At 37.7% G+C, this 114,396-nt stretch carries 135 protein-coding genes, 2 riboswitches and 1 other annotated feature; of the genes, 29 read left to right on the top strand and 106 right to left on the bottom strand.

What is annotated here, in order from left to right:
- The 4 genes from KW850_RS19330 to KW850_RS19345 form a co-directional block, all read right to left on the bottom strand.
- Positions 1-433: IS110 family transposase (locus KW850_RS19330; RefSeq protein ID WP_218349552.1), on the bottom strand; the 433-nt coding region annotated here is incomplete at its 3' end.
- A gap of 385 nt (positions 434-818) precedes the next feature.
- Positions 819-1,073, bottom strand: a complete 255-nt coding sequence (locus KW850_RS19335; RefSeq protein WP_218349408.1) for a hypothetical protein — start codon at positions 1,071-1,073, stop codon at positions 819-821.
- On the bottom strand, positions 1,073-1,345 hold the full coding sequence (locus KW850_RS19340) for a hypothetical protein (RefSeq protein WP_218349409.1): 273 nt from the start codon (positions 1,343-1,345) through the stop codon (positions 1,073-1,075). The genes KW850_RS19335 and KW850_RS19340 overlap by 1 nt, the downstream gene beginning before the upstream one ends.
- Before the next feature lie 84 nt (positions 1,346-1,429).
- Positions 1,430-1,663, bottom strand: a complete 234-nt coding sequence (locus KW850_RS19345) for a hypothetical protein (protein WP_218349410.1) — start codon at positions 1,661-1,663, stop codon at positions 1,430-1,432.
- Positions 1,664-1,805: 142 nt separating this feature from the next.
- On the opposite strand from KW850_RS19345, the gene KW850_RS19350 reads away from it, so the two are divergent.
- Positions 1,806-2,012, top strand: coding sequence for a helix-turn-helix domain-containing protein (locus KW850_RS19350; protein WP_256358338.1), 207 nt, complete (start codon positions 1,806-1,808; stop codon positions 2,010-2,012).
- Positions 2,013-2,166: 154 nt separating this feature from the next.
- Here the strand turns inward: KW850_RS19350 and KW850_RS33440 are convergent, their stop codons facing one another.
- Entirely contained in the window at positions 2,167-2,298 is a 132-nt protein-coding gene (locus tag KW850_RS33440; RefSeq protein WP_256358339.1) for a hypothetical protein, read from the bottom strand.
- Positions 2,295-2,585 (bottom strand): hypothetical protein, encoded by a 291-nt coding sequence (locus KW850_RS19355; protein WP_256358340.1) that lies wholly within the window; start codon positions 2,583-2,585, stop codon positions 2,295-2,297. The genes KW850_RS33440 and KW850_RS19355 overlap by 4 nt, the downstream gene beginning before the upstream one ends.
- 157 nt (positions 2,586-2,742) lie before the next feature.
- Here KW850_RS19355 and KW850_RS19360 point away from each other — a divergent pair, with 157 nt between their 5' ends.
- From KW850_RS19360 to KW850_RS19370, 3 genes are all read left to right on the top strand, one after another.
- Positions 2,743-3,339 (top strand): restriction endonuclease, encoded by a 597-nt coding sequence (locus KW850_RS19360; RefSeq protein ID WP_218349412.1) that lies wholly within the window; start codon positions 2,743-2,745, stop codon positions 3,337-3,339.
- A 17-nt stretch (positions 3,340-3,356) separates the two neighbouring features.
- Positions 3,357-3,536 carry a hypothetical protein gene (locus KW850_RS19365; RefSeq protein WP_218349413.1) on the top strand — a complete coding sequence of 60 codons (180 nt, stop codon included), beginning with the start codon at positions 3,357-3,359 and terminating at the stop codon, positions 3,534-3,536.
- Positions 3,537-4,648: 1,112 nt separating this feature from the next.
- A complete protein-coding gene (locus KW850_RS19370) occupies positions 4,649-4,816 on the top strand; it encodes a hypothetical protein (protein WP_218349414.1) in 168 nt (55 codons plus the stop codon).
- Positions 4,817-5,061: 245 nt separating this feature from the next.
- Here KW850_RS19370 and KW850_RS19375 read toward each other — a convergent pair whose 3' ends face one another.
- The 23 genes from KW850_RS19375 to spoIIIAA all read right to left on the bottom strand — a co-directional run bounded on the left by KW850_RS19375 (position 5,062) and on the right by spoIIIAA (position 25,392).
- The gene (locus KW850_RS19375) at positions 5,062-5,400 is read right to left on the bottom strand and encodes a YolD-like family protein (RefSeq protein ID WP_218349415.1); all 339 of its coding nucleotides are present in this window, start codon (positions 5,398-5,400) and stop codon (positions 5,062-5,064) included.
- A 226-nt stretch (positions 5,401-5,626) separates the two neighbouring features.
- Positions 5,627-6,421 carry a sporulation transcription factor Spo0A gene (spo0A, locus tag KW850_RS19380; RefSeq protein ID WP_218349416.1) on the bottom strand — a complete coding sequence of 265 codons (795 nt, stop codon included), beginning with the start codon at positions 6,419-6,421 and terminating at the stop codon, positions 5,627-5,629.
- Between the two features lie 285 nt (positions 6,422-6,706).
- Positions 6,707-7,996, bottom strand: a complete 1,290-nt coding sequence (spoIVB, locus tag KW850_RS19385; RefSeq protein WP_218349417.1) for a SpoIVB peptidase — start codon at positions 7,994-7,996, stop codon at positions 6,707-6,709.
- Positions 7,997-8,175: 179 nt separating this feature from the next.
- On the bottom strand, positions 8,176-9,888 hold the full coding sequence (recN, locus tag KW850_RS19390; RefSeq protein ID WP_218349418.1) for a DNA repair protein RecN: 1,713 nt from the start codon (positions 9,886-9,888) through the stop codon (positions 8,176-8,178).
- Positions 9,889-9,903: 15 nt separating this feature from the next.
- Positions 9,904-10,353 (bottom strand): transcriptional regulator AhrC/ArgR, encoded by a 450-nt coding sequence (ahrC, locus tag KW850_RS19395; protein WP_218349419.1) that lies wholly within the window; start codon positions 10,351-10,353, stop codon positions 9,904-9,906.
- A 168-nt stretch (positions 10,354-10,521) separates the two neighbouring features.
- Positions 10,522-11,361 (bottom strand): TlyA family RNA methyltransferase, encoded by an 840-nt coding sequence (locus KW850_RS19400; protein ID WP_218349420.1) that lies wholly within the window; start codon positions 11,359-11,361, stop codon positions 10,522-10,524.
- A gap of 3 nt (positions 11,362-11,364) precedes the next feature.
- On the bottom strand, positions 11,365-13,260 hold the full coding sequence (gene dxs / locus KW850_RS19405; RefSeq protein WP_218349421.1) for a 1-deoxy-D-xylulose-5-phosphate synthase: 1,896 nt from the start codon (positions 13,258-13,260) through the stop codon (positions 11,365-11,367).
- A gap of 186 nt (positions 13,261-13,446) precedes the next feature.
- Positions 13,447-14,340 carry a polyprenyl synthetase family protein gene (locus tag KW850_RS19410; RefSeq protein WP_218349422.1) on the bottom strand — a complete coding sequence of 298 codons (894 nt, stop codon included), beginning with the start codon at positions 14,338-14,340 and terminating at the stop codon, positions 13,447-13,449.
- A gap of 3 nt (positions 14,341-14,343) precedes the next feature.
- Positions 14,344-14,574 carry an exodeoxyribonuclease VII small subunit gene (locus KW850_RS19415; RefSeq protein ID WP_218349554.1) on the bottom strand — a complete coding sequence of 77 codons (231 nt, stop codon included), beginning with the start codon at positions 14,572-14,574 and terminating at the stop codon, positions 14,344-14,346.
- Complete coding sequence (gene xseA, locus KW850_RS19420) at positions 14,567-15,925, bottom strand: exodeoxyribonuclease VII large subunit (RefSeq protein ID WP_218349423.1); 1,359 nt, start codon at positions 15,923-15,925, stop codon at positions 14,567-14,569. The genes KW850_RS19415 and xseA overlap by 8 nt, the downstream gene beginning before the upstream one ends.
- Positions 15,926-16,110: 185 nt before the next feature.
- Positions 16,111-16,968, bottom strand: coding sequence for a bifunctional methylenetetrahydrofolate dehydrogenase/methenyltetrahydrofolate cyclohydrolase FolD (gene folD, locus KW850_RS19425; protein ID WP_218349424.1), 858 nt, complete (start codon positions 16,966-16,968; stop codon positions 16,111-16,113).
- A gap of 101 nt (positions 16,969-17,069) precedes the next feature.
- The gene (nusB, locus tag KW850_RS19430) at positions 17,070-17,468 is read right to left on the bottom strand and encodes a transcription antitermination factor NusB (RefSeq protein ID WP_218349425.1); all 399 of its coding nucleotides are present in this window, start codon (positions 17,466-17,468) and stop codon (positions 17,070-17,072) included.
- A gap of 211 nt (positions 17,469-17,679) precedes the next feature.
- Complete coding sequence (locus KW850_RS19435; protein ID WP_218349426.1) at positions 17,680-18,090, bottom strand: Asp23/Gls24 family envelope stress response protein; 411 nt, start codon at positions 18,088-18,090, stop codon at positions 17,680-17,682.
- Positions 18,091-18,112: 22 nt separating this feature from the next.
- On the bottom strand, positions 18,113-19,465 hold the full coding sequence (gene accC, locus KW850_RS19440; RefSeq protein WP_218349427.1) for an acetyl-CoA carboxylase biotin carboxylase subunit: 1,353 nt from the start codon (positions 19,463-19,465) through the stop codon (positions 18,113-18,115).
- 14 nt (positions 19,466-19,479) lie between these two features.
- Positions 19,480-19,995, bottom strand: a complete 516-nt coding sequence (accB, locus tag KW850_RS19445) for an acetyl-CoA carboxylase biotin carboxyl carrier protein (RefSeq protein ID WP_218349428.1) — start codon at positions 19,993-19,995, stop codon at positions 19,480-19,482.
- A gap of 251 nt (positions 19,996-20,246) precedes the next feature.
- On the bottom strand, positions 20,247-20,798 hold the full coding sequence (locus KW850_RS19450; protein WP_218349429.1) for a SpoIIIAH-like family protein: 552 nt from the start codon (positions 20,796-20,798) through the stop codon (positions 20,247-20,249).
- Positions 20,799-20,813: 15 nt separating this feature from the next.
- Positions 20,814-21,467 carry a stage III sporulation protein AG gene (gene spoIIIAG, locus KW850_RS19455; RefSeq protein ID WP_218349430.1) on the bottom strand — a complete coding sequence of 218 codons (654 nt, stop codon included), beginning with the start codon at positions 21,465-21,467 and terminating at the stop codon, positions 20,814-20,816.
- Positions 21,460-22,089, bottom strand: a complete 630-nt coding sequence (spoIIIAF, locus tag KW850_RS19460) for a stage III sporulation protein AF (RefSeq protein ID WP_218349431.1) — start codon at positions 22,087-22,089, stop codon at positions 21,460-21,462. The genes spoIIIAG and spoIIIAF overlap by 8 nt, the downstream gene beginning before the upstream one ends.
- Before the next feature lie 12 nt (positions 22,090-22,101).
- Positions 22,102-23,301 carry a stage III sporulation protein AE gene (gene spoIIIAE / locus KW850_RS19465; protein ID WP_218349432.1) on the bottom strand — a complete coding sequence of 400 codons (1,200 nt, stop codon included), beginning with the start codon at positions 23,299-23,301 and terminating at the stop codon, positions 22,102-22,104.
- A gap of 31 nt (positions 23,302-23,332) precedes the next feature.
- Entirely contained in the window at positions 23,333-23,713 is a 381-nt protein-coding gene (gene spoIIIAD, locus KW850_RS19470; RefSeq protein ID WP_218349555.1) for a stage III sporulation protein AD, read from the bottom strand.
- Positions 23,714-23,737: 24 nt separating this feature from the next.
- Positions 23,738-23,941 (bottom strand): stage III sporulation protein AC, encoded by a 204-nt coding sequence (gene spoIIIAC, locus KW850_RS19475; RefSeq protein WP_007084610.1) that lies wholly within the window; start codon positions 23,939-23,941, stop codon positions 23,738-23,740.
- 11 nt (positions 23,942-23,952) lie between these two features.
- Positions 23,953-24,468 (bottom strand): stage III sporulation protein SpoIIIAB, encoded by a 516-nt coding sequence (gene spoIIIAB, locus KW850_RS19480; RefSeq protein ID WP_218349433.1) that lies wholly within the window; start codon positions 24,466-24,468, stop codon positions 23,953-23,955.
- Positions 24,469-25,392 carry a stage III sporulation protein AA gene (spoIIIAA, locus tag KW850_RS19485; protein WP_218349434.1) on the bottom strand — a complete coding sequence of 308 codons (924 nt, stop codon included), beginning with the start codon at positions 25,390-25,392 and terminating at the stop codon, positions 24,469-24,471.
- 215 nt (positions 25,393-25,607) lie between these two features.
- Between spoIIIAA and KW850_RS19490 the strand changes: the two genes are divergently transcribed.
- A complete protein-coding gene (locus KW850_RS19490; RefSeq protein WP_218349435.1) occupies positions 25,608-26,285 on the top strand; it encodes an SIMPL domain-containing protein in 678 nt (225 codons plus the stop codon).
- 44 nt (positions 26,286-26,329) lie between these two features.
- Here the strand turns inward: KW850_RS19490 and KW850_RS19495 are convergent, their stop codons facing one another.
- The 17 genes from KW850_RS19495 to KW850_RS19575 form a co-directional block, all read right to left on the bottom strand.
- The gene (locus tag KW850_RS19495) at positions 26,330-26,839 is read right to left on the bottom strand and encodes a TlpA family protein disulfide reductase (RefSeq protein WP_218349436.1); all 510 of its coding nucleotides are present in this window, start codon (positions 26,837-26,839) and stop codon (positions 26,330-26,332) included.
- Between the two features lie 77 nt (positions 26,840-26,916).
- A complete protein-coding gene (locus tag KW850_RS19500; RefSeq protein WP_218349437.1) occupies positions 26,917-27,048 on the bottom strand; it encodes a CcmD family protein in 132 nt (43 codons plus the stop codon).
- 12 nt (positions 27,049-27,060) lie between these two features.
- Positions 27,061-27,822 (bottom strand): cytochrome c biogenesis protein, encoded by a 762-nt coding sequence (locus KW850_RS19505; protein ID WP_218349438.1) that lies wholly within the window; start codon positions 27,820-27,822, stop codon positions 27,061-27,063.
- A gap of 3 nt (positions 27,823-27,825) precedes the next feature.
- The gene (locus KW850_RS19510; protein WP_218349439.1) at positions 27,826-28,506 is read right to left on the bottom strand and encodes a heme exporter protein CcmB; all 681 of its coding nucleotides are present in this window, start codon (positions 28,504-28,506) and stop codon (positions 27,826-27,828) included.
- The gene (gene ccmA, locus KW850_RS19515; RefSeq protein ID WP_218349440.1) at positions 28,503-29,207 is read right to left on the bottom strand and encodes a heme ABC exporter ATP-binding protein CcmA; all 705 of its coding nucleotides are present in this window, start codon (positions 29,205-29,207) and stop codon (positions 28,503-28,505) included. Before ccmA ends, KW850_RS19510 begins: the two co-directional genes overlap by 4 nt.
- Positions 29,208-29,230: 23 nt before the next feature.
- Complete coding sequence (locus KW850_RS19520) at positions 29,231-30,220, bottom strand: hypothetical protein (protein ID WP_218349441.1); 990 nt, start codon at positions 30,218-30,220, stop codon at positions 29,231-29,233.
- Positions 30,217-30,588, bottom strand: a complete 372-nt coding sequence (locus KW850_RS19525; protein WP_218349442.1) for a hypothetical protein — start codon at positions 30,586-30,588, stop codon at positions 30,217-30,219. The genes KW850_RS19520 and KW850_RS19525 overlap by 4 nt, the downstream gene beginning before the upstream one ends.
- A gap of 12 nt (positions 30,589-30,600) precedes the next feature.
- Positions 30,601-31,107, bottom strand: a complete 507-nt coding sequence (locus tag KW850_RS19530; RefSeq protein WP_218349443.1) for a cytochrome c-type biogenesis protein CcmH — start codon at positions 31,105-31,107, stop codon at positions 30,601-30,603.
- A gap of 2 nt (positions 31,108-31,109) precedes the next feature.
- Entirely contained in the window at positions 31,110-33,092 is a 1,983-nt protein-coding gene (locus KW850_RS19535; protein ID WP_218349444.1) for a heme lyase CcmF/NrfE family subunit, read from the bottom strand.
- A gap of 26 nt (positions 33,093-33,118) precedes the next feature.
- Positions 33,119-33,571 carry a cytochrome c maturation protein CcmE gene (locus KW850_RS19540; RefSeq protein WP_218349445.1) on the bottom strand — a complete coding sequence of 151 codons (453 nt, stop codon included), beginning with the start codon at positions 33,569-33,571 and terminating at the stop codon, positions 33,119-33,121.
- Between the two features lie 12 nt (positions 33,572-33,583).
- The gene (locus KW850_RS19545; protein WP_218349446.1) at positions 33,584-34,636 is read right to left on the bottom strand and encodes a hypothetical protein; all 1,053 of its coding nucleotides are present in this window, start codon (positions 34,634-34,636) and stop codon (positions 33,584-33,586) included.
- Between the two features lie 260 nt (positions 34,637-34,896).
- Positions 34,897-35,550, bottom strand: coding sequence for a c-type cytochrome (locus KW850_RS19550; RefSeq protein WP_218349447.1), 654 nt, complete (start codon positions 35,548-35,550; stop codon positions 34,897-34,899).
- Between the two features lie 10 nt (positions 35,551-35,560).
- Positions 35,561-36,010 carry a PCYCGC domain-containing protein gene (locus tag KW850_RS19555; protein WP_218349448.1) on the bottom strand — a complete coding sequence of 150 codons (450 nt, stop codon included), beginning with the start codon at positions 36,008-36,010 and terminating at the stop codon, positions 35,561-35,563.
- Positions 36,011-36,166: 156 nt separating this feature from the next.
- A complete protein-coding gene (locus KW850_RS19560; RefSeq protein ID WP_218349449.1) occupies positions 36,167-36,664 on the bottom strand; it encodes a DUF6803 family protein in 498 nt (165 codons plus the stop codon).
- A 140-nt stretch (positions 36,665-36,804) separates the two neighbouring features.
- Complete coding sequence (efp, locus tag KW850_RS19565) at positions 36,805-37,362, bottom strand: elongation factor P (RefSeq protein ID WP_218349450.1); 558 nt, start codon at positions 37,360-37,362, stop codon at positions 36,805-36,807.
- Between the two features lie 21 nt (positions 37,363-37,383).
- A complete protein-coding gene (locus KW850_RS19570) occupies positions 37,384-38,445 on the bottom strand; it encodes a M24 family metallopeptidase (protein WP_218349451.1) in 1,062 nt (353 codons plus the stop codon).
- Between the two features lie 76 nt (positions 38,446-38,521).
- Positions 38,522-39,019, bottom strand: a complete 498-nt coding sequence (locus tag KW850_RS19575; protein WP_218349452.1) for a YqhR family membrane protein — start codon at positions 39,017-39,019, stop codon at positions 38,522-38,524.
- A 289-nt stretch (positions 39,020-39,308) separates the two neighbouring features.
- Here KW850_RS19575 and KW850_RS19580 point away from each other — a divergent pair, with 289 nt between their 5' ends.
- The gene (locus KW850_RS19580; RefSeq protein WP_218349453.1) at positions 39,309-40,253 is read left to right on the top strand and encodes a DUF1385 domain-containing protein; all 945 of its coding nucleotides are present in this window, start codon (positions 39,309-39,311) and stop codon (positions 40,251-40,253) included.
- Between the two features lie 57 nt (positions 40,254-40,310).
- Positions 40,311-40,706, top strand: coding sequence for an SA1362 family protein (locus tag KW850_RS19585; RefSeq protein ID WP_308128827.1), 396 nt, complete (start codon positions 40,311-40,313; stop codon positions 40,704-40,706).
- Positions 40,707-40,750: 44 nt separating this feature from the next.
- On the opposite strand, the gene KW850_RS19590 is transcribed toward KW850_RS19585, so the two are convergent.
- The 4 genes from KW850_RS19590 to KW850_RS19605 all read right to left on the bottom strand — a co-directional run bounded on the left by KW850_RS19590 (position 40,751) and on the right by KW850_RS19605 (position 46,186).
- Positions 40,751-41,635, bottom strand: coding sequence for a patatin-like phospholipase family protein (locus tag KW850_RS19590; RefSeq protein WP_218349455.1), 885 nt, complete (start codon positions 41,633-41,635; stop codon positions 40,751-40,753).
- A 159-nt stretch (positions 41,636-41,794) separates the two neighbouring features.
- The gene (locus KW850_RS19595) at positions 41,795-42,244 is read right to left on the bottom strand and encodes a C40 family peptidase (RefSeq protein WP_218349456.1); all 450 of its coding nucleotides are present in this window, start codon (positions 42,242-42,244) and stop codon (positions 41,795-41,797) included.
- A gap of 218 nt (positions 42,245-42,462) precedes the next feature.
- Positions 42,463-45,021 carry a vitamin B12-dependent ribonucleotide reductase gene (locus tag KW850_RS19600; RefSeq protein WP_218349457.1) on the bottom strand — a complete coding sequence of 853 codons (2,559 nt, stop codon included), beginning with the start codon at positions 45,019-45,021 and terminating at the stop codon, positions 42,463-42,465.
- A 328-nt stretch (positions 45,022-45,349) separates the two neighbouring features.
- Complete coding sequence (locus KW850_RS19605) at positions 45,350-46,186, bottom strand: lipoate--protein ligase family protein (protein ID WP_218349458.1); 837 nt, start codon at positions 46,184-46,186, stop codon at positions 45,350-45,352.
- 191 nt (positions 46,187-46,377) lie between these two features.
- Here KW850_RS19605 and KW850_RS19610 point away from each other — a divergent pair, with 191 nt between their 5' ends.
- Entirely contained in the window at positions 46,378-46,761 is a 384-nt protein-coding gene (locus KW850_RS19610; RefSeq protein ID WP_218349459.1) for a rhodanese-like domain-containing protein, read from the top strand.
- On the opposite strand, the gene KW850_RS19615 is transcribed toward KW850_RS19610, so the two are convergent.
- The 4 genes from KW850_RS19615 to gcvT form a co-directional block, all read right to left on the bottom strand.
- The gene (locus KW850_RS19615) at positions 46,724-46,987 is read right to left on the bottom strand and encodes a hypothetical protein (RefSeq protein ID WP_218349460.1); all 264 of its coding nucleotides are present in this window, start codon (positions 46,985-46,987) and stop codon (positions 46,724-46,726) included. The genes KW850_RS19610 and KW850_RS19615 overlap by 38 nt on opposite strands.
- A gap of 113 nt (positions 46,988-47,100) precedes the next feature.
- Positions 47,101-48,561: an aminomethyl-transferring glycine dehydrogenase subunit GcvPB gene (gcvPB, locus tag KW850_RS19620; protein WP_218349461.1), complete on the bottom strand. Its 1,461-nt coding sequence runs from the start codon at positions 48,559-48,561 to the stop codon at positions 47,101-47,103.
- Positions 48,554-49,900, bottom strand: a complete 1,347-nt coding sequence (gene gcvPA, locus KW850_RS19625; protein ID WP_218349462.1) for an aminomethyl-transferring glycine dehydrogenase subunit GcvPA — start codon at positions 49,898-49,900, stop codon at positions 48,554-48,556. Before gcvPA ends, gcvPB begins: the two co-directional genes overlap by 8 nt.
- Positions 49,901-49,918: 18 nt before the next feature.
- Complete coding sequence (gene gcvT, locus KW850_RS19630; protein WP_218349463.1) at positions 49,919-51,025, bottom strand: glycine cleavage system aminomethyltransferase GcvT; 1,107 nt, start codon at positions 51,023-51,025, stop codon at positions 49,919-49,921.
- Between the two features lie 86 nt (positions 51,026-51,111).
- Positions 51,112-51,191, bottom strand: a riboswitch (glycine riboswitch).
- A 3-nt stretch (positions 51,192-51,194) separates the two neighbouring features.
- Positions 51,195-51,282: riboswitch (glycine riboswitch) on the bottom strand.
- 174 nt (positions 51,283-51,456) lie between these two features.
- On the opposite strand from gcvT, the gene KW850_RS19635 reads away from it, so the two are divergent.
- The 12 genes from KW850_RS19635 to KW850_RS19690 all read left to right on the top strand — a co-directional run bounded on the left by KW850_RS19635 (position 51,457) and on the right by KW850_RS19690 (position 59,682).
- Positions 51,457-53,145 (top strand): DEAD/DEAH box helicase, encoded by a 1,689-nt coding sequence (locus KW850_RS19635; RefSeq protein ID WP_218349464.1) that lies wholly within the window; start codon positions 51,457-51,459, stop codon positions 53,143-53,145.
- Positions 53,123-53,917 (top strand): YqhG family protein, encoded by a 795-nt coding sequence (locus KW850_RS19640; protein WP_218349465.1) that lies wholly within the window; start codon positions 53,123-53,125, stop codon positions 53,915-53,917. Before KW850_RS19635 ends, KW850_RS19640 begins: the two co-directional genes overlap by 23 nt.
- Before the next feature lie 121 nt (positions 53,918-54,038).
- The gene (gene comGA, locus KW850_RS19645; RefSeq protein ID WP_308128828.1) at positions 54,039-55,121 is read left to right on the top strand and encodes a competence type IV pilus ATPase ComGA; all 1,083 of its coding nucleotides are present in this window, start codon (positions 54,039-54,041) and stop codon (positions 55,119-55,121) included.
- On the top strand, positions 55,108-56,139 hold the full coding sequence (gene comGB, locus KW850_RS19650; protein WP_218349466.1) for a competence type IV pilus assembly protein ComGB: 1,032 nt from the start codon (positions 55,108-55,110) through the stop codon (positions 56,137-56,139). Before comGA ends, comGB begins: the two co-directional genes overlap by 14 nt.
- 186 nt (positions 56,140-56,325) lie before the next feature.
- Positions 56,326-56,643 (top strand): competence type IV pilus major pilin ComGC, encoded by a 318-nt coding sequence (gene comGC / locus KW850_RS19655; RefSeq protein ID WP_218349557.1) that lies wholly within the window; start codon positions 56,326-56,328, stop codon positions 56,641-56,643.
- Entirely contained in the window at positions 56,643-57,083 is a 441-nt protein-coding gene (comGD, locus tag KW850_RS19660) for a competence type IV pilus minor pilin ComGD (RefSeq protein WP_218349467.1), read from the top strand. Before comGC ends, comGD begins: the two co-directional genes overlap by 1 nt.
- The gene (locus KW850_RS19665) at positions 57,067-57,405 is read left to right on the top strand and encodes a hypothetical protein (protein WP_218349468.1); all 339 of its coding nucleotides are present in this window, start codon (positions 57,067-57,069) and stop codon (positions 57,403-57,405) included. The genes comGD and KW850_RS19665 overlap by 17 nt, the downstream gene beginning before the upstream one ends.
- Complete coding sequence (gene comGF / locus KW850_RS19670; RefSeq protein WP_218349469.1) at positions 57,398-57,829, top strand: competence type IV pilus minor pilin ComGF; 432 nt, start codon at positions 57,398-57,400, stop codon at positions 57,827-57,829. Before KW850_RS19665 ends, comGF begins: the two co-directional genes overlap by 8 nt.
- Complete coding sequence (comGG, locus tag KW850_RS19675; RefSeq protein WP_218349470.1) at positions 57,826-58,212, top strand: competence type IV pilus minor pilin ComGG; 387 nt, start codon at positions 57,826-57,828, stop codon at positions 58,210-58,212. The genes comGF and comGG overlap by 4 nt, the downstream gene beginning before the upstream one ends.
- A gap of 47 nt (positions 58,213-58,259) precedes the next feature.
- Positions 58,260-58,445: a YqzE family protein gene (locus KW850_RS19680; RefSeq protein ID WP_218349471.1), complete on the top strand. Its 186-nt coding sequence runs from the start codon at positions 58,260-58,262 to the stop codon at positions 58,443-58,445.
- Positions 58,446-58,657: 212 nt separating this feature from the next.
- Positions 58,658-59,356, top strand: a complete 699-nt coding sequence (locus KW850_RS19685; RefSeq protein WP_218349472.1) for a helix-turn-helix transcriptional regulator — start codon at positions 58,658-58,660, stop codon at positions 59,354-59,356.
- An 83-nt stretch (positions 59,357-59,439) separates the two neighbouring features.
- Positions 59,440-59,682, top strand: coding sequence for a DUF2626 domain-containing protein (locus tag KW850_RS19690; protein WP_218349473.1), 243 nt, complete (start codon positions 59,440-59,442; stop codon positions 59,680-59,682).
- 209 nt (positions 59,683-59,891) lie between these two features.
- Here KW850_RS19690 and KW850_RS19695 read toward each other — a convergent pair whose 3' ends face one another.
- On the bottom strand, positions 59,892-60,983 hold the full coding sequence (locus tag KW850_RS19695) for a class I SAM-dependent methyltransferase (RefSeq protein ID WP_218349474.1): 1,092 nt from the start codon (positions 60,981-60,983) through the stop codon (positions 59,892-59,894).
- Between the two features lie 162 nt (positions 60,984-61,145).
- On the bottom strand, positions 61,146-61,781 hold the full coding sequence (locus KW850_RS19700) for an MBL fold metallo-hydrolase (RefSeq protein ID WP_218349475.1): 636 nt from the start codon (positions 61,779-61,781) through the stop codon (positions 61,146-61,148).
- A 209-nt stretch (positions 61,782-61,990) separates the two neighbouring features.
- Here KW850_RS19700 and KW850_RS19705 point away from each other — a divergent pair, with 209 nt between their 5' ends.
- The gene (locus KW850_RS19705; RefSeq protein ID WP_218349476.1) at positions 61,991-62,167 is read left to right on the top strand and encodes a DUF2759 domain-containing protein; all 177 of its coding nucleotides are present in this window, start codon (positions 61,991-61,993) and stop codon (positions 62,165-62,167) included.
- Between the two features lie 122 nt (positions 62,168-62,289).
- On the opposite strand, the gene KW850_RS19710 is transcribed toward KW850_RS19705, so the two are convergent.
- The 22 genes from KW850_RS19710 to KW850_RS19815 all read right to left on the bottom strand — a co-directional run bounded on the left by KW850_RS19710 (position 62,290) and on the right by KW850_RS19815 (position 82,214).
- On the bottom strand, positions 62,290-62,607 hold the full coding sequence (locus KW850_RS19710; RefSeq protein ID WP_218349477.1) for an MTH1187 family thiamine-binding protein: 318 nt from the start codon (positions 62,605-62,607) through the stop codon (positions 62,290-62,292).
- A 90-nt stretch (positions 62,608-62,697) separates the two neighbouring features.
- Complete coding sequence (locus tag KW850_RS19715) at positions 62,698-63,843, bottom strand: YqgU-like beta propeller domain-containing protein (protein ID WP_218349478.1); 1,146 nt, start codon at positions 63,841-63,843, stop codon at positions 62,698-62,700.
- A 160-nt stretch (positions 63,844-64,003) separates the two neighbouring features.
- Positions 64,004-64,975: an ROK family glucokinase gene (locus KW850_RS19720; RefSeq protein ID WP_218349479.1), complete on the bottom strand. Its 972-nt coding sequence runs from the start codon at positions 64,973-64,975 to the stop codon at positions 64,004-64,006.
- 5 nt (positions 64,976-64,980) lie between these two features.
- Positions 64,981-65,196, bottom strand: a complete 216-nt coding sequence (locus tag KW850_RS19725) for a YqgQ family protein (RefSeq protein ID WP_218349480.1) — start codon at positions 65,194-65,196, stop codon at positions 64,981-64,983.
- Positions 65,197-65,310: 114 nt separating this feature from the next.
- Entirely contained in the window at positions 65,311-66,873 is a 1,563-nt protein-coding gene (locus tag KW850_RS19730; protein WP_218349481.1) for a rhomboid family protein, read from the bottom strand.
- 160 nt (positions 66,874-67,033) lie between these two features.
- Positions 67,034-67,228, bottom strand: coding sequence for a hypothetical protein (locus KW850_RS19735; RefSeq protein WP_218349482.1), 195 nt, complete (start codon positions 67,226-67,228; stop codon positions 67,034-67,036).
- A 93-nt stretch (positions 67,229-67,321) separates the two neighbouring features.
- Positions 67,322-68,278 (bottom strand): L-lactate dehydrogenase, encoded by a 957-nt coding sequence (locus KW850_RS19740; protein ID WP_218349483.1) that lies wholly within the window; start codon positions 68,276-68,278, stop codon positions 67,322-67,324.
- Between the two features lie 76 nt (positions 68,279-68,354).
- Positions 68,355-69,137 carry a DUF92 domain-containing protein gene (locus tag KW850_RS19745; protein ID WP_218349484.1) on the bottom strand — a complete coding sequence of 261 codons (783 nt, stop codon included), beginning with the start codon at positions 69,135-69,137 and terminating at the stop codon, positions 68,355-68,357.
- Positions 69,134-69,700: a 5-formyltetrahydrofolate cyclo-ligase gene (locus tag KW850_RS19750; RefSeq protein WP_218349485.1), complete on the bottom strand. Its 567-nt coding sequence runs from the start codon at positions 69,698-69,700 to the stop codon at positions 69,134-69,136. The genes KW850_RS19745 and KW850_RS19750 overlap by 4 nt, the downstream gene beginning before the upstream one ends.
- A 56-nt stretch (positions 69,701-69,756) precedes the next feature.
- Positions 69,757-69,906, bottom strand: a complete 150-nt coding sequence (gene rpmG / locus KW850_RS19755; protein WP_015594975.1) for a 50S ribosomal protein L33 — start codon at positions 69,904-69,906, stop codon at positions 69,757-69,759.
- A 100-nt stretch (positions 69,907-70,006) separates the two neighbouring features.
- On the bottom strand, positions 70,007-70,627 hold the full coding sequence (locus KW850_RS19760) for a hypothetical protein (protein ID WP_218349486.1): 621 nt from the start codon (positions 70,625-70,627) through the stop codon (positions 70,007-70,009).
- A 17-nt stretch (positions 70,628-70,644) separates the two neighbouring features.
- Entirely contained in the window at positions 70,645-71,907 is a 1,263-nt protein-coding gene (locus KW850_RS19765) for a glycosyltransferase family 4 protein (protein WP_218349487.1), read from the bottom strand.
- Entirely contained in the window at positions 71,900-72,451 is a 552-nt protein-coding gene (locus KW850_RS19770; RefSeq protein ID WP_218349488.1) for a DUF4912 domain-containing protein, read from the bottom strand. The genes KW850_RS19765 and KW850_RS19770 overlap by 8 nt, the downstream gene beginning before the upstream one ends.
- Positions 72,452-72,665: 214 nt before the next feature.
- Complete coding sequence (phoU, locus tag KW850_RS19775; protein WP_218349489.1) at positions 72,666-73,325, bottom strand: phosphate signaling complex protein PhoU; 660 nt, start codon at positions 73,323-73,325, stop codon at positions 72,666-72,668.
- A 13-nt stretch (positions 73,326-73,338) separates the two neighbouring features.
- Complete coding sequence (gene pstB, locus KW850_RS19780) at positions 73,339-74,115, bottom strand: phosphate ABC transporter ATP-binding protein PstB (protein ID WP_374226371.1); 777 nt, start codon at positions 74,113-74,115, stop codon at positions 73,339-73,341.
- Positions 74,116-74,124: 9 nt separating this feature from the next.
- On the bottom strand, positions 74,125-74,931 hold the full coding sequence (pstB, locus tag KW850_RS19785; RefSeq protein WP_218349558.1) for a phosphate ABC transporter ATP-binding protein PstB: 807 nt from the start codon (positions 74,929-74,931) through the stop codon (positions 74,125-74,127).
- Positions 74,932-74,961: 30 nt separating this feature from the next.
- Positions 74,962-75,849, bottom strand: a complete 888-nt coding sequence (gene pstA / locus KW850_RS19790) for a phosphate ABC transporter permease PstA (RefSeq protein ID WP_218349491.1) — start codon at positions 75,847-75,849, stop codon at positions 74,962-74,964.
- Positions 75,849-76,769 carry a phosphate ABC transporter permease subunit PstC gene (gene pstC, locus KW850_RS19795; protein WP_218349492.1) on the bottom strand — a complete coding sequence of 307 codons (921 nt, stop codon included), beginning with the start codon at positions 76,767-76,769 and terminating at the stop codon, positions 75,849-75,851. Before pstC ends, pstA begins: the two co-directional genes overlap by 1 nt.
- An 84-nt stretch (positions 76,770-76,853) precedes the next feature.
- Positions 76,854-77,768 (bottom strand): phosphate ABC transporter substrate-binding protein, encoded by a 915-nt coding sequence (locus KW850_RS19800; protein ID WP_218349493.1) that lies wholly within the window; start codon positions 77,766-77,768, stop codon positions 76,854-76,856.
- A gap of 250 nt (positions 77,769-78,018) precedes the next feature.
- Positions 78,019-80,079, bottom strand: coding sequence for a peptidoglycan D,D-transpeptidase FtsI family protein (locus KW850_RS19805; RefSeq protein ID WP_218349559.1), 2,061 nt, complete (start codon positions 80,077-80,079; stop codon positions 78,019-78,021).
- Between the two features lie 185 nt (positions 80,080-80,264).
- Positions 80,265-81,494, bottom strand: coding sequence for an MFS transporter (locus KW850_RS19810; protein ID WP_218349494.1), 1,230 nt, complete (start codon positions 81,492-81,494; stop codon positions 80,265-80,267).
- 111 nt (positions 81,495-81,605) lie between these two features.
- Positions 81,606-82,214: a superoxide dismutase gene (locus KW850_RS19815; RefSeq protein WP_218349495.1), complete on the bottom strand. Its 609-nt coding sequence runs from the start codon at positions 82,212-82,214 to the stop codon at positions 81,606-81,608.
- A 352-nt stretch (positions 82,215-82,566) separates the two neighbouring features.
- On the opposite strand from KW850_RS19815, the gene KW850_RS19820 reads away from it, so the two are divergent.
- A complete protein-coding gene (locus KW850_RS19820; protein ID WP_218349496.1) occupies positions 82,567-83,262 on the top strand; it encodes a Crp/Fnr family transcriptional regulator in 696 nt (231 codons plus the stop codon).
- 28 nt (positions 83,263-83,290) lie between these two features.
- Here KW850_RS19820 and KW850_RS19825 read toward each other — a convergent pair whose 3' ends face one another.
- Entirely contained in the window at positions 83,291-83,773 is a 483-nt protein-coding gene (locus KW850_RS19825) for a DUF456 domain-containing protein (RefSeq protein ID WP_218349497.1), read from the bottom strand.
- 163 nt (positions 83,774-83,936) lie between these two features.
- On the opposite strand from KW850_RS19825, the gene KW850_RS19830 reads away from it, so the two are divergent.
- From KW850_RS19830 to ispG, 3 genes are all read left to right on the top strand, one after another.
- Positions 83,937-84,710 carry a DUF1189 domain-containing protein gene (locus tag KW850_RS19830; protein ID WP_218349498.1) on the top strand — a complete coding sequence of 258 codons (774 nt, stop codon included), beginning with the start codon at positions 83,937-83,939 and terminating at the stop codon, positions 84,708-84,710.
- 98 nt (positions 84,711-84,808) lie between these two features.
- Positions 84,809-85,141 carry a hypothetical protein gene (locus KW850_RS19835; RefSeq protein ID WP_218349499.1) on the top strand — a complete coding sequence of 111 codons (333 nt, stop codon included), beginning with the start codon at positions 84,809-84,811 and terminating at the stop codon, positions 85,139-85,141.
- 117 nt (positions 85,142-85,258) lie between these two features.
- Complete coding sequence (gene ispG / locus KW850_RS19840) at positions 85,259-86,359, top strand: flavodoxin-dependent (E)-4-hydroxy-3-methylbut-2-enyl-diphosphate synthase (RefSeq protein ID WP_218349560.1); 1,101 nt, start codon at positions 85,259-85,261, stop codon at positions 86,357-86,359.
- Positions 86,360-86,415: 56 nt separating this feature from the next.
- Here ispG and KW850_RS34065 read toward each other — a convergent pair whose 3' ends face one another.
- Positions 86,416-86,898 (bottom strand): DUF4190 domain-containing protein, encoded by a 483-nt coding sequence (locus KW850_RS34065; RefSeq protein ID WP_218349500.1) that lies wholly within the window; start codon positions 86,896-86,898, stop codon positions 86,416-86,418.
- A 197-nt stretch (positions 86,899-87,095) separates the two neighbouring features.
- Here KW850_RS34065 and KW850_RS19850 point away from each other — a divergent pair, with 197 nt between their 5' ends.
- Positions 87,096-87,695: a 5' nucleotidase, NT5C type gene (locus KW850_RS19850; RefSeq protein WP_218349501.1), complete on the top strand. Its 600-nt coding sequence runs from the start codon at positions 87,096-87,098 to the stop codon at positions 87,693-87,695.
- Positions 87,696-87,744: 49 nt separating this feature from the next.
- Here the strand turns inward: KW850_RS19850 and zur are convergent, their stop codons facing one another.
- The 3 genes from zur to KW850_RS19865 are packed head-to-tail and all read right to left on the bottom strand — an operon-like array spanning position 87,745 to position 89,772.
- Complete coding sequence (gene zur / locus KW850_RS19855) at positions 87,745-88,155, bottom strand: zinc uptake transcriptional repressor Zur (protein WP_218349502.1); 411 nt, start codon at positions 88,153-88,155, stop codon at positions 87,745-87,747.
- On the bottom strand, positions 88,142-89,002 hold the full coding sequence (locus tag KW850_RS19860; RefSeq protein WP_218349503.1) for a metal ABC transporter permease: 861 nt from the start codon (positions 89,000-89,002) through the stop codon (positions 88,142-88,144). The genes zur and KW850_RS19860 overlap by 14 nt, the downstream gene beginning before the upstream one ends.
- A complete protein-coding gene (locus tag KW850_RS19865; protein ID WP_218349504.1) occupies positions 88,999-89,772 on the bottom strand; it encodes a metal ABC transporter ATP-binding protein in 774 nt (257 codons plus the stop codon). The genes KW850_RS19860 and KW850_RS19865 overlap by 4 nt, the downstream gene beginning before the upstream one ends.
- Positions 89,773-89,946: 174 nt before the next feature.
- Between KW850_RS19865 and KW850_RS19870 the strand changes: the two genes are divergently transcribed.
- Positions 89,947-90,204 carry a DUF2624 domain-containing protein gene (locus tag KW850_RS19870; protein WP_218349505.1) on the top strand — a complete coding sequence of 86 codons (258 nt, stop codon included), beginning with the start codon at positions 89,947-89,949 and terminating at the stop codon, positions 90,202-90,204.
- A 78-nt stretch (positions 90,205-90,282) separates the two neighbouring features.
- On the opposite strand, the gene KW850_RS19875 is transcribed toward KW850_RS19870, so the two are convergent.
- Positions 90,283-91,176: a deoxyribonuclease IV gene (locus tag KW850_RS19875; protein ID WP_218349506.1), complete on the bottom strand. Its 894-nt coding sequence runs from the start codon at positions 91,174-91,176 to the stop codon at positions 90,283-90,285.
- 22 nt (positions 91,177-91,198) lie between these two features.
- Entirely contained in the window at positions 91,199-92,515 is a 1,317-nt protein-coding gene (locus KW850_RS19880) for a DEAD/DEAH box helicase (protein ID WP_218349507.1), read from the bottom strand.
- A gap of 252 nt (positions 92,516-92,767) precedes the next feature.
- On the opposite strand from KW850_RS19880, the gene vrrA reads away from it, so the two are divergent.
- On the top strand, positions 92,768-93,427 hold the full coding sequence (gene vrrA, locus KW850_RS19885) for a VrrA/YqfQ family protein (RefSeq protein WP_256358341.1): 660 nt from the start codon (positions 92,768-92,770) through the stop codon (positions 93,425-93,427).
- A gap of 139 nt (positions 93,428-93,566) precedes the next feature.
- Positions 93,567-94,505: a 4-hydroxy-3-methylbut-2-enyl diphosphate reductase gene (locus tag KW850_RS19890; protein WP_218349508.1), complete on the top strand. Its 939-nt coding sequence runs from the start codon at positions 93,567-93,569 to the stop codon at positions 94,503-94,505.
- Between the two features lie 52 nt (positions 94,506-94,557).
- On the opposite strand, the gene KW850_RS19895 is transcribed toward KW850_RS19890, so the two are convergent.
- The 21 genes from KW850_RS19895 to yqfC form a co-directional block, all read right to left on the bottom strand.
- Entirely contained in the window at positions 94,558-95,673 is a 1,116-nt protein-coding gene (locus tag KW850_RS19895; RefSeq protein ID WP_218349509.1) for a Nif3-like dinuclear metal center hexameric protein, read from the bottom strand.
- Complete coding sequence (locus tag KW850_RS19900; protein WP_218349510.1) at positions 95,660-96,379, bottom strand: tRNA (adenine(22)-N(1))-methyltransferase; 720 nt, start codon at positions 96,377-96,379, stop codon at positions 95,660-95,662. The genes KW850_RS19895 and KW850_RS19900 overlap by 14 nt, the downstream gene beginning before the upstream one ends.
- 74 nt (positions 96,380-96,453) lie before the next feature.
- Entirely contained in the window at positions 96,454-96,819 is a 366-nt protein-coding gene (cccA, locus tag KW850_RS19905; RefSeq protein WP_218349511.1) for a cytochrome c550, read from the bottom strand.
- 197 nt (positions 96,820-97,016) lie between these two features.
- Complete coding sequence (locus KW850_RS19910) at positions 97,017-98,156, bottom strand: acyl-CoA dehydrogenase family protein (protein ID WP_218349512.1); 1,140 nt, start codon at positions 98,154-98,156, stop codon at positions 97,017-97,019.
- A gap of 390 nt (positions 98,157-98,546) precedes the next feature.
- On the bottom strand, positions 98,547-99,677 hold the full coding sequence (rpoD, locus tag KW850_RS19915; RefSeq protein WP_218349513.1) for an RNA polymerase sigma factor RpoD: 1,131 nt from the start codon (positions 99,675-99,677) through the stop codon (positions 98,547-98,549).
- A 42-nt stretch (positions 99,678-99,719) separates the two neighbouring features.
- Positions 99,720-101,528: a DNA primase gene (gene dnaG / locus KW850_RS19920; protein ID WP_218349514.1), complete on the bottom strand. Its 1,809-nt coding sequence runs from the start codon at positions 101,526-101,528 to the stop codon at positions 99,720-99,722.
- A 103-nt stretch (positions 101,529-101,631) separates the two neighbouring features.
- Positions 101,632-101,880 carry a DUF188 domain-containing protein gene (locus KW850_RS34295; RefSeq protein ID WP_374226370.1) on the bottom strand — a complete coding sequence of 83 codons (249 nt, stop codon included), beginning with the start codon at positions 101,878-101,880 and terminating at the stop codon, positions 101,632-101,634.
- A 405-nt stretch (positions 101,881-102,285) separates the two neighbouring features.
- A complete protein-coding gene (locus tag KW850_RS19930) occupies positions 102,286-103,095 on the bottom strand; it encodes a pyruvate, water dikinase regulatory protein (RefSeq protein WP_218349515.1) in 810 nt (269 codons plus the stop codon).
- A 33-nt stretch (positions 103,096-103,128) separates the two neighbouring features.
- Positions 103,129-103,749: a transcriptional regulator CcpN gene (gene ccpN, locus KW850_RS19935; protein WP_308128829.1), complete on the bottom strand. Its 621-nt coding sequence runs from the start codon at positions 103,747-103,749 to the stop codon at positions 103,129-103,131.
- Between the two features lie 16 nt (positions 103,750-103,765).
- Positions 103,766-103,921: a hypothetical protein gene (locus tag KW850_RS19940; protein WP_218349517.1), complete on the bottom strand. Its 156-nt coding sequence runs from the start codon at positions 103,919-103,921 to the stop codon at positions 103,766-103,768.
- A 138-nt stretch (positions 103,922-104,059) separates the two neighbouring features.
- A complete protein-coding gene (locus tag KW850_RS19945; RefSeq protein WP_218349518.1) occupies positions 104,060-105,442 on the bottom strand; it encodes a glycine--tRNA ligase in 1,383 nt (460 codons plus the stop codon).
- Between the two features lie 149 nt (positions 105,443-105,591).
- Positions 105,592-105,777, bottom strand: a binding site (T-box leader).
- 198 nt (positions 105,778-105,975) lie between these two features.
- Positions 105,976-106,728: a DNA repair protein RecO gene (gene recO, locus KW850_RS19950; RefSeq protein ID WP_218349519.1), complete on the bottom strand. Its 753-nt coding sequence runs from the start codon at positions 106,726-106,728 to the stop codon at positions 105,976-105,978.
- A gap of 34 nt (positions 106,729-106,762) precedes the next feature.
- Positions 106,763-106,906: a YqzL family protein gene (locus tag KW850_RS19955; protein WP_066257674.1), complete on the bottom strand. Its 144-nt coding sequence runs from the start codon at positions 106,904-106,906 to the stop codon at positions 106,763-106,765.
- Between the two features lie 284 nt (positions 106,907-107,190).
- On the bottom strand, positions 107,191-108,114 hold the full coding sequence (gene era, locus KW850_RS19960; protein ID WP_218349520.1) for a GTPase Era: 924 nt from the start codon (positions 108,112-108,114) through the stop codon (positions 107,191-107,193).
- Positions 108,104-108,505, bottom strand: a complete 402-nt coding sequence (locus KW850_RS19965; RefSeq protein ID WP_218349521.1) for a cytidine deaminase — start codon at positions 108,503-108,505, stop codon at positions 108,104-108,106. The genes era and KW850_RS19965 overlap by 11 nt, the downstream gene beginning before the upstream one ends.
- Before the next feature lie 202 nt (positions 108,506-108,707).
- On the bottom strand, positions 108,708-109,094 hold the full coding sequence (locus tag KW850_RS19970; protein ID WP_218349522.1) for a diacylglycerol kinase family protein: 387 nt from the start codon (positions 109,092-109,094) through the stop codon (positions 108,708-108,710).
- A complete protein-coding gene (gene ybeY, locus KW850_RS19975; RefSeq protein ID WP_218349523.1) occupies positions 109,072-109,542 on the bottom strand; it encodes an rRNA maturation RNase YbeY in 471 nt (156 codons plus the stop codon). The genes KW850_RS19970 and ybeY overlap by 23 nt, the downstream gene beginning before the upstream one ends.
- A complete protein-coding gene (locus KW850_RS19980; RefSeq protein WP_218349524.1) occupies positions 109,539-111,710 on the bottom strand; it encodes an HD family phosphohydrolase in 2,172 nt (723 codons plus the stop codon). The genes ybeY and KW850_RS19980 overlap by 4 nt, the downstream gene beginning before the upstream one ends.
- A 214-nt stretch (positions 111,711-111,924) precedes the next feature.
- A complete protein-coding gene (locus tag KW850_RS19985; RefSeq protein WP_218349525.1) occupies positions 111,925-112,893 on the bottom strand; it encodes a PhoH family protein in 969 nt (322 codons plus the stop codon).
- The gene (gene yqfD, locus KW850_RS19990) at positions 112,890-114,083 is read right to left on the bottom strand and encodes a sporulation protein YqfD (RefSeq protein WP_218349526.1); all 1,194 of its coding nucleotides are present in this window, start codon (positions 114,081-114,083) and stop codon (positions 112,890-112,892) included. Before yqfD ends, KW850_RS19985 begins: the two co-directional genes overlap by 4 nt.
- Positions 114,080-114,382, bottom strand: coding sequence for a sporulation protein YqfC (gene yqfC / locus KW850_RS19995; RefSeq protein WP_218349527.1), 303 nt, complete (start codon positions 114,380-114,382; stop codon positions 114,080-114,082). Before yqfC ends, yqfD begins: the two co-directional genes overlap by 4 nt.
- Positions 114,383-114,396 lie beyond the last annotated feature (14 nt).

Consider the following 114,396-nt stretch of genomic DNA (forward strand, 5'->3'; position numbering starts at 1 on the left):
CTGTTAGGTTTTCGTGTTGTCTTGTCAAATTACGTAGGTTTAAAAGTTGAATCCCTCGTTTTTTATAGGGCTCTAAGTCCTCCTTATAGTACAGCTCGCAGAGATGATTAGCATCGATAATATCTGTTTTTACTTTGCGTAAACTTGAGCTCTTTGCACGATAAGAGATTAATGGATTAACAATGATTAATAAATAATTTCTGTCCTCAAAAAACTGAACTACGGGTGTATGATAATGCCCTGTAGCTTCGAGTACAATTGGAGGTTTAACCCCAGTTAAACTCTCAATTTCTCTAAGAAATTGGTATAATTCATCTAGTCCTTCAAGGGTATGTGCTACTTTAAAACTACTTTTGTATGGCTTTTTCTTTTCCAAGTAAGCTTGAACCTGACTTTCACCTTTAGCTATATCCAGACCAACGACTGGATTCATTTTTAAATCTCCTCCTCCAATAATTAAATTCACCGGTACCCCTAATCCTTCTTGCAGTATCATAGCTTCGCTTGTTATACGAGATCTATGTCCCTACCAGCCTCAAACATGTTTCTACAAGTAGGGGGCGAACTGTTTAGTTGACGGGATCCAAGCCCCACGGGTGCTTACGTTCTACCCCGGCTACCGATATCATAAAACGATATAAAAAATGTTCAACCAGAAATATCTGGCTGAACTTATAATACGAACGGGTGCTTTACTTCAATAAGGAGTAAGGCTTTTTTATTGCACTAACGAAGCACTGGACTTCAATCATGAACTTAAGTACTAAATTATTAAAGCAACCGAAGAAACCGCGGAATAACCCGCGGCTTTTTTTGTTTCACGCACTTATATCGACGTGCCGCTTGCATTTCGTACACTGAAAGACATTCAGCCGTACCTCGCGATGCTTTTTTAATTTACGGCAGGTCTGACAGCTTAGCGTCACGTATCGGCCAGTAAAGTCGTTAACGACCAGGTCCGATCCCGTCACTTCCTCCGCTACTAACTCTTCATTATCTTCGCTACCTACCGAATAGAAGGCATACGCTAATATCACGGTCATACCACCCGAAATAAAGCTGATCCAACTCATTAAACGTCCTCCCTTCCGCTCAGTACGAAGTTCAGCTCACCGTTATTGTTAACGACAACTACGCGGTAGGCCGACTGAGTACAATATTCCCGATGCAACTCCGAGACAAGCACGGCATCGTTAAGCCCTTTTTCGATAAGCAGTCCGGCTAGTGTCGTCGGCTTCATGTTGCAGGCCGTCGCTAGTCGGTTCAGTTTGAGCGCTTGCTTATTCGTGATCGAAACGTTTACCCGATGAATCTTCTTTCCGCCTAATCCCTTTCCTTCTATCAAAACGCAAAACTCCTTTCCAATCGTCGTGACAATTGACAACGTCAACCGTGTTACAGTGTTACGAATTGACCGCTAGGGGAGAGACTACTCCGTTTTCAGTATTAACGGCGTCCCTTTGGTCATTATTGCGGTATGACCGGCCGGTGCTTGAATGAGTGCTCTATCGGACTTTATCACCTTCCGCTGCCGAATGTCCTTCTCGATCAACCGCTTAACATATCCGCTAAAATTGACGTTCTCAATGCGTTCTAAAAACCGTCTATCCTCTTCGTTGGTGACGTTGAACGACACCGACTTGATAACCTTATTTTTGCTCACTTCATCGCCCCTCCTTCCGTTTGTTTACTCTATAGTATGACCGGTAATACTAAAAGATGAACAAAAATTTACTATTATCGCCACTTAAATTTCCTATATGAATAACGCCTGAAAAATATAATAATGAATATAGGTGATGCTAATGTTGATAAGCCGCATAGAGGAATTAATTCAAAAGAGCGGATTCAAAAAAGCGTTTATTGCGGATAAATTGAATATAACGGTAAAGCAGCTTCGCAATTATGAAACTGGACGGAGCTTAATACCGATGGATAAAGCATACATACTCGCGGATTTGCTCGGAGTTGGACTTGCGGAGCTATACGAGAGAAAAAAAGTTGACGAATAAACCGGTATGACCGCCCTGGACGTGCATTATTTCGAAATCCTTTGCATAAGCTGACTTAAGAGCGAGTCAGTGTCCATGGGCGGACTATTGCCGTCAAAATAGAGGCGGTATGACCGGTTCGAAATGTTAAGACCTCCGAAACCATTCCAGGGATCTAGTTATTCTTATATTTTTCTAAAAGTAACTCCGCTTCTTTTCGAAGATAATCCTCAAGTTTAATTTTACCTAAGAAGACTTGTTTTCTAATTTTAATTTTTTGTGCGGTGTCTTTCTTTTTCTCCTTCATTCTGCCTCACCTCGTCTGATTCGTTTTGAATAGCAATCACCGATGGCTCTCTGAATATCGAGGAGAACCGGATTGCCCTTTTCGATTTCCTCTTCGAACCATTGTCGTTTTTCGTCCGATGAAAGCCGGCATAACTCCGAATGTATGATAACGGTTGAGTTGCCTATCTTCATAATCTGTTTAAACTTTTCTTGCCGTAGCTTCATTATTCTAGACCTTTTAAACGACTTATACTTAGTTAGCATTAGCAAGCTCTTCCGAACAAACTTCGTCTTCTTTATTTCCATAATCATCCTCCTAAATTATTATTAATTTGCATTATATAGAAATACGATCTTGCGTGGTTAATCGTCTTTTTGGCGTCAGTTTGCGTAATCATTCGAAATTGGTATATCAGGAAAAATTTTGTTCAGAATATAGATAACAAACTAAGGAGCATTCATAATGTACAAATTGGTTCGGAAGTTTAAAAAAAATTTGTTTAATAAATTATTAGTAGGATACTTTATTATCGTCTGGTATGTTCTCACAATTAAATCGATATTTGAAACGCCTAGCGATGTATCTACCGGAGTAATTAAGCTCTTAATGCCTTTCTTTTTTGCGTTAACGTATAAACCATTCCGAACTCTGGTATTTGATTTAATTTCTATCACTATTAAGGCAATTCGGTACAAAAGTGGTCTTCCTATCGACATACGAGAGATTGATAATATGGACGGTTTCGCATTCGAACATTTCCTTAAACCTGTATTCGAGCGGCAAGGTTACCTTGCACAGGTTACGCAAGGATCAGGCGATTATGGCGCTGATTTAATATTGCGGAAAGGTCGTAAAAAATTCGTTGTTCAAGCCAAGAGATATAGCAGTAATATCGGAGTTAGCGCTGTTCAGCAAGTAGTGGCCGCGGTGAACTATTACGATGCGCATGGGGCAATTGTCGTAACGAATCAATACTTCACACCAGCTGCCGTTGAGCTTGCGAAGGTGAACGGAGTTAAATTGATTGACCGTGACTCATTGGGGAAAATGTTACTGTAAATCGAGGAGGCCGTAAAATGAACGATTTACTTGAGGCAAAGCTAACGATTACTCGGATTAAAACGCAGTTCCTCGATCTTGCTGGCGAACTCGTTGCGGATATTGCTAGCGATAAGGAGTATGCGATTAAGCGGATACTGGGCGTTGTGGAATATATTGATGAAAATGACGTGAATGTTCGCGATATACTTACGTAAAGCCCCGGCTGGTTGCCGAGGCCTTTTTTGTTTCTACCGAGTATCGTCCGTTCGTGTTTCCTCTTAAAATATCCGCAGTTTATACAGCGCCATTTCCTTCGCTGACTCTTTCGTGGTGCCGTAACAATTCCAAACTGCTCGTTCGCCATCGGTCGCATTTGCTACGTACGTGTCATTACCGATATAAATAACCTTCACTTTAACTCGATTTTTTCTTCAGAATAGTAGCACAGATCATCTCCTCACTTTCTACCGTAAATATTTCGGTAGATTTCGACCAGTTCCTTCGGGCAATTGCGTCAGTTATGTGTCATTTGAGCAATGAAGCTCCGACTGACCCCCTGAGTTCAAATTTGCTACGTAAAATTTTTTGCGACTAGCAACGGGTTGAGTCAGAAAAATTATAGCCAGGTTGAAAACAAGAAGTGACGGGTTTTGAGCGAGGCGGCCTGGGAGTCTGTGGTTTTTGTCGGATTTAAATATAAATCGGAATCATTGCGATTGTATAACAATGAATAACGTATTCAATATTATTACGTAAAAGATATATACGTAGTAATAATGTCGATATACAAACCGCGTCATATCAACGTTAAATCATTACGTAAATATTATCCGTTATGTAGCATCCTATACATCCGCATACCTACGCCATTCATAGCGCCAGCAGCTCCGTTATTTCCCACCGTTTATGTATAATGAATAGCGGTTCAGTATGCGGATAGCTGCGCGATCGGCCTACGTTTAGACGCCCCCCCTTAGTTCGGAAGGCAGCCTCGCCCAGGCGCGGAGTTGCTACTGATATTGCGAATATGTAAACTTTTGTACTGCCGGATGCCTTGCGATATCCCTCCTTGGTATTACGCCACATTACCCGGCATATTACGAAATATCCCGATTCCTTCTATTATATACCCCCGGTAGGTATATTCGTAAGGTCGTGCTGTGTAAACTAAAGCACCCTTTTATTTAGCGCTTTCTATTTGCTGGCAGAAAGGATGCGTTTCTGTTGATTAAAAAGGATTATTTAGCGCTTTAACAGGTTAAGCTAATATTGTCTGTTACAAAAACAGACTCATTTTTGCAGACACGATAAAGAAAGGGGATATATCATGAAGGAACGAAAAAACAATGATTCCCTTCTTGAACATGGACATAAAAATAAAATTAATTCGGAGCAACGTGAAAGCTGTGAAACTTATGAATTCAACGGCGAAGTGTATGTTTGTTGCTGTGATGGCAGCGGCAGTTGCTCCTGTACCGGAGTAGCTTTAAAGTAAATAGAAGCTTTCTCTTTAGGATCAGAGTTATGTGATTTTTGAATAAAAAGGACCGATTGACGGTCCTTTTTTTGTTGGTAATATGTTTATCTTTCAATATCAGGAAGCCCTTCCGCTTGCATGTGATCTTTATATTCCATTGCTTACTCTTTATCTAGAAAGCCATACTTAGAATGAAACTTATAGCCTTCAGGGGTTTCGTCAATCTTTAATGAAGATTATTAGCTTTTTAAAAAATAAAAACGCTAATCTACGACCTTCACTCTGACCACACTATCGAATGCCACCGGCTCGAATACGCCAGGCTCTACTTCAATGCGCAACTCATGCGTAATTGGATCTACGGGGTTAATGGTGCCAGTCATCTCCGAAGTAAAGCCGTCATCCCATACGCTGAGCCTCACCGTTAGCTTATACGCCATTGCGTAGGCTATCCGCTGGTCAAACTCATCGAGCTCATAAACGTCTAGTAACGGCTTTTCAACACGTTCTGAATCACGCCATAAATCACGTTGCGCCTTAATCAGCTCCGGCATCCCAAATGCGAATTGCCATTTAACTTTTCCTCGGTCTCTTATCGTCATAACGATCATCTCCTCGTTCTTATTATACGCGAACAAACGTTCTGTGTGTATACAAAAATAAAAACGCCACCGGTTAAGGTGACGCTTTACATATCCGCATATAACGGTATAATGATTTTTGCGAGAATATATCGGAACGGCTACGTAAAATTTATTGGAACGGCAACGCTTAATTCACCGGAATCTCACCGTAAATTCAACGGTTAAAACAGCGTCATTCCAACGTTCAAGATGCCTTATGCTCTAGACGAAGCTTATCAGCCACCATGGCAATAAATTCCGAATTAGTTGGCTTCGCCTTCGACATGCTTACGGTATATCCGAACAAGGAAGATATGGAATCAATGTTACCTCTACTCCAAGCTACTTCAATTGCATGACGGATGGCCCTTTCAACACGGCTTGCCGTTGTATTATATTTTTTTGCGATATCTGGGTATAGAACTTTCGTGATGGAACCTAAAAGTTCGATATCATTGTAAACCATTGAAATGGCTTCACGTAAATATAAATACCCTTTAATATGAGCTGGAACACCAATTTCATGAATGATACTTGTAATACTAGCATCCAAATTCTTAGGTTTTTGTTCAGTTTGAGAACGATATGTGGTTGATGTTGTAGATTTTCGAGTAAACGAATTCGTATTTCCACTAACTTGTCGAATATGGCTGCCTAGATTTTCCATATCAAATGGTTTCAAAATAAAATACGATGCACCTAGTTCAACCGCTTTTTTCGTAACATCTTCTTGACCAAACGCCGTTAACATTATGACATTTGGCAGGACGCCTTTTTTTATGTCACGGAGGCGCTCCAGAACAGCTAGTCCATCTAGATGGGGCATGATAATATCCAGAACTAGAACATCAGGGTCAGTATGAGATAACATTTCTAAACACTCTTGACCATTGTGAGCAATCCCTGCCACTTCCATATCATCTTGGGACGAAATAAAGTCCTCTAATAATCCTACTAGTTCTCGATTGTCATCAACGACACATACTTTAATTTTCTTCACTTCCAGTTCCTCCTCAGGGTTTATATCATCAGCTCTATTTCAACATACGTTCCTTATCAGCTGTATTCTCTTAACTCTATTCTAAATTAGAAATTCGACAATGCAACAAAAATTCCTCTCATTTTTTTAATATTTCTTAAAATAGTGATAAAATCTTATCTTTTCTTTGTTTTTCTCACCTTTTCGACGTAAAACGCGTTTCTTCTAATATTTGGGTTAATTTTGTCGAAAAGCGTTTATGTAAAAAAGCAAAATAGGGATGTTTCCTATTTTGCTCCCAACGTGTTAACTCGCTTTATTCTTTGGCATTTCATATATGTTAATTCCAGCTTCATTTAACATCCATTCAATGTGTACCCCGTACCCTGAAGTTGGATCGTTAACAAAGACATGTGTAACTGCTCCAATTAGCTTTCCATCTTGAATGATTGGACTGCCACTCATCCCTTGAACAATTCCTCCTGTTTTTTTAAGGAGTTTAGGGTCGGTTACTTTTATTACCATGCCTTTGGTTGCTGGAAACTTTTGCGGAATTGTGCTGACAATTTCAATATCAAATTCTTCAACTTGGTCATTATTCACAACTGTTAAAATTTTGGCTGGTCCTTCTTTTACCTGATGTGATAATGCAATTGGCAGTGGTTTATCCATAACGCCATTTTTTAAATCTTTTACCATTTCACCAAAAATTCCAAATGGGCTATTCTTTTGGATATTACCGACAATTTCTCGGTCGGAAGAAAAGCGTGCAAGCTTTTCACCTGGATCTCCGTTACTCCCCTTTTCAATGGAAGTTACGGTTGAGCGAACAATTTGTCCATCTTCTACAACAATTGGTTGTTTGGTATCCATGTCAGATATTACATGCCCTAGGGCACCATATTTCTTAGATTGCGGGTGAATAAATGTCATTGTCCCGATTCCTGCTGCAGAATCTCTAATATATAAACCGAGCTTATAGATGTTTTCCCCTTTGTCTTTTAGAGGGGTTAGTTTTGTAGTAAACTTTCCACTTTCTCGACTAATAACCATATCGAGCGCTTTTCCTTCTTGTCCTGCACTTTGCACATATGGTGCTACATCCGTCATTTTTTCTATTTTATTGCCATTTATTTCTGTAATGATATCCCCAATTTTTATTCCTGCAATTTCACCAGGTGACTTCTTACCGGATATAGTATTGATTAGATGGTGGCCTACAACCAATACACCCACAGTATTTAATTTTACGCCAATTGACTGTCCGCCTGGAATAACCCTAAAATCTTTTAATACTCGTACATCGACCTTTTTTATTGGAATCCCCGCATACTCTAACAGCATTTCATTTTTTCCATTCTTAGATGCTGTCATTGAAACCGAATGTTTTTCCTGATCAAGTGTAATATTCGAATTTTGAGAAACCAAAGAGGCTGATACCGGTACAGCCTTTTGAAAAGTATAGTCTTGTCCTTCAAAAACCGTAATAGTCTTGGGTATCGCGAGATATTGCTGCAAAGGCTGAAAAAAAATAAGGCTAATTAATGAAACAAGGAGAATTCCACCAATAATCTTTCTAATTAGTTCTAACTTCAAAATTTTTCACTCTCCTCGCTTCTTTTCATTACATTTAAATGGCTACATCTTTAATTTTGCCTCCTTGACAATCATTTATAACTTGGTTCAACATAAAAAAGCTACCCGAAATGGATAGCATTACAATTTTTAATAAAAATATAGTAATTTTAGCTCTTTTGAATGGCAAAATGCTAAAATCATCGACCTGTTAAAGCGCCGTTTCCACTTTTCTTATTCTCAGCAGCTAAAAATAATAATTCTTCAGCATGCTTTTTTGTGAGGTCGGTAATTTCCGTTCCCGATATCATCCGGCCAATTTCATTAATCTTATCTTCAAGCTGTAAAGGCGTGACAGACGTTTTTGTTCTTCCGCCTTTTATTATTTTGGAAATAAACAAGTGGGTATCGGCCATTGCAGCTACCTGAGGTAAGTGTGAGATACATAATACCTGAGATTGGCTGGCCACCTTATAAATTTTCTCTGCAATAGATTGAGCAACCCTTCCGCTTACACCAGTATCTACTTCATCGAAAATAATTGAAGTCACACCTTGATGCTTAGAGAAAATACTTTTTAATGCAAGCATAATTCGTGATAATTCTCCTCCAGAGGCTACTTTAGATAAAGGTTTCAATGGCTCTCCAGGGTTAGTCGAGATATAAAATTCGACTTGATCAACACCGTTTTTAGTAAACTGCATTGTATTTGATTCAAAACGAATTTCAAAAACTGTCTTTGCCATATACAATTCTTTTAGTTCTTTATGTATTAACTTTGTTAGTTTATCTCCCCATTTAAGACGAGTTTCCGTTAACTGCTTTGCTTCAAGTGTTAAGTCCTTTTTAATCGATACTAATTCTTTTTCTAATTCGCTTATATGGGTTTCTTTATTTTGTAATGTTTCAATTTCTTCTTCAATTTTTACGGCATATTCTAATATTTCATTGATTGTTTTACCGTATTTGCGTTTAAGCCGATTAATTTCATTTAAGCGTTCTTCAATTTCATTTATTCGCTGTGGGTCGAACTCTAATGCATCTAAATCATTTCTTAAGGATCTAGCTGCATCCTCCAATTGGTAGTAGCTATTTGAAACAGTTTCATAAATGTCTTTATAGGTATTATCAATAGCAGCGGCATCTTCAAGATGCCCCATAACCATGCTAATCCAATCAAGGCCTTTTTGTTCCCCTTGCAAGGCAGTATGACTTGATTGAAGGGCTTCATATACTCGTTCAAAATTATTTAATTTTCTTTTTTCCTCAAAAAGTTCCTCATCTTCATTCATTTTTAAATCCGCATTTTGAATTTCATCTAATTGAAACTGTATCAGATCGAGTCGATGAGCGGTTTGCTGGTCATTTTCACTTAATGCTTTTAACCTTTGTAATGTTTGCTCATAACGACGAAAGACTTGCTGATACTCACCTTGTGAAGGGAAGATATCGTCAGCGCCAAATTGGTCTAGCAATACTAGGTGTCTCGTCTCATCCATTAACTCTTGATGCTCATGCTGCCCATGAATATCAACCAGAGTTGACCCAATTTCCCTGAGCGTGGAGATCGTGACAAGCTTTCCATTTACACGGCAAATGCTTTTTCCAGATTGGGAAATATCTCGTCGTAATATGACCATCCCTTCCTCGATATCGATACCAAATTCTAAAGCTTTAGCAATGATAGGATGTTTACTATCATCAAGCTGGAATAGGCCTTCTATTTCGGCTCGGTCCTCGCCATGCCGCACAAATTCTGCAGACCCTCTGCCGCCAACCAATAAGTGTATAGCATCTATAATGATGGATTTTCCCGCACCTGTTTCTCCCGTTAAAACCGTTAATCCCTTTGTAAAAGAGATGGACAAGGACTCGATAATCGCGAAATTCTTAATAGATAATTCTGCTAACAAGGAACATTCCCCCAATTAAAGCATATCTAGGAACCGATTTGTAATAACCTCAGTATCTTCTGGAGTACGACAAATAATTAACATCGTATCATCACCGCAGATGGTTCCTAATATTTCATCCCAATCGAGATTATCAATTAATGCGCCAATTGCCATTGCATTACCTGGTAAGCACTTCATGACTAGCAAATGACCAGCTGAATCAATCCGAACAAACGCGTCAATTAATGATCTTTTTAATTTTTGTAATGGATTAAACCTTTGGTCTGCAGGCAGGCTGTATTTATAACGTCCATCACTTAAGGGAACTTTAACAAGATGTAATTCTTTAATATCCCTCGAAACCGTAGCTTGCGTTATATTATAGCCAGCATTCTTAAGTTCATCCACTAAATCATCTTGCGTCTCAATGTCATTATTGGCTATGATTTCTCTTATTTTAATATGACGTTGGCCTTTATTCATTGTCTCACCCCATAATCATTGAAAACATGTATCTAAATATTATGTTCTAATAAGTTCTTCTACACATTATGTTAGCCGATTTTTATAAACTTGTACATTTTTTCTTATATAAGGAAAGGAATTTCTTTAGAAATAGCCTAGAATACGAAGAAAAGGATAAGCGTTTGCCTATCCTTCTGGATTTTGCTTTGTTTTAAATTCTAAATGGGATTCTTTCACAATTTCTAGCGGGGTGATTGGTAATTGATTAACTCCCGTCTCCCGTTCACCTTCCCATTTCAAATGGAGCAGGTATTCAATATTCCCGTCGCCGCCAGTGATTGGTGAAAAGGATAAGTCTTTTATCGTGTAGCCTTGTTGCAACGCAAAATGAATGATTTTATCAATTACTTGTAAATGTACTTTTTCATCCCGAACGATCCCCTTTTTACCAACCTGTTCACGGCCCGCTTCAAATTGCGGTTTGACGAGGGCAATAACGTCACTTCCTGAAACTAAAAGTGTTTTTAAGACTGGCAAGATTAAAGTTAATGAAATAAAAGATACATCGATTGTCGCGAAATTTGGCATCTCTCCAATTAAATCAGCAGGGGTGACATAGCGGAAATTTGTCCGTTCCATCACGACAACTCGTTCATCCTGTCTTAGTTTCCATGCAAGTTGATTATAGCCAACATCTAAAGCATAGGACATCTTTGCTCCATTTTGCAGCGCACAATCGGTAAAGCCGCCAGTTGAAGATCCTATGTCTAGCAGCACTTTGTCTGATACACTTACATCAAATACTTTTAAGGCCTTTTCAAGCTTTAGTCCCCCGCGGCTAACGTATGGAAGAACCTTCCCCTTTATACTAAGTGGAATATCCATCTTAACTTTCTCTCCAGGTTTATCTAACCGCTCTTCATTAGAGTAAACAAGCCCTGCCATGATGGCACGTTTGGCCTTTTCTCTTGTTTCAATTAATCCTCTTTCAACTAATAAAACATCTAACCGTTCTTTATTTTTCATTTCTTAAGCCCTTTGTTGTTTTTTTCGAGCTAGAATGGAAACCCTTTTGATTACTTCTTCAGTTGTTAAACCAATCTCTTCAAGAAGGGAATCGACATCCCCATGTTCGATAAATTTGTCCGGGATTCCAATTCTGTCGATGTGCGAATGATAAAAGCCATGATTCTGTGCAAACTCAAGCACAGCACTTCCGAAACCACCTTGTAAAACAGCCTCCTCAATCGTGAGGATTGGCATATTTTTTGATAGGAGATTGGTAAGCATTTTATCATCCAGTGGTTTGATAAAGCGAGCATTCACAACTTTAACGGAAATCCCCTTCTTTTCAAGCACCTCTGCTGCTTTTAAGGCCATTGGAATCGTCGTTCCGAAGGTTAAGATTGCTGCATCATCGCCCTCTTTGAGAACTTCCCATGTACCAATTGGAATGGATTGAAGGTCCTTGTCCATTGGTACCCCAATGCCATTTCCACGCGGGAATCTCATCGCAATCGGACCGTCATCATACTTCAATGCGGTGTAAACCATATGCTGCCCTTCATTTTCATCCTTTGGCATCATTAAGACCATATTAGGAATATGTCTTAGAAATGCAATATCAAATACACCTTGATGGGTTTCACCATCAGCACCTACCAATCCAGCACGGTCGATCCCGATAAAGACATTTAAATTTTGTCTGCAAATATCATGAACAACTTGGTCGTATGCACGTTGTAAAAAGGTTGAATATATGGCGAGAAATGGTTTCATATTTTGTGTAGCTAAACCAGCAGCTACAGTTGCTGCGTGCTGCTCTGCAATTCCTACATCATACATTCTTTCAGGGAATTCACTAGCAAACCCCTCAAGTTTGGAACCAACAGGCATTGCTGGTGTAATGGCAACAATACGTTCATCGTTTCGGGCAAGCTTTCGAACGGTTTCACTAACAAGACTGCTCCATGCAGGCGGTGGAGTTTTTGCCGGCTTTACGAAGGCACCTGTATCAATTTTATATGGTCCTGTTCCATGCCATGTACCCGTTTTGTCACTTTCAGCTGGGTGATACCCTTTACCCTTTTTAGTAATAACATGAAGAAGGATTGGGCCTTCTGTCTTTTTCGCATAGCTGAAATTCTCAAATAATGCATCATAGTTGTGACCATCTATTGGACCAAGATAGGTAAACCCCAATTCCTCAAAAAACATCCCCGAAACAAATAAATACTTAAGGCTGTCTTTTACTCTTTCAGCGGTTGCAGCTAATTTCCCACCTACTGCAGGTACTTTTTTCAACAGTACTTCAAGTTCATCTTTCACCCACTGATATTTTCCAGCTGTCCGCAATTGGCCGAGAATATTATGAACAGCACCAACATTAGGGGCGATTGACATCTCGTTGTCATTTAAGATAACAATCATGTTTTTCTTTTCATGCCCAATATGATTTAAGGCTTCTAATGCCATACCACCGGTTAAGGCCCCATCACCGATCACTGGAATCACAAAAGATTTTTCCTTTTTTAAATCTCTAGCTATTGCCATTCCCATAGCTGCAGAAAGAGATGTGGAACTATGACCTGTTTCCCATACATCGTGCTCACTTTCAACTCGTTTTGGGAAACCGCATAAACCTTTATATTGCCTCAATGTATCAAACTCACAAGCTCTACCAGTTAGTATTTTATGAACATAAGACTGATGTCCTACATCCCAGATTATCTTATCTGTGGGACTGTTAAAGCATTTATGTAAGGCAATCGTTAATTCGACTACACCTAAATTCGGTCCAATATGGCCTCCGGTAACAGACAGCTTTTCAATCAAAAATTTACGGATATCTTGACTTAAAGCCTCCAATTCGTTATTCGACATGCCTTTTAAAAAGGCTGGGTCTTTTATTGATAATAGATCCATGTTTGGACCACTCACTTTCATACTTTTATGCAATCTCTTTTTAGTTGACTGTGTTCTATTACACATCAATAAATTTAACTTTGATTAAAAAATAGCCGCTAACACTTGAGTGATAACGGCATTGACAACGTTTTCTACATTGAAAATAATTATAACACACTTATTTCAATGCCTCAAATTCCGATTCTAATGGTCCCTTGAAGCGACTAAATCCGTTATTTCCATCAGCAGGTTTGTATTCAATCCTGTCATGCCTAGATATTCTTTCGACAGGTTTATTTGTTTATGCAATGCAGCAGTAGCGCCTTCTAGTGATAACAACTGTGGATACGTACTTTTATGATTGGAAGTATCACTGCCAACGGGCTTACCGATCAATTGTTGATTCCCAACCAAATCAAGAATATCATCTTGAATTTGAAAAGCGAGACCCAAGTGAAGTGCGAATGCTGAGAGGTTTTCTAATTGTTTTTGGCTTGCATTCGCTATTATTGCTCCTGCTAGCACACTGAACTTAAGTAACTTTCCTGTTTTATGGATATGTATATACTCAAGTTCATCTAAGGTTAAGGATTTTCCTTCTCCTTCCATATCAGCAACTTGGCCGCCAACCATTCCTTCTGTTCCTGCAGCCCTTGCTAATTCAATAACTAATTTTAGTTTGGTTGCATCTGATGCAAATTCGGGCGGAATGTTCCCCATTACTTCAAAGCTATAAGTTAATAAGGCATCACCTGCTAATATTGCTATTGCATCACCAAATACTTTATGATTTGTCGGTTTTCCTCTCCGTAGATCATCATTATCCATACTTGGTAAATCGTCATGGATGAGGGAATATGTGTGAATCATTTCAATAGCTGCAGCAGCAAGAAGTCCCTTTCGCGGCTCAACCCCAAATGCATCTAAAGTAGCAAATAGTAAAAGCGGGCGTATCCGTTTGCCGCCTGCTTCAAGCGAATAGATCATCGATTCCTTAATACTAGGAGGGGCATCTAGCTTATTAACCAAAGTCCGAAGCTCCGAATCAAGCAGAAGTTTATGTTCTTGTGCAAATGCATCTAATAACCCGGTTTCCAAGTCTTATTCCTCCTCTTCAACTGTAAAACTCTCCGTTCGACCGTCCTCCGTAATAATCTGTGTTAATTGGTCTTCTACACTTTTCAATTTATCATGGCAAAGTTTGGACAACTCCATACCCTCTTTATAGAAAAGGATTGCTTCTTCTAAAGGCACGTCTCCTTCTTCAAGCTTATCCACAATTTGCTCTAATTTTGTCATTGCTTCTTCAAAGGATAGTTTTTTTTCAGTCATCACGTTTTTCGATCTCCTTAATATTCTCGACTTTACAGAATAAGCTTCCATCTGTTAGTTGAATTTGAACTTGCTCGTTCATGTTAACTTGAATTATGCTTTTAATCAGCCTGTTCTCTTCTGAATAGGCTAAACTATATCCACGTTCCATAATTTTTAATGGGCTTAATGCCCCTAAGGTTGAAAGGATCCTGTCAAAATCATTTTGTTTTTTGGAAAGTACTTGCAGCATGGCCCGCTTCATCTCTTTATTGGTAAGATCTAATCGCTTATTGGCCTCATGTAAAGACTGGCTTGGATGGTTCCTCTGCAAGCGTTTATAAAGAATCTCATGTTGTCCTTTTTTAATTATGGACAATCGAGACGCACCGCGGACAAGCATTTCCGTGAATTTATCAACCTGCTCTAGTTTTTGTTCATATAGTCGATGAGGATAACGGAAGGCATAAGATTTCTGAACACGATTCAGCCGTTCTTTTTCTAACTGAAATTTCCCTTTCATCGTCCGAAGAAGACGAGTTTGCCGCTGCAATACTCTCTCCATTAGCTCTTCAATATGTGGTACGGCAAGTTCAGCAGCCCCCGTAGGCGTTGGAGCACGTAAATCTGCAACAAAGTCAGCAATCGTAAAATCGGTTTCATGTCCCACAGCGGAAATGATGGGAATATCAGACGAAAAAATCGCACGAGCAACAAGTTCTTCATTAAAAGCCCACAATTCCTCGATGGAGCCTCCGCCGCGCCCAACGATTAGCACATCAATTCCATCCATAGTATTTGCTTTAGATATAGCCTTAGCAATCGATGGTGCTGCATTATCGCCTTGAACGAGGGCTGGAAATACGAGAATATTCGCGATAGGGTAACGTCTTTTAATGGTCGTAATAACATCTCTAATGGCTGCCCCTGTTGGTGAGGTAATGACACCTACTGTTCTGGGGTACAAGGGAATCAACTTTTTGGTTTCAAGCGCAAATAATCCTTCTAATTCAAGTCTTTCCTTCAGTTGTTCATAAGCTAAAAACAATTCCCCAATACCATCTGGAAGCATTTCTTTTATATAAATCTGATATTGACCGCTAGGCTCATATACCGAAATTTCACCCTTCACAATGACTTTCATGCCATTTTCTGGCTTGTATTTCATCGTCCGAGAATGGCTTGAAAACATTACGGCAAGAATTCGGGCTTTTTCATCTTTTAAGGTAAAATACATATGTCCGCTCGAATGCTGCTTGAAATTTGAAATTTCACCTCTTACATGAACATCTCGTAAATGCGGGTCTGCATCAAATTTTCTTTTTATGTATTTGGTTAGAGCATTCACAGTTAAATATCGTTGTTCCTGCATATGTAACTCCTTTTTTCACCCAAAATAATAATAAGGCTCAGCTAAACTTGCCCGTTGATTTCCGCTCCAATCAACATAGCATCAAAATTAACAATGAGATTTAACATAGCCAATAATAAACAAAATACTTCGATTAGCGAAAAACAGTCCTTATCTAAAATAAAAGATAAGGACATTTTCCTCCTTTAATTACGGTCAATACTTTCTGCAGCCGATTTAAGGGTATTATACATAAGCATCGTAATCGTCATCGGACCGACACCCTTGGGAACTGGAGTAATGTATCCAGCTTTTTCGGACACCTCAGCAAAGTCCACATCACCACAAAGCTTTCCTGCTTCATTACGGTTAATTCCTACATCAATGACAACAGCACCGTCTTTTACATGATCAGCCTTAATAAAGTTCGGAATCCCAACAGCTGCAATAAGGATATCTGCTTGATTCGTATGTAACTTTATATCTTTTGTTTTCGAATGACAGTAGGTTACTGTAGCATCCTTATTTAGAAATAATTGTCCGACCGGTTTGCCGACAATATTACTTCTGCCAACCACAACAACATGCTTTCCAGCTACTGAAATACCTGTTTCTTCAAGTAACACCATAATTCCATATGGAGTACATGGAAGGAAGGCATTCTGCCCTGTCATCATCCTGCCGATATTAATTGGGTGAAATCCATCAACATCTTTAAGGGGAGAGATTGATTCAATCACTTTTTTCTCGTCAATGTGTTTAGGAATTGGTAATTGAACTAAGATCCCATGTATATCAGGGTCCATATTTAATTCTTCAATTTTTGACAATAGTTCCTCTTCTGAAATCTCCTCTGGCAATTCAATTAAAACAGAATTCATCCCAAGTTCTTTGCAGGCCTTTTCTTTATTTGAAACATATGTCCGAGATGCGTGGTTATCCCCGACTAAAATAACGGCAAGTCCTGGAGTTACCCCTAGATTTTTAATTCTGGTAACCTCTTCACCTATTTCCATTCTTTTCTTTTCGGCAATTTCTTTTCCATTTATAATTGTAGCAGTCATATTTTCTTCACCCTTCCCCTCTCGAAATTACTTATTATTTAGCTGTGTTAAACTTAGCTGTTAATTTCCGCTCAACAATGATCTTTAACAAAGCCTACAATTTAATCGTTAATAAGCGTTTGTTTTAACTTTGAAAGTACACCATTGATAAATTTACTTGATTGGTCATCTCCATATATTTTGGCTATCTCAATTGCTTCATCTAAAACTACATTCTCCGGGACTTCATTTCGGAAGAACTTCATTTCATATGCCGCAATTCTTAATAAATTTCTATCAACCGTTGCTAATCGATCTAATGACCATTTTTCAAGATTTCCACTAATTAAACGGTCTATTTCAGCTTTTTGTTCGACTACCCCTAGAACTAGACTAGTTAGATAGTCGTCTCCTGCCTCTCCTTCTAAAACATGTTCAATTGCTGCAGCGGGCTCTGTATTGCTAATATCGATTTGGAAAAGCGCCTGTAATGCCTTTTCCCTTGCAGTTCTTCTTTTCATTATACCTTTAACTCCTTTAGAGAAATTAATTAAATTTTGTCTATTTTTTATAAATGAAGTGATGAATAGGTTTCACATTAACGATAATAGCATAACTAAAAATGATTCGCACTCTAACCTTGTTATTTTTCCATTATGTAAGCACTTTTATTTAAAACTATATTTTAAAAACAGAAAAACCAAAGGAACAAGTTCCTTTGGTTTCCAAATTTTAGACTTCCGAGTCAACCATATCAGGGTCATTCTTTTGGTTTTCAAATTGTATGCCAACAACATGAATGTTAACTTCTTCTGCATCTAATGCAGTCATATTCAGCAATGCTTGTCGAATATTATCCTGCACTTTACTAGCAACGGACGGTATGGATATGCCAAACTTCATCATACAATAAACATCTACTTTAATTCCTGTTTCGGTTAATTCTACTTTTACGCCTTTACCATGGTTTTTTTTTCCTAAACGTTCAACCACACCTGTTGCGAAATTCCCACGCATCGCTGCTACACCTTCAACCTCAGAAGCAGCAATTCCTGCAATTACTTCAATCACTTCGGGAGCAATTTCCACTTTACCATGACCGTTACTGCCTTGTTCCATTTCCAGGACACTAAATTCACTCATTCATAACACCTCCACAGATTAATTAAGACTTCATTACATCATGCAATTCCAGGAATTTTGTATTAAACCCGCCTTCTACAAACTTTTCATGATCTAGCAGTTTTAAATGGAATGGAATGGTTGTATGGATACCTTCTACAACAAATTCACTTAATGCTCGTTTCATTCTTGAAATTGCTTCTTCCCTGGTTGCGCCATATGCAATGACTTTCGCAATCATGGAATCGTAATATGGCGGAATCGTATACCCTGGATATGCTGCTGAATCAACTCGTACACCAAAACCACCAGGTGGAAGATACATGTTGATTTTCCCTGCGGATGGTAGAAAATTCTTTTCAGGGTTTTCGGCATTAATCCGACATTCGATTGCCCATCCTGTGAACGTTACATCCTTCTGTTTTAACTTTAATTTTTCACCAGAAGCCACCCGAATTTGTTCTTTAATAAGATCGATTCCAGTGACCATTTCCGTTACTGGATGTTCCACCTGAATCCGTGTGTTCATTTCCATAAAATAAAATTTCCGATTGCGGTAGTCATAGATAAATTCTACCGTGCCAGCACCTGAATAATCAACCGCTTTTGCAGCTTTTACAGCCGCAGTTCCCATTTCTTCTCGTATTTCTCCATCTAATGCTGGTGAGGGTGTTTCTTCAAGAAGCTTTTGGAGCCTGCGTTGAATGGAACAGTCTCTTTCTCCTAAATGAATGGTGTTACCAAAGGAGTCTGCAAGGACTTGAATTTCAACATGACGAAAATCCTCAATATATTTTTCAATGTATACACCAGGATTTCCAAAGGCTGTCATCGCTTCTTGCTGTGTGATACTTATGCCTTTAATTAATTCCTGTTCGTTCTTGGCAACACGAATCCCTTTGCCGCCGCCGCCAGCTGTTGCTTTGATAATAACTGGATATTGGATTTTTTTGACAAGTTCAAGTGCTTCATCTATGTCATTGATAATCCCCGTTGACCCTGGAACAATTGGAACTCCGGCCTCACGCATAGTTTCCCTAGCAATATCCTTAGTACCCATTTTCGTAATAGCTTCCGGGCTTGGACCCACAAAAGTAATATTGCATTCTCGGCAAAGTTCAGCGAAATCAGCGTTTTCAGCTAAGAACCCATAACCTGGGTGAATGGCGTCACATGCTGTTAACTTCGCCACACTTATAAGATTTGTAACGTTTAAATAACTGTCTTTTGATGAAGTAGGTCCTATGCAATAGGCTTCGTCTGCCAGCTGAACGTGCAATGCTTCTCGGTCTGCTTCAGAGAAGACGGCAACAGATTCAATTCCCATTTCCCTGCAGGCACGAATAATTCTAACTGCAATTTCCCCTCTGTTTGCAATTAACAGTTTTTTTATCATTCTGTTATCGCTCCTTATTCAGGCTTTACTAAAAATAAAGGCTGTCCATATTCTACTAATTGACCATTTTTAACGAGGATTTCGACAATTTCTCCGTCAATTTCTGCTTCAATCTCATTGAATAATTTCATTGCTTCGACAATGCATACGATTGAATCTTTTGTAACATTTGATCCCGGTTTAACATAGACGTCAGCGTCTGGAGTCGGCGAAGCATAGAAAGTCCCTACCATAGGAGAAACAATTTTGTGAAGATTTGATGTATCTGTTTGCTTTACAGGTTCTTGTTTTTGAACTTCTTGGCTTACTTCCTGAACTGCAACAGCAGGTGTTGCTGTCGTTACGACTGGTGCAACTGGAGTTGGAATAACTTCCAATTCACACGGTGCTGCACTTACTTGTGAAACATATGTAGCTGAAGCATTTTTTTTCATTTTGATCTTTGAACCTTCGTTTTCATATACGAATTCATCAATACTAGATTGATCCACCAATTTTATTAATTCGCGAATTTCTTGTACTTTTAACATTGAGTACACCCCTCATACAACAAAATTATGACTAACTACTATAACTATACGATAATAGCTAGTAAAAGTTCAATGATGTATATTATTACCATTGAATTTCCCACCCACTGTCATACTCCTCTATTTTAATATTTTTATGAACAAAAGGGAATTTTGGACAGTGAATGTCTCTCAACATATTATTTTACCCTATTTGATGGTCCTCAATCAAAAAAAAAGGAAAGTCGGTGACTTCCCTTTTATTGATCCACTTATTTCGTTGGCTGGAATTCTACAGCTACATAATTGGTTTCACCAATTTCTTTTTTCACCTGTAAAATGATTTTATTGGCCTCAGTTGCAGACGGCTTATTTTTAGATTTAACAGTTACTCTAACTTCCTCCCCATCTGCTCGTACTAATGCATCTTCATAGCCCATTGTTTTGATAAGGGTTTCAAGGATTTCTTCTTTTTGGGCTGTTTGATTTAATTTATCCATTTGATCCTTAACCTTGCTTCGTTCGACAGCAGGTAGATCGGTCGAGGCAAGTTCAGTAGTTAATTCCTCTTGCTGTTGGCTCCTTAGGTCATCTAACTTCATACGAAGTTCCTCAAACTCTTGATCACCTGCTACAGTGGATACAATAGTTTTATCATCTTTAGCTTCCGTTTTAGTCTTTCCTTTATTTTGCTCCTTCGCATCTTGCTGAATGGCCGCAAGATCATTACTCTTCTGCTCTGGTGATGTAATGTAATAAACAGATAATACAACAACTAAACTTAACATCGTTAATAACCAAACTGTTTGTTTTTTCAATAGCATATAAAAACACCCCTTTTATTTTTTAGGCATTACTGCAACTCGATGGCTTGGTACATCTAAGGCGCGTGTAACTGCTTCTACAATCCACTTTTTCACTTGAATATTATCTGCACCTTTGGCAACGACAAGGACTCCACGAATTTCAGGCTTTTTTGTTTCTACCACAATTGGTATCTCTTTTTCACCATCACGGACTATGACTAGCTGCTCATCAGTAGAGGCCTCTTGAACTTTCCGTTCCCCGCCTTCACGATCTGTTTCTTCCGTAGTTTGTGATTTGGAAACCCTATTTTTTTCTAGGACCTTCTTATCAGTTGAATCTATGTTGACGACAACGGTAACATCGTTCACACCTAACATTTGCTGGAGAGCTTTCTTAAGTTGGCTTTCATATTTTTCTTCATATTCAGTCACTGCCTTATTGCCTGATCCTTTGCTTATCCCAAAAGCAGGGACATCCTCGGCTGCGACTTTATCACTAGCTGTAACCGGGATATCTTCTGAACTCGGGGTTTTCTTAAAGACCATATTGCCTACAAGCATAAATGCTGCACCAATACATAACACAACGAGCATATATTGGTATTTACCTGTCTTCTTTTCAGAATTGCCCTCGATTTTCAGCACCTTTTTAAGCCATGAAAATGGCCCCTGATTTTTGTTATCCATTTTCGTTATTAATCCCCCCTTCAATCGAAACTTCAACTGTTTTTTCGGTCACATTCCATTTTCGCGAAAGAAAAGCGGCTATTTTTTCTGTTTCTTCTGTTGAGCTTTTAGATGGAAGAGGTGTTTCTGAGTTAATTTCAATTTGTTTAATTGCTTCGACTGTCTTCACTTCATTTTCTGGTTGTTTCAGAAGAACCTTAACCTTTTGGAGGTTTTCAGGGAATGTTTGGTCGCTTTCTTCATTTGTAGCTATGTCAATTTTAGCTATCTCCAATCCGTATTGTTCCATCAACTCCTCTTTCACGTCCTTTTCCAGTTGGACAGCCATTTCTTCTAAAATATATGCATGTTGTGAAGCTTGTATTTCTTTTTTCTTTAAATCTATTGAATTTTTCATATTTTTTTCTCCAGGAACTTGATATGAAGGGATGGATCCAAGTGCCGTTTCAAAATCCTTGGAGATTAATTTAAAGATTGGGGTTAGAATAATGGCGATTAAGAGGAGTCCCGTAACCATTTTCGAATACTTTTGCATACTTGAATTCGGAAGGAGCATATCAATTACCGTTGCTAATAAGATAAAGAGAATTATATTCGTTACCCACTCTATTAAAAAATCCATTTTTAATCCCCCCTATCGTATCATCATTGTCAGATTACCAGCTGCAACAATTACGGTTATACATAAAAAGAACATAAGTGAAACAATACCCAGGGCTGCGAAAACATAAATCACACTTTTACTAATAATATCTAGACAGGTAATGATTGGTCCGCCACCTAGAGGCTGCAAAATTGCAGCAGCAAATTTATAAATAAAGGCTATCATTAATATTTTAATAGCTGGAAAGGCTACGATAATAAGTAAGATCCCTACCCCAGCAAGGCCCACTGTATTTTTTAATAGGACTGATGCACTAACGACCGTATCGGTAGCATCGGTAAACATCCTTCCAATGACAGGAATAAAGTTTCCTGTCACAAACTTCGCTGTCCTGATTGTTACTCCGTCTGACACAGCTGCTGAGGCACCTTGTACTGATATAACACCAAGGAACACCGTTAAGAAGAGCCCCATTAACCCAATGCTCCAATTCCTTAGCAAAGCGGCTAATTGTGACACTTTATATTGTTCTGACATCGTACTGACAATACTCAACAAGGTCGCAAGAAAAAGAAGTGGCAGGATGATATATTGCATAAATAAGCCGCTCATATTCATTAGAAATAAGATTACCGGGTGAAAGAAGGCTGCCGATATCAAACCTCCAGATGCTGCAATTAAAGCGAGTAACAGCGGTACAAGAGCAAGTACGAACGAGATCATCGATCCAATTGCCTCATTTGTATAACTGATGGCGATATGGAAACTATTTAGAGCAATAATGACTAGTACCATATAAACGATTGAATAAGCAACTTTGCTAATAGCGCTTTTCTCGAAGGCATTTTGCATGGATTGAAGGAACATACTAAAAATGGTTAACATAATCAATGACCCTAGTAATTTTCCGTTAGAAACAAACTCTTGAAAAGCAAATTTTACTACTCCCAAACCCCATTGTTTTAATGAAAATTTTTTCTCACCACTGATAAAGTCATACAAACTGCCCTTTTGACTTTCTGGTAGGAATCCTCCGTATTTATAAGAGATATCCTCCCAAAATTGTTTAAGTTCTGAGATATCGAGAGATTTAAGCTGTTCATCAACCAACTCCTGGGGGGAAAGAGGATTGGTTTGATCTTTACCCTCTTCAGCAGCTTGTACTCTTGGAATCAATAAAAAAAAGAATACGAGAATGATAATAGGAATAAACTGCCATAGCTGCTTCAATTTTTACTACACCTCTTTTTCAGGTATGTCATTAACTCGGAATAAGCTTGATAATGGTTTCGATCAAAACCGTTAAAATTGGAATTGCCATTGCAAGAATAATAATTTTTCCTGCTATTTCAATTTTAGAGGATAGCGCTCCCTGACCCGCATCTTTGGTAATCTGGGCAGCAAATTCGGCTATATACGCAATTCCAATGATTTTTAAAATCGTTTCAATATAAACCATATTCACATTTGCATTCACTGCCAGTTTTTCAAGCATATGAATGATTTCATAAATTTTATCTACTAAAAAAAGAAAAATGACACAGCCTACAAAGACAATTAAAAGAAAAGCAAAATTAGGCTTTTGTTCTTTAACAATTAAAGCGAGAAAAGTTGCAACGAGTGCTATGCCGACTATTTTTATGATTTCAATCTTAGGACCCCTCCTTTATTGAAATAAAAATACAGATTTAATTTTTTGAAAGAGATCATCTACGATAGAAGCTACCTGAAATAATATATAAATAAACCCAAATAACGTGACCCACTGGGCGTATTCTTTTTTCCCCACTTGGTCTAATACGGTATGCAAAAAGGCAACCACAATTCCCACACCAGCAATTTTAAATATGATATCTACTTCTAACCCCATTGCTTTTCCCCCTAAAATAATAAAATTATCAGTAATAATCCTGCCAAGAATCCCAGGCTCTTTACCATTTTTTCGTATGTTGCTTGTGCTTGAACTGCGTCTGCCTCTTCTCTTTCAAGATGTGTCAGTGTCAGCATAATATGTTTTTGTTGGGACATACGGTCATGGCGCCCCAGGGTTTCCCCAAACTGCTTCATTATTTCAAATTCTCCCTGCTTCAATGCCGTTGAACTCCATATCTCTTTCAAACTCGTTTCCCAAGCTTCTTTAACCGTTGTCTCTGTGTCCGTTAATTTCTTGGAAAAGGCTTCAAAAAACGTGGATAGAGGTTTTGATAACTGTTCTGCCAACCTTCGTGCTGCTTCATGTAACGGCGTATGGCCGTACATAATTTCTGCTTCAAGTGATTGAAGTGCAGATCTTAATGCTCTAAGCTGCTTTGGCCGTTCACTAAATCGCCTGGAAATTTCAAATCCAATCCATGTTGTTGCGACAATGATGAATACAGCACCTACTAGCTTAATCATTTATGTCACTCTCACTTTTTGATTCATTTCACTACCATTAGCATCTAATATATGTGTAATTGTTCCTGGACCGGATGTCCTGCTAAGGACAATAAAACGCTGAAAGATTTTTTGATCCAAAATATTTCGGAGAGATGGCCTATTCTTAACTTCTTCAATGCTCGTCCCATGTGTTGTCATCATCAACGTGATTCCGGCATGAACAGCCTCTTGGATGGCTTCACTGTCTTCTTTCCGGCCAATTTCATCCACTACCAAAATCTCTGGACTCATCGAACGAATCATCATCATCATTCCTTCAGCTTTCGGACAGGCATCTAATACATCTAAGCGGTCTCCAAAGGTCAATTGCGGTATCCCATTTACACAACCGGCAATTTCACTTCGTTCATCAACAATACCCACCTTACATGCCTGTATTCCCCTTGTTCCGAACCCTGAGGAAGCAATTCTTGCTATATCGCGGAGTAATGTGGTTTTTCCGGTTTGAGGAGGTCCAATCACCATCGTATGCTTCCATCCTCCTTGAAAGATATAAGGGATAAGCGGTTCAGCTATGCCAACCTTTTCCCTAGCGATACGGATATTAAAAGAGGAAATATCTCGAATCGCCTTAACCTTACCGCCCTCAAGGATTACCTTACCCGCGAGGCCGATCCGATGGCCTCCTGAAACCGTAATAAACCCTTGTTTGAGTTCCTCTTCAAGTGTATAAATGGAGAAATGACTGATTTTATTCATAAGATGAAAAGCATCGTCGGGCTGGATAATATATGATAAAAACCTGGGTGTACCTTTCATGGTCATTTCAATGGGCCGATTGATGCGAATACGAATTTCTTCTAATTCTTCTTTTTGATTCAGAGGGATTTTGCTGATTAGGTCGGCTATTTTTTTAGGTAAAAAGTTTAGGATCGTTTCCACGTATACAGCCTCCTCATATTTGGCTTCTCATTATTTAAAATGTATGCCTGCTTGGCCACATTATGACTTTCAAATCTGTCATTTCTTCTCAATTTCATATCCTATTGCTAGAACAAAGTTTAATAAGGTAAAGCAATAGATTTATTTCGGAACGTTTTTATAATGTGGATCGTATTTTATAGGAAGGAATAACCATCAAGGAGGAATTATACTGAGTGTACAATTACAATTACCCTCTGCTTGCCCGTAACGGACAACATCACAAGGGTCATTTAATTAAAGTTTCTGGTGATGGGGAAATGGCAGTCCAGCCTGACACGGCTTCAGTAAACATAGGAATTATTACAGAAGGTAAGCAATTAATTACAGCCCAGCAACAAAACTCCCTTGAAGTGGCAAAGGTAATCGAATCACTTATTTCACTGGGAATTGCCAAAAATCATATTCAAACCTTTGATTATCGAATCGAATCAGATTATGACTATGATCAGGGGAAACAAATTTTTCGCGGTTATAAAATAACTCATATTTTGCAGGTGAAAATTGAGGATTTATCCAGTATTGGAAAAGTGGTAGATACAGCTGTTCAGAACGGGGTAAACAATGTTTCCCATGTTCAATTTACAGTAAAAAACAAAGAAGCTTTTTATAAGCAAACCTTGAGTCTAGCTGTAAATGATGCCATTGAAAAAGCTAAAACGATTGCCGGTACCTTAAATGTAATCTTACTCCCTACACCGATTTCAGTGGTCGAAGGCGGAAGTACAATCCAGCCTGTATTTAATGCGTCTGGCACTTTTATGAAAAGCATGGCGTCCACACAATTGGAACCAGGACAAATAATGATTAAAGCAAATGTGATTGCAGAATTTAATTATAATCCTTCCTATTAAAAGAGGATTGAACCCATTTTTATGGTTCAATCCTCTTTTTGAGATTAATTATTATATTTTTTTGCCCAGTTATATAATTGCATTTCTGTAACAGGACCATTAAAGTGCACTCTAATTATTCCTTGTTTATCTATTACAAAGGTTTCTGGCTGTCCTGTTACATTATACATTTTTGAAACCTTGGCATTATAATCGAATAAATAATTCATTCCAGCTTTATTTTTCTCTGTTACTTTATTAATTTTATCCATTGTCTCACCGCGATTAATCATAAGAAAATTATATTTATCGCCATAGTCTTTTTGGAAAGATTCTAGTTCTGGTAACTCTTCCTTACACGGAGCACACCATGAGGCAAAGTAATTCAAGATAACAACTTCTCCCTTAAAATCAGAGAGTTTGGTTGTACTTCCATCTAAATTTGGGAGCGAAAAATTATATGCTTTATCACCAACATCTGTATGTTTACCTTTTGTTACTAAACTATAACCAAAGAATGCAAACATACCTACAATAAGAATCAATACGAGTAATTTGATGACCCGCTTGTTCATCGTATTTCCTCCTGACACCAGTAAGGTTCTATGCAAAAGGCCTGCTAATTCTACACAGGCCCAAATATCAATCCTAGTTATTTTTCTAGTTGTTTTAAGAATTCAATTTCTTTCTTTAATTTTGAATGTCTCTTCCCAAGTATTAACATATACGAAAAAATAACAACCCAAGCTACCGAATAGGCACCATACATATATTCGAATCCCATAATCAATTCCTCCTATTTTTCCAAGTCTTCTCGTAATTTTTCTTTATAGCGCTCTACTTTAATTTTCATATTTTCAAATGATACACCTTTATGAAGAAGGTAGGAATATAGAATTGTAAATGCCGCAAGTGAAACAAACAGGGCGACTAACATTGTACCTTCGATACCTCCACCTTTTTGGGAAGGTCCTTCACCAAACACAATTGGGTGAAACTTTGTTTGCCACCAACGAATGGCAAAAAATACAATGGGAACATCTGCAAACCCGATGATTCCAAATACGGAAGCAAGTCGAGCCTTTTTGTCCCATACTCCATCCATTTGTCGAATCATAATGTAGGCAATATAGATAAAAAATAGAATCAACGTAGTAATTAAGCGTGGTTCCCATACCCACCATGTATTCCATGAAGATTTTGCCCAAATCGGACCGGTTGTTAAAACAATAATCGTAAACACAACACCAATTTCAGCAGAGACATAGGCATAGGTGTCAAAAATTCTTTTCCGCTTGATTAAAAACAAAATACTAAACACAAATGTTACAAAAAACGCCATGAATGCCAGCCAAGCAGAGCTAACATGAAAATAAAAGATTTTCTGTGCAGCTCCCATCGTTACTTCTTCAGCAGCAAAGATAAAGATAAAATAAAGGGCAACTAACATGGATACAACTGTAGCTCCAAACAAAATCTTGGATAGATTTATGTTTTTCTTAACAATTACTTGAGTCCCAGGAAGCACTGCTTTCTCTCGTTCGAGATTCATACTCATCACTTAAACCTCCAGCACATAATCTATTAATAAGAAACAAACAACAAAGAAGATAACATCATACGCCGTGACCAGTTGGATCCAAGCTATTGCACTTGAAAATTTCTCCATATTGGTTAGGATGATTCTTGTTGCTTGAACAACACCGATTAAGATTGGCGTTGTAATCGGAAACAGCAATAGTGGAAGCAGCATTTCACTGCTCTTAGATTTGGCTGCCAAGGCAGCTAGGAATGTACCAATGGCGATAAATCCAAAACTGCCCAAGAACACTACTAGGATAAAATATGGAAGACTCCCATAGAATTTGAAGTCAAACAATAGGAACAAAAATGGAATTGAGACAAGTTCTACAATCAACATCATGGAGAAGTTGGCTAAGAACTTTCCTAAATAAATGCTGGCTGCCTCCATCGGTGCTACCAATAAACCCTGCATCGTATCATTCCGCTGTTCTGAAATAAATGACCTGTTAAGTCCTAAAATTCCTGCAAAAACAATAATGACCCAAATGACCCCCGGAATGACTGCTTTAGTTGTATTATTGGCAGGGTCAAAAGCAAAGCTGAAAACGACAATGACAAGACCAGCAAATATAATCTGAGTTACCATAATTTGCTTCGTTTTGAACTCAGAATATAAATCCTTTTTAGCTAGTAAGAGGGCTGTTCGAAAAAGATTCATGATACTCCCTCCACTAATTGTTCATACTTTTCGGAAACATAGCCTAAATTAGAATTTTCGATCCTAAAATCATCGACAATCTTTCCATTTTTAACAATGATGATTCTGTCGCAGATTTCAGCTGCTTGTTTAAAATCATGTGTTACCATCAAGGTCGTGGTCCCTTTTGCTTTCATCGCTAGAATAACGTTATTGAGAATCCCAATTGCCCCTTGATCCAATCCGGTGTGCGGTTCGTCTAAGAGTAGTATTTCTGGTTCATGAACAATCGCCCGTGCGATGGCAATCCTTTGAATCATGCCTCGAGAGAAGTTTTTTACAGGTTCATTCAGAAAGAATGACAAACCTACCTCTTTGACAAGCTCAATTGCTCGTTGTTCAACATTATTAACGCCGTATATATTTCCAAAGAAGACAAGATTTTCTAATGGTGTGTAATGATCGTAAAGCAAGCTTGAATGGGGTAAATAACCCATTATTTGTTTTATTTTGAGATGATTTTTTTTCAAATCCATACCATTAACCTTAATCAGGCCTGATGTAGGTTTTATTAAGGTTGCCAGCACTTTAAGAAGAGTGCTTTTCCCTGCACCATTTGGCCCTAGGATGGCAACCGTTTCTCCTTTTTTGATTGAGAGGTCTACACCACGTAAGATGAGCTTATTATCAGCTTGCTTCGTTAGTTTTTTTATTTCTATCATTGCAGTCTCTCCCATCCCAGCTACTACTCAACAAAATTACGAAGATTTAATTTTACTTGGACAAGATGCTGTTTATAAGCTTCAAGCTTTGCATGATACTCATCTTCTGAAAGTTTTCCATCACCGAAAGATTCTTCCAATTCAATAATCTTATCCATTATGGCTTTTTGTTTTGCCATTAACAGTTTAAATGCTTTCTCTTCTTTATCCGCTCCTAGTCTTTCATCATCTATCCTTGCTTTCCTTCTAAAATAGATATAATAGGAGATTCCTGCAATGACAATTGCCAATAAAATAATCATAAATACATGTGGATTAAAGCGATGTAATGGTGATTGTGCCCATATTCTTAGATGTCCAGGATTATGGAAGGCTGGTGCTGTATGTGTAACGGCACTATTACTTTCACTCGTTGTTTCCGATTTCTTAGTGTCATCTGCAGGTGGCTGAATATCTTTGTTGTAAATAATTGTAAACGCCTGGTTAGCTTTTAGTCCTTCGATACTGTATCCAAAGTAATTTTGGTCATCAAATTTGAAACTTCCTTGACTTGTCGCTTCAGCGCCTTTCACTTCTATGCTGCCTCTTCCATCTGGAACGAGAATTTGCATCATTTGAACCGAGTAGTCAGATTTTAGATTAATTGCCTTTCCGTTTGCCATCCTATAGCTGTACGGCAGTACCATCGTTTGATTTCCAGGTATTGGAGTTGTTGTAATAAACCCTTTGTCAACCTCTTTAAAGGCTATTTTATTGTCTAAAAAGTTAAGATCCTCTGCTCCTACAGGAAGGGTTACATTTAAGACTGCTTCACTTTTTCCATCACCTTTAAATTCTTCAGAAGCGGTATTTGTATAGTTAACCATATTCATCATATTCGCCCCGCCATCTTCAGCAGGACTGATAACGATATAATGCATATCAATCGAAACCTTTGAATCCGATGCCGCTGATCCATGAAATGGGATTAACAGCATCAGCCCGAGGAGGAAAACGGTGATTTTATTGATCACTTTCCTTCCCCCTTTTTGTTCTTATAGGTCTTCATTTGAGCTTCTATTTCTTTTTCTACTTCATCCATTAACTCTTTATCGACATTCGTGTGCATGATTTCTTCTTCCTTCATAATACTGGCAACTTCTGTTTCATATTGTTTCTTTAATTGCTTATAATCAGCGTGTGAGATTTTATCCATCTTGTACTCAAATTCTATCTCATTAAGGGTAGTCAAAAGTGCTTCTTTGGTAGCATTGATATCCTTGCTTTTAGAAGAAACCTGTAAATAAGTATCCCACTTAAATAAAGGTGATAAGATTAGAAATAGACAGGCAAGAGCTAAAATGGTTGTAAAAATCATCGAAATGATGGTGATATCTTGCATTTTTTTCACATCCTAAAGATACTTTTTGCGTTCTTCATCAATCATGGAGGAAAGGATTTCACCTTCTACTTCATCCTCAGTCGTCTCGTAATCTGCAACATCTTCTATATTGTCTTTTTTCTTAACCCATTTGCGGATAATGAAAAACACGGCAATACCAGCAGCACCAAGTACAACAAAAGGAATGACCCAAGCCGTTAGACTAAAACCACTTTTCTCTGGTGAAGTTAATATCTCTTCACCATAAATGTTGACATAATATTCACGAATTTTATCCTTATCCCAGCCCTTATTCATCATCTCAACTAAGTCTGCTTTAAATTCAGTCGTTAGATTACATGTATTAGGATCACATTCATAGTGATCCTGGCCACATCCGCATGTACAGGCGAACTGCTGAGCAACTGATTTGAATTCAGCAGATTTATAGTCAATCTGTTTTGCGGCTTCTACACGAAGGAATGATCCTTGAAAGATGAACGAGATTATAAGAAGCCCAATATAAATCTTATTTTTCATATTTAAGACACCTCTTTGCGAACCCCTGTGTATCGAGGAGTGACATTTCCATATTTTCCATTCCAGACAGCAAACAGGGCACCAATCACAATCATTAATGATCCAATCCATAACCAATTCATCATTGGATTGACCTTTACAACAAATGTAGCTTTTCCATCGTCTTCCCATGCACTTAATACGATGTACAAGTCTTCTTTAAGTGAGGAAATAATCGCCACTTCGGAAGATGGCTGTTCCCAATTCCCATAAAACACCTTTTCAGGTTGGAATGTGCCAAGCTTTTTACCATTTCTAAAAACTGTTACATCAGCATAAACGATGTCATTAATTCCTTCTTTTTTTTGGTCAAGTCGATCATAGTTGATACGATAATCTTTTAGTTCAATAGACTGTCCTAAATCGACCGTTTTCATAGTTTGTAGATCATAATTCTGTGAACCAATGATCCCCATTGTGATAAAGGCAATCCCAAGATGGACAATATATCCACCGTATCGACGTCGATTTCGAATCATTAATCGATACAAAGCAACAAGTGGAGATTCCTTCGTCATCTTTCTTCTAGCTTTAACCCCTCTATAAAACTCTAAGAAATGGGTAATTAATAATAGAGTGATAATTCCATAACCAATTACTGCCCAAGCCTTTTGAATTCCTAATACCACCATTAAAATCATAGCGAGAATTGCAAGAATAGCTGGAATCAGGAAATTTTTCCGAAGATTTTTTACCGTTGATTTTTGCCAAGCAAGCATTGGACAAACCGCCATGATAAACATCATTGATAATAGAATGGGTGCTTCAACTTTATTAAAGAATGGAAGACCGACCGTAACTTTTGTACCACGAACTGCTTCAGAGACTAACGGGAAAATAGTTCCCCAAAATACTGCAAAGGCTGCGCCAACAAGTAATAAATTGTTTACTAGGAAGCTGCTTTCTTTAGAAACAAAAGAATTAAATTCACCTGCACTTCGTTTAAGCAAGTTATAACGGCTCATTAATACATAAAGTGCTCCAATAACAGCCACACCCATAAAGATTAAGAAGTATAATCCTAGGTTTGAATTAGCGAAAGCATGCACAGATGTAAGAACCCCGCTTCTTACCAGGAATGTACCGAATAAAGTAAGTGCGTAAGAAACAATGATTAAGCTGATATTCCATATTTTCAACATGTTTTTTCGTTCTTGAATCATCACGGAGTGCAAGAATGCAGTAGCCGTTAACCATGGCATAAAGGATGCATTTTCAACTGGATCCCATGCCCAGTAGCCGCCCCATCCTAGCTCAACATAAGCCCATTGTCCGCCGAAAATATTACCAAGACTTAAAAATAACCATGCAATAATCGTCCAGCGTCTTGTCATTTTAATCCAGAAGTCATCAACGTTTTTCAAGATTAGTGCTGCCATTGCAAACGCAAATGGAATGGCAAGCCCGACATAACCTAGGTATAGGGTGACTGGATGAATAATCATGCCAGGGTTTTGGAGCATTGGATTTAAGCCATTTCCTTCGATAGGAATCTCATCTAATAGAATAAAAGGTTTTGCAACAAAGCCTAAAATAAAGAAGAAGAAAACCGCATTTGCTAGCAAGATGGCAGAAATGTATGGAACCATAGGATTTCCTTTTAACTTTCGAGAAAAGGCAATCATATAGGTATAAAGAGTTAGGAAAAATGTCCACAATAACAACGATCCTGCATTACCTGCCCATAATGCCGTTAATTTATAGATGATGGGCAGTTCACTGCTTGTGTAATCATGAACATATTCATATTGAAATTGAGACGTTGCTAAAAGGTAGAACAGTGATAGCATAGCAAGTGATGAACAAACTAATAATGCAATTAATCCACCCTTACCACTGTTAACAAACTTTTGATTTTTCGTGCTAATTCCCAACGTAATAATAAGAAGAGAATAAATCGCAATGGCTAAGCCTATATAAATTGTTGCGTTGGCAAATAAATACATTTGGTCACCTTCTTAAGTTAGCCCTTTTATTTTTCTTTCGGTGTTTGATTTAACTTATCTTTATGTGTCTCTGGATCATATTCTTTCATATCTTTTCCTTCATATTTAGATGGACATCTTGTCTTAACTGTCTCTGCAACAAAGGTGTTCTTTATAGTTGGTGCACCTTGGAGGATGGTGATAACACCTTCTGAGAAATTATCCGGTTTTGTTCCATGGTGAATGACATGCATAAGATTGCCGTCGTTATCTTTCACATCAAACTTCAATTCAATTTTTTTCGCATCCCATTTAATAGAATCCTCGATTAATAGTCCTTCAACCGTTACAAAATCATCCTTATGAAGTTCTTGTGTAGCCAAAAGCTCTTTCAATGTTAACTCAACACCACTTGATCCGGGTGTTGCTGCCATCAAAAGGAAAACAATGGAGGCCGCAATAATAAACCCTCCAATCATAATAATCGTATTTTTTTTCATTCTTCTCACCTCTTAGATTAATTTCTTCATTTCTTCTTCGTACATTTCCTGATCAATCTTTTCCATTAATAACTTTTTACGTAATTCTTTCTTTTCCTCTGAAATCGCTATTTTGTTATCTTCTTTTGCCGTTTGCAATGGTTTCTTTGGCTGTTTTTTTGTTTGTTTGGCACCCTTTACTCCTAATCGTGAATTTCCTCTTAAGCCTAGGAAGACAAAGAGCCCTGCAATAATAATCGCAGCTCCAATGATCGAAGCACCACCCACTCCGATTATGGGGCGTTTAGAAGGATCGGATGTTCCACCAGATTTGACCACTTGATCTGTTGCAGTTAACCCACTATGGTTTTCATCATTTGGCGGCTGCTGTTTATTAATAGCTTCCATCGTAGATTCAGTACCATCCTTTTTATATGTAAAAGAATATTTTAAACCAGCGTTTGCCTTAACATTTTTGTATTGGTAGTAATAGAGCTCTTCCCCATATTCATTTTTCGAATTGTTGTCTGCCTTGGGTTCCATTTTTATTTCATTTGCATCCATAGGAGCATAAAAGATAACATCTAAAAGTTCGATATCGGCTTTATTCTTAAATTCATATAAAAAACTCTTGTTGCCTTTTACATCTATGGACTTGGTATAGTACTCAATGACAAATTCGTAGGTTTCATTATTCTTAATCGCCTTAGCAGGTTTCCAAGTAATAATCCCGTTTTCTTTATCAACATCATATGGGCGCTGCACTTCTGGCTTATCTTTTTCTGGAAATTCTGCTACCAAAAAGGCTTCAAAGCCTTTATCCATTGTTGGAACAGGAATTTCAATCTTCCCATTATAATCTTGACCGCTTTTATTGGTAATTGTTCCGTACTGACCAACTAATAAGGATGGAATCTCGCGCGACCAGCCTTCTGGATAATCAAACTCTGGCATTACTTGAACCTGCATTTCCTTAAAGGGAAATTTTTCTGCTTGAAAGGTTGTCTCAGCACTTGCCTTCGGAATGATGAAATTCATGAAAAATGATACGATTACGAATAATGCCAACCATTTATTTTTCAGCATCTTTAATCCTCCTTGAAACTTATCTCTAGAAAGTACTATTTTTTACTATAGTCCAATTTGAAATAAATATAATCTTTATCAACTCTTATTTGTTGAAGCACTCTTGAACATTTTGTTAAAGGATTAAAATCGTTGTGTTTTCGTCAAAAATCCACCACATAATGTTCACATTTATCAAAAAATTCTCTGTTAATTAACACAGCCAACAAAAAAGACCTGAATCAATTTGCTAGATTCAGGTCTTTTTTACTGTATACTTTTTACTTTTGCTCCAAGGATCGGATATAGGTTACAATATCTGTTATATCCTTTTCTTTGAGTTGACGTGCGCCTTCTAGGCCCTTTAATGAAGGTCCCATCCGTGTTTCTTCACGGCCATATGCTGCATCAATCCAAATTTGCTTATCAGTGGTATATTTTAAATATTGTGGATTAGAAAGAGCTGTTCCCATTTTCTCTTTACCAATAGCTGCCTCACCATGGCAATTGAGGCAATATAAATTATATTGTGCTTTTCCACGTTCTGGATCACCAGAAATAGTTTTGGGGACATCAAATTCTAAATCCTTTGTTTGCCAGTCTCTTATATAAGCAACAAGATTATTTAGATCGTTTTCTGTCATGCGTGGACCATAGGCTGGCATTACCGTACCTTCTCTTCCATACTTCACATAATGATACAGATCACGATCCGATACAGTGCTTAAAAAATTCTGGCTATTTAAAGCCGTCCCAGGTTTTGAGCCTTCTCCCTTTCCTGTCTCACCGTGACAAAAAATACAATTTTTTTTGTATAGTTTCTCACCTGCCGCAATAGCCTCCGATTTCTTGCTTTCAAAAATGTGGCTATTACTTATACAGACAATAATTCCAATAATAATCAAAATATAAAATCCGATTAGTATTTTCTTCATGGGTTACCCCTTACTTAGGTTCAGGTGTTGAGGTCGGCTCCCCAATATCTTCATATTTTCCTGTGATTAATTGATAAATTTTATTCGTACTTTTACCACTAAGATGCATTTCAACCGCATCCCTGGCAATATCGATACATGTATCGCAAGAGATTCCGTGAGAATCCCACTCTGTTACTGCATTATCGTCCCCAACTTGTTTAACAAAGCAATCTAGATTGCTTTTATGACCTTCAACAACACATCCACAATAACAAGGGACTGAAGCTACGACTTCTGGATAAGTTGCAGCCATAACATAGGTTTCATTAATTTCCTCAGATGTATTGAGAACGAAATCTGGTAATGGGGAATGTTTTTTATCGAGTTTCCAAGTTTGATCACTGAGTTTGGAACTGCAGCCAGCTGCCACAATGGCAAACAAAATCCCAAGGAACAAGAGAGATGTCATTCGTTTCATTATCTGTTCCACTCCTTCCCTATAGTATTTAATACTATTTCAGTTTAGCAAAAAGAATTTAGCCAAAATGAAACTAATTCTTACTATTTAGTGAAGTTTTTCATCTAAATATAAAGACCGCTGGTAATATCACAAACGGATTTCCAGCGGTTGAACTTACATATTCATCATATCATGGCCTGATGGAGAACCAGTGCCAAGAGCAGGATCAATCATCCCAAATATCATCGCAATATGTGCAACTACCAGAAAAATACTTACAAAAATTGCATGAAATTTTAGCTTTTCTTCTTCTGTTTTATTTCTATAAATAAGACCTAAATCCAGTAGTGCCATTCCAAGAAACGGAATAATTCCAAGTAAGTAGAAAGTAACGGCGATAACGTCAATCCACCCTTTCCACTCTCCATTAACAGTTAGTGGAATGTAAGCTGTTTTCATTAGGTAAATGAATATTCCAGTAAAATAAAAGCCTGCGAAAATACCTGTTATTTTATTTAATTTTTTCAAGGCACCATCTACTTTTCTTGTAAATAAAATAGCAATTTCGGAAATCGCTAGTATTTCTGCACAGATTACTGGAACTGCCATAAAAATTAACAAATTCCAAGGCTGATTGTCTGCTAATAATCCCATATAATGTGTTATGTTCATAGTTATCTTCTCCTTTATTTTTTCTACACCCTTAATGTAGTGAAGAAGTATGCAGAAACTTAGGAGAAATTGTGGAGAAATTGTTAAAAAAAAGCCTTAATCCGACAATTTTCGGATTAAGGCTTTATAATAATTATTAATTATGCACGAGAAACATATGATCCATCAGTGGTATTGATAATCAACTTATCCCCTTGATTGATAAAGAAAGGTACTTGAACATTAAGTCCAGTTTCAAGCGTAGCAGACTTAGTTCCACCAGAAGATGTATCACCTTTAATACCTGGTTCAGTTTCAGTTACTTCTAAAATAACGTTGTTTGGTAATTCAACCCCAAGGGTTTCATAGTTAAACATCATAATGTGTACTTCCATGTTTTCTTTCAAGAACTTCAATTCATACTCAATATTTGAAGCTGGCAGTTCTACCTGTTCATAAGATTCCATATCCATAAACACGTGATTATCGCCGCTTGCGTATAGATATTGCATTTTACGATTATCAATTTGTGCTTTCTCTACTTTTTCACCTGCACGGAACGTTTTTTCTTGAATCGCACCATTTCGAAGATTACGAAGTTTAGAACGAACAAACGCTGCACCCTTACCTGGCTTTACGTGTTGGAAATCCAGAACACGCCATAGGCCTCCATCAACTTCAATTGTTAAACCTGTTTTAAAATCATTTACAGATATCATGTTTAAATCCTCCTAAAATCATTACAGTATAATTAGTTCTTTTGTAGAATGTGTGAGTGCCTCGTTATGGTCCTTGGTAATCACTAAATCGTCTTCAATCCGTACACCGCCAAGACTTGGGATATAGATACCCGGTTCACATGTTACCACCATTCCAGGTTCTAACACGACATCAGATTTCATCGATAATCCTGGTGCCTCATGAATCTCAAGTCCGATCCCATGTCCAGTTGAATGACCAAAGTATTCGCCATAACCTTTTTCTGATATGTAATCTCGTGTGATTGCGTCTGCTTCCTTACCCGTTAATCCTGGTTTGATTCCTGCCATACCACGTAGTTGTGCTTCAAGAACAATTTCATAAATTTCCTTTAGCTTAGCATCTGGTTCCCCAACTGCAACAGTCCTCGTAATATCAGAAACATAACCATTGTAATAACAGCCATAATCCATGGTTACAATATCGCCAGCCTCAATGACTTTGTCACTTGCAACACCATGGGGCAGTGCCGAGCGATGACCTGAAGCAACAATCGTATCAAACGAAGAAGATGTCGCACCTGCTTTTCTCATAAAAAACTCTAACTCATTCGATACTTCTAATTCCGTCTTTCCTGGACTAATAAAGTCTAAAATGTGTTTGAAAGCCGCATCAGCAATATCAGCTGCCACCTTTAATATCTTAAGCTCTGAATCAGTCTTTATCAAGCGTAACTTTTCAATTACACCGGAAATCGGAACAAGTTCAGCTTCGATTTCTTTATCATATAATTTAAAGGAGGAATAGGTAAGAAAATCTTCTTCAAAACCAAGCTTTTGAATACCCAATTTCTTTGCTTGTACCGCTACCTCTTCCGGGATAGACCCCGTAGTTTTAATAATTTCGAAACCTTGACATTGTTTTGTAGCCTGTTCAATATAGCGGAAATCTGTTAGAAACTGAGCCTTATCTGCACTAATTAAAACAACACCAGCTGTGCCAGTAAAGTTAGAAATATAGCGTCGATTAAATGGACTAGTGATCAGGATCCCGTCAATTCCATGTGTTGAAAAATTAGATCTTAATTTTTCTATTTTTTCCATGACTCTCCACTCTCCTTTTTAAATCAATGAGGACAAAAATATTTTATCACAACCTAACAAATCCGACTAATTAAAGTTAGGCTGACTCCTCTTTCTCTTGTTGTACATTATTTTGATACTCATAATTTATGGAATAACCAATGAAGATTCCATATACGATATATATACAAATGGATGTAATGATCGTATCACGATTTAAATCAAAGAAGGGTTTAATTCCAGGGAAAAGTGGGTTAAGAATAAAGAACACAATAGCAAACAATACAATTCCATACACTAGACCAAACCAAAAACCCTTGAATTTTCTCAATGCTGCATAGTAAACAAATGCTGCAACTATTGAACAAATTCCAATTAATATGATGGATATAAGTGTACCTAGCCATTCATGCTTCCAATTCCCCAGTGCCCATGGTTCAAGGATGACATTAGGACGAATTTCGGTAAAACTTAAGTAGGAAGCAATCCATCCAAGGGTTCCCCAAAACAAACCTCCAAATAACCCTGTCCAAAAGACCATCACCGGAAAGGACATGGGTTTCGGATAATTACCTTGTTTCTGTTCGTTCGCCATTATAACAACCTCCGTTTACTATCCGCTTCATTGGGCATGCTTTTTGGATGTTCATAATTCTTGTAGTTTTTGTCCCTAAAAACAGGGACCACAAAAGGCCATAATAAATTCCATTTTTTATTATGTCCTTTGGGATTCAATCCCTTACATCAAAAAAAACTTTTTTAATTGGAAATATTATGTCATTCCTAGAGGTTTTTTTATTTTTCTAGTAGAATAGAATTAAGTACATACAGATTTTTTCTACTTCTGCTGTTGTGCAACTTTTGATTAGGTTGGTGTTATGTATATGTCTAGTTCTCAAAAACCCGTTTATGGCGGCCAAGCGGTTGTCGAAGGTGTTATGTTTGGCGGTAAACATCATTATGTTACTGCAGTTCGCAGAAAGGATCAATCTGTTGAATATTTTCATTTGCCACGTAAAGCAAATCCCTCTTTTACAATTTTGAAAAAAATCCCTTTCCTGCGTGGGATCATTGCTATTATTGAGGCTAGTGCGAATGGATCAAAACATTTAAACTTCTCAACAGAAAGATTTGATGTTGATCCAAAAGATGATGAAACGATAAAAGAAAAAGAAGTTTCTAAATTAACAATGTATCTGGGCGTAGCAGCAATTGGTGTCATCTCATTTTTATTTGGTAAATTTGCCTTTACGTTAATTCCTGTGTTCCTTGCAGTTTTGACAAAACCCATTTTTCCTTCCGATTTCGCCCAAGTGTTAGTGGAGGGCTTTTTTAAACTAATCTTGTTAATCACCTATATTTATTTTGTATCTCTTACTCCATTAATAAAAAGAGTGTTTCAATACCACGGGGCTGAACATAAAGTAATTAATACCTTTGAAGCAGGTGTTGAATTAACTGTCGAGAATGTGCAGGCTCATTCCCGATTGCATTACCGCTGTGGCAGTAGTTTTATCCTGTTTACCGTCATTGTTGGAGTTTTTGTTTATATGCTAGTACCTACATCTCCACTTTGGCTGCGGATTGTAGACCGTCTTCTCCTAATTCCTGTAGTCTTAGGTATTGCTTTTGAAGTCCTGCAGTTAACAAACAAACTTCGAGATATTCCAGTGTTGAAGTTTTTAGGATTACCTGGTCTGTGGCTTCAACTGCTTACAACGAAGGAACCACAAAACGACCAAGTGGAAGTAGCAATTCTTTCTTTTAACAAATTATTAAAAATGGAGAAGGAATCTGAGTTTTTATCGAAAAATGAAGAAATTGTCTAAATCCTTGTTTTATAGTGTTTAAAAGATATTAAAAATGCTTAAGATGCTCTTAGGGAGGTGGCTTTCTTGAAGAATCGGACATTTGTTCATGTGGTTGTTGGGGGACTTATCATTCTTGCATTAATTGGCCTTGTTGGTACATTTACAGCTAATCCAGCCGCTTTCATTCAGAGGATAGCTGTCATCGCATTGATTGTTTTAGCCGTTTATTTCCTAGTTAGGAAGTTTTCCAGTTCAAGCCCTCAGAAAAAAGAGCAGCGGGCATTTCTTAAAGCAGCCAAAAAGTCAAAAAAACGATTACAACAAAAGAGTGGGGAAGCAACTGTTAAAACATCCTCTCTCGGGACATTAGCATCATTAAAGAAGAGCAACAAGACAAAAAAGAAATCACCTGCTCATTTGACCGTTATCGACGGCAAAAAAAGTAAAAAGAAAAACCGAGCGTCCCTATAGGCGCTCGGTTTTTTATATTAATGGAAGACAAAGGCAATTTCCAATTAATAGCTCCAAGTCTTCAAAAATTGTTTGGCTTTCTCTCTTCCTAAATCAAACAATTCACGTTTCTTTTCCTCTGTCAGCGAAAATTCAGTCCATAACACACCCTCTGTCGGGATAAAGATAATATTCTTTACATGTTTCTTTGAAATGTACCTGGAATCGTGGGCATCCTTCATTGTTTCAAATAATGCTGCGAAAAGTTGAACAGCATTTTTTATTTTATGTTTTTCATGTTCATAATCACTTGAACTTAATTTAATCCCGAGGACAGGTCTTATTTTTTGTGCATTTTCCTTATCGAAAAGCCACATCGGAAAATTACTCAGAACTCCGCCGTCAACTAGCACATTCACCCCGTCCATTGAACGCATTTTTACTGGCTCAAAGAAATAAGGGATACTGCAGCTGATTCTTATCGCTTTTGCGATCGGGAATGACCCAGGTGAAATACCGTATTTCTGTAAATCATCAGGCAATACAATCATTTGCCCATTTGAAAGGTCAGATGCGATGACTCGAAGTGCTTGTGGCGGCAGGTCTGCAAATGTTTTTAACCCTTTAGCCTCAAGTTTCTCACAAATCCATTTTTCAAGCTCATTCCCTTTATAAAGTCCTAGCTTCCAATAAACAAACAGCCATTTTGCAAACGGGAAAGGAATAATGGTTTTGCGGGCATCCAGAAGTTTAGAAAGATCTAACTCATCGAGCAATTGGAAAATTTCTTTACTTGTGTAACCAGCGGCAATTAATGCGGCAACGATCGAACCTGCACTTGTTCCTGCCACCCTAACAAATTGTAAACCTTTATTTTCAATTTCAGCACAGGCCCCAATTAGTGCAAACCCTTTAATACCTCCTCCAGAAAAAACGCCGTCAATATACATGGCAGCCACTCCCAAAGATGAACTTATTTTTACATCTTTAAGCAGTTGTATTAATAAATAGTACGGAGGACAAGCAGAAAATTAAAAAATAAAAAAAGAACATCGATTTTGCACGATGTTCTTTGTTCATTCATGATATAGAAATCGCTTAACTTTTCACTAAAAACGTTTCGCTCCAATAAATCTTGGCTTCCAGTAACTATTGCTTGTATAAGCGATTGAAACGCCTTTTGAAGATGAAGACTGAATCATTTTTCCGCCGCCAATATAAATGGCAACGTGACTTGGTCTACTTGCTTTATTAGGTGCAAAAAACATTAAGTCTCCAGTACGCAAAGAGGTAACACGGTATCCTTTTTGGTAGTACATTTCAGCTGCCGTCCGTGGCAATACTTTTCCAGCCTTACCGTATGAATACTTAACTAAGCCAGAGCAATCGAAACCTCTAGGTGTTATTCCACCCCATCGATATGGGACGCCTAGATTTGCTTTTGCTACTGAAATTGCTTTTGTATGGTAATAGGCCGCTTCCGCTTTATCACCCATAGTGGTAAACAATGAACTTAGAATAATTGTCATAGCCATTGCTGCAATGATTTTTTTCAACATCTTGTTTTATCCCCCTGTGTGCTTCGATACTATTAATATACAAAAAAAGAATAACATCGAAGTAACAGGTAGATTACAGTAATATTACAAATTTCGACTTTATTTTAAAGATTCTAATAGTTTTCTCATTTTTTTGTAGTATTGTTAAACTTTTTTCACGGATATCGACAATTATCTCAAAAAAAAAGGGGAAACTTTCTCCCCCCTTCATTTTTTAATTATAATCCACATTTTAATTGGGCCCCGCAGTTAGTGCAGGTATTGCAGCCACCCATTTCTTTAACTTTACCTGTACGACAAACCGGGCATGTGTTCCCTACTTCCGATCCGATTGTAACACTTGTTGAACGTAGTTCGCTAATAGTGTCTACAAGGACTACATGCTGCTTAGGTTTTTCATTAAAAATGGATAATTGTTCAGCGGTGTTTTCTTCAGCTTTAAGTGTTAGTACCTGAGTATCGCGTGAGCCATCAACATATACGGTTCCACCTTTTGCCCCGCCGCGGTATAAACGTTGGTAAACTTTTTCAACCTGCTCAACGCTATACCCTTTAGGTGCATTAACAGTTTTACTGATGGAGCTGTCGATCCAGCGCTGGATGACACATTGAACATCTGCATGTGCTTCCGCCGATAGTTCCATCGCTGTCACAAACCATTGTGGAAGGTTGGTTTCATCTGCTTCAGGATGCGTATCTAGGTACTCTTGCACGATATCCGCTTTAACTTCAATAAATTTACCAAGACGTCCGCTGCGGAAGTAAGAGAATGAGAAATAAGGCTCTAACCCGGTGGAGACGCCAACCATGGTCCCAGTGGATCCGGTTGGAGCCACAGTGAGTAGATGTGAGTTTCTAATTCCACTATCTAAAATAGCTTGGCGGATATCATCAGGCATCTTCTTCATATATCCTGTATCGATGAAAGCTTGTCGTAATCGGTTTGTATCATTTGCTGTTTCACCAGATAGGAATGGGAAGCTACCTTTCTCTTTTGCCAATTCTATTGAAGTTCTGTAGGCAGTCGTTGCAATGACTTCAAATACTTGATCAACTAGTTTGTTGCCTTCCGGTGAACCATACTTCGTTTCACAATAAATCAGCATATCATGCAAGCCCATTACTCCCAGCCCTACACGTCGTTCACCAAGTGCCTGCTTTTTATTTTCTTCAAGGAAGTATGGTGTTGCGTTGATAACATTATCCTGCATCCGTACGCCCACAGCTACTGTTTTCTTTAGCTTTTCAAAATCAACCGTTTTTGTATCCTTATCAGCCATTTCCGCAAGATTTACAGCTGCAAGGTTGCAGACGGAAAATGGCGCAAGTGGTTGTTCTCCACACGGATTTGTAGCAACGACTTGTTGCCCATATGCTTTGGCATTGGTCATGTCGTTTGCATTATCAATAAAAAATATACCAGGCTCTGCAGAGTAGGTGGCACAAATATTGATTAGGTTCCATAATTCTTTTGCTTTAAATTTTTTGTACACCCGTACTTTATGCCCGCGTTTTTCCCACTCGCGCACGTCACCAACTGTATGCCATTCTTCGTTGTATACCTTCATTTCTTCCTGATTATATTGTTCAACATATGGGAAGCGTAGTTCGTACTCACTATCGGACTCTACAGCATCCATAAATTCTTTTGTCAGACATACTGAAATGTTTGCACCTGTAAGGAACTCAGGATTATGAACAGTGTAATTACCGCCCGTTAATAATTTTTCCTCTGCATCAGCGATGATATTTTCATCAAATCCACCGAATCCAGGAATGTTTTTATAATTTACAATCCCCTGGAACATTGCTGTTTCTCTGAGTGTTAAAGGAGTAAACTTTAACTTATCTTTAGCAAGTTTCTTAATGGTTTCATCGTTTGTATTTTCAATTAAGAATCGTAGAATTCTTGGATTTTGCATCTTTGAAATAATAAATTCAATAATGTCAGGATGCCAATCCGCCAACATTATCATCTGTGCTCCACGTCTTGAACCACCTTGCTCAACCAAATGCGTCAATTTCGCAATATCATCCAACCATGAAACAGAACCAGATGATTTACCGTTTACGCCTCTTGCCAAGGTATTTCTTGGTCTCAATGTTGAGCCATTTGTACCTACACCACCGCCGCGGCTCATAATCTCCATTACCTGCTTGCGATGATCCGAGATCCCTTCACGTGAGTCAGGAACAAACGGCATAACATAGCAATTGAAGTACGTTACATCGGTATCAGCCCCTGCACCATAAAGAACCCGGCCTGCTGGAATGAAGTTCATGTTAACAAGTTCTTGATAAAACCGTTCCGTCCATTCTCTGCGCTTTTCTTCCGTCTCTTCCACCGAAGCAAGACCCGTAGCATTACGCTTCGCAATTTGCTCATAGAAGAGCTCCAGTGGCTTTTCAATCACATCTAAAGACCTGACTATCACACCAGTACTAGCTTCTTCAGGGTCATCAAGTACCCCTCTGAATTCCTCTTCGACTATTACTTTTGCTCTTTTCTTTTCCCAGTCAATTTCCATAATGTAACCAAGACCACGTGCTGGGAATTTTGGATCCTCTTTAATAGTTAAAACAACAAAGTCGCCGTTTGTTAGAGTAATCTTTGCTGTGTCTTTAAAAGTATAGCGGTCCAACATGACCAATCGGGAAACACCCTTGTGAGTTATTTTCATATCTGGGGTAACTGGATGTACTTGGGGGAATAGGTGAATATCCTCATTCAACCTTTCAAAATCAATATTCATTGTTTGTCTAAAAACTACAGACATGAGAACAACTCCTTCAAAATTATATCTACCTATTGTGCTAAATCTAGCAGCTTTACGCTACATCTAGTTGGTTTGTATTTTAAGGGTATCATAGCCAACCAGAATAAATCAACTAAATATCAATATGTGGTACCGAAAATATTTTCGACACCACTATATATTGTAGATTGAGCGGATAACAATCATTTTGTCAAACTCAAAATATAATAGAATTAAAAGTAATCAATAGCTTTTAAACGATTTTCGTCAAAAATCAGGAAAATTCAACAAAATTCGCAGGTTGCGTCTTTACATATAGCAAAAAAAAGAGCGACGATTGCGTCGCGATTTATCTCTTGAAATTCCATTCATCACTCTCATAGCGCTCTTTTGCAATTTTGTCAACGTATGCAATTTCATCCTCTGTTAAATGATAAGGTTCAAGTTCAATATTTAGACCTTCCGCAAAGCCCTTATAGAATGCAACCTTTGCTTCCTCAAGAGATATTCTCCTTGGACTGATCGCGTTGATTGCGACCGCTTTGTCCTTAAAAGCCTTTCTCATTCGTTCCTTTACTCTTTCACTTGGATATTTAAATAAACTAAATAGCTTATCTTCATCTAGATCTAACAAAATGGAACCATGCTGTAATATAACTCCCTTTTGCCTCGTTTGTGCACTGCCGGCTACCTTTCTGCCTTCAACCACAAGTTCGTACCAACTCGGCGCATCAAAACATACAGCTGAGCGTGGATTTTTCAAAGCATCTCTTTCCTCCGCTGTTTTTGGGACTGCAAAATAAGCCTCAAGGCCTAAGTGATGGAAGCCTTTTAAAATTCCTTCAGAAATAACACGATAGGCTTCCGTTACCGAATTTGGCATTTCTGGATGGTCTTCAGAAACAATTACACTGTAGGTAAGTTCGTGCTCATGAAGCACTCCTCTGCCGCCTGTAGGTCTCCTGACAAAACCTAATTGATGAGCCTTCACTGCTTCCATATCAATTTCCTTCTCAACCTTTTGAAAATATCCGACTGACAAGGTTGCTGGGTCCCAGCCATAGAATCGAATCACCGGAGGAATTTTTCCCTCACTGTGCCAATCCAGCAATGCTTCATCCAATGCCATATTAAAAGATGCCGAACTATTACCAGTATCTATAAAACGCCAAACTTCTTTTTTCATACAAAAACCTCTTTTTTTAAAATTATGTCGAGTTTAAGTCTACCAAAATCTGATATAGATTCAAAATAAGATGTTTCTGCTATAATTTAATTAGGCTATTAGAAAAGAATTTTTAACATGCATCTTTATCTTTGTGTGATTGACTTATATAATAAACTAGTGCATGAAAGCTTGAAAGGAGCAAAAAGAAATTGAGTTCACTTTACCCCTTATTAATTATCATCGTAGCAGTTATTATCTATTCCGTTTTTACCTATTTCTATCAGAAAAGGATTGTTAAAACGGTAACAGAAGAAGAATTCCGTGCGGGATACAGAAAGGCACAACTAATAGATGTTCGTGAAGCTAATGAATTCGAAGGCGGTCATATTTTAGGAGCGCGTAATATCCCAATGTCACAGATCAAAATGCGCATGAAAGAAATTCGTCCTGATATGCCGGTCTATTTATATTGCCAAAGCGGAATGCGCAGTGCCCGTGCAGCACAATTCTTACACCGAAAAGGCTATAGAGAGCTAACCCAACTTCAAGGCGGGTTCAAAAAATGGTCAGGTAAAGTAAAAACGAAAAAATAAGAAATGATAAAAGGTTTCGGAGACCCATCCGAGACCTTTTTATTTTGGTTCTGTTAAACTTGCCTGTTGATTTCCGCTCCAGGCGCTTCGCTTTCCGCGGGCGGTCCGGGGAGCCTCCTCGTAGCTGCGCTCCTGCGGGGTCTCCCCTGCCCCGTCCTCCCGCAGGAGTCTTCGCGCCTTCCTCTCCAATCAACAGGATGCCAAAATCAACAATAAGCTTTAACATAACCTTTATTTTAAAGTTGTGTTATACTTGCTTGTTGATTTGCGCACCAGGCGCTTCGCTAGCTCAAAAATAAAAGGTCAGATTCATTTTAATGAATCTGACCTTGCTAATTATTATGCTTGTTGGTACTTCAAGACTGGTTTACGAGCAGCTTTTGTTTCGTCCATACGGCCGACCACAGTAGTATGTGGTGCTTCCTGAACGATTTCTGGATTTTCCTCTGCCTCTTTAGCAATTTGGATCATAATATCGATGAACGAATCTAAAGTCTCTTTTGATTCAGTCTCTGTTGGTTCAATCATGATACATTCTTCCACATTTAACGGGAAGTAAATGGTTGGCGGATGATAGCCAAAATCAAGCAGGCGTTTCGCGATGTCTAATGTACGGACACCTAGTTTTTTCTGGCGTCTTCCGCTTAGGACAAATTCATGTTTACAATGACGATCAAATGGCAGATCATAATATTCAGCTAGTCTTCTCATCATATAGTTCGCATTTAATACAGCGTACTCTGTTACCGCTTTTAAGCCATCTGGTCCCATCGAGCGAATGTATGTGTAAGCACGAACATTGATCCCGAAGTTTCCGTAGTATGGCTTCACACGGCCAATTGATTGTGGGCGGTCATAATCAAGGACATATTCTTCGCCTTGCTTTGTGATAATCGGCTTCGGTAAGAATGGGATAAGGTCTGCCTTCACCCCGACAGGACCGGAACCAGGGCCACCGCCTCCATGTGGGCCAGTGAATGTTTTATGAAGATTTAAGTGAACAACATCAAATCCCATATCTCCAGGTCTTGCTTTTGAAAGAACGGCGTTTAGGTTTGCTCCATCATAATAAAGCTTACCACCTGCTTCATGGACAATTTCAGCCAATTCAAGAATGTTTTCTTCAAATAGTCCAAGCGTATTCGGGTTGGTTAACATTAATGCCGCAGTATCTTCCCCAACAACCCTTCTTAAATCTTCAAGGTCGACAAGACCATGTTCATTTGATTTAACGGTAATTGTTTCTAGACCAGCAATCGTAGCAGAAGCTGGGTTCGTACCATGAGCAGAATCAGGGACGATTACTTTTGTACGGTTCATATCACCGTTAGCCTCATGATAAGCACGGATCATCATTAAACCTGTCCATTCCCCATGAGCCCCAGCGGCAGGTTGCAAGGTCACTTCGTCCATACCTGTTATTTCGATTAAATGCTCCTGCAAATCATATAAAAGTTCAAGAGCACCTTGAACAGAGCTCTCATCTTGTAGCGGATGTACATGTGCAAATCCGTTAAAACGCGCTACATTTTCGTTGATTTTCGGATTATATTTCATCGTACACGAGCCTAGTGGATAGAATCCTGAATCGACGCCATGATTTCTCCTCGAAAGGGCAGTGTAGTGGCGCATAATATCAAGCTCCGAAACTTCAGGAAGTTCAGGCTCTTCTGTACGAAGGTAACCATCAGGAAGGAGACCGCTGAGATCTAGTTCCGGTACATCCATTTCCGGCAGGCTGTAGCCGATGCGGCCTGGTGTGCTAAGTTCAAAAATGAGTGCCTGGTCTTGATTATGCATGGAAATCCCCCAATTCTTTCACTAGAGTATCAATTTCTTCCTTCGATCTTTGTTCTGTTACAGCAATCAGCATATGGTTAGCCAGTTCTGAATAATCACGACCTAAATCATAGCCTCCGATTATTCCTTTTTGTAAAAGGTTTTGGTTGATTTCTTTTACAGGCTTAGTTAATTTCACAACGAATTCATTGAAGGAATGGCCATCATAAACAACTTCAAAGCCAGCTTCCTTGAAAGCATTTTTCGCATAATGAGCTTTTTGCAAGTTGGCCGCAGCCATTTCCCTGACACCCTTTTTACCAAGTGCGGTCATCGCTACAGATGCAGCGAGGGCATTTAATGCCTGATTGGAGCAAATATTTGATGTCGCTTTATCACGACGAATATGCTGTTCACGCGCTTGCAGTGTTAAGACAAAACCGCGGCGCCCTTGGTCATCCGTTGTCTGTCCAACAAGACGGCCTGGAACTTTCCGCATTAACTTAGTAGTGACAGCAAAATATCCGCAGTGCGGTCCGCCAAAGGCAGTTGGGATCCCAAACGGCTGCGCATCACCAATAACGATGTCAGCACCAAATTTACCTGGAGGTGTTAATACCCCTAGTGACAGTGGGTTACTTGAAACAACAAACATGGACTTATTTGCATGAATGATTTCCTCAAGCTCTTTTAACGGCTCGACTCGCCCAAAGAAGTTTGGATATTGGACGATAACAGCTGCAACATCTTCATTAACAAGTCCTTTTAATGAGTCAAGATCTGTTACACCATCTTTGACTGGTACTTCAATCACATTGAGGTACTGACCCTTTGCATAAGTTTTAAGAACATCACGTGATTCTGGATGTACAGCACTGGAAACAACTATCGTTTTTCGTTTGGTATGGCCTGCACTAAGCATCGCTGCTTCAGCAAGTGCAGTTCCGCCATCATACATCGATGAGTTGGCAACATCCATTCCAGTTAACTCACAAATCATGGTTTGGAATTCAAAGATTGCTTGAAGTTCACCTTGTGAAATTTCTGGTTGATAAGGTGTATAAGCTGTATAAAATTCTGATCTAGAAATAACATGGTCGACAATTACAGGCATGTAATGGTCATAAACACCTGCACCAATAAAAGATACGTTTCTTTTCAGGTCAGCGTTCCGACTAGCCATCTTAAATAGCTCTTTCATTAAGGCTGTTTCAGACTTTGCCGCTTTTATATTGTACTCACCCTTAAATCTTACTTTCTCAGGGATATCGCTAAACAGTTCATCAATAGAGGAAACACCAATTGCCTCAAGCATAGTCTTCTTATCTTGTTCAGTCATAGGTAAATAGCGATGTTTCATAAACCTAACTCCCTTCTGTTATTTCTTTTCTTTTTTATAAAAAGGTGTTGGAACTACAGTAGCTTTTAAACGTTTGCCGCGAATTTCAACTTCAACTTCGGATTCAAGACTCGCAAATTCTGCATTGATTAGGACAAGACCAATATTCCTCTTTAACGTGGGTGATTGCGTTCCAGTTGTAACCTCACCAATTAATTGATCACCTTTATAAACAGGGTAGCCATGACGTGGAATCCCGCGATCAATCATTTCGATTCCAACCAATTTTCTTGTTAAGCCCTTTTCTTTTTGTTGGATTAAGGCTTGTTTCCCGATAAAGTCATCTTCTTTGTTTAATTTCACAGCGAAGCCAATTCCAGCTTCAAGTGGTGAAATTTCTGGAGATAGTTCTTGACCATAAAGCGCTAAAACTGCTTCAAAGCGAAGTGTGTCGCGTGACCCTAATCCACATGGAATTACTCCATCTTCTTTACCTGCAGTTAAAATGTCTCTCCAAAGGTCCACAACATCTTCTGCATCGCAATACACTTCAAATCCATCTTCACCAGTATAACCAGTTCTTGATACAAGTGCCTTTTTCCCATTTAGGATTACATCTTGTTGGAATTTAAAAAAGCCAATTTGGCTTAAATCATTATCTCCCGCAAGCTTTTGCAATACTTTTTCCGCAAGTGGTCCCTGGATAGCCAGCTGTGCTGTTTTTTCCGATAAGTTTTCTAAAGAGACATCACCAGTTAAATGGTCTTCAAGCCATTTGTAATCTTTTTCAATATTTGATGCGTTTACTACTAATAGGTAATGATTGTCTTCGATCTTATATACAAGCAGATCATCAACAGTACCGCCATTTTCATAACACATGGCTGTGTACTGGGCACCTCCATTTTTTACTTTTGAAATGTCATTAGTCATCATTTTTTGTAAAAATTTTAAGCTGTCAGTGCCTTTTACTTCGACCTCACCCATATGGGAAACATCAAATAATCCTGCACTAGAGCGAACAGCTTCATGCTCTTCTTTAATACTTGAGAATTGGACTGGCAGTGCCCAACCTCCAAAATCAATGGTTTTTCCTCCCCATTCTTTATACACATCAAAAAGCGGAGTTCGTTTTAATTCAGACATTCTTAATCCCCCTTCAATCTTTGGCACAAATGATTAATTGAATAACATAAAAAAGGACAGAAACCTCCTATGAAACGTTGGAAGGTCTCTGTCCTTGCACCTGAAAGTTTACCTAAAAAGGCTTTCCCCTTTGGTGGCTGCTTAAAGTTAGCAGCACTCTCCAGAGCTGCGTCCAACAAGAGTTCTTTTGCCTGAGAGATTCACATTTCTGCTTGCTCCTTCGGCGCTACATAAGTAGTCTCTCCCCTTGTTATCATTCGCATTATAATATTATCCAAATTGGTCATACTAATTATACTTATAAAATAAATTACCTTATTAAAATATTTAAAACATTCAAAGCTATTATCATCCTACATTAAAATAATACATTGAGCAATAACTTTATTAGAAAACCATAAGCTGGAAATTGCACAAAAGGAGCTGGCACCATGTCGATCGAAATTGAATTTGATTCCTCCTGGAAGGATGATTTTTTACATAGAATCGAAAACGATGGTCCATGGGGGAATTGGGACCTTTATAAACTTGCAATTGGGGTAGAAAAACATCTCGTTATCCCAGATTTTAAGGGGTTATTAGCACCTAGTCATTTGCCTAATTTAACCCCCCTTCCACACCAACTAGAAACAGCGAAACAAGTAATTGAAAATATGAACGGGAAAGCCATTCTTGCAGATGAAGTAGGACTCGGAAAGACGATTGAGGCAGGGCTGATTCTAAAAGAATATATGATTCGCGGCTTAGTGAAAAAGGTATTAATTCTTGTTCCTGCATCGTTAGTTACTCAATGGTCGATGGAGTTGAATAGCAAATTTTTCATTCCAGCCATTTCACAAAGGAAAAGCTATGTTTGGGAACAGTGTGATGTTGTCGTTTCGTCAATTGATACGGCCAAACGAAATCCTCATCGAGACATAATTTTTAAGCAGGACTATGACCTTATTATCATTGATGAAGCCCATAAACTTAAAAATAACAAAACAAAAAACTACGAATTTGTTCAAAATCTGAAAAAGAAATTTTGTTTATTATTAACAGCAACACCTATACAGAACCGAGTTGAGGAAATTTTCAATTTAGTTTCTTTATTAAAACCAGGACATTTAGGCAGCGAAACAGCATTTTATGAAAAATACAAACGAGATGCACGGTCATTAAATGATGATGAACATTTAAAAGAATTAGTTAACAAGGTAATGATTCGGAATCGGCGGGCCGATACAGGGATTGAGTGGACGAAACGGCATGTTGAAACGATTCCAATTGAATGTACCCCTGAGGAGAAAGACCTTTACGAGTCCATTACTGATTTAAAAGGTGAAGGGAATTGGGTTCAAACTAGCTCATTCTCAGTTATGACGTTACAGCGTGAGGCATGCAGCAGCAGAGAAGCGGTATATTATACCTTAAAAAATATGCTGCAAAAAAAGGAAAACCCAACCCCGGCATTTGAAGAACAAATTCAGTACTTAATTAAAAAGGTCGAAACAGTCCAGAAAAATTCAAAAGCTGAAAAAGCATTAGAATTAATCCAAAAGGTAAATGATAAAGTGATTATTTTTACCGAATACCGAGCTACGCAAATGTATCTGCAATGGTATTTAAAACAGCATGGCATATCTTCTGTTCCTTTTCGCGGCGGCTTTAAACGAGGAAAAAAGGACTGGATGAGAGAATTATTCCAAAAACATGCTCAAGTCCTAATTGCGACGGAAGCTGGCGGTGAAGGAATAAATCTGCAATTTTGTAACCATATCATTAATTTTGACTTGCCATGGAATCCAATGAGGCTCGAGCAAAGAATAGGTCGTATTCATCGTCTCGGCCAGGAAAAAGATGTCATGATTTATAACTTTGCAATCAAGAATACGGTTGAAGAGCACATCTTGAAACTTCTCTATGAGAAAATCCATTTATTTGAAAAAGTAATCGGCGAACTTGACGATATTTTAACAAAGTTGGAATTTGGCAATATCGAAGATCATTTAATAGATATTTTCGGACAATCCTCTACTGAAGGGGAAATGCGCATTAAGATGGAAAATTTATCTTCAATGATTGAGTTTGCCCAAGAGATGAAGAAAGGAGATTCCCATGCAGCAGCAGGAAATTCATAACTTTCTATTGAACTATTTTCAGGCCAATGATTGTCCAATTGTGGAGAATGGCCCTGGCTATTTAATTGTCCAGTTAACAGTAGAACTGGATAAGGAATTAATGAACCGCCCTTTTTACTGGCACTATTTAGAAAAAACAGGTGGAATTCCCAATCCGATGAAGCTCACCTTTATCACGAATCAAGATGCCGCACCCGAAAATATAAAAGGAGAAATCATCCATTTTGGTTCACCTCGTCTTCATCAAATTTTTGAGTCGGCAAAAAAATTGGCCAGTTATATGCGGCTTTATGAAAACCATCGCCATCAAAACAAGCAGACTCCTTTAATGCCATGGTTATGTATGAATGTTAAAATATCCTATCAATGTGATCGGAAGCGGGATATTTTCAAGACGATCGGCTTACAACTTATTAACGGAACCATGGTCGAGGATTTTCATAACAGGCTGCTGAAAATACCGTTAACACCCAAAATTCCGGATTATTCCTTTACCTTATCGCCATTAGTAAGACCCCAAAGCGGGATTTCAAGGATAGAAACATATCTAACTTCAGTGATTGAAAAAGATGACCACTCCTGGGCTGATGAAGCTAGAAAACGCTGGGAGCAGGATTTACGTCTTTTAAACCACTTTTATGAAGACGTTGAAGAGGAAGAAAATGAAAACTACGAAACAGAAAAACAGGCACTAAAAGAACAATACGAACCGAAAATCTCCATATCCTTCATAAACGCTGGTCTTTTCTATTTAACCGACAAAGCCATATAAGGGTGTCAGGCACCATGTGAATTTTTCACATGGTGCCTGACACCCTAAAAATTTTTTTAAAAATAAAAAAGGATAAGCAGGAACTCTGTCGAATATTATCAAATGAAAAATAATAAAGGCGGTGGTACTCATTGTTAGCTCGATAGAAATCTTAGCTAATCGAATTATTACAGATGCAGCACGAAACCAAGCAACTGATATTCACATTATTCCTAGGAAGAAAGACACGCTCATTCAAATCCGTTTGACCAACAAACTTATTCCTCGACTATCCCTTCCAAAAGATGAATGCGAAAGATTAATCTCTCATTTTAAATTCACAGCCAATATGGATATCGGTGAAAGAAGACGACCTCAAAGTGGCGCTATTTTTTGTGAGGTTGATAGTAAATTAATGGGCTTAAGGCTTTCCACACTTCCCTCGAATAACAGAGAGAGCCTTGTCATCCGGCTGCTCCCACAACAAGAACAAATCCCTTTTCACCAACTGTCACTATTCCCGTCTATGACACGAAAACTTCTCGCTCTACTCAAACATGCTCATGGCTTAATCATATTCACTGGGCCGACTGGCAGTGGAAAGACAACAACTCTTTATTCCCTTTTAAATGAAACAGCCCACCTATTCCATCGCAATGTTATCACACTCGAAGATCCCATCGAAAAAAACTATGACTCAGTCCTGCAAATACAAGTCAATGAAAAAGCAGGCGTAACCTATGCAGCCGGTCTAAAGGCTATTCTTCGTCATGATCCGGACATTATTATGGTCGGTGAAATTCGCGATGCTGAGACAGCGAAGATTGCGGTTAGAGCTGCTTTAACTGGGCATCTTGTCCTCTCCACCATGCATACTCGTGATGCAAAGGGTGCGGTTTATCGCCTAAGGGAGTTTGGAGTGAATTGGTTAGAAGTGGAACAGACACTTATTGCCATTACAGCCCAGAGATTAGTTGAACTCACCTGCCCTTTTTGCGAGGGAGAGTGCTCGCCTATTTGTTATTCCTATGGCAGATGGAAACGCGCGAGTGTGTTTGAGCTTTTATCGGGAAAAAATTTACACGGTGTAATGAAAGCAGCACAAGGCGATAGAATCGACACAAATTACCGCACCATAAAAGATGTTATCAATAAGGGAATTGCTCTTGGTTACATTCAAGAATCTGAATATGAACGATTAGTGTATGATGATGAAACGTCATAAATGGTCTGTGAGAGATCAAGCTAATTTTTTGAGAAGAACTGGTGAACTATTGGCAAGGGGATATCCAATTGCGCTTGCAATTGAATCCATAGCATTACAATTACCGTCAAAACAAAAGGAGGAACTTAATGATTGTTTAGAAGAGTTGAAAAAAGGTCAACCGTTTCATGAAGCCTTGAATAAGCTTGGCTTCCAGAAAGACTTGGTCGGTTATGTCTATTTTGCTGACCAGCATGGCTGCTTTGCGGATGCATTGCTAGAAGGAAGTAATCTTGCACTATTAAAGGATAAAGATTTACACAAACTTCTAAAGTTGCTTCAGTATCCTGCAGTACTTTTCGTCATTACAGGATTTCTATTTTTTTTCGTAGAAACTACATTGCTGCCAAGGTTCACTACCCTTTTTTCCTCCCTTGGTCTAGAGGCAAATTTCTTCATGAATGTTATTTATGCATTCGACCGGTATTTCCCAATTGGTATCAGTGTCCTGCTTATTACCCTGTTTTTGGGGGCAGTTTATTATTTGCTTATCTTCCGAAAACTCTCTGTCCTAAAACAAAGGGCGCATCTGGTTCGTATCCCTATTGTTGGCAGGATCCTCAAATTACTGTTTACCCACTACTTTTCCATTCAACTGAGCTTCTTACTATCCGGTGGATTATCCGTATCCGAAGCACTACAACTCTTTGAACTGAATCAAAGACACCCTTTTTACAGTCACTTAGCTACCGCGATTAAAAGTAAGCTAATTACCGGAGAAAGATTTGAGTCCATTTTGGCAACGATGTCATTCTTCGAAAAGGAATTTCCAATGATTGTAAAACACGGTCAAGAAAATGGAAAATTAGAGCAGGAATTACTTTTTTTCAGCAAGCATTGTATTTCAAACATGGAGGAATTGATCGAAAAACGTTTATCAACAATCCAGCCTATTCTTTATATTTTTATTGGATTCCTAGTGGTATCCATGTATTTAGCAATCCTATTACCCATGTTTCACCTGCTAGATGGTATTTAAAAAATGGCTGTGTTATACCTTGAATGTTGATTTGCGCTCCAGGCGCTTCACTTTCCGCGGGCGGTCGGGGTATCCCCCCTTGAACGTACTCACGCAGGAGTCTCGCGCCTTCCGCTCCAATCAACTTTGTTAAAATATCTACAATACCTCTTAACACAGCCTTAAAATTGGAGGTTCTTGAAAATGATGAAAAATGAAAAGGGTTTTACATTAATAGAAATGATGATTGTTATGCTCGTAATATCAGTACTGTTAATTATTACGATTCCTAATGTTGCCAAACATAATTCAAATATCAACAATAAAGGCTGCGATGCCTACGTTAAAATGGTCCAAGCTCAAGTTCAAGCATACGAAATGGATAAGAACAAAATCCCGACAATGGAGGAACTTAAAACAGAAGGATATTTAAAAACTGATTCTAAAGGTTGTCCGAATGGTAATACAATTGAGATCGACTCTTATGGAACAGTAACAGCAGCTGCAAAAGTATCTAATCCATAATGAAAAACAATCAAAATGGCTTCACTCTAATTGAGTCTCTGTTAGTTCTTTCCATCTTCATGATTATTTCCTCAATTACAGTTTTCTCCTTAAAACCACAGCACTCAATACTAGAGGATGAGGCCTTTTTAACCCAATTAAAAGCCGACCTTTATTATTCACAACAATATGCTATATCCCACCAACATGAAGTATCCGTTGTTTTTCTTCCCGCGCAGTATCGGTATTATATGCTTTTGAGACCCGACCTGCCGCCAATTGTCATGCGAAATTATTCAACCAATATTTATCTTGCGGAAGGTTCCATTCCCTTATATTTCAAATTCTTAAACGATGGAAATGTAAACCAGTTTGGTACCTTTCTAATCCAAACCAAAAATAAAAATTATCAAATGACCGTGTTAATTGGAAAGGGACGGTTTTATGTTAAGGAATACTAATGGCTATTTTTTGCTGGAGCTGCTCCTTTCTTTATCAGCCTTGTTAATCCTTAGTATGTTTTTACTGCCTTTATTGACCGAACTAAGGGAACAATCCCGACAATTGGAATTAGAAAGGAAGGCTCGGCAGTTGATGTACGAAGTATTACAGATGAATTTAGTAAGTAATCAGCCAACTGTAAATTCCACTACTATTCAAAATGGTGTCGAATACCAAATCTTATGGAAGGACAGCGAATCGGCCAATCAAAAGGAGGTGTGTGTAAGAGTTGCAAAAAATTCTTTCCTGCCTGAGGTCGAGGTCTGCGGGTTGCTTGAGTGACCATGCGTTTACACTTATTGAAGTTCTAATTTCATTTTCAATTTTTACAATGATTATCTTTTTTATGATGCCTGTATTCCAAATAATCCTTACTAATAACGATACAGAGGCAACTATACAAGCAATGGAGTGGACCATTTTTTCTAGCCAAATTAAAAAGGAAATCAGGCTATCCACCCGTGCCGAGGTGATATCGAATCGGTTAATTCTAACAAAAGATACTGAAACGATACAGTATGAAAAGTACGGGACAAACCTTCGGCGCCGTGTGAATTCAACAGGACATGAAATACTCCTTCAAAATGTTTCACAGCATTCGTTTGCCATCTTAAACAATGCCATAAAAATTGATGTTACGGACCTTTGGGGAAGAAAATATTCGGTTACCGCCTTCCCTTTAGTCAACGGGATGACTGTCCCATGAAAAATAATGAGCGTGGCTTCACCTACCCACTTACCTTATGTCTGTTAATCATCTTTTTATTATTTCTCTCCGAACGGATTGAAGTTTTGTTATCCGAACGAAAAATAGCACATGAAACGAATACCATCCAGCTCGAGGAATATTATTTCCTCTCGTCTGTTAAAAAAGTTGAAGGGATGTATCAAAAGAGCGGCACCTTACCTGTCAAAGGGACGATTACGTTTGTTATGGGCACCATGGATTTCCAAACTGAAGCTCCTATAGGGTATGTTCAAAAAGTCAATTTCACTTTTCACTTTCCTAAAGACAATGTAACAGCCAACGGAAGAGGATATTTTGATACAAGAACCAAACGATTAACCAAATGGCTTGAATTGAAATAAACAAACATGGGCATACTTGTTGATGAAAATTAAAGGCAGGTGTGTCCATGAAAACCAATGACTATGTTAAATATATGACACAAACAATCGTAAAATATGCAGACCAACCTAAGGATGAACGGAAACGCCTTCGAACCGAACGGAAAGAAACAAAAGCCTCCTTTTGGTATCGTTGGTTTGGTATTCTACCTTACATCCTCTACTTTGAAGTTAAAAAGAGGCGGAGAATGTAAACAAGGAAAATTTTTCTAAAATAACTATGCTTCTACTGTTGACAATTGACTTTTTATCAGAAAATGCAACCTATTTATTATATTGTTACAATATAAAGTCGGTAATTGTGAACATTTTCTAAACATATAGTGTTTACATTGTTAACCTCATTCCCATGTTACATTGCCTGTATTATAATGGAATAAATTATGGGGGTCCGAGGTGAACAGTGATGGAACAAACATTAAAGATAACAAACGTTTTGTCAGATCCAACACGGTACTATATTTATCAATACATTACCAAACACCATCAAGAAGTAACAGTTCAAGAGGTGGCAGAAAACTTTAACATTCACCCGAATGTTGCACGACTGCACTTATCTAAGCTTGAAGATGTGAATATGTTAGCATCTGAAACAAAGAAAACGGGTAAAGGCGGCAGACCAAGCAGATTGTATCGTTTATCAGATGATGTCATTCAGCTGCATTTCCCATATCGTGACTACATGCTTTTATCTAAAGTTGCAATCCAAACCATGATTTCACTCGGAGAAGCTGGAAAAAAAGCACTTTATCTAACTGGAAAACGGTTTGGTACTGAAGTGATTGAACAAGAAAAAGCAAAAAGAGCGTTTGGCGAGGAATTAGAATTTGAACAAAAGCTAACAATACTAAAAAGCGCTGCAACTCTAGCGGGTTTCTATCCTGAATTTGAAGCAAACGGTGAAAAAACAAAAATCTATTTCCAAATTTTCAATTGTCCTTTCAAAGAAGTAGCTGAAGAACATTCGGAAACGGTTTGTAGTATGCACCATGAATTCCTTAAGGGAATGTTTGGAGCATTGTTTGAATCCGTTGAGTTAATTGAAAAAGAAAATATTATTTCGGGATGTGAAACTTGTTCATATCAAGCGCTGGTAACAAACTAATTCGAAACCATTATTTACATTATACCTCCTCTTACTTTATAATATTGTAATGATGGTATCGCAGGGTAAAAGGAGGGATACATATGGAACGCATGTTCAGAGTTTGTGGTTTCTGGACGGGCATTTTTACAGTAATGTTTTATCTTGGAGATATGGATAAAACGGCATTGTTATTCTTAGCCCAAACAGGTTTTTTTGTTCTGCTCAGCTATCTAAAACTATCCGAGCGCATGTATTTGTGGGTATTCGGAGCATACTTAACAATTTTCTTCGCGGGCTTCACTTATTGGACAACGTTTATGATGGTGCCTGGTGCAGGACATTAAGAAACATTAGAAAAAACGCCGGATACTCCGGCGTTTTTTTCATTATTCAAGGCTATTTTCGCATAGATTGTTGTTTTCGTATATGTTCATCAACCCGTAAACTTGATTCCTCGTTGCATCATTTCGTAAGAACATTAGCGAAAATTCCTATAAACATAGTAAATGACCCTTTTTAAGCTCTAAAAGCAACAAAGTTTACGAAAAGAGCCTTATTCAATGAAAACGTCATTCGGACTTAGATTAAGCCCTTTTTGCTGGATGACCACATGAAAATAGGAACTCATCCCTGAGGGCATAATTAAACTGCGAATTGCACGATTTCGTTTGCTTACCTCAGAAAATGGATTAGGATCATAATGGTTCGCTAATTCTTTCAGAATACCTGCCTTTAATAAAAATTCATCCTGCCGGAGTTTTGTAATAAGGTTTAAATTTTCCTGTTCACCTTTTTGAATGAGATAATCAAAATGGATATGGGTGGTGATATCGATTTCCCCTGGCTGCAGTAAGACATCGTCAACCATCTGGTGCTGAAAATAACCTCTCAAACTCCCCTTTGCCCTTCTAGGATCCATCCATTCTTCATTTGTATATCCATAATCAGCTGTCACTACAAGCCCTTTTAACAATGAACGAGAAATTTCCCTCAGCATCTCCACCATAGCTAACGGGATTTCTATCCGCTGCTGTTCCTTTAGTTCAATCTTACTTTCCCGTAAAAAGGATAGGATGTCTGCATTGGTTAAGGGTACTTTTTGTTCAAAAAGTTCATCATTACGAATCCCTACCATAATTTCATAAAGTTTCCCATTTTGCTTTTCTATGACATGAACAGGTAAGGCATCAAAGAGTTCATTTGAAAAAATCATTCCCTCAAATGCTGCAACTTCGTTTAAGCTTTCCACTTGGACAATTGGAAAATCAGTCATTAATAATTCCCGTTGTAATTTCCGATGAAATGGGCTGCTTTCAACAATAATATAGGTTAATGGGGTTTGAATCGTTTCCATCCATTCATGTAAAAATGCTTTCGCAAAACGACCATTTCCCGCACCTAGTTCACAAAATACAGGTTCTAGTTGTGCCCGCTTACAAACATGAAAAAACCACTTTGCCATCATCCTTCCATATATGTCCGAAATATTACTTGTTGTGATAAAATCTCCTTGCCGCCCAATTTTCTGTTTGTCCCGCATATAATAACCGAATTCTGGATGATATAAGGCTGCCTCAATATATTCTGCGTAGCTAATTAATTTATTAGATGCACTTGAAAATAATGTGTTTAAAAATGTGTTCATACAAGCTCCTTTTTAAATAAACACTATTGACACAGTGTTAACTTTATAATATTGTTAGGTTAGTAGCTTAAACTTTATCCCCTCCCATATTAGAATAGAATATCCCCCAGAAAAACCCTTCTCCGGTTGAGAAGGGTTTTTCTATATTGTCTCCTCTAACTTCTAAAATCCATTCAAAAACGGATTACTGTCCATTTCGGCACCAATCGTTGTCACTGGTCCATGACCAGATAATACATACGTTTCTTCATGTAAGACAAGGAGCTTATCATGGATACTTTTTAATAACTGTGCTCCATTCCCTTCCGCTAGGTCTGTCCGACCAATGCTGCCTTGAAAAAGTGCATCTCCAGATATTATGAACCCTTCCTTTTCAAAATAATAAGAGACACTTCCAGGTGAATGACCAGGAGTATGCAAAATGCTAAACTCAAAATCGCCAATTTGCATAACGCCTTCATTTTTGATCAAATGATCAGCAGGATTAACTTTTAAAGAATCCTGAATCATAAAAAATTGCGATCCATTTAGGGCAGGGTCTCCCAGCCATTTTTCTTCCTGTTTATGAAGATAAACTGGAATTTTATAAAAGTCCCTTACTTCATCGACAGCCCCGATATGATCAAAATGCGCATGAGTTAGGAAAATGGCAAGTGGTTTCAGTTTTCTATTGCTCAATAAATGAATAAGCTTTTTCCCTTCGCCGCCTGGGTCAATAATTAGACATGAACGGTCCGAATTTTCTACAATGTAACAGTTCGTTTGAAGTGCCCCTAAGGGGAGTTGTTGCCATTTCATCTTTTATTACCTCCAATTGAAATTCCGATAACATTATTTTACACTAAGTAATAAGCAGAGAGAAAGAATACGTTTGGCTAGGTTCTTATTTGCTCTCGACAAATGAGAGAAAAAAATATAAAATAAGAGACGAATGTAAATAATATAGGTACATAATTTTTTATTTCTTTAACGTATGCCTGCTTATCACGAAAAGAGGGGGTTTTTTCATGGGTTTAGTCATTATCTTTGCTCTCGTAACGATCTTGGCTGCTTTCGGTGCATTTTCAGCATTCAAGAATAAAAATTTCTTAGGTGCATTTTGGGGTGTAGCTTCATTTTTGGTTTTTGGTTGGTTTACCGTTATGACCATTGTTGAATCTGGATTTCCAACAGGAACTCACTAAGAGAGTTGAAAAGACTGCCAACCGGCAGTCTTTTTGTTTTGAACGGTGTTTACTTAAGGCTATTTTCGCATAGATTGTTGTTTTACCAACAAAGTTTACGAAAAGAGCCTTGCTTAAAGATTTTAGTCCTCATTTAAAAGGCTAGTTACCCGCTCTACTTTATATTCCATGCTTCGCTTGACATCTCTTCTGTCATCTATACGAATCGTTGTCGCAACTCGCTGGATGCCTTCAGCGAAGGGTACCTCATGCATTTCTTGAATGACTTCAAATAGTGTAGAAAGCTCCCCTTCAATAATGGTATTCATTGGTGTTAATTGATATCGAATTTTCCCTTCTTCTTGATATTTTCTCAATACTTTTTGAACACTGGCTACATATTTACTAACACTAGGTGTTTCTGTGCCTAGGGGGATAACTGTTACATCTACAATCGCCATTAATTAATACCTGCCTCTTTTAGTTTTTGATATCAACGTGATTTTAACATATCGGATGAAAAAACAAAAAAATGACACCTATAACTAGTGTCATTCTTTTATCAACTCATATATTTTTTTTGCATCAAGATCAATAATTTTTTCAAAGCGATTCCCAAATAAAAGTGCCTCACCTGTTGGGGATAAAATCATTGGCTCATTATCTAAACCTTCCATTACCAGGCTGCTGCTGTCATTCTTAAGATTATAGATGATGAGTTGGAAACCATCGGTATAAGAATCTGCATCACCACTTGATAACGGTTTTAAAGTAATAAATTGTCTCTTTTGTTCATTATAGTCATAAAAAGGAACTAACCAATCTGAATACCTTGTTAATTGCGGCATTGAAAAAACAGCTAACCTTTTCTGTTTTTTATCGAAAAATGAATAACTGGCTACGGACTGGTCTTGTTCATTTACTGAGATTGTCATAAGCAGGTCTTGAAAGGTTGAAAAATCGATTAAGGATGGAAACAACGTCTTCTCCGACTTATTCACTATATTTTTAACGTTAAGTGGTGCATAGGAGGACGGATGATCTTCATCCCAATTAATAAAGGCGATCTCATTACGTGCCAGCCACTTTATAAAAGGCTTAGGTACGTCAAGTTCGGATGTAGTCGACCTTCTTAAGTCTACTAATAACACCTGAAAACTCCAATCCTCGGCAAATTTAGTTACTAATACCTGGGTTTCATTAAAAGGATTCCATTCGAATCCTAATTCATAGGATTGAAACGATTTTTTCAGGATTTCGGCCCCTTTTGTATCTATTACTGTTACTATTCCTTCTGATGATGATTGCGAGGCATGGATTAAAATGCTTTTTTTTGAAGGACTAATCACTACATTGACGATGGGATATTCACTTTTATAGATTAAATCATTCTTACCTGATAAAAGGTTATAGCGATATATACTTGAAGTTTGATCTAGGTTCGTAATATAGAGGACTTGGTTCTCAGAAAGCCAGCCGGCGAGTTTGGAAAATTCACCTTCCGGGATGGAAATGGGTAATTTCCACTTATCTCCAATAGTAGTGGTAACCGGAGATTTAGGCTTTTCATTTTTAACAGGAACTTTTAGCTTTACTTGCTCCTTTTGGGAACATGCACCTAAGATGAGGATCAAAAAAATTAAATAGAGGACTAGAAACATTGGATTTTTAAAATATGTCCTGTTCAATTTACTCAATATTTCCTCCTCTCTTATTACTTATAAGTTAGTACGTTTTTTTAACGATAATGTTTCAATATTATAACAAATTTTTCAAAACAGGAAAAAAGAAATAGATAAAATTATTGTCGAAAGTAACAAAGAAAAAACCGCATCACTGCGGATTTTCCTTTGTAGTCTATTGATTCAATTGATTTTTAATTAGCCATGCTGCACCAAGTACACCTGCATCATTTCCGAGTGTAGCCAAAGCTAGTGTTGTAGAGTCACGGACCGCTGAAAAAGTAAATTTCTCAAAATTACTTTTTACTGGATTTAATAAAATATCGCCCGCTTTGGAAACACCGCCGCCTAGAACGATTTTTTCCGGATTAAGTGTGTTGGCAATACTCGCTAATGCGAAACCTAAATGGAAGGAAACCTCATTCAATACTGATTGAGCCAATCCATCATTATTACGTGCAGCATCAAAGACATCTTTTGCTGTAATCGTGTTGTTGTCAGCCATTTTTGCCGTTAATTCACTTTCTAACCCCTTAGCAAGTTCCATTCGAGCTAAGCGTACAATTCCTGTCGCAGAAGCCACCGTTTCAAGACAACCCGTTTTCCCGCAGTTACATTGCGCTCCATCAAAAGGAATGGCAGTAATATGGCCAATTTCTCCAGCCGCACCATTTATGCCTTGAACAACTTTTCCGCCTGCAATTACACCACCGCCTACACCTGTACCGAGCGTGACACAAACAAGGTCCTTCGCTCCATTTCCTGCACCCATCCACATCTCACCCAATGCGGCACAGTTCGCATCATTTTCAATCGCAGCAGGGAGTGAGGTTGCTGCCTCAAGACTTTCTTTGAGAGGAAAGTTATTAGGCCAGCCTAAATTTACAACATTTAATATGATCCCCTGTTCATAATTAACTGGACCTGGTGCACCCATACCGATTCCGATCAAATTCTCTTTTATTTGACCAAGTTCTTTTAGTTGTTCATCAATTGCCTTTGCGATATTTATGGTTATATTTTTTCCTTCATGCGCATTATCCGTTGGTATTTCCCATTTATGAACAATCTCGCCATCATTTGTAATGAAAGCTAGTTTAGTTGTAGTACCACCAAGATCAACACCAACAATCCATTTTTTCGACACTAAAATCACCTATCTTTACTTTGGAGTTTTTCTTTTTGCATTTGTATTTCATGCCTCAAAATTAATAATGCGTTTTGAAACTCTCTTGGCTCTATCAATTGTGACTGATAGAGTTCCTTTAATTCCATTTCCAGTAATTCAAGGTCAGCCACTCTGTCACCAATATAAATAATCGTTCCAAATCTCTTTAATAATTGTTGAATATCATAAATAGTTTTCATCCTATATCTCCTAGTATTTTAATGGAGAGAAAAATATTGTACAAGAAAAAGTATAACCCAAGCCCCTATTTATACTCAAGACAATATATTCATAGTTTTTATCAGAAATTAACCCTATTCCAAATTGTCGCTGGACTGAATCTGCCGATTAATTTCTTGCTGTAATGTACCATAATCCTCCTGATTCGGTTTAAGCTTAATAGCCTGTTGTATATTTTTTCTAGCTTCTTCCAAATCTTTTTGCTCTAGGTTTATAAGTGCTAAATTAAAGAATGCCTCATCAAAACTAGGGTCAAGTTTTATGGCCTTTTCTAGATGTGTTTTGGCTTCAGGGAGCATTTCCTTCTTAATTTCAACGAAAGATAAGAGAAAATAGGTTTTCTCCGAAACATTTACTGCATTTTTTTCAGATTCCTTTAATACGTTATATGCCTTATCATAATTGTTTTGTTTTATATATTCCTGCGCCATTAACAAACGGGAGTTTTCATCATATGCTTTCCCAGATGCACTAAAACCGTAGGTTAAAGAACCCCATAACAGTGCAGCAGATGCAATGAAAAATAACAGTTGTAGCAATAGTTTTTTCTTCTTAGGAAGGTGGACAATACCAGCTGCAAAGAATCCTCCAACCAACCCGCCTAGATGACCAGCATTATCTATTCCAGAAGCAGAGAATCCAACCATTAGATTGATTCCGAGCACAACAAGTAAATTTATTCCCATCGTGCGAAAAAATAATTTTGGGTAAATAACTCCAAAATACAGTAATGCACCAAAACAGCCAAAAATAGCACCACTTGCCCCTGCTGATAAGTTCGCACTAAAAATAAAACTTGCAATAAACCCAGTAACACCGGCAAATAAGTAAATCACCACAAAACGAAGGCTACCATATATTCTTTCTACTTCCGTTCCAAGGAAATACAAAGCTAAAGTATTCATTGCCAGATGGACAAATCCAATATGAAGAAAAACTGGAGTTATTAATCTCCACCATTCCCCTTCAACAATTAATTGATTGACTTTTGCACCATATTTAATCAACGTAGAAGTATCGGTACTCCCGCCATGCAATTGAAGCCAGAAAAAGACAGCAAGCTGAATGGCAATGAAAACATAAGTAAAAAACGGTTTACCATTCAATAGAATCGCTCTTTCCATCTGTACTTTTTTTATTGCATAATCCAAGGCTGCTTTTTTGACTCCCTCAAAATCTTCTTCTGAATAGTTATCATTTATAGAAAAGGAAAACTCAGCCGCAAGTCTTTCTGATAAAAGCCGGAATCCCTCTTCATATTGTCCCTCTGCAAAAAGGATCGAACTAACGATCGTTTTATTCCCATCTGAATGGACAAAAGGCTTAGCGAGACGAAATTCGTATTCATCAACGGGGGGAAATTGACTGACATAAATGTTGACCATGTTCAACTCATGACGCCCAATTTGTTTACGGACTCTTTCCCCATTGGCAGCAGTAAACTTAATATCCCGCTGCATAGCATTACTCCAATCCAAATTATGATACAGAATACGAATAATGGGTGCCTTCTTATTTTCAATCTTTTCTAGCCACAACTCTTTTTGATTTTCAAATAATTGGATAATCCGATATCCATGATCTGCTATCAATGAATAAGCCAACTTCCAAAAAATGAAACCTTCTCTATTATTCATTTCCCCCCAACTTCCTATGTAAGAATAAGCAATCGCTTAACCTGCTTTCATTTTATTCATCATTACCTTGTATCTTTCATTATAAACGAAATCTCAAATTACAATAATCATTGAAGCTGATTATTTTTATTATCAAAACAAAAAAAAACCATCTGTGGTTTCACCCTTCAGATGGTCTTCCAAACATCGTTTGCATCATTTTTTGCTTAACACCTGGAAAGTTCATGATTGAGCCGACTGCAATCCTGCGCATCCAACTAGATCCTAGCAGGACATTAATAAGTCGATATTTGTATTTATATAATAAATATCCGATGGAACCAATCATTAATATGGATGTTAACATTCGAGACATCATCATCCCTCCTACTTTTATTTTGTGATGATGACCATTATTTTATCCAATAAAAAGGATTGAATTCCCCTTATTAGAATTCAATCCTTTTTATTAATATTTCTTAAAAACCGGTTCCATTGTTTTCTTTAGTACATTCACGGAATTACAAAATTTTTCTTGCTCTTCTTCATTTAAATTCAGTTGAACAACTTGTCTGACTCCTTCACGATTAACGACAGCAGGAACGCCAATAAAAATATCGTGCTGCCCATATTCACCGTCAAGATAAGTTGAAACGGTTAGAACTGAATTTTCATCACGGAGAATTGCTTTAGTCAATCTGACAAGTCCCATAGCAATTCCATAATAGGTTGCACCTTTACGTTCAATGATATGATAGGCAGCATCCCGAACATTTAAAAAGAGTTGATCAAGGTCCGTTTGTTTAAAGCCAGGCTTGTTTTTAGACCATTCATTAATGGAAGTACCTGCAATATCAGCATTACTCCAGACAGGAAGTTCTGTATCACCATGCTCTCCAATGATATAGGCATGAACATTTCGGGTGTCCACATCAAAATAATCACCCAACAAAAAGCGAAATCGAGCTGTATCTAAAATCGTCCCTGAACCGATTACCCGCTCTTTTGGTAATCCTGAGAATTTCCAGACCGCATATGTTAAAATATCAACTGGATTGGTGGCCACCAGAAATATACCATCAAATCCACTTGCCATGATTTCTTCGACTATTCCTTTAAAAATTCTTGTGTTTTTTTCCACCAAGTCCAATCTAGTTTCACCAGGCTTTTGATTTGCACCTGCTGTGATCACAATCAGGTCAGCTTCACCGCAATCCTGATAACTTCCAAACCAAATCTTTGTTCGCGATGGAGAAAATGGCAGTCCATGGTTTAAATCCATTGCATCACCTTCTGCTTTTTCCTTATTTAAATCAATTAAGACAAGTTCTTCTGTAATTCCTTGATTTAATAGAGCAAAAGCATAACTTGAGCCAACAAACCCAGTTCCAATAAGGGCAACCCTATTCACGCGGCGACTTAACATGACCATTCCTCCAAATAATAGTATTTTAAGATTTCCAAAATGCTAAAAGTCCATTTTGATTGGCTGAATTATTAATTCAAATAAGAAATACTATGATTGCCATTAACGCAGCAATAAAACCTGAAAGGAAATTCACCATATCATTATCTACAAAGTTCAACCCTTTTATTCTAGTTGTGGTCATATGACAATGCCTTCTCTTTTCAGTTTCAATACCACATTCCCTGCAAACATATACCTGCTGGTAAAAAGCCCCAACCAATGTATCAATGACATTCCCTAGATAACCAAATAAAAATACAAGAGAAGTTACAAATAAATCTAAATGAAAAAGCCAACACCCGATTATTGCTATTAGCAATGAACCAGCAAGTGACGCAGCACTTCCTAAAAAACTAATTGCTCCAGAAGTTCCCTTCTCAACTCGCTTAAACGTCCGTATGTATAATGGGGCTTGTTTACTTAAACTGCCAATTTCCGAAGCCCATGTATCGGAATTTGCACTAGCAAGACAAACTAAGAACCCAATTAACCAAATCATATCATGATCAAAATAGTGAATGACACTAAAAAGCCCCGCTGCCCCGCCATTTGCAGCAACTTGACGCCAATCTCTCGTAGCTCCTTTTGCCAACTTTTCTTCTATTATGTTTTTTGCACTACTTTTATATTTTGACCATAAACTTGAAGAGGCAAAAAATGCACCAAGCAGGTAGAGTCCGTTTACACCGAATCCTAAATAAACGGTCAGTCCAACTATAAGAGCAGAATAAGCACCTGACCTAGTTAATGAGTGAACATAATAACCTGCTGCAGCTGTTAAAAGGATAAAAATGATTATTAAAAAAGTTTCTATCATCTTATCTTAATAACCTCATCGTTTGTAATAATTTTTGAGACTGGAATATCATGATTCTCAACAGGAAATTGTGGAACCAATTGTTCACTAAAGGCAAGTGACATAGTTTTACCATGGTAATTCAATAAATAACGGTCATAATAACCTCCGCCAAAACCTAAACGATAGCCTTCTCGAGTATAAGCTAAACCTGGAACAATCAAAAGGTCAATCTGATCTGAACTAATTGATGATGTTATTGTCTCTATTGGCTCGAAAAGACCATAAAAGACGGTCTCCAGTTGTGAAAAATCAGTGATTGTTCTAAAGGACAGTTTTTTTTCCTTTGGGTCACACTTTGGAACAACCACTTGTTTTCCTAATTCCCATGCTTTACGAATAATTTGATATGTATCAACTTCTGGATTTTTCGATATGGTTATTCCAATAACCTGTGCTTGTTTCCAATCTTGATCTTCGTAAAGTCTTTCCGAGATCTTATCGGAATAATCTTCATACAAAGATTTTGTTAGCTTGGACAATGTCTCTTTCATTTCTTTACGAATAAACACTTTATTAATCATTATAGGTAACCTCCTTACTTTTAGACAACAAAAAAAGCAGCAGGAAGCCCTACTGCTTATTTTGTTTCACGATGTGCTGTTGTACGTTTTTCTCTTGGGCAATATTTCTTAAGCTCAAGACGATCTGGATTATTACGTTTATTTTTTGTTGAAATATAGTTACGATCTCCACACTCAGTGCAAGCTAATGTAATATTCACACGCATGTTTATTTCCCTCCAAACAATTAAGCAATTTCATTCATACGACTTTTCCATAATATCATTTTTTAAAAGGAAATGCTAGTATGTTTTTTTTAGATAATAATTACTTTCTTTCTGTTTGCTTTAGAAGGGATTGCTCCATAGAGAGTATTTCGTTTTTGTCTGAGCCTGTAATCGTCCATGTGTTCATTTTCCCAATATCATGTGAACCTAAAGTCATTTTTATTGTAAAAACACTAGCTGCAGGACTCTTGGCCATTGGGTGGTAATTTAGGTTCCCCTTTTGAAGTGAGCTCCAAATTCGATCTGTAAAAACATTCCATTGCGGCATAGCCGTATATTCCTTCGTTTCTTCTCCATTGTAATCTCCATTAACCAAATAAATGTTCTTATTTGCAAGGTGAAAGATTCTATTATCAGTAGGTGAGATAAAAGCAAGGTTGTCTTGAATAACATTTGAATAGTAATGCATCGCCAAGAATTTAACCTCTTTTGTTTCCTTACTGTGATTTCGGATATAGACACTTGAAAAGCTAATTTTGGAATGGGGTTGCTCCTGTTTCACTTTAATATTGATTTCTTCCTCATCAATGCCCATTTCATTACAATCTTGGAGCCAAACGTACTTTCCGTTTACCCATAAACCAGGAATAAACTGAAGTGTTTCCTGGTGAAGTTGGCTAGGTTTTGGTTTCGTTTTTTTTAGTTGTTCTATTAAGTTCATCGAAATACACCTTTTTATTAATTATTTAGTGTTTCATTTGCTTCACTAGGCCTAACAAGTTTGTTTATTAATGTATCTTCCATTACCCTGCCTGTTTGTGAGGCAATTCGTTTCCACCCATATAAGCTGGTTACAATTTGTCTTCCTCTGTTTCCAATTTCTTCAGCCTTAAGCGGATGTCTTATTAAAAAGTCGATTTGTTCAAGCATGCTCTGTGCATTTCCAGGGGTCATCAACAATCCTGTATGTAAATGCTTCACGATTCCTTTCATTCCACCTGTATTGGAAACGATTGTTGGTTTTCCTAATATCATTGTTTCCAGTGCAACGATTCCGAAAGGTTCATATAGACTTGGTATGACTGCTAACTCGCTTTCGGCGATGAGGGCATTTCTTTCCTTATCATTAACATATCCTATAAACATCATCTGACTTTCCAATTTCAATTCGAGAATTTGTCGTCGATACGTTTCAAGCATCGGTCCTTTACCCGCTACCACAAAAAAGCAATCTAATTTTCTTTTTTTTGCAATGGCGGCTGCCTCGATTATCGTTTCAAATCCTTTTTCTTTAACGATTCTTCCTAATGAAAAAATATATTTCTTATCCTTTAGTTCTGGAAAGATGTCCGCTGTTTTAAGTTCTGGCTTTAAGGGCTCAATTCCATTAGGTATAATAGCCATTTTTTCATTTTTCGTATCAAAAACGGTGCTGAGGACATTTTTCATATACTCACTGCAAATGATAATTTGGTCAGACTCGCGAATTAATTCCTGTTCTTGATTATGGATAAATCGTTGCTTTTCATTATGAATGCCATTATTCCTCCCGTACTCTGTTGCATGAATGGTTGATAATAGTGGCAGTTCCAGTGATTCTTTTAAGACAATCGCTGCAGATCCTACTAGCCAATCATGTGCATGGATGATATCAAAATGGATATCCTCTGATAATTTTTCCGCTCTAAAAGCCATTGCTAAATTAAGTCCGCCTATCCATGAAAGAAAATTTTCATCGTATTCATTTATTGGTTTGACGCGGTGTACATTCACACCCTTGATCCATTCATCTGATAAAAGATTTCCATTCCCTGCTGTTAAAACATGGACTTCATGACCTGATTCTGCCAAATGAACGGATAATCCCGCTACATGCCTTGAAAGGCCACCTATAATATTGGGAGGAAATTCCCAACAAAGCATCAATATCCTTAATGGCTGCTTATTGGAGGGGGGGGTATGTAAACCTAAGTCATTTTGTTGGAAGAATGAATTATCCATTTATATCCTCCACGGTTTTTTCCACTTCATAATAGGAATACGTACTTACATGATCAATCCACTTGGGCGGATGCTCTTCATGTTGCTTTAGTTGAATTAAATCATAATGTATTTCATTTCCATTCGGTATTTTCATCATCGGTGTGTGAATACTGTTGGATCGAAAGAGTGGAAAAAATTCTCTATCCGAAATATTAAATCCTAATTCTGCTACATAACTGCGATTTGCAACTAATCCTTTAATAAACCAATGCCCATTTTGATAAGGAACCACAATTTCAAAAAAATGATGAGCATTTTTTCCGTTAAACACCAAATCCGTTACATCATACATTCGGACAACTGGGATCAGACGATTAAAACTTAAATTAAAATAGCGTTCGATAATTTTTTGGGGAATTTGAGAAACTTCCCAGAAGAGAAGAATTTTGTGGGGGGTAACTAATTTAGCAACCAATTCACCCTTAAGTGGAATATATTCTGTAGATGGATGGTTCGTTCTATTATTTCCATCTCCTTTTGAATTAATCATCTCATTAACCATTTCGTCCTCCATTTCTGCAAACAATCATTATATGTACAAAATGCCAAATTATTCTTAATAAATGATAATTTAATCGTATCACCAGATTGGACCGCGCACAATAAACGCAAATTGTCGTTTATTGCAATACTTTGGAAATGAAATGGAAATGGTATCGCAGTAATATAAAAAAGATAAGGATTAATCATCCTTATCTTTAATAAAATCTATACTTTTATTCATTTAAATTTATACGGTTTCCTGTCACTAGATAAATGACATTCTCTGAAATATTGGTTGAATGATCAGCTATTCTTTCAATATATCTGCATACAAATGCTAATTGAATAATTTGGTTGGTTGCGTTTGGATTTTGTGGGATACAGCTCAAAAGTTCTTGGATTAAACTTCCAAACATTTTGTCCACTTCATCATCTTTTTCCGCACATTTTTTAGCCAAATTAATATCCCCTAAAATATAGGCTTTGATCGAATCAGAAACCATTTCCAAGGCCATTTCCATCATTTTTGGTATATCAATTAGTTCTTTAAAGTGCTTTTCATTGCCAATATGCAGGGCCGATTTGGCTATATTAACTGCTATATCAGCAAAACGTTCAACTTCTGATGAGACCTTTAATGCAACACTTATGTTCCTTAGATCGGTAGCTACAGGTGATTCTCTTGCAATTAATAATAGTGCCTTATCATTAATTTCATATTCTAGATCATCGATTTCATTATCCCCATCAATAACCTGCTTCGCCTTATCCATGTCCTGATTAATAAGGGAAATCATCGCTTCTTTGATTGCATTCTCCGATTTTTCGGCCATTTTCAACAGCATATCTTTTAATTCTTTTAAATTATTATCAAAATTTGTCCTCGTACTCATATTCGTCACCTCATCATCCGAATCTTCCTGTAATATAGCCTTCCGTACGTGAATCTTTTGGATTAGAAAAAATGGTTGAAGTTGAATCAAGTTCAATTAATTCACCCATTAAAAAGAAAGCAGTCTTATCTGAAACCCTTGATGCTTGCTGCATATTATGGGTTACAATCACGATCGTATATTTTTCTTTTAATTCTAAGATCATTTCCTCAATCTTCAATGTAGAAATAGGGTCTAGCGCCGAAGTGGGTTCATCCATTAACAACACCTCAGGCTTGGTTGCCAGTGCTCTTGCAATACACAACCTTTGCTGCTGTCCACCTGATAATCCTAGAGCTGGAGCATTTAAACGATCTTTAACTTCCTCCCATAAAGCCACATCCATCAGGGATTTAATGACGATTTCATCAAGATGTTTCTTTTTAGTGATTCCATGAACTCTTGGACCATAAGCAACATTATCATAGATAGATTGTGGAAAGGGATTTCCTTTCTGGAAAACCATTCCAACATGTTTGCGCAGTTCGACGAGATCCATTTTATCGTCTAATATATTTTTTCCATTAATATTTATTTCGCCCGTCATTTTTACATTCGGAACCATATTAATCATCAAATTCAGTGTTTTAATAAATGTAGATTTACCACAGCCCGAGGGTCCGATGATAGCAGTAACCTCTTTTTTGTTAATTTCAAAGTTGATGTTCTTTAACGCATGATGCTCGCCATACCATAAATTCAGATCTTTTATATCAAAAACTTGTCTGGTTAATTTCGATACTGCCACAATTCTTCCCCCTTATCCAAACCTTCCAGAGATATATTCCTCTGTCTTTTTGACAGATGGATTGGTAAAGATTTTTTCTGTATGATCATATTCAATGATATCACCACTCAAAAAGAAGGCTGTTTTGTCAGAAATACGTGATGCCTGTTGCATATTATGGGTGACAATGATAATGGAATACTCTTTCTTTAAATCTACAATTAAATCCTCAACTTTAGCATTTGATATCGGGTCTAATGCGGAAGATGGCTCATCCAAAAGCATGACCGTAGGTTTCATTGCAATCGTCCTGGCAATGCAAAGACGCTGCTGCTGCCCGCCAGAAAGAGAGAGGGCAGATTTATGAAGCCTGTCCTTAACTTCGTCCCATAAGGCTGCTTTTTTCAGACTCTCTTCTACAATTTCATCCAGCATGCTTTTCTTTTTTATTCCTGAAAACTTAAGGGCGTGTGTAATATTTTCATATATTGATTTTGGAAATGGGTTCGGCTTTTGAAAAACCATGCCAATTTCCTTACGTAAAGCCACCACATTAATCTGTTCCGACAGTATATTGATTTCTTCATAAATGATTTCCCCTTCAGCCCTTGCTCCAGGGATCAGGTCATTCATTCGATTAATACTTCTTAAGAAAGTAGACTTTCCACAGCCTGAAGGGCCAATAAGAGCCGTGACGGAATTTTTTTCAATATCCATAGAAATCCCATTTACTGCTCGTTTTTCTCCATAGAATATTTCTAAATTATTTACCTTTAAAATAAGATCATTTTGCAATTGTCTGTTTGAACGAACAGCTTGATTTTCGGTATTTTTATCCATAGTTGCTGAAACCATCCTTCTCCCCACTCCTTATTTCGATGCTGTAGCCTTCTTATGAATCATACTTCCAATCCATCTGGCTAATAGGTTAAATATTAATACCGATAATACTAAAACAGCAGCTGATCCATTAGAAACCTCTTCAACATCCGGAATTAACCCTTGTGTGTTGACTGACCAAATGTGTACAGCAAGAGTTTCTGCTGGTCGAAAGATATTCAACGGTGATTGTGGGGAAAATGGATTCCAGTTGGCGTAATCCAGTCTAGGTGTTGAAAGTCCGGCAGTAAATAAGAGTGCAGCGGCTTCACCAAATACACGTCCTGCTGCTAGAATCGCCCCTGTTAAAATTGACGGAAAAGCACTAGGTAATAAAACGGTTTTTATCGTATGCCATTTGGTAATCCCTAGGGCCAGACTAGCTTCTTTCAAATCTCTTGGGACGGCTCGAATGGCATCTTCACTTACACGTACGATTACTGGCAGGTTAAAAACGGTTAATGCTAAGGCTCCACCTAAGATGGTATAGCCCCATCCTGTTAAATTAACGAACATTAATAATCCAAACATTCCAATGACTATAGATGGTAGTGATGCTAAAACTTCTATACAAGAACGGATAATGTCTGTAATTTTTCCTGGCTTAGCATATTCTGCCATATAAATTCCCCCGCCTATACCTAATGGAAGGGCAATTAACATCGTTATAAATAAAATATAAAATGAATTGAACAATTGGTCGCGAATTCCCCCACCGGCCCGGACATTGCTTGACGGAGTGGTTAAAAAATCAAGAGATATATGTTTAACTCCATTTACCAAAATATATGAAAATAAACCAACTAAAATAGAAATGATAATGATTGCAATGGCTATAAATACTCCTGTGGCAATCCGATCTGCAGTTTTACTGTTCATTACATTTTCCTCCTTGACGAAAGGTAGCGAATGAGGAGAATAAACGCGAACGACATGATTAATAAAATTAATCCCATTGACCAAAGAGTATTATTTTCTACACTACCGTAGGTAGTATGACCCATGTTTAGAGTAATAATTGTCGTTAAAGTTGCTGACGCGTCTAATAAACTTGTAGGTAAATCTCTTACGTTACCAATGACCATTTGTACCGCAAGAGCTTCTCCAAACGCTCTTGCCATCCCTAGAACGATTGCGGTCAAGAGGGTAGGTAATGCAGCAGGTATTAAAACTTTTCTAATCGTTTGCCAGCGAGTAGCACCTAGAGCATAAGAACCTTCACGAAGATTTTTAGGAAGTGAACTCATTGCATCTGTTGCGATTGTGGTTACTGTCGGCAAAATCATGATTGATAATACAATCGTACCTGAAAGTAAGCTAAATCCAAGTCCGCCCACATGGTCCCTAATAAAAGGCACTAACACTGTAAGCCCGATGAAGCCATAAACAACAGATGGAATTCCGACCAAAAGCTCTATGACTGGCTGTAAGATTTTTCTGCCCCATGAGGGTGCTATTTCGGTCATAAAAATCGCTCCGCCAATACCTATTGGTGCTGCAACTATTGCTGAAAGGAAGGTTACCGCAAAGGAACCAAAAATAAACGGTAAAGCCCCATATTCAGGATTCGCTTGATTTGTAGGATTCCAGTGGGTACTGGTTATGAACTCAATAAGACTTACACCATTTTTTATAAAGGATTGTAAACCCTTTGATCCCAGGAAAATGGTTATCGAAATGGTTGCTGATATCATTATTACAGCACATAAAATAACGAGAATTTTCCCGCGCAATTCCCCATCTAGCCAATTTTTCTTAGACTTTAACAACCTGTCTTTTGCAGGAGCTAACTTTTCCATAATCCACCAATCACTCCTAAACTACGTCATAACAGGGTAAATGCACAATCGCATTTACCCTGTTCACTATTTTGAACCTTTAAATTATTTATTTTTTTGATTTCCTTCAGCATCACGTTCTACTTGCATTTTTGTTACAGGAAGATATCCTTGTTCCTTTAACAAAGTGTTTTGGATATCATCAGACATCATGTAGTCAAGGAACGCTTTAGCAAGATCTTTTGCTTCACCTTTTGTATAAGAGTGTTGGTAAGCCCAAACTGGGAATTTACCAGACTGTACATTTTCTGCAGTTGGTTCTACACCATCGATTGCAAGTGGTGTTACAGAATCGTCAGTGAAGTATGAGAATGCAAGGTAACCAACAGCACCGTCAGTTTCGTTAATAATCTTTTTAACTGTGTTTGATGAATCTTCGGTAATACCTTCAGCAGGAGTAGCCCCATCTAGAGCAAATTTATTGAATACTGCACGAGTTCCTGAAGAGTCAGGACGGTTTACAAGAACAATCTTTTGATCTGCTCCGCCAAGTTCTTTCCAGTTTGTAATTTTTCCAGTGAAAACTTTAATTAAATCTTCTTTTTTAATATCTTTAATTCCAACATTAGGGTTAACAGCTGCAGTCATACCTACAACAGCTACTTTATGGTCAACTAGTTCAGCAGCCGGGATACCTTCTTTTTCTTCAGCAAAAACGTCGGAGTTGCCAATTTGAACGGATCCTTCAGCAACTTGTGATAGGCCTGTACCTGATCCACCAGCATTTACTTGAATATCGACTTTTGGATTTTCAGCCATAAACTCTTCAGCAGCCGCTGCAACTAATGGCTGCATCGCAGAGGAACCAGAAACGGTTAAGGTGCCTGAAAGTTCTGTAGTCTTACCATCTTTATTAGGAGTACCTTCATTTTTATCAGTAGAAGCTCCACCACAAGCAGCAACCAATACCATTAATGCTGCTAGAGTAAGTGCTAGGCCAATTTTCTTAAAACTTTTCATCTGTTTAATTCCCCCTGTGAATTTAGGTTTGTTAGTTATTTATTCTGCCTTACAAGTACAATAATAATCCTTAACTGTTAACCGAGTTTTAATTAAATGTAAAGGTTTTGTAAAGATATGTTGAGTTTTTGTAAATCAACAAAATACACATTTGTTATTTTATTCTTAAAAAGATAGTTGTATGCATATGAGATCTTTGACAAATAAAAAACACCTGCCTCAGATTGAGACAGGTGTTTCTGAAATATTATTATTCAGTTTGATCGCTGTTATCAGTATTTTTTTCTTTATCTTGACGTTCTTTCTTTAAATCAAAATAAGCATCCAAAACTCTGCGGCCAATTAAGTTATTAATGCTTGGACCGCTGTTTCCTTGATATGCCCACGGTACCACTACAGCCATGGCTACCTCTGGATCATTTGCTGGTGCAAAACTCACGAGACTTAAGTTCATGACCGGTGTGCCGCGCTTTGATTTAACAGAACCATCATAAAATGCCTGTGCCGTTCCAGTTTTTCCAGCTGGGTGATAATCTGCGCTCTTGAAGTAGCTGACAGCCGTACCATCACCAACCTGCATGACCATTCGAAAACCTTCTTGAACCCGTTTAATCCATGATTCCTTCATATCCAATCGGTTTAATACTTTCGGTTGGATTTCCTCGACAATCGGTCCCAATTCATTATTTTCCATGACCGGCTCACGAATTTCCTTAACCAGATGCGGCTGGATACGATTACCACCATTTGCTATTGTGGAGACGTATTGTGCGAGTTGGATTGGGGTATACGTATCATACTGACCAATCGAAAGGAAAAGAAGTAAACCAGGAGTCCTTTCAGGACCAGGAAATCCGCTCATTTCATTAGGCAGATCAATCCCTGTACGCGTACCTAAACCAAACTGACTGAATGACTGCCGCATAGTATCAAATGCAGAATAATCTAGCGGTAATGGTTGATTCGGTCGATACTGTCCACCAGCCATTGCGATAACAGTTTTCCACATATATACGTTGGAGGAAACTTGCAGTGCCCTTAAATCATTAATCCTGCCAAATGTTCTCCATGAAGACATGACAGGTGAACTAGCAATTCTCAAAGGCTCGTCTAGTTGTGTAGAACCAGGCTGAATGGCTCCGGTTTTATAACCAGTTAAAATCGTTGCCCCTTTTACCGCTGAACCAACGTTATAAGATGTGGTAATATTGCCTCCAGCAAAGTCATTCATAACTGTTTTGCCTTTTTTATCTTTACCAATTTGTTTACCAGCTAGGGATAAGACTTCACCGGTATGTGGATCCATCAAAACGACGAAGGCTCGATCTAAAAGTGCTGTATTTGGTTTTTGCTTTGCACTCCACATTTCTTCTTCGATGATATCTTCTACCTTTTTTTGAAGATCCATATCAATGGTTAAAACAAGGTCTTTCCCTCTTTTTCCTTCAGAAATTACTTCAGTTGAAAGAATTTTCCCCGTTTTATCCGTTACATTTTTCACTTTTGCCTTTTGACCATGAAGTACATCTTCATATTTTAATTCAAGATAACTTTTTCCAACTCTGTCATTACGGCTGTAGTCCCGCGCCATATACTTTTCTAATTGTTCCTTGGGAATCCCTGCTTCGGAGGTTGTGACATCACCTAAGATTGATTTTAATGTATCACCAAAAACATACTTTCGTTTCCAGTCGGTTGTTGTATCTACACCTGGTAAGTTTTCTAAGTTTTCACTGACAACCGCAAATTCTTTAGGTGTTACATCTTTGTTTTTAACAATTTGTGGTGTTAAGGCATAACCACTATTAAAGTCTCGATAGATGGCAAGTGTCTCAAGCTCTTCACCTCTGATACTTTTCACTTCTTCATCAGTGATTCTATCTATTTGAAGCTTATAAATTTGCTTATCGTCCAATTTTTCTTGATTATAGAGTGCCCATTCTTTATCGGTAATTTTTGCTTTTGCTTCCTCTGGATGCTGGATGATCCAATAATCCTTTCGATCGCGAATCGGCACTTTGGCAGCATCTTTATCTTTGTTAATAATTTTTGCTAATTTCGCTGCACTTTCTAACATTTCTTTTTGAGTGGTTTGCTGATATTTTGTGTAAGTAATCGCGTTCAACGGAGTATTATCAACAATAATTTTCCCATTACGGTCGAACATCTTTCCCCTTGGAACAGGGTTATTTACAGTAATATCTTCTGTGCGCTCAATCTCACGTTTAAAATCATCCCCAAATACGATTTGTAATTCACCAAGTCTAAGGATGAGGACAGAAAATAGCACGAATACCACAAAGAATAACATGTTTAAACGAAATGGCACATGTTCCTTCTTTTTTTTCTTTTTATTATTCAAGAGATAAAACACTTCCTTCACTACATAAGCTAACTTTCTCTATTTTATAGGATAAGTCCGCTTTTTACTACGAAAAACCCTTACCAATTTCTCGTTAAAAGTGTCAAAGAAAAAAATGGCGCTGAGTAATAAATTTACTCAACGCATTTTGGGGCTGGTAATTGCACTCGTTTAAGAAAATAATAGATGCATGTATGACCTGCGCCTAAAATAAGCAGGAGAATAGGAATGCTGATTTCAGCTTTAAACCAAGAGATTGCCGCTATAAAGGCTAATATTGACACGATCCTGCCCAAATTTAAGTATAATTCTCGAACAACAATATATTCAATCCTCATTTCAGCTGCCTTCCATCCTGTTCCTATAACATCGTATGTAGTTGACATATACGGGACGAGTAAAAGCGGATAGGCAATCGCAATCATCCCGCCATAGATTAACAATTTGATAAAATTCACGTCCCAAACAATTAACAGGACGGCAGCATAAAGGATAATACCACCAATCAGGATCGCTTTTTTCCGGAATTTCAGTTTAATTAATCGTGATGCAAGAAAATACGCAATGAAGGATATTCCAGAATTCAGGAGGCCAAATGTCCCTAAAGACATTTCACTTCCCGTCGAAATAAAAACCAAAACAGAGATGACAAATGCAAAAGTTCCTTCCCTCAAGCCCTGAAAAAAATTAGCATTTGTAATCAACCGCCAATTTTCATTTTGTTTTCTTTCATTTAAAATCTGTCTAAAGCAATAACTTCCTGATGATGGTCGTGGTCTCAAAGAAAAGCTCATAAAAACCGCAAGAGCGAATAATGCTAATGATATTCCAAAAACAATGGTATACCCAGTAAATTTTTCAAATCTAGTAATGATGATACCAGCAGCGATTGGGCCAATCATTCCACCAGCTGACGATAAGATCCCTAAAAACCCGTTAAAAAAATCTCTGGTATCTGGTTCGGTAATTTCAAATGTTAAAACATTATAAGCTAGCCAATAAAAACCATATCCTACCCCTAAAAGACTTCCTAAGAGGAGTAAATATGTTGAAGCATTCGTGCCTGCTAGTAAAACCATTACATAAAATAACGCTAAAAAAATAACACCTATTCTAAGCACAATCACTCGGTCAATTTTTTTGGCCCATCGCCCTGCTAAGATAAACGTAAGCAATTGTAAAACCACAATCGATAAATTATAAAAGGCGAGATCAGAATACCGCCCAGTCTGTTTCCAAAGATAAATATTTACAAATGTGTTGGATAAAGCGATGCTTAATGAGTATAACCCTCCAATAATCAGCAATAGTGATAAATCTTTTGTAAATCTAACATCACCTAGAATCTTAAATTTTTTTGCCATTAAAAACTCCCCTTTATCATATGGGTAGTCTTTATCAAGCAAGTTTTTCTTATTCACTGATTGAACAAACAAAAAAGACAGCTAAGAAAGCTGCCTTTTTTAATATCATTATTATTTTGCTTGGCTGAAACGTTTTGAAACTTCATCCCAGTTTACAACATTCCAGAAAGAAGAAATATAGTCTGGACGCTTGTTTTGATATTTTAAATAGTATGCATGCTCCCAAACATCAAGACCAAGAAGTGGAGTTTTGCCTTCCATTAATGGAGAATCTTGGTTTGGAGTGCTAGAAACTTCTAACTCACCATTGCTTACAGATAGCCATGCCCAGCCAGATCCGAAACGAGTAGTTGCTGCTTTAGCAAACTCTTCTTTAAAGCTTTCGAAGCTGCCAAATTTGCTGCTGATTGCATCAGCTAGTTCACCAGTTGGAGCACCGCCGCCATTTGGAGAAAGGATTTGCCAGAATAGAGAATGGTTAGCATGACCGCCGCCATTGTTACGAACTGCTGTACGAGCAGCTTCTGGAACCGCATCCAAATTAGAAATAACTTCTTCAACTGATTTAGAAAGTAATTCTTCATTACCAGCTAAAGCGTTATTTAGGTTTGTTACATATGTGTTATGGTGTCTAGTGTGGTGAATATTCATTGTTTCTTTGTCAATATGTGGTTCAAGAGCGTCTTCTGCATAAGGTAATTGTGGTAATTCAAATGCCATTTTAATTCCTCCTATGTATAAAAATTTTATTGGCTTTAGAATTTCGAATATTTCTAAAGCTTTCCTCCTTAAGATACCAAAGTTGGTTATTTGTTTCAAATATAATGCTTAGGTTCTTAACAGAATTACCATGCCCTTTGTTCAGGATATTATTCCTAAATAGTTTGAAAAGCAATCCTACACCTTTCATTAGTAACTTTCGAAAAATTGTCACCTTTCACCTAAACGGCAATCTGTCTACGATTTTTGTCATAACCGACTTTTGTCACTTCCAAATCATGTAAAGGCCATATTGACACCATGATAATAATTTATTTAAATCAAACTGAAGGGGCCAAAGGAGTGATTTTCTATGCAAACAAGCTGTTTATCTCTATATAATATATTATTTTACTTCTTCCAAAAAAAAGAACCGATTCAAAAAATTAAAGCTGGTACTATTCTTTTTCAAGAAAAAGATTCTGTCGAGTATGTCTACTTAATACTTAAAGGGAGTATTTCACTTGGAAGAGTCCATTTGCGTGGTAAGGATTTTATTTTAAAAATCTTACATGATCAAGAATTAATAGTGGAATATCAACTTTTTCAAACAAATTCTCGTTATCACTTTTATGCTAAAGCAATGACCGATTGTGAAATGATTCTAATAAAAAAAGATCAATTTGAAGATCTCATTTTAACAGACCCCGAGTCCATGAATGCTATTATAAAATGGTTAAGTACAAGTTATTTAAAGGCACAAATGAAATGCCAGGATTTAATTATGAATGGAAAAAAAGGGGGTTTGTATTCGATTCTCATTCGATTATGTAATACGTATGGAGTAAAAACAGAAAATGGTATTCTAATTGACCTGCTGTTAACTCATCAAGAACTGGCAAATTTAACTTATGGGACACGTGAAGTCATTCAACGCGAATTAAAAGATCTGCGCGAAAAAGATATTATTTCCTATGATAATCAAAAATTTACGATTAAAAAACTTTCCATTTTAAAAGAAGCAGTTGATTGTCAAAACTGTTCCCTTGAAATCTGCGGATTAAATTAAAAGCCACCTAAGTGGCTTTTTTCTATTATTAAAGTACAACGATGAAAAAAAAGATTACCATGATGATTTGAATGAGTGTTTTTGTGACCACACTACTTATGAATCCAATGACTGAGCCAAATCCTATTTTTAGGCTCTCACTGAAATTTCTTTTGTTAAAGATTAATTCTGCTGCAATGGCGCCGATGAATGGACCTATCAGGATTCCCAAAAAAGGAATAATGAAGGGTCCAACCAATATCCCAATCGTACTCCCCCAAACACCTGCCTTTGAACCCCCGTATTTTTTTATTCCAATCAAATTGGCGATGTAATCAGCTATAAAAAGTAGAACGATAAACAATCCTTGAATCAACCAGAAATACCATTTAAAGGGTTCAAAACTAAAAAAGACCCCATATAATAAAAACCCTGCTAATAAAAACAATACACTTGGAATGATCGGATAAACCAGACCAACAAATGCGATGATAAATAATATGACGATGATACTCCAATAAACCATTTCCATTCTACTCATCCCTCTTAACGAATTCTTATTATTCAATGTACACATTCCATCATACGATTAAACTTATATTCGGTTTCAAATAATGTCATTCTTGTATATAGCCGTTACTAAAGATACAATAGATGCTGAAGCAATTATTTGTATTAGTTAAAAGGTGGTCATTATGAATATTTTTAAACAACTTTATAAAAGCATTTATTCACCGAAGGATATTGCGATATTTCGATTCCAAGGAATTGGAAAGACGATTCTATATGTCTTTTTCTTAACATTCATTTCAATTCTCCCGTCCGTAATTTATCTAAGCACGGCCCTTACTTCCGGAATAGATAGTGCCAAAACGATTATCAAAAATGAATTACCTGATTTTTCGATAAATGATGGACGTTTAACTGCGGATACTAAAGTTCCTATTACCATAAATAAGAATGATTTTTCCATTATCCTTGATCCAACAGGTACTATATCTGAGAATGATGTTGAGGATGAAGGCAATGCTTTTGCCTTGTTAGAGGATAAATTTGTTCTTGCAGCGGGTGGCAGGGTAGATACATACCCCTATTCGATGTTAGAAGGATTAAACTTCACAAAGGGTGACATCGTTAACTTTATTAATGGAATAAGTGGAATGAAATGGATTATAATCCCTGTAGGAGCTTTGTTTATTTATTTGTTCGCAAGTGCAAGCAGCTTTATCGAAGTCACCGTTTTGGCATTGATTGGTCTGTTATTAAAAAATCTAATAGGAAGAAACCTAAATTACCGTCAGTTATGGAGAATGGCCGCATACAGCGAAACATTGCCTACCCTGTTTTTCACCATTATGGCTGCCATTAAAACAACGGTACCTAGCAGTTTCATGATTAATTGGTTTGTTGTAATTATCGTGTTATCTTTAGCAATAAAAGAAATACCGAAGCCCAAAAAAGTAAATTAAGTTGCGCCCAAATCGGGCGCTTTTTTTTATAAACTCGTTCTTTTTACAATTGGACAAGCATACCAATGTACAAACTGTTCCAATTGGGGGCTTATCGGATGAAAAAACTTTTTGGTTTCATACTAGCCGTTTTAATTATATATGTAATTTATATTGATTTAACAGTTGGTACACTGCCATCTACCTTAACAACACAGGTGGATGCTAAAATTGAAACACCACTAACTCCTCTAAAAACGGATATCCCTTCTTTTGAAGCAAAAGTTGATCCCGGGGAAACCGTGATATCTATTGTCGAACATCAATTGGATAAACCTCTTCCTGTCTCAATAACCGATCTCATTCAGGACTTCCGAAAATTAAACCCCGGAGAAACACCAGAAAAAATTCAAATCGGGACTACATATCATTTCCCTGATTACTCAAAATAAAGAGGAAAATGCTTATTCTTGTCAAAAATAGCGAAAGGCTGATAAAATAAAAGGCGGATTGTTTTTATATACCTTATTCGAATCCCATTTTGAAGGAGCGAATTACACGTGAGTGAAATAACACATCGCACTAAGACCCGACCAATTAAAGTAGGTAACTTAACAATTGGCGGGAGTAACGAATTATTTATCCAAAGTATGACCACAACAAAAACACATGATGTTGAAGCAACCGTTGCTGAAATAAAACGTCTTGAGGAAGCGGGCTGTCAGATTGTTCGTGTAGCTTGTCCAGATGAACGCGCGGCAAATGCCATTCCTGAAATAAAGAAAAGAATTAACATTCCACTTGTTGTTGATATTCATTTTGATTATAAATTAGCTCTAAAAGCAATTGAAGGCGGAGCTGATAAAATTCGAATCAATCCAGGAAACATTGGTAAACGAGAAAAGGTGGAAGCAGTTGTAAAGGCTGCAAAAGAACGGGGTATTCCAATTCGAATCGGCGTTAATGCGGGTTCGCTTGAAAAAAGAATTTTAGAAAAATATGGTTATCCAACAGCAGACGGTATGGTCGAGAGTGCTCTCCACCATATTAAAATTCTTGAAGATCTCGATTTTCATGACATTATTGTATCCATGAAGGCATCAGATGTTAATCTAGCGATTGAAGCCTATGAGAAGGCATCCAAAGCTTTTGATTATCCTCTCCATCTTGGGATTACGGAATCTGGCACTCTTTTTGCCGGCAGTATAAAAAGTGCGGCGGGTTTGGGCGCAATTTTGCACAAAGGAATCGGTAACACATTACGAGTTTCCTTAAGCGCTGACCCTGTTCAAGAAGTCAAGGTAGCCAGAGAACTATTAAAAGTATTCGGCCTTTCTTCCAACGCCGCTACATTGATATCCTGTCCGACTTGCGGACGGATTGAGATTGATCTAATCAGTATTGCAAATGAAGTGGAAGAATATATTGAAAAAATCAAAGCCCCGATTAAGGTAGCGGTATTAGGTTGTGCTGTTAACGGTCCTGGAGAGGCCCGTGAAGCTGATATTGGTATTGCAGGGGCTCGTGGTGAAGGGTTGTTATTCAGGAAAGGTGAGATTGTCCGAAAGGTTCCTGAAGCTCAATTAGTAGAGGAATTGAAAAAAGAAATCGATCAAATTGCTGAAGAATACTTTCAGAAAAAAGCAGCAGAAGAAAAAGTTAGCCAATAACATCAAGAAACCCGGTATGGTTACCGGGTTTCTTTTTGCTCCTCTGCAGGTTTACGTTAAAAGAACGGGAGAATAAAGATACCGATGACGATGGAAATAGCACCGATACCAATTGCCCAAGCACCTAAACCAGTCGCCCCTCTTCTTCTGGCAACAAAGCCCAACACAATACCTGCAGCACCAAAAAGTATAGGCATAACAAACAGTGATAAAATCGAAAGCACTAACGCAAGGGTTCCCAAACCGGTACCCCCTGCTGCTTTTTCCCTTTCCCCTTCAAGTTCCCTTCTGCGAATAATAGGAACTGGTGCAGCGATCTCTGCAGCCGTTTCTTCCCTATACTCAGAAGAACGTATTGGGACAGAAGCACCAATCCTTGGTGTAGACTCATCTTTTTTCAATGTATAGTGAGCCTTAACAGGAGCATCCAATTCTGATGCTGTTTCTTCCCTAAATGATGTTGGAGAATTGGGTATATCTTGACCAATACTCGAACTTTGAAGAGCTTCTTGCACTTTCGTGTCTCTTTCATCTGCCATCCTAATCCCTCACTTTCAGTAATAGGAGCCTTATTATTGTTTGCCTCTGATGGCTTTTTAGTATGTTAATCTTTGCCTAAAATAGTTTTTTATTTCTATTTCCAAAAAAATTACTTGTAAATTGTTACTTCATTGAACACTATACTTTGGTAAAATATATAGAGATACTGAAAAGAAATAAGAAAGTGAGTTTAAACATGAAAAAAAGATTTGGCATTGATATCGATGGAACTGTCACCTGCCCAAAGTCCATTCTACCCTTTATTAATAAAGCCTTTGGCCTGAACCTTTTGTATGAAGACGTTATTCAATACGACTATACTCCATACGTAAATGTTCCTGAAAAAGAGTTTGCTAAATGGTTCACCGAAAATGAACCGACCATTTATGCCAACTCCCCTCTTGCACAAGGTGCAGGAAATGTACTTAAAAAATGGGAAAATGAGCATGAACTGTTTTTTATCAGTGCGCGTGGATCTCATTTACTGGATATTACAATGAAATGGTTTATCGATAATGGCATATCCTTCGATCACATCGAATTAATTGGATCACATGACAAAGTCGCATCTGTTAAAAAGCACGGAATTGAAATCTTTTTTGAGGATAAGCATGATAATGCGGTTATGATTCATGAAGAGTGTCAAATACCTGTTATATTATTTGATACCCCATACAATCAAGACCCTATTCCAAATGGTGTGATCCGGGTAAATAACTGGATTGAAGCAAATAGATGGATAGAAAATTGGATGAAGCAAGAACTGCATAACCGCCTTTTAGTTAGGTCCTTTTAGCAGCCTCCCAAATAAAAAAAAAAGCTTGTGTGTGCACACAAGCTGTTTTTTAATGACATTCCGGACATAAACCATATATCTCGAATTTATGTCCGGAAATATCGTACCCTTTTAAATTTTCACTTAAATCTTTCATCGGGCACGTATCAATTTCTTTTGTTTTTCCACAGGTTAAACAGATAAAATGATGATGATGGTGTTGCCTAGAACATGTAAAACGGAAATGCTTTTCACCTGATAATTCTGTCATCTCAAGAATTCCCATATTAACAAATAAGGAAAGATTTCGATATATCGTATCAAAGCTAAGACCTGGATAATCATCTTTGAGTTGGTCTAAAACATCCTTAGCCGTTAAATATTTATCACTATCAGCAAACAATTGAAGCATATCTTCTCTTTTACCTGTTTGTTTAAACCCTTTTTCTTTTAAATATTGTATCGCCTCATGAACGTTCACCAGACTGCCCCCCCTTACGGATTAATAATTTTTTATAAAAGATGGAGAAAATTAAGATGAGAACTGCAATCATCACAATTGTTCCACCGGGAGCCAAATCCAAGTAGTAAGCCGTAAACAAGCCGCCAAGGACTGAGACTTCGCCAAAAATAACGGATAAAAGGATGGTTTGCTTAAATCCTCTGGCAAGCCGGATACTGGCTGCGACTGGTAATGTCATTAACGATGACACCAATAATATCCCGACAATTCTCATCGAAGCAGCGATCACCAAGGCCACCATCACAATAAAAATGAAATGAATCGTTTTGGCTGCAATGCCTGAGGCTTTCGCATGTTCCTCATCAAATGATAATAAAAAAAGTTCTTTATATAATAAAATAATCACCAAAATGACTAAAATTCCGATAATAAACACGACCCATAAATCCGTTCGGCTAACTGCGGAGACACTACCGAACAAATAACTGAACAAATCCGTATTAAAGCCATTGGCGAGTGAAATAAATATAACTCCTAATCCAATCCCGCTCGAAAGAATAATGGGAATCGCCAGTTCTTGGTAATGCTTATATACACTTCTAAGCTTTTCAATGAACAGTGATCCACCCACAGAAAAAACCATTCCTAAATAGAGTGGATTTACTCCTGCCATTATGGCCACATTTCTTTCCAGAAGCAAACTTGCTGCTATCCCAGCTAGTGTCACATGGCTTAAGGCATCAGCAATTAACGATAATCTCCTAACAACAACAAACACTCCTAATAACGGGGCTATGATCCCAATCATAATTCCGGTTAAAAAGGCATTTTGTAAAAATTCATAGTGAAAAATTCCTTGAATCATTTTACAACGCCCCCGTGCTCGTGATGGTGGTCAAGCATGTGAATTTCATGGCCATAAGCTTTAGACATATCTTCCGCGCGGAGGTGTTCAAATTCATGTGTGTCCCCATGAAAATGTAAATGTTTATTTAAGCAGGCCACGTGTGAAACTCTATCAGAGATCGTCCCTATATCATGAGTAACCAATAGGAGCGTAATATCACGGCTTTTATTTAAATCACCTAGCATCTGATAAAAATTACTTACATTCTCTGCATCCACGCCAACAGTTGGTTCATCAAGAATAAGAAGGCTTGGTTCACTTACAAGGGCACGAGCAATAAAAACTCTTTGTTGCTGCCCTCCAGAGAGCTCCCCAATATTTCTGCTACTGAACTCTTTCATTCCAACAGCATCCAAGGCTTCACTTACTTTCCCTGCATGTTCTTTATTAAAAAACTTAAACATTCCTATCTTTTTCGTTAATCCACTTTCGACCACTTCCGATACAGTTGCGGGAAATCCCGTGTTGAAGGAATTTGCTTTTTGAGAAACATAGCCGATTTTTTGCCAGTCTTTAAATTTATTTATTTCCTTACCAAATAAATAAATATCCCCTTTTTGGGGCTTTAATAAACCTAAAATCAACTTCAAAAGTGTTGATTTTCCAGACCCATTTGGTCCAACAATCGCCAAAAACGAACCATTTGGGATCGTTATATTGATATCCTCTAGGACGACATCCTTTTCATATCGATAAGAAAGATTTTTTATTTCAATAATTGATTGCATAATCAACGCATCACCTTTTAATTATAAGAATCATTCCGATTTAACCTAAAGTAGTATACAATAGGTCTGATGGATTGTAAAGCGAACGACACCCTCGCTTGTCGTTTTATTTCATAAAAATCTTTATTCACACTCCGAGAACTTTCTCATACATTAAGGTGAGGAGTGGTGAATGTGTCAATTTTTCAAAGCATCATTAATCATAAAATCAATACGATAACCGCTGAGGAACTGCTGAAATATGCAGAACAATTTAATATATCAGTGACGAAGCAGCAGGCAGGGAAAATTGCTGAATACTTAAGAGGGAAAAATGTAAATATTTTTGATGATTCCCAACGGGCTCAATTAGTAAAAGAAATTGCCAAAACTGCGGGACCAATAACCGCACGAGAAGTAAATAAATTATTTACGCAATTAACTAAAAAATAAGCTCCGAAATTCAATTCAATCACCATCTATAATTTAGACCAAAAGTAAAAAGCTGTGACGTATCACAGCTTTTTATTTTTATGATTGCATGATTAAATCAAGCAAGTTTTCATTGAATTTTTGCTCTCGAAGCATGTTGATTTCAAACTTATAGGGTGCTTTTTTATTATTTTTATCTTCGCCCACAAATGGCGTTTCTAAAATCTTAGGAACATCTGTCAGTTGTGGATGGTGGACAATATAATTAAGAGCCTTAAAGCCGATATGACCAAACCCGATATTTTCATGTCTGTCTTTTCTCATCCCGACCGCATTTTTACTATCATTAATATGCAAGACCTTTAGTTTGTCCAAACCAATAATTTTGTCAAATTCATTTAAAACTCCATCGAAATCCTCGACAATATTATATCCTGCATCATGGGTATGACAGGTATCAAAGCAAACGGTTAACTTATCACTATAGTTGACACCATCCATAATCATCGCTAATTCCTCGAAAGATTTACCGCACTCCGAACCCTTCCCGGCCATAGTTTCCAAGGCAATTTGCACCTGTTCTTTGCCCGTTAGAACTTCGTTTAACCCTTCGATAATTTTTTTAATCCCAGCTTCTGTTCCAGCACTAACGTGTGCTCCAGGATGCAGCACTATTTGCTTTGCTCCAATTGCCTCTGTTCTTTCAATTTCCGATCGAAGGAACCTAACACCCAATTCAAATGTATCTGGGTTTGTTGTATTTCCGATATTAATAATATAGGGAGCATGGACGATGATTTCTGAGATCCCGTTCTGCTCCATATGCTTGCGTCCGGCTTCAATATTAAGGTCCTCAATTTTTTTTCTTCTTGTATTCTGCGGTGCTCCCGTATAAACCATAAACGTGTTTGCACCGTAGGAAATAGCTTCTTCACTTGCGGCAAGAAGCATGCCTTTTCCACTCATTGATACATGTGATCCTAATTTCAGCATGCCTTTTCTCTCCCTGCATCGATTATTTTTTTCTTTGTTCGATTCTTCGTTCTCTTTTCTTAATTTTATCCATTTCCCACTGCATTTTCTTTTTATATCCCGGCTTAACTTTAGCTGGTTTCTTTACCATTGATTTAGCTTTCTGGTCTGCTTTATCCTCTTGTCTTACACGGGTTTTCCGTTTATTACGCTCATCAATTTTCACAAATTCGTTATTTTTAAGATCAACGTAATTAAATTGAATTCCCATTTTTTCTAATCGATTTAATGCATCTTCATCGGATGCCTCATAGATGGTCAGAGCAATACCCGAATATCCTGCACGAGCCGTTCTTCCAACGCGGTGGATATAAAAATCTAAATCTGAAGGAAGCTCAAAGTTGATAACATGGCTAACCCCTTCAATATCAATTCCTCGTGAAGCAAGGTCTGTCGCAACAATATATTGATATTCCAAATCCTGAATTTGCTTCATCATTTGTTTTCGTTCACGTGGGTTTAAATCACCATGGACACGGCCAACCTTTAACCCTTTTTCATTTAAAAAGTATGCCACTTCTTCAGCCATTTTTTTGGTATTCGTAAATACAATTGCTAAATAGGGGTTATAAGCAAGAAGGGCATCATGAACCAACTGCTTTTTACTCCTATGTCTTGAAGGCAAAAGGTAATGCTCTAAATTTTCTGCTGACTTTCTTTTTGGTTCGATTTGAATTGTCTTTGGATTTTCCATATATTTTTTTAGGAAAGGTTTTAATTTTTCTGGGATGGTTGCTGAGAAAACGAGCATTTGCAGGTTTTCTGGCATTTTACCAGCTACTTTGTCCAAATCCTCAATAAATCCCATGTCTAACATCATATCCGCCTCATCGACGACGAGTATTTCTGCAGTATGAACAAATAGTGCTTTATCGCTCATAAGATCTTTAATTCTTCCCGGAGTCCCTACAACAATATGGGGCTGAACCTTTAATTTTTCAATGGTCCGCTGCTTATCCGTACCCCCAATGTAGCATCTAGTCATAATCGCTTGCTCTGGGTTGGAATGCTCAGTAATTTTTAAAATTTGATGGTAAATTTGAGAGGCTAATTCTCTGGTCGGTGCCGTTATGACCGCTTGTACTTCTTGACGTTTAGGATCAATTTTTTCAAGAATGGGCAGAACATAAGCAAGAGTTTTCCCTGTGCCTGTTTGAGATTGGCCAATTGCACTTTCTCCCTTTAAAACAACGGGAATCATCCGTTCCTGAATTTCAGTCGGTTCGGTAAATCCGAACCCCTTAATAGCATCTATAATAAATGGTTGAAACGTAAAACGATTAAAACGGTTTTCTTTCATATAGTTTCTCCTTATATAAAAAACTTTGGGTTAGTTTTCTTAATTCAGCATGAACAATAGTTTTTATTCCATCATGCAATTATAGTCAATATTCCTCCAAAACTCCAGTTATCTTTCGTTTTAATATCATTTTCTACCTTCTGCCGACTTTTAAACACGTAATTTTCGTCTTTGTCCTGTGTATAATACCTAAACCAATTTAGGGTAAATGCATAATTTAAAGCATGAGGCTTTTTGAAAGGAGGCTAAGAGATGCAACCAAGACCTAGAATGCCTATGCAAGGGGGAATGGGATTAAGTCCCTTTGGGCGCAATAATCAGATGATGAATCCCGGATTTAACCCAATGGGCGGAAGGAATCCAATGATGGGGCCCTCATCCAGACCATTTGGCGGAGGATTTAATCCAATGATGGGGCAAATGATGGGAAGGCCCAATCAAATGAATAGAGGGGGCGGTGGATTACTTTCCAAATTATTAGGAAGAGGAAACCAAGCCGGCGGCTTTATGGGGATGCAAACTGCAGGAAAAGCAGCTTCTGGAGGTGGAGGCCTGCTTCAAACATTAAGTAACCCAGGCGGACTAACAAGCATGTTAAACAATACTCAACAGGTCCTAAAAACAGCCCAGTCAGTTGGTCCAATGATCCAACAGTATGGTCCAATGATAAAAAATCTCCCTGCAATGTGGAAGATTTATAAAGGATTTAAAAACGCTTCAAAAACTACAGATGAGGCAACGGACGAAAATAGCCAACATATTGAATCAGCCTCGGTCGAATCATCCAATCACGAAGAATCTGAAAAAAGAAGTACAAAAAAGAAAGTCCAACGCAAGAAACATCAACACACTTCTGCTTCCAAAAAAACTTCACACCAAAACGGATCTTCAATTCCTAAAATGTATATTTAAATGAAGAATGCTGGAAACAGCATTCTTTTTTTTCCTAAAACTGTTAAGGAAAAATGTATCTTTGTATTATATCTATTAGTTTTATATAATAAATACATAAAACTATGAATCAATGTCTTTTTTAGGGGGACTTTTTAATATGCAAATCATCAAAATTTCACCACGAGGTTATTGCTATGGTGTGGTTGATGCAATGGTCATTGCTCGAAATGCTGCTTTAGATAAAACATTACCTCGCCCTATCTATATTTTAGGGATGATCGTTCATAATAAACATGTTACTGATGCATTCGAGGAAGAAGGGATTATTACCTTAGATGGGAAAAATCGCAAAGATATACTCGATAAAGTGGATTCAGGAACAGTTATCTTTACTGCTCATGGAATTTCTCCAGAAGTTAGAGAGTTAGCTAAAAAGAAAGGGCTTGTAACAATAGACGCGACATGTCCTGATGTAACAAGAACCCATGATCTCATTGAAGAAAAAACAAAACTGGGCTACCAAGTCATCTATATCGGAAAAAAGGGACATCCAGAGCCTGAGGGAGCTCTTGGTGTTGCACCTAGTCTCGTTCACTTGGTTGAAACGCCACAGGATGTTGAAGCATTAACGTTTGATAGTGAAAAGCTGCTTGTAACAAATCAAACCACAATGAGTCAATGGGATGTTGCCGATACGATGAAAAAAGTTCAGGAAAAATATCCACATGTTGAAGTCTATAATGAAATTTGCCATGCAACACAAATTCGCCAAGAAGCAGTTGCCGAACAAGCAACAGAAGCGGATGTAACTATTGTTGTCGGTGATCCAAAAAGTAATAATTCTAATCGACTCGCACAAGTTTCAGAGGAAATTGCTGGGACAAAAGCATATCGCATTGCTGATATTTCCGAGTTAGAAATTGATTGGATTAAAGATGCCAAAAACGTTGCAGTCACATCTGGGGCTTCCACTCCAACACCAATAACCAAAGAAGTTATAACGTTTCTCGAGCAATTTGATCCAAATAATGAAACTACATGGGAACGAAGTAAAAAGGTTCAGTTAAGCAGAATTCTGCCGAAAGTAAAAAAATAGACTAATAAAATAAACGAAAAGAACCGTGCCTCTATGACCGGTTCTTTTCATATTATAAAAATTTGAATGGATCTGTATTTTCTTCTGATGGAAATATCTCTACAGCAAACCCGGAATCCTGGCACATCTTTTGTAAAGTTGCAGTTAACCCTTTTTTCATTACCTTTTCAACATTATGACCTGGATCAATCATATTCAAGCCTTGCATCATTGCGTCATGTGCAGTGTGATAATAAATATCCCCTGTAACATATACATCTGCCCCTTGATATTTGGCATTCATGAAGTATTTATTACCATCGCCGCCTAACACGGCCACTTTTTTAACTTTTGAAGACAAATCGCCAACCACTCGGACATGGGAAACTTCTAATGTCTTCTTCACTTTTTCCGCAAATTCTTCTAATGTCATTTCTGGAACTTTACCGATTCGGCCTAGACCGAGCACTTCTCCTTTGTTTTCAAGCGGATAGACATCATAGGCCACTTCTTCATATGGATGAGCCTTAATCATTGCAGTGATGGTCTTTTTGATCATGGATTCTGGGACAATCGTCTCAAGCCTCACTTCCTCCACTTCTTCTAATCTGCCAGCTTCACCAACAAATGGATTAGTATTTTCTCCTGGTAAGAATCGACCTTTACCACTGACTGAAAATGAACAATGACTGTAGTTCCCAATAAATCCTGCACCTGCATTTCCAAGGACTCTCCTGATTTCCTCAGCATGGCTGACTGGAACAAAAACAACTAATTTCTTTAGTTTAGTTTCAAATGTAGGTACTAGAACCTCTGTATCTTCCAGTTCTAGTGCTTCTGCAAGAAGGTCATTTACTCCCCCCGTTGCTACGTCGAGATTCGTATGCGCTGCGTAAACAGCAATATCGTGTTTCAATAATTTTTCAATGATTTTCCCCTGAACGGAATCCGTTAACAAATTCTTAAGGGGGCGATAAATAATCGGATGATGGGCAATAATGAGCTGAACATTTTTTTCAATTGCCTCATCGATTACATTTTCAAGGACATCGAGTGCAATCATGATTCGCTCAACTTTTTTATTTAAACCACCAACTTGTAATCCTATCTTATCTCCCTCCATCGCCAGGCCTTTGGGAGAGAACTGTTCAAACAATTGAATGACTTCGTGTCCATTAGGAATTTTCATTGGTTAAAGCCTCCTTTACAAGCTTAATTTTACCGATGATTTCTTGTTTTTTTTCTAATGTTTCAGGTGATTGAGCAGCATTTTCAAGAGCCTCATATATACGTTCCCAGTTTTTCAATTCTGCTGTCCATTTCTTCTTAAAAGTCTCATCCTGTTTTTGAACAAGGAAAGGGCCTACTAACAATCCTAGATCTTGATTTTTATTATACGGCTTATTCGGGTCCCCCTTTTCTCCGATTAAAATTTCGTATATTTTCCCATCTTCTTCGAGTATTTCTTCAGCAATTAGTTCCCAATTATTATCAATAAACCATTTCCTAATCGAAATCGCACTAATATTCGGTTGTAACACAAGGCGCTTGACTGACGATAACTTATTTCGACCATTTTCTAAAATACTTGCAATTAAAGCTCCGCCCATTCCAGCGATAGTAATACAATCGACTTCACCATCTTCTATAACCTCTAGACCATCACCCATTCGCACCGAAATGATATTAGCCAATCCTTCTGCTAAAACATTTCTTTCAGCTAATTGAAATGGACCTACTGCAACTTCACCTGCTATCCCAAATGATAACCCTTTGTTTTTCGCTAGGAAACAAGGTAAATATGCATGGTCTGAGCCAATATCTGCAACCCTAGCTCCACTTGGAACATATTTAGCAACCGATGCCAGCCTAGCTGACAATTTGTCTGTATTCAATCATACCACCACTTTTTTATGTAATTATTATAGTATAAAAAAAGTCCTTCACAGATGCAAAGGACCTTTTTTAATTATTTAATTGTTGCTAACCAGTCTGCCATAGCAGCTGCTTGTTCTTCTGGAACAAGTCCTGCTGGCATGCCTGTACCCTTACCTTTTGTTACAAAGGTCATTATTTCTTCCTTAGAATACTTGCTGCCAACACCTTTAAGTGATGGTCCTACAACCCCTTGGTACTGATCGCCATGACAGCCAATACAAGTTTGCTTGTAAATGTCTTCTGGCTTTGATGCGGACACTTCAGTTTTCTCAGTGCCTTCCCCTTTATCCTTCGCAATTTCTTTCATATCACCAAGGCCTTTGAAAGACAAAATTAACATAATCGCAATTCCAAAAACCATGATGAGAACGTAAGGAATAACCGGATTTCGCTTCATGATATAACCTCCCTTATGTACAAACGTGAGTAAATATGAAAATAGTCTACAAACAACTACTATTTTACTTGAAAAAGAACAGAAGGAAAAGCCCTAAACTTATTTTATCACTATAATCTTACGAAAAAAAAGAAAACAGGCTAAATTAGTCTAAAATATCTATTTAGCCCGTTCTTATCTTTTGCTATTTTATTTTTTTAACACCCAATTAATCTTGAAATGACCATTCTTTGTACTTCCGATGTACCTTCACCAATTTCAAGCAACTTGGCATCCCTCATCATTCTCTCTACATGATATTCCTTCATATATCCATAACCGCCATGAATTTGAACAGCCTGATTGGTTACCTCCATGCAAATTTCTGATGCGTAGAGTTTACACATCGCCGATTCCTTAGAAAATGCTCTACCTTGATCCTTTAACCACGCTGCTTTATACACCATATTCCGAGCTAATTCGATTTTCAGAGCCATGTCCGCAAGTTTAAACTGTATTGCTTGGAAGGACGAAATAGACTTTCCAAACTGCCGTCTTTCCTTTGCATAGGATAGAGCTTTTTCATAGGCCCCCTGAGCAACGCCTACTGCCATTGCACCAATTCCTATACGTCCACCATCCAGGGTAATTAAAAACTGTTTAAAACCCTCTCCACGCTTTCCTAAAAGGTTCTCAACTGGCACTTGTACATCCTCTAACACTAATTCCGTTGTATTAGATGAATTTAAGCCCATTTTTTCATAGTTATCAATAATGGTGAACCCCCGAGCATTTGTCGGAACAATAATAGCACTTATTTCTTTATTTCCGTCCTTCTCACCCGTCACAGCAGTCAAAGAAAGATGTTGGGCATAACTAGCATTCGTAATAAAACATTTGTTTCCGTTTATGACAAACATACCATTTTCTTCACGGGCAGAAGTTCTAGTCCCTCCAGCATCTGATCCAGCATTAGGCTCTGTAAGGCCAAAAGCACCAAAGGATTCCCCAGTACAAATTGGCGTCAGGAATTTTAATTTTTGCTCCTTGGTGCCAAATAAATGCAGCGGTGCACCTCCTAAAGAAATATGGGCAGAATAGGTGATTCCCGTCGAGGCGCATACTCTGCTTAATTCTTCGGTTACAATCGCAAAGCTAACCGTATCTGCTCCTCCTCCGCCATATTCTTCTGGAAAAGGCAGTCCCATAATTCCCATCTCAGCTAATTTCTTAAATATTTCAACTGGAAATTTCTTTGTTCGGTCTCGCTCAATTGCACTAGGCGCAACTTCCTCATCCGCAAACTGACGCATGGTCCGTTTGATCATATCTTGTTCAGAAGTTAAATCAAAATTCATGTTCATCCCCCTTATAAAAAACTTTGAAGGCGCTTTCTTTTCTATTATAAGAGGAATTATCTTTTATTCCCAATACTTTAAATTTTTTAAATATAATCTATTATTTGGGTATAGTTATTATTAAAATAAAAGTAACGAACAAATATTATAATTTCACTACCATGATAATGGAAAACCAATTCCATCCTTTTTTCACAAAAATAAAATATCAAAACCATGTTAGGAATTACTCATGTCTATTTGCAAAATGAGAGACAATTCAGTAAAATGGAGTCAAATACAGTAAGTGCTTACATTTCCAAATTGAAAATTACCTGGTTTGTCATATGATTAATCCAAAAAAAATAGCTTACTTCATGATATGAAGTAAACTATTTATTATTAGATATTTTATTCTAAGAAATCTTTTAGACGTTTACTGCGGCTAGGGTGGCGTAATTTCCGCAAGGCTTTTGCTTCAATTTGTCGGATACGTTCACGGGTAACACCAAAGACTTTACCTACCTCTTCAAGTGTACGAGTTCGGCCATCATCCAGTCCAAAACGCAAGCGAAGGACATTTTCTTCCCTGTCAGTCAGTGTATCTAGTACATCTTCAAGCTGCTCTTTTAATAATTCATAAGCTGCATGTTCTGAAGGTGAGGTTGCATCTTGATCTTCAATAAAATCACCAAGATGGGAATCATCTTCTTCACCAATTGGTGTTTCAAGGGATACTGGTTCTTGGGCAATTTTTAAAATTTCCCTAACCTTATCAGGTGTAAGATCCATATCTTCACCAATTTCTTCTGGCGTTGGTTCACGGCCAAGATCCTGAAGTAATTGACGCTGAACACGAATTAGTTTATTAATGGTTTCAACCATATGCACTGGAATACGGATTGTCCTTGCTTGGTCAGCAATTGCACGTGTAATGGCTTGACGAATCCACCATGTTGCATAGGTACTAAACTTGAACCCTTTTTGATAATCGAATTTTTCAACGGCCTTAATTAATCCCATATTTCCTTCCTGGATAAGATCAAGGAATAACATGCCTCGGCCGACATACCGCTTGGCAATGCTAACAACCAGCCTTAGGTTTGCCTCTGCAAGACGGCGTTTGGCTTCTTCGTCGCCCTGTTCAATGCGGAGCGCCAGTTTCTTTTCCTCGTCTGCGGAAAGCAGGTCAACCCGGCCAATTTCTTTTAGGTACATACGAACTGGATCATTAATCTTAACACCTGGAGGGACGCTAAGATCATTTAGATCAAATTCATCATCATCACCTTTTGCTAATTGCTTTGGATTTGGATCTTCCTCATCACTATCACCAACTAGTTCAATACCTTGATCACCGAGGAACTCAAAAAATTCTTCCATTTGGTGAGAATCTAAATCATAATTAGCTAATTTCTCAGCAATATCATCATAGGCAAGGACGCCGGTTTTTTTACCCAGTGCCGTTAACTGGTCTTTCACTTGTTCAAAAGTGAATTCATTTTCCACTTCTTTTGAACGGGCTGATTTTTCAGCAGCCATATGTCCCCCTCCTTCCAGAATCAAAGACAGTAAAAATGGAATCTATAGAGATTTACGCAATTGAATGATTTCCATTGCAATTGCAGCAGCTTTAGTAAGATCACTCTGTCGCTCTGCTTCTTTTTGTTCCACTTCTTTTTCTTTTATCTTTAACAATTTTTGATAATTCAACACCTGTTTGATATAATCAGTTAATTCTTGATTGGTTAACTCATCGTTTATGGACATCATTTCAATGTTTGCAACCATTCTTCTGAGATTATCATCTTGAATATAGGACAAAAATGCACTTGAATCAGGTTGGAAATGATCTTCATAAAATGCTAATAGATAGGTTATTATTGCCTGATGTTCATCAATATTAAACGTATTTCCTTGCATTAAATCCTGTACTTTATACGCCACATCTCGATCCTTTAACATGTGAGCAATTAAACGTCTTTCTGCGGTGTAATGTGCAGGCTTAAGTTTATTATCTTGCTTTGGGATTAAAACAGGCTTATTAACATTTTGCTTATTCCCTGATGACTTTCTTTTATCTGAGAAGAATATCTCCTTCTGCTGCTGTTTTAAAGCATCCAATGATAGCGAAAATTCAGCTGCTAACTGCCGCAAATAGTGATCCCTTTCAACGGCTTTATCCAACATGCTGATTTCCTTAATTATCACTTCGATATATGCAAGCCTATCTCCTTCAAGTTGCAGATTTTTACCTCTGCGAAAATAAAGAAATTTAAATGCCATCCAGGTTAGACTTGCACCGATAACCTCGTTACGGAATTTTTCTGGGCCATTCTTTTTAATATATTCATCAGGGTCCATTCCATCAGGCATCATCGAAACCTTTACTTGAAAGCCGGCATTGGTAAGATGATTTCCCGCACGAAACGCTGCCTCAATTCCCGCCTTATCAGAATCGTAGCAAATCGTTACGGATTGGACACTTTGCCGTAAGAGGGCTATATGTTCATCTGTCAAGGAAGTCCCCATCGTGGCTATCCCATTTTCCACACCAGAGCGATCTGCGGAAATTACATCTGCAAATCCCTCAAATAAAACAGCATATTGCGATTTTTTTAAAATTGGCTTCGCATTATGGTAGTTGTATAAAATTTTACTTTTATTAAAGATTGGCGTTTCAGGGCTATTTAAATATTTTGGCTCTTCGGCCCCCAGTGATCTCCCTGAAAAAGCAATCGTATTGCCGTTTCGGTCAAAAATCGGAAACATAATCCGATCTCTAAATCGATCGAAATAAGTCCCATCCCTTTCCCGTTTGATAATTAAACCGGCTTTCTCCATCCATTCTGGCGGGAAATCTCGTTTAGAAAGAAATTTAAAAACATAATCCCATGAATTTAAAGAATACCCAATTTGGAACTTATCAATGGATTCTCGGGTAAAACCTCTGCTCAGCAGATACTCCAATGCATGTTGACCTTCTTTTGTATTTACTAGCAAATGATGGTAAAATTTCTGTAATAGCTCATGGGCTCCTAAAAAAGCTTGGTGCTCTTCTGAAACCTTTTTCTCACCGTATCCGCTAGATACACTAATTTCAAGGTCAATATTTGCCTTCGCAGCTAGTTTAATGGCTGCTTCTTGGAATGAGATGCCTTCCAATTCCATTAAAAAAGAAAAAATATTACCGCCTGCGCCACAGCCAAAGCAATGGAAAATTTGTTTATCAATTGATACAGAAAATGATGGGGTACTTTCTCCATGGAATGGACATAATCCGAAGTAATTTCGCCCCTGTTTCTTCAGTTGAACATAATCGCTGATTACTTCGACAATATCAACAGCCTGACGAATTTGATTAATCTTTTCTTCGGCAATACGCTCTGCCATGAAAACAACTCCATTTGTACTATCAGGTATTCGGCAGGCACTCTTTAAATTCCTGCAAATTTCGACAAAATTTTTGTTAATTCTGTCTTAACTCTTTCTTGATCTACGGGTTGAAAGGGTTTTGCCCTTTTCCTAGCCTTTGCATTAAAAAAACGTGAGACAAGGGCAGTTTGTATTCCTTTTTCCTCAAAGAATATCCTATTTGGTGATAAAACTTGAACATCTTAAGCAGTAAAGTGGATGCCAGTCCAATATCCTGCGTAATTGTTATATCCCCTTTCACCGCATAATTCATAATGAATAAATTGGCAGCTTCCTTCCCAGCGTCAACATATTTCCAGTCTGTCTGCATATGTAGAATTTTCTTCTTTCATATGATGATCGCAGGAGGCAGCAAAAAGTACACGGACACTAACTCCAATGCAATTTCGACAATCTCCGCTTTAACCGGACATGAATCTGCATCGACATATCTAGTCGGATTGCCTTTACATAAGTATTAATTCTACATCACTCCGCATATTCCTTCTTTAACAATTAACTTTTGTAAAAGGGTTTATGTCGAATTCTTTTTAGGGGGTCCTCTTGACATCTAACAATAAATAGTTTATTCGTTCATAAGCAAGTCTAAACCTAAAAAGATATATTTTTATCACAATTTTTTATTATAGTACATTTATTATCATTTTACCATAACTTTTTATCATTATTATTCCACTATCTATCAGAAGAAAACACATAATCAGATGATTATGTGCTACACTCTCCCTTTTTGAATATAATTTAAGATAACATTAGCCGTTTCTTCTACCGCTTTATTGGTAACATCAATAACAGGGCAATTTATTTTTTTGACTATTTTTTCAAAAAAGATTAACTCTGCCTTTATCCTGTCAAGCGTTGCATAACTTGCCTTATCATTTAAACCTAATGAAATTAATCGTTCCCGCCTAATATTATTTAACTTTTCAGGACTTATTTTCAAACCAAAGCATTTCTCGCTTGGGACCCTATAAAGTTCTTCTGGAGGGTCGACTTCAGGTACCAGTGGAACATTGGCCACCTTTAATCGTTTATGAGCTAGATACTGTGAAAGTGGTGTCTTTGAAGTCCTGGATACCCCTATTAAAACAATATCTGCTTTTAATATTCCTCTCGGGTCACGACCATCATCATATTTTACAGCAAATTCGATTGCTTCCACCTTTTTGAAATAATCTTCGTCTAGTTTTCGAACAAGGCCTGGTTCACATAAAGGTGTTTTTCCACTAAACTGTTGAATCTGATCCATGATAGGACCTATTAGATCAACAGCAAGAATCCCCTCTTCTTCTGCTCTTCTCTTGATATATGTACGCATATCAGGTTTGACAAGTGTAAATGCAACCATTGCTTTATCCAATAAAACAAGTGAAAGAACCTCATCAATATGTTCCTTATCCTCAACATAAGGGAATCTTTTTAATGCCATTCCTGAGCCATTGAATTGACTTATTGCAGCTTTCGTAACTAATTCAGCCGTTTCCCCCACTGAATCGGATACAACATATATAATTGGCAAACTCATTCTCCCTCAACAACCCCTCTACTCGTAATCTTGTTACTCATTGCCTAATGCAACAAAGGCTTTTGTAATGTTTGTTTTCGTTATTCTGCCGATTACCTCAAAACCATTTTCTGTTTTTCGAACCACTGGAAGGGCATCGATTTGTTTTTCAATTAATTTTTTAGCGATATCAATTAATAAATCTTCCCGTTCGCACATTGTGATATTAGGCATTCTAGTCATAATAATATTAACAGGAATGGTAGTCAGTTCTTGTTTACCTATACTTGCTCGGAGCAAATCTTTTCTGGATAATACTCCAACAAGAATGGTGTTTTGATCTACTACGAATAATGTACCCACATCCTCGAGGAACATTGTACAGATTGCATCGTAGACGGAGATATTTTCATTCACAACAACAGGAATAGATTGATAATCTTTTACGTATATTTTTTGTAAATTTTCGGTTAAAAGCTGTGCCCCTGATTTCCCGGTATAAAAATACCCTACACGCGGTCTTGCATCCAAATAACCAGCCATCGTTAAAATAGCAAGATCCGGCCTCAATGTTGCCCTGGTCAAGCTTAATTGCTCTGCAATATGTTCCCCGGTAATTGGCCCATTTTCTTTGACAATTTGCAAAATATGTTCTTGCCGTTTGGTCAGTTCGATTGTTCACACCACCTTTTTATTTACCATTTGGCTGTGTTATACCTGTATGTTGATTTGCGCTCCAGGCGCGTGCGGTTTGCGGGCGGCACGGGCTGCCTCCTCGGCGCTTAGCGCCTGTGGGGTCTCCCCAGCCCCGTACTCCCGCAGGAGTTACGCCTTTCGCTCCTATCAACATGGCCAATCTAACAACAATAACCGTTAACACAGCCTACTATATAGAAGGGATTTTGCCTTCAAAGGCTATACTTTATTAGGAACATTATATACTAATGAATCTATTAAGAAAACTCGCCAACTGGCGAGTTTTCAATTAAAACATCATTTTTTCTTGTAAAAAGCTAACTAGTTCAACTATTGGGATCCGTTTTTGTTCCATTGTATCACGGTCTCGAACTGTAACCATGTTGTCTTCTTTAGAGTCGAAATCATAAGTGATACAGAACGGTGTACCAATTTCATCATGACGACGATAGCGTTTTCCAATCGAACCTGATTCGTCAAAATCCACTGAGAAATGTTTCGCTAAAGACGCGAAAACTTCACGAGCTTCATCAGACAATTTCTTTGATAACGGAAGGACAGCTGCTTTAAACGGTGCTAAAGCAGGGTGGAAATGCATGACCGTTCTTGATGTTCCATCCTCTAGCTGCTCTTCATCGTAGGCATCAATTAAGAATGCTAACGTAACTCGATCTGCTCCTAAAGATGGTTCAATACAATAAGGGACATACTTTTCATTTGTTTCAGGATCAAGATAGTGGAAATCCTCACCTGAATACTCCATATGCTGCTTCAAGTCATAATCCGTTCTGGATGCAACTCCCCATAGTTCACCCCAACCGAACGGAAACTTATACTCAAAATCAGTTGTCGCGTTACTGTAATGGGATAATTCATCTTCGGAGTGGTCACGAAGTCGTAAATTCTCTTTTGTTAGGCCTAATGACATTAACCATTCTTCAGCAAATTGCTTCCAATAGTCAAACCATTTCAGTTCCTCGCCAGGCTTACAGAAAAATTCAAGTTCCATTTGTTCAAACTCTCTTGTTCGGAACGTGAAATTCCCCGGGGTAATTTCATTTCGGAAACTTTTACCGATTTGAGCGATACCAAATGGCATTTTCTTTCTCATGGTCCGCTGTACATTTTTAAAGTTCACAAAAATACCTTGTGCTGTTTCAGGGCGAAGGAAAATTTCATTTGTACTAGATTCTGTAACGCCTTGGAAAGTTTTAAACATTAAGTTGAACTGACGAATTCCAGTAAAGTCATGGCTGCCACAATCTGGGCAGGCGATATTATGCTCTTTTACCAACTCTTCCATTTTTTCAAATGGTAAGCCATCAACAACCATTTCAATACCCTTTTCATCTAAAGCATTTTCAATTAATTTATCGGCACGATGACGGGCTTTACAATTTTTACAATCAATCATTGGATCATTAAAGTTGCCAATATGTCCTGACGCTTCCCAAGTACGCGGATTCATCAAGATACTAGCATCTAGACCCACATTATATGGGGACTCTTGGACGAATTTTTTCCACCATGCCTGCTTAATATTATTTTTGAATTCAACACCTAACGGGCCATAATCCCAAGTATTGGCAAGCCCTCCGTAAATTTCTGAACCTGGAAAAATAAATCCTCTGTGTTTTGCATGTGAAACGATTTGTTCCATTGTTACACTCATTGAAATTGCTCCTTTAGATAAAGTTTATTAAAAACAAGGCTTGTTGAACTTGCCTGTTGATTTCCACTCCAATCAACAGGGTGCCAAAATCAACAATAAGCTTTAACATTGCCAAAAACAAAAAAACTCTCGTTCCTATGCTAGATTAGCATAGGGACGAGAGTTACCCGCGGTTCCACCCTATTTGCTGCAAAAAAGCAGCCTCTTTTATCGTGTTATTTAACACAAAGATTGCTCAGGAACGCCTTTCTTAGTGCTCTATACCCTAGCTTTCACCACCCTAGGTTCGCTTTTATAGAGGGATACTAAGTACTCTTCTCCGTCACTGCAATTATTTAATTTAGACTATTTACGCACAATTCATCAATCAGTATTACTAGATGCTTCATGGCAACTTTTCGTAAAAACATTTGCGAAAATCGCCTAAAAACTAGTAAATCACCCTTATAAAACTCCCTGAGTAACAAGTTTACGAAAAGAGCCTTTGTTAAAGAAAATAATAACGAAAACTCCAAACATTGTCAACAAGACGATCATAAGAGATTACGAAATTTATCCATAGAATTAAGAAACTTCTTGGATTTAAGATGCAAACCTGAATACTCTTCATAGTAGGCAGTAATAACCTTTTTAAGTTCCGCCTTCGTCTCTTCTTTAACAGAAATATTTCCTAACCTTGAAAGATCAAAATAATAAAATACCCTTAATAATTTTACCGCAGATGCTGATATTTTAAGATGATACGGATCTTTATCGAGACAACGATGACAAATAAACCCGCCTTCACGAATCGAAAAGGAAAAATGTCCGTCTGTGCTTCCGCAAACGGAACATTGATTTAAGATCGGGTTTAAACCCATCACATTTAACATTTTCATCTCATAAATATTCATAAGAATATCAGGGTCATATCCTTCATTCAAAAAATTTAATGTTTGAAAAAGTAATTCAAAATGAAAAGGATTTGGTTTTTTTTCTTCCGTACATTTATCGGTTAATTCGACAATATAACTAGCATATGCCGTTAAAAAAATGTCTTCACCAATCGATCGCAAGGAAGATGCTGTTTCTCCCTGCTGCAAGCTCCCTAAACCAGATCCTCTTGCAATTAAAAAATAACCGTGTGTAAAAAGTTGTGTGATGGAGGAAAGGCGGCTGTTAGGCTTTTTGGCACCACGAGCCATTACTCCAACCTTTCCCCATTCCCTAGTATATAAAGTCACAATTTTATTAGTTTCACCATAATCTGTTGTTCTAATAACGATGCCTTCACACTTCTGAAGCATTATTGTCACCTTCTAAAGTAGCACGAAGACAAACTTATGAAACGGGAAAATCGATTTGTGCTAGCTCATCATTCAGATTTCCGGGTATTTCTTGGTTTTCCTTCTCTAATTCTTTAATGAGAAGATATGTGTCAATATTACCTGTTTGGAGGAATACTTTCCACGTAAAATCCATCATCGAAAACCCCACCTTTCATATTTAGACTAGCTGTCACTCGGTCCCAAACCTTACAATTATCATAGCCTGCCAGCGCATAAATCATAAGTCAAAATATTTGTTAATGTTGTCCATGCATAATTTAAAATAAACGGTAATATTTTAGTTAGGGTTAATAGATAAGCGGAAGCGCCTTGGTCAGCCCCGACAAGCATAAGACGCACCCTGCAAGAAGGCGCTTTTTGCCGTCTTCAGGGAGTGGCTTAGACCAAAGAGGGGCTAATGCTGTAGCAAGCCAATATTAATCAATATTCATCTTCATTGAAACCATAATCTCGAAGCTGGGACATCTTGTTGCGCCAATCTTTTTGCACTTTTACCCATAACTCTAAGTACACTTTTGATCCCAATAGATTCTCAATATCTGCTCGTGCACGCTTACCAATTTCTTTTAACATGCTGCCTTGCTTGCCAATAATGATTCCTTTTTGTGAATCACGTTCAACAATTACTGTTGCCATTACATCAATCATATCTTTCCCCTCACGACGTTCCATTTTATCTAGAACGACAGCTAAAGAATGGGGAATTTCTTCTCGGGTTAAGTGAAGAGCTTTTTCCCTTATTAATTCGGTAATAATAAAGCGTTCCGGATGATCTGTTACTTGGTCTGCTGGATAGTATTGCGGGCCCTCTGGCAAGAAAGACTTAATCTGTTCAAGCAATCGTTCCACATTATTACCTTCTAGCGCTGAAATGGGCACAATTTCTTTAAACGGATATTTTTCTTGATATGATTCAATAATTGGCAATAAATTGTCAGGATGGACTTGATCAATTTTATTAATGACAAGAAAGATTGGTGTATTTACTGTTTGAAATTTTTCAAGAATAAATTCTTCGCCACGGCCAAATCCTTCTTCTGCATTTACCATAAATAAGATTAAATCTACCTCTTTTAGTGTATTCACTGCAACCTTCATCATAAAATCGCCAAGTTTATGTTTTGGTTTATGAATACCTGGTGTATCAATAAAAATCATCTGGGCATCATCTACAGTTAACACGCCTTGGATTTTATTACGAGTGGTTTGCGCCTTATCACTCATAATCGCAATTTTTTGGCCAATTACGCGATTCAGATATGTGGATTTCCCTACATTTGGCCGGCCAATAATTGAAATAAAACCTGACTTATAACCTTTGTTTGAGTTCTCATTATTTAACATGAAGATCCTCCGGTGTAAAAGCTCCAGGCAATAAATCTTCAACAGTTAATTCTAAAATATCCCCTTTTAAATTTGTAAGAATAACCGTCATATCTTTGGAGCATAATTCTGAAATTACTTGCCGGCAAGCACCACATGGGGAGCAAGGGCGGTCTGTATCTGCAACTACTGCAAGCATTTGAAAATCCTTATCTCCCTCTGAATAGGCTTTAAATAAGGCAGTACGCTCTGCACAGTTACACATACTATATGCAGCATTTTCTATATTACAGCCATGATATACTTTTCCATCTTTTGATAATAATGCAGCTCCCACTCCGAACTTGGAGTATGGAGCATAGGCTTTTTCTCTTGCCCTTTTGGCTTCTTCTATTAGGTGTTCGATGTTCACTAGTGTTCTTCCCTTCAAGCAGGAATCTGCTGTTTCTTTATTTTACCTCAAAATTCATTGAAAATCATTACTTAAAGTCAAAAAAATTCAAAAAATTAGAATTTTCTCATAAATCAACCTGTCTTCATTTTTGGGTTGATAAATCATTTTACCTAATTCGCAATTCCATTTCAAATTATGGTCAAAGCACATTTCCACTGCCTTAAAACAGCTCTAGAACATAGGGTAAAAAAATAACGATCCCAATGGTGACTGCAAGAATGGCATAAATAAATACGGCTCCTGCAGCCAAATCTTTTGCCTGTTTTGCATAAGGATGATACTCTCCTGTAACGAGATCAACAACTCGTTCAATCGCTGTATTGACCAATTCCAACGCAAACATTCCCCCTATAGCAAAGAGGATTAATAACCACTCCATTTTAGTGATTGAAAAATAATACGAGATAAGTAAAACAACAATCGAGCTATAGAAATGGAAGCGCATATTTTTCTCGGACTTTAGGGCAGTGGCTATCCCCGCGATGGCATAGGAAAATGACTTTAAAAACCCTAAACGTGACTGTTTATCGTTTAAGTCCATATTCATCTAAAATTTCTTTCTGTAGTGTAAACATTTCTTTCTCTTCTTCTTCTGTCATATGATCAAAACCGAGAAGATGCAAGAATCCATGTACAGCCAGAAAACCTAGTTCTCGTAAAAAAGAATGGCCATATTCTTCAGCCTGCTCCATCGCTTTAGGAACAGAGATAATAATATCACCTAGAACACGGGGCATATCAGCGCCTACTAGTTCCACTTCACCTTCCCCCAGTTCTTCCATAGCAAACGAAATAACATCGGTTGGCTTGTCTTTATCACGGTATTCTCGGTTAATCTCCTGTATTCTTTCATTTGAAACAAATGTGACCGACACTTCACTATGCAATTCCACATTTTGTTTCTTCGCAGCAAAGTTAATGATTCTTTCGATTTCAAGCATTTGTTCTTCTGTAAGTTGTTCGGTTTCGTCGATACAATCGATTAGTAATGTCATGCTTGCTTCACCTTCTTTATCATTTCTGGATACTCAATTCTCGAGTGAAAAATCCCTTTTAAGGTTTCACATAAAGCTTCCGATACAGTTTCAATTTCTCTCATGGTGAGATCACATTCATTTAATTGTCCATCTTGAAGACGATCTGAAACAATTTTCTTGACCAGCGATTCAATTAACTCAGGAGTCGGCTGGGATAGTGAGCGAACAGCTGCTTCCACACTATCTGCAATTCCAACAACGGCTGACTCTTTTGTTTTCGCCTTGGGTCCAGGGTAACGATAGTCTTCTTCCTTAACTTCACTATCAGCTTGAACAGCTTTGTGATAAAAGAATTTTAACAATGTGGTACCATGATGCTGTTCTGCGATTTCGATAATTTCTTTCGGCATATGGTATTTTTTCAAAATTGCAGCACCATCTGTGACATGGGCTATAATAATATTCGCACTTTTATCAGGCGGGAGGCGATCATGAGGATTCTCAAGATGCATTTGGTTTTCAATATAAAAGTTAGGACGTTTCGTTTTTCCGATATCATGATAATAGCTTCCTACTCTGGCTAAAAGCCCATTAGCCCCGATAGCTTCACAAGCTGATTCCGCTAAATTTGCGACCATTACACTATGGTGATATGTACCTGGTGCCTCCATTAAAATCTTTCTAAGCAATGGATGATTTGGATTAGAAAGTTCTATTAGCTTCATGGTTGACAAAATCCCAAAACTTGCCTCAAAAAATGGCAGGAGTCCAATCGTTAATACAGCTGAACCGATCCCTGAAACAAGTGCTGTAATGAGATAATATCCATACTCAATTCCAGAGAAGTGTCCATTTGGTAAATACATTAAGGCTAAGATTGTCAGTAGATTTACCAGAGCCGCAAAGGTGCCCGCTTGCAATATCTTCGAACGGCGATTTTGATTACTTAAGAATAGGATACCCGCTAATGAACTGAACAGAATATAAATGCCCTCTGAAAAATTTAAAGTCCCAGTAATACCTTCATTAAATAAGATGCTGCCGCAAACCGCCATAATTATTGACATTAGCGTTGCAAGTTTTTCATCAATTAATATCTTTATTAGCATCCCACCTAAAGCAGCAGGGTATAGATAGCCAATTCCGGCATAATTAAAAATTTGCAGCATACTGATGATTTTCATAATTAGGATCGTCAGAATGAAAATGATCCCAAACAACAACAAGTCTGTCTGCCTTTTTTCTGGGAGCAATTTTATATGAGAAAAATAAAAATAGATAGCTGATAGAATGATCGTTACTAGCATGATTAATCCAATAAAAGGTTTGAACGGTCTCTCAGTATCTAGGAGGCCGACTAACTTTAATTGTCGATAAATATCCTGGTTAATTAATTCGCCCTCTTCGACAATGATTTGCCCCTGTAGGATTTTGGCTGGCTCCACACTTTCTACAGCTTGCTGTCGTAGTTCTTCCGTTGCATTCGGGTCATAAAATTCATTTTGAATAATAGCATACCTGCCTAATTCAATGACACCATTTCTTAAATTATCATTTAAAGTTGTATATTTTAATTCTTCCTCTACCCGTTTTTTGGCATTCTCCACTTCATCTGCAGAAATTCGTTGTGCCATTACATTATTGATGGCCGTAACGGTTAAATCCTTTGCAATCGACAATTCATCATTACTGGCTTGTACTAAAGCAGCGAAAACCTGTTCAGAAAGTGCTTTGGACACATTTGGTGTTAATTTTGCTTTTAAACGACTAATTTTTTCTGAATCACTTGGCTCCGTTTTTGCAGGATTTTCGTCGGTAACTAGCTCGGCATGCTTTTTAATTTCTTCTTCGATTTCATCATTCATTTCAACAGTTGCTTGAAAAATAGAGCTAATTAAATCCACTCGATTTTGGGTGTACTCTTTTTTTAATGTATAGACGTCCTGTACCTGGTCGAGAGCGTCCTTACGCTTATTTTCTGTACTTTTCTTATCTTCGACTGTCCCTGGTGATCGAATGGTTTTTTCTGCAACGGAAAACAGATTTAAATCTAATTTCTCAGGTTTCACATTACTATACATCGCAGCAAATAACACAGTACCTAACACAATAAAAAATAGAACTAGAAAAAAAGATATATCCAGCAGTTTACGTATCCGTATGAAGTATTGCTGAAGTTTACCCAACTATATCCCTCCAAGCACTGCCCTTCTAAAAAAGATTCATATTGAACATAACTCATTTCTCAAAAATTGTCATATTTTCACTGTTCTTGCTTCATGTAAAATGATAACAGTTTTTCGAAGAAGTTTCATCTTCTTTAGGAGAAGATTTGTGTGAAGCACCTACACCTATATTAGCAAAAAAGAGGTAAACCTTTAAATAGGTCTACCCCTCTTGTTATGGTTGAATGGTTTTCTTTTCATAAGCCTCAATAATTTTGCCAACGAGTGGATGACGAACCACATCTGTTTGTTCTAAAAAGATAAAAGAAATACCGTTGACATTTTTTAAAATTGCTTCTGCTGCAACCAATCCGGATTTTGCTCCTTTTGGCAAATCAATTTGTGTCTGATCACCCGTTATAACCATTTTGGAACCGAAGCCAAGTCTCGTTAAAAACATTTTCATTTGTGCATGTGTTGTATTTTGCGCCTCATCAAGTATGACAAAAGCATCATCCAATGTCCGTCCCCTCATGTAGGCAAGAGGAGCAATTTCAATTGTCCCTCGTTCCATTAACCGTTGTGTATGCTCTGCCCCTAATACATCATGGAGAGCATCGTATAATGGCCGTAAATATGGATCCACTTTTTCCTTTAAGTCCCCTGGTAAAAACCCAAGACTTTCCCCCGCCTCTACAGCTGGTCTTGTTAAGATTATTTTATTCACCTGGCCATTTTTGAGAGCATTAACAGCCATCACAACTGCTAAATAGGTTTTACCTGTTCCTGCTGGACCTATCCCAAATACAAGGTCAGTTTTCTTTATTGCCATGACATATTGTCTTTGACCTAGTGTCTTTATTCGAATAGTCTTTCCTTTAACATTTTTGCCGATTTCTTCTTCATATAAATTGACGAAATATTCTAATGTCCCAGCATTCGCCATTTGGACGGCATATAGGACATCTCTTTGGCTGATATTTATCCCTTTACGGATCACCATCATTAATTTATTCAGGATCTGACTTGCCAGGAATACTTTTTCTTCATCCCCTGACAAACTAACAGCCTCACCACGAGTAATAACAGTAACACCTAGCTCCTGTTCAATAATTTTTAAATTGGAATCAGAATTGCCTAGCAAACTAATTGCTTCTGCTGGATTTTCAAGCTGTACACTTATGGTAGTTAACTTTTCTGTCATTCACTAGTCTCCTTGGAAATCGGTTGTCCGACCGCAATATTTTCAATTACCTTAAAATGAATATCCAGTATAACTTTACCATCTTTATTTGCTTTGTGTAAAATTTTTTCATCCTTAATGATAGCATCTTCATCTAAACGGCCATTTATTTGTTTTTTTGCAAGTTCTATCGCAATTTGTTGTGCCTCCTGAATCGTATAGGTTCGCTCCACATCCTCTCGTTCGCGGAGGGTCTTATTGAGATAAGAAATTGGCAATTCCCACTTCAAGAAATGAACCTTATGAACATTCGTTTCTGTTTCATAGTTACTGAATTCAGGCTTTCCAAATCCCCAAACAGGGAGTTCAAGATTACCAATAACAATAAAATGCTTTTCCTTTTCTTTGCCGTTATAAACTTTAAAGTTGGTTACTAACGGAAGTTCTACGTGACTTTTATACCACGTTTCCCCCCATACTTCACCCTTAGCGGCAACCAATTCCGGATTTTCTTCTTGACCGAATGCACCTGAGACAAGGAGCTGCCCCGCTTCGACGTGATCATTAATATCCACCATTTTTTGACCATTTTCTATATACATATTCACAATTACCGCTTTCTTTTTGGCAATTAGATTCCTCGGTGATAATTTCTCCGGCTTTTTGGGCTCATTTTTTTCGACTACTTGGAGGTGGAAGGTTGTCCCTTTTAACTCCACACCAACCCATGTTAAGTCTCCAACATTATTAGTCAACCGCCGTTGAATCCCTTCCACATTATCTACAAAAAACTGCAGCTTACCTATCTTTACACCCATCTTGTCCAATTCTTTACGGATCTGGTACTCAGTCGCTGGTTTTGCCCCTTTTATTTCTATCCCCCAGATAACATTGGATAGAAACATTAATAGGAACAAGAAAAGTCCGGCCCCCGCTAAAAAGCCGCTATTTTTTAGCATTCTTCGAATTAAAAAAGGCACTCCGTTCCTTCGTAAAAAGGATATGGAGCATCCACTTTTTCTTGCATAATGCCGGATACTCTTGGCATCTTTAAGCCTCATATTAAATGTAATCGTCTCGGTGCCATGACGTTTAATATTCCAGATTGGAAGATCATTTCTTGTAAGAACATTAATAAATCGTTCAGTCCCCTTGCCTGATACTTTAACGGTAACTCTGCCATTAAAAAATTCGATCCATTGGTTATTCATTCTGTTCCTCCCGGATTATCATTTATATAAATGACCTGATCAATTTTCCCTTCAAGCAAAATTTCTTCAGGTAAAATGGCTTTAATGACAAATGATTTCCCTTTTATCAATAACTGCCCTTGCTTTAATAGCAAGCGGAGTTCTTTATCTGTAAACACCAGCAGACCGCGATGGTTCTCGATATAGACATGAATTTGCCCTATCATCGTGATCCGAGGTAAATCCATCATGACATCTTGAGGAAGATCCATTTTTTCAGCCATCCAGTTACGGACTCGTTGGCCCCATTTTTTCGCCATAAAAAAAGAACCCC

It is taken from the genome of Bacillus sp. sid0103, from assembly GCF_019219025.1.

What these genes read in the sequence shown, in the direction of transcription:
- KW850_RS19750 (WP_218349485.1), bottom strand. Translation starts at nt 69,700, where the DNA reads ATGATTAATAAAGTGTTTATTCGTAAAGAAATGAAAGAGACATTGTCC.
- rpmG (WP_015594975.1), bottom strand. Translation starts at nt 69,906, where the DNA reads ATGCGTGTGAATATTACATTAGCTTGCACTGAGTGTGGAGATCGTAAC.
- KW850_RS19505 (WP_218349438.1), bottom strand. Translation starts at nt 27,822, where the DNA reads ATGAGTATGAATCTCGAACGAGAGAAAGCAGTGCTTCCTGGGACTCAA.
- KW850_RS19605 (WP_218349458.1), bottom strand. Translation starts at nt 46,186, where the DNA reads ATGAAAAAAGAAGTTTGGCGTTTTATAGATACTGGTAATAGTTCGGCA.
- dxs (WP_218349421.1), bottom strand. Translation starts at nt 13,260, where the DNA reads ATGGATCTATTATCAATAAAAGACCCAGCCTTTTTAAAAGGCATGTCG.
- KW850_RS19615 (WP_218349460.1), bottom strand. Translation starts at nt 46,987, where the DNA reads ATGTTAAAGCTTATTGTTGATTTTGGCATCCTGTTGATTGGAGAGGAA.
- efp (WP_218349450.1), bottom strand. Translation starts at nt 37,362, where the DNA reads ATGATATCTGTAAATGATTTTAAAACAGGTTTAACAATTGAAGTTGAT.
- KW850_RS19745 (WP_218349484.1), bottom strand. Translation starts at nt 69,137, where the DNA reads ATGATAGAAACTTTTTTAATAATCATTTTTATCCTTTTAACAGCTGCA.
- KW850_RS19525 (WP_218349442.1), bottom strand. Translation starts at nt 30,588, where the DNA reads ATGCAAGATATCACCATCATTTCGATGATTTTTACAACCATTTTAGCT.
- KW850_RS19820 (WP_218349496.1), top strand. Translation starts at nt 82,567, where the DNA reads ATGCAAACAAGCTGTTTATCTCTATATAATATATTATTTTACTTCTTC.
- KW850_RS19910 (WP_218349512.1), bottom strand. Translation starts at nt 98,156, where the DNA reads ATGAATTTTGATTTAACTTCTGAACAAGATATGATCAAACGGACCATG.
- KW850_RS19705 (WP_218349476.1), top strand. Translation starts at nt 61,991, where the DNA reads ATGGGTTTAGTCATTATCTTTGCTCTCGTAACGATCTTGGCTGCTTTC.
- KW850_RS19685 (WP_218349472.1), top strand. Translation starts at nt 58,658, where the DNA reads ATGGAACAAACATTAAAGATAACAAACGTTTTGTCAGATCCAACACGG.
- KW850_RS19725 (WP_218349480.1), bottom strand. Translation starts at nt 65,196, where the DNA reads ATGAAAACTATTTATGATATTCAACAATTATTAAAGAGATTTGGAACG.
- KW850_RS19580 (WP_218349453.1), top strand. Translation starts at nt 39,309, where the DNA reads ATGTCTAGTTCTCAAAAACCCGTTTATGGCGGCCAAGCGGTTGTCGAA.
- cccA (WP_218349511.1), bottom strand. Translation starts at nt 96,819, where the DNA reads ATGAAGCGAAATCCGGTTATTCCTTACGTTCTCATCATGGTTTTTGGA.
- KW850_RS19695 (WP_218349474.1), bottom strand. Translation starts at nt 60,983, where the DNA reads ATGAACACATTTTTAAACACATTATTTTCAAGTGCATCTAATAAATTA.
- KW850_RS19895 (WP_218349509.1), bottom strand. Translation starts at nt 95,673, where the DNA reads ATGAAAATTCCTAATGGACACGAAGTCATTCAATTGTTTGAACAGTTC.
- comGG (WP_218349470.1), top strand. Translation starts at nt 57,826, where the DNA reads ATGAAAAATAATGAGCGTGGCTTCACCTACCCACTTACCTTATGTCTG.
- ccmA (WP_218349440.1), bottom strand. Translation starts at nt 29,207, where the DNA reads ATGATAGAAATAAAAAAACTAACGAAGCAAGCTGATAATAAGCTCATC.
- KW850_RS19555 (WP_218349448.1), bottom strand. Translation starts at nt 36,010, where the DNA reads ATGAAACGAATGACATCTCTCTTGTTCCTTGGGATTTTGTTTGCCATT.
- comGD (WP_218349467.1), top strand. Translation starts at nt 56,643, where the DNA reads ATGAAAAACAATCAAAATGGCTTCACTCTAATTGAGTCTCTGTTAGTT.
- KW850_RS19400 (WP_218349420.1), bottom strand. Translation starts at nt 11,361, where the DNA reads ATGAAAAATAAAGAACGGTTAGATGTTTTATTAGTTGAAAGAGGATTA.
- KW850_RS19370 (WP_218349414.1), top strand. Translation starts at nt 4,649, where the DNA reads ATGAAGGAACGAAAAAACAATGATTCCCTTCTTGAACATGGACATAAA.
- dnaG (WP_218349514.1), bottom strand. Translation starts at nt 101,528, where the DNA reads ATGGCAGAGCGTATTGCCGAAGAAAAGATTAATCAAATTCGTCAGGCT.
- ahrC (WP_218349419.1), bottom strand. Translation starts at nt 10,353, where the DNA reads ATGAATAAAGGCCAACGTCATATTAAAATAAGAGAAATCATAGCCAAT.
- KW850_RS19495 (WP_218349436.1), bottom strand. Translation starts at nt 26,839, where the DNA reads ATGAACAAGCGGGTCATCAAATTACTCGTATTGATTCTTATTGTAGGT.
- comGB (WP_218349466.1), top strand. Translation starts at nt 55,108, where the DNA reads ATGAAACGTCATAAATGGTCTGTGAGAGATCAAGCTAATTTTTTGAGA.
- KW850_RS33440 (WP_256358339.1), bottom strand. Translation starts at nt 2,298, where the DNA reads ATGAAGGAGAAAAAGAAAGACACCGCACAAAAAATTAAAATTAGAAAA.
- nusB (WP_218349425.1), bottom strand. Translation starts at nt 17,468, where the DNA reads ATGAAAAGAAGAACTGCAAGGGAAAAGGCATTACAGGCGCTTTTCCAA.
- gcvPB (WP_218349461.1), bottom strand. Translation starts at nt 48,561, where the DNA reads ATGCATAATCAAGACCAGGCACTCATTTTTGAACTTAGCACACCAGGC.
- pstA (WP_218349491.1), bottom strand. Translation starts at nt 75,849, where the DNA reads ATGAACAGTAAAACTGCAGATCGGATTGCCACAGGAGTATTTATAGCC.
- KW850_RS19550 (WP_218349447.1), bottom strand. Translation starts at nt 35,550, where the DNA reads ATGAAGAAAATACTAATCGGATTTTATATTTTGATTATTATTGGAATT.
- folD (WP_218349424.1), bottom strand. Translation starts at nt 16,968, where the DNA reads ATGACTGCTACAATTATAAATGGAAAAGAAATTGCCGAAAAGAAAAGA.
- KW850_RS19740 (WP_218349483.1), bottom strand. Translation starts at nt 68,278, where the DNA reads ATGTTAAGTCGCCGCGTGAATAGGGTTGCCCTTATTGGAACTGGGTTT.
- yqfD (WP_218349526.1), bottom strand. Translation starts at nt 114,083, where the DNA reads ATGAATAACCAATGGATCGAATTTTTTAATGGCAGAGTTACCGTTAAA.
- gcvT (WP_218349463.1), bottom strand. Translation starts at nt 51,025, where the DNA reads ATGTCTGAATTAAAACGAACTCCGCTTTTTGATGTGTATAAAGAATGG.
- KW850_RS19535 (WP_218349444.1), bottom strand. Translation starts at nt 33,092, where the DNA reads ATGTATTTATTTGCCAACGCAACAATTTATATAGGCTTAGCCATTGCG.
- KW850_RS19930 (WP_218349515.1), bottom strand. Translation starts at nt 103,095, where the DNA reads ATGAGTTTGCCAATTATATATGTTGTATCCGATTCAGTGGGGGAAACG.
- KW850_RS19825 (WP_218349497.1), bottom strand. Translation starts at nt 83,773, where the DNA reads ATGGAAATGGTTTATTGGAGTATCATCGTCATATTATTTATCATCGCA.
- KW850_RS19545 (WP_218349446.1), bottom strand. Translation starts at nt 34,636, where the DNA reads ATGCTGAAAAATAAATGGTTGGCATTATTCGTAATCGTATCATTTTTC.
- yqfC (WP_218349527.1), bottom strand. Translation starts at nt 114,382, where the DNA reads ATGGCGAAAAAATGGGGCCAACGAGTCCGTAACTGGATGGCTGAAAAA.
- KW850_RS19335 (WP_218349408.1), bottom strand. Translation starts at nt 1,073, where the DNA reads ATGAGTTGGATCAGCTTTATTTCGGGTGGTATGACCGTGATATTAGCG.
- KW850_RS19560 (WP_218349449.1), bottom strand. Translation starts at nt 36,664, where the DNA reads ATGAACATAACACATTATATGGGATTATTAGCAGACAATCAGCCTTGG.
- KW850_RS19510 (WP_218349439.1), bottom strand. Translation starts at nt 28,506, where the DNA reads ATGAATCTTTTTCGAACAGCCCTCTTACTAGCTAAAAAGGATTTATAT.
- era (WP_218349520.1), bottom strand. Translation starts at nt 108,114, where the DNA reads ATGTTAAATAATGAGAACTCAAACAAAGGTTATAAGTCAGGTTTTATT.
- gcvPA (WP_218349462.1), bottom strand. Translation starts at nt 49,900, where the DNA reads ATGAAACATCGCTATTTACCTATGACTGAACAAGATAAGAAGACTATG.
- ybeY (WP_218349523.1), bottom strand. Translation starts at nt 109,542, where the DNA reads ATGACATTACTAATCGATTGTATCGACGAAACCGAACAACTTACAGAA.
- spoIIIAC (WP_007084610.1), bottom strand. Translation starts at nt 23,941, where the DNA reads ATGGGGTTAGAAGTAGATATCATATTTAAAATTGCTGGTGTGGGAATT.
- KW850_RS19450 (WP_218349429.1), bottom strand. Translation starts at nt 20,798, where the DNA reads ATGCTATTGAAAAAACAAACAGTTTGGTTATTAACGATGTTAAGTTTA.
- KW850_RS19765 (WP_218349487.1), bottom strand. Translation starts at nt 71,907, where the DNA reads ATGGATAATTCATTCTTCCAACAAAATGACTTAGGTTTACATACCCCC.
- phoU (WP_218349489.1), bottom strand. Translation starts at nt 73,325, where the DNA reads ATGAGTACGAGGACAAATTTTGATAATAATTTAAAAGAATTAAAAGAT.
- KW850_RS19365 (WP_218349413.1), top strand. Translation starts at nt 3,357, where the DNA reads ATGAACGATTTACTTGAGGCAAAGCTAACGATTACTCGGATTAAAACG.
- KW850_RS19890 (WP_218349508.1), top strand. Translation starts at nt 93,567, where the DNA reads ATGCAAATCATCAAAATTTCACCACGAGGTTATTGCTATGGTGTGGTT.
- KW850_RS19800 (WP_218349493.1), bottom strand. Translation starts at nt 77,768, where the DNA reads ATGAAAAGTTTTAAGAAAATTGGCCTAGCACTTACTCTAGCAGCATTA.
- KW850_RS19735 (WP_218349482.1), bottom strand. Translation starts at nt 67,228, where the DNA reads ATGTCTCGAATGTTAACATCCATATTAATGATTGGTTCCATCGGATAT.
- KW850_RS19860 (WP_218349503.1), bottom strand. Translation starts at nt 89,002, where the DNA reads ATGATTCAAGGAATTTTTCACTATGAATTTTTACAAAATGCCTTTTTA.
- KW850_RS19595 (WP_218349456.1), bottom strand. Translation starts at nt 42,244, where the DNA reads ATGTTGAAAAAAATCATTGCAGCAATGGCTATGACAATTATTCTAAGT.
- xseA (WP_218349423.1), bottom strand. Translation starts at nt 15,925, where the DNA reads ATGCAGGAACAACGATATTTAACTGTGAATGCTCTAACCAAATACATA.
- KW850_RS19700 (WP_218349475.1), bottom strand. Translation starts at nt 61,781, where the DNA reads ATGAAATGGCAACAACTCCCCTTAGGGGCACTTCAAACGAACTGTTAC.
- pstC (WP_218349492.1), bottom strand. Translation starts at nt 76,769, where the DNA reads ATGGAAAAGTTAGCTCCTGCAAAAGACAGGTTGTTAAAGTCTAAGAAA.
- KW850_RS19640 (WP_218349465.1), top strand. Translation starts at nt 53,123, where the DNA reads ATGCAGCAGCAGGAAATTCATAACTTTCTATTGAACTATTTTCAGGCC.
- spoIIIAB (WP_218349433.1), bottom strand. Translation starts at nt 24,468, where the DNA reads ATGATTAAGCTAGTAGGTGCTGTATTCATCATTGTCGCAACAACATGG.
- accB (WP_218349428.1), bottom strand. Translation starts at nt 19,995, where the DNA reads ATGTTAAAAGTACAAGAAATTCGCGAATTAATAAAATTGGTGGATCAA.
- KW850_RS19435 (WP_218349426.1), bottom strand. Translation starts at nt 18,090, where the DNA reads ATGAGTGAATTTAGTGTCCTGGAAATGGAACAAGGCAGTAACGGTCAT.
- spoIIIAG (WP_218349430.1), bottom strand. Translation starts at nt 21,467, where the DNA reads ATGGATAACAAAAATCAGGGGCCATTTTCATGGCTTAAAAAGGTGCTG.
- KW850_RS19760 (WP_218349486.1), bottom strand. Translation starts at nt 70,627, where the DNA reads ATGAACTTAATAGAACAACTAAAAAAAACGAAACCAAAACCTAGCCAA.
- rpoD (WP_218349513.1), bottom strand. Translation starts at nt 99,677, where the DNA reads ATGGCTGCTGAAAAATCAGCCCGTTCAAAAGAAGTGGAAAATGAATTC.
- KW850_RS19500 (WP_218349437.1), bottom strand. Translation starts at nt 27,048, where the DNA reads ATGGGATTCGAATATATGTATGGTGCCTATTCGGTAGCTTGGGTTGTT.
- KW850_RS19770 (WP_218349488.1), bottom strand. Translation starts at nt 72,451, where the DNA reads ATGGTTAATGAGATGATTAATTCAAAAGGAGATGGAAATAATAGAACG.
- KW850_RS19880 (WP_218349507.1), bottom strand. Translation starts at nt 92,515, where the DNA reads ATGAAAGAAAACCGTTTTAATCGTTTTACGTTTCAACCATTTATTATA.
- KW850_RS19415 (WP_218349554.1), bottom strand. Translation starts at nt 14,574, where the DNA reads ATGACTGAAAAAAAACTATCCTTTGAAGAAGCAATGACAAAATTAGAG.
- KW850_RS19805 (WP_218349559.1), bottom strand. Translation starts at nt 80,079, where the DNA reads ATGTTATTCTTTGTGGTATTCGTGCTATTTTCTGTCCTCATCCTTAGA.
- KW850_RS19355 (WP_256358340.1), bottom strand. Translation starts at nt 2,585, where the DNA reads ATGGAAATAAAGAAGACGAAGTTTGTTCGGAAGAGCTTGCTAATGCTA.
- KW850_RS19810 (WP_218349494.1), bottom strand. Translation starts at nt 81,494, where the DNA reads ATGGCAAAAAAATTTAAGATTCTAGGTGATGTTAGATTTACAAAAGAT.
- accC (WP_218349427.1), bottom strand. Translation starts at nt 19,465, where the DNA reads ATGATAAAAAAACTGTTAATTGCAAACAGAGGGGAAATTGCAGTTAGA.
- KW850_RS34065 (WP_218349500.1), bottom strand. Translation starts at nt 86,898, where the DNA reads ATGGCAGATGAAAGAGACACGAAAGTGCAAGAAGCTCTTCAAAGTTCG.
- KW850_RS19635 (WP_218349464.1), top strand. Translation starts at nt 51,457, where the DNA reads ATGTCGATCGAAATTGAATTTGATTCCTCCTGGAAGGATGATTTTTTA.
- KW850_RS19530 (WP_218349443.1), bottom strand. Translation starts at nt 31,107, where the DNA reads ATGAAAAATAAGATTTATATTGGGCTTCTTATAATCTCGTTCATCTTT.
- comGC (WP_218349557.1), top strand. Translation starts at nt 56,326, where the DNA reads ATGAAAAATGAAAAGGGTTTTACATTAATAGAAATGATGATTGTTATG.
- KW850_RS19985 (WP_218349525.1), bottom strand. Translation starts at nt 112,893, where the DNA reads ATGACAGAAAAGTTAACTACCATAAGTGTACAGCTTGAAAATCCAGCA.
- KW850_RS19350 (WP_256358338.1), top strand. Translation starts at nt 1,806, where the DNA reads ATGTTGATAAGCCGCATAGAGGAATTAATTCAAAAGAGCGGATTCAAA.
- KW850_RS19815 (WP_218349495.1), bottom strand. Translation starts at nt 82,214, where the DNA reads ATGGCATTTGAATTACCACAATTACCTTATGCAGAAGACGCTCTTGAA.
- KW850_RS19600 (WP_218349457.1), bottom strand. Translation starts at nt 45,021, where the DNA reads ATGTCTGTAGTTTTTAGACAAACAATGAATATTGATTTTGAAAGGTTG.
- KW850_RS19710 (WP_218349477.1), bottom strand. Translation starts at nt 62,607, where the DNA reads ATGGCGATTGTAGATGTAACAGTTATCCCCCTAGGCACAGAAACACCT.
- KW850_RS19665 (WP_218349468.1), top strand. Translation starts at nt 57,067, where the DNA reads ATGTTAAGGAATACTAATGGCTATTTTTTGCTGGAGCTGCTCCTTTCT.
- KW850_RS19540 (WP_218349445.1), bottom strand. Translation starts at nt 33,571, where the DNA reads ATGAAAAAAAATACGATTATTATGATTGGAGGGTTTATTATTGCGGCC.
- KW850_RS19360 (WP_218349412.1), top strand. Translation starts at nt 2,743, where the DNA reads ATGTACAAATTGGTTCGGAAGTTTAAAAAAAATTTGTTTAATAAATTA.
- vrrA (WP_256358341.1), top strand. Translation starts at nt 92,768, where the DNA reads ATGCAACCAAGACCTAGAATGCCTATGCAAGGGGGAATGGGATTAAGT.
- recO (WP_218349519.1), bottom strand. Translation starts at nt 106,728, where the DNA reads ATGCTTCAGAAGTGTGAAGGCATCGTTATTAGAACAACAGATTATGGT.
- pstB (WP_218349558.1), bottom strand. Translation starts at nt 74,931, where the DNA reads ATGGATAAAAATACCGAAAATCAAGCTGTTCGTTCAAACAGACAATTG.
- KW850_RS19830 (WP_218349498.1), top strand. Translation starts at nt 83,937, where the DNA reads ATGAATATTTTTAAACAACTTTATAAAAGCATTTATTCACCGAAGGAT.
- KW850_RS34295 (WP_374226370.1), bottom strand. Translation starts at nt 101,880, where the DNA reads ATGCAGACAGACTGGAAATATGTTGACGCTGGGAAGGAAGCTGCCAAT.
- KW850_RS19680 (WP_218349471.1), top strand. Translation starts at nt 58,260, where the DNA reads ATGAAAACCAATGACTATGTTAAATATATGACACAAACAATCGTAAAA.
- KW850_RS19835 (WP_218349499.1), top strand. Translation starts at nt 84,809, where the DNA reads ATGAAAAAACTTTTTGGTTTCATACTAGCCGTTTTAATTATATATGTA.
- KW850_RS19575 (WP_218349452.1), bottom strand. Translation starts at nt 39,019, where the DNA reads ATGGCGAACGAACAGAAACAAGGTAATTATCCGAAACCCATGTCCTTT.
- KW850_RS19690 (WP_218349473.1), top strand. Translation starts at nt 59,440, where the DNA reads ATGGAACGCATGTTCAGAGTTTGTGGTTTCTGGACGGGCATTTTTACA.
- KW850_RS19730 (WP_218349481.1), bottom strand. Translation starts at nt 66,873, where the DNA reads ATGAATAATAGAGAAGGTTTCATTTTTTGGAAGTTGGCTTATTCATTG.
- KW850_RS19970 (WP_218349522.1), bottom strand. Translation starts at nt 109,094, where the DNA reads ATGAATATGGACTTAAACGATAAACAGTCACGTTTAGGGTTTTTAAAG.
- KW850_RS19570 (WP_218349451.1), bottom strand. Translation starts at nt 38,445, where the DNA reads ATGGAAAAAATAGAAAAATTAAGATCTAATTTTTCAACACATGGAATT.
- KW850_RS19955 (WP_066257674.1), bottom strand. Translation starts at nt 106,906, where the DNA reads ATGATGGATTTTACGTGGAAAGTATTCCTCCAAACAGGTAATATTGAC.
- KW850_RS19945 (WP_218349518.1), bottom strand. Translation starts at nt 105,442, where the DNA reads ATGAGTGTAACAATGGAACAAATCGTTTCACATGCAAAACACAGAGGA.
- KW850_RS19875 (WP_218349506.1), bottom strand. Translation starts at nt 91,176, where the DNA reads ATGCTGAAATTAGGATCACATGTATCAATGAGTGGAAAAGGCATGCTT.
- spoIIIAF (WP_218349431.1), bottom strand. Translation starts at nt 22,089, where the DNA reads ATGGATTTTTTAATAGAGTGGGTAACGAATATAATTCTCTTTATCTTA.
- KW850_RS19850 (WP_218349501.1), top strand. Translation starts at nt 87,096, where the DNA reads ATGAAAAAAAGATTTGGCATTGATATCGATGGAACTGTCACCTGCCCA.
- KW850_RS19865 (WP_218349504.1), bottom strand. Translation starts at nt 89,772, where the DNA reads ATGCAATCAATTATTGAAATAAAAAATCTTTCTTATCGATATGAAAAG.
- KW850_RS19375 (WP_218349415.1), bottom strand. Translation starts at nt 5,400, where the DNA reads ATGACGATAAGAGACCGAGGAAAAGTTAAATGGCAATTCGCATTTGGG.
- KW850_RS19590 (WP_218349455.1), bottom strand. Translation starts at nt 41,635, where the DNA reads ATGTATATTGACGGCGTTTTTTCTGGAGGAGGTATTAAAGGGTTTGCA.